Below are 113,732 nucleotides of genomic sequence, written 5' to 3' on the forward strand. Positions count from 1 at the left end.
TGGTACTGCCCCGGAGACGGGGTGGGAGAGTAGGACGCCGCCGGACAACCATTCCATGAAGGGCCCTCACCACCCGGTGAGGGCCCTTCATGCATCCCCAGGTCGGAGACTGCGACCCCGTCGGTGCGTGGTCACCGACGGGCGCGCGGCTCCCGGGTCGTCGCACCCACGTTGTCGGCCAACCACGCGTTCAGCGCGCTGAGCTCGCGCCAGCAGGTGCGTACCTCGTCCAGTGCCCGGCGCTCGTGCAGCCAGTCGGCCGGCTCCCAGCGCCGCGACGCGTGCAGCGACCTGTGCCGCAGCAGGTCGGCGCGGTCGTCGTCCACGCCGAAGCCGGACGGCACCCGCACCAGGCGGTCGCCGTCGATCGCCCAGCCCGCACCGGCGAGGCGGTCGACCTCGGCACGCAGTCGCGGACCCTGCACGTCGTCGGCGACAGCCCGCCGGTAGCGGGCCACCTGGTCGGACTCCAGCCGCCAGCAGCCACCGCCGACCATCAGCCCGTCCGCCGAGATCTGCACGTACCAGGCGCCCGCGCCCCGGCCGTCGGGGTTGACGACCGCGCCCTGGTGGGTCTTGTAAGGCGTCTTGTCGTGGCTGAAGCGGACGTCGCGGTACGGCCGGAACAGCTTCGCGGGACCGAACTCGGCGGCCAGCTCGTCGAGCAGCGCCTGCATCGGCGCCCGCACGGCGTCGTCGTAGGCCCCGCGGTGCTGCGTCCAGTAGGTCCTGCTGTTGTCGGCCTCCAACCCCTCGTAGAAGACCAGCCCCTCGTCGGGGAACCCCTCGAAGCTCATCGACTCCCGTCCGTGTCCGGTCCGCGCAGCAGCGTGTGCCAGCGGACCTCCCGCAGCGGCACCCCACCGGTGTCCAGCGTGCGCTGCCAACCGTCCCGGGCCCACCCGGCGGACTCGAAGAAGCCGGCGGAGACGGTGTCCTGCTCCGCCAGCCACACCTGCAGCCGTGCCGTCCCCGCGGCCTCGGCGAGGTCGGCGACGGCGGCCAGCAGCCGGCTGCCGTGCCCGCGCCGTCCCCACCGGGGCTCGACCAGCAGGGCGGCCACCTCGCTGCTGGGGCCGGCCGGGTGCGGGCGCTCGCCAGTCGTGAGCTCCGCCGGCCCGTGGGCGGCGAAGCCGACCACGGTGTCGCGTTCCACGGCCACCAGGACGCCGTGGCCCGGCGTCGGCGGCGCCGTCACCGCCGCCCGCCAGGTCTCGGCGGCCGCCGCCTCGTCCCAGCTGTCGAGGACCTCGACCGGCAGGAGGGAGCGGTACGCCGTCCGCCAGGTCACGGCCTGCACGCGGGCGACCGCCTCCGCGTCGTCCGGTCGGGCGGGGCGGACCGACACCTCGGCGGTCCCCGCCCGGCGGGGGAAGGAGGAGGTCGGCTGCACGTCTGGAGCCTAGGCCGACGCAGGGGTCCTCCCGGGGCCGTCAGGGGTCCGGGGCAGGATCGGCGGCCGTGGGAGCACCCGTCGCCGACCGGCTGCCGGCCGCGCTGGCCCGCCGCATCGCACTCGCCGCCCAGGGCCTCGCCGACCCGCGCCCCACGGGTCCGGTCGGCACGCGGCAGCTGCGCCGGGTGGCCGACCGGCTCGCGGTGCTGCAGGTCGACTCGGTCAACGTGCTGTCCCGGGCGCACTACCTGCCCGCCTTCAGCCGGCTGGGGCCCTACCCCCGCGAGGCGCTCGACGACCTCGCCGGCCGCCGGGGGGAGTTGTTCGAGTACTGGGCGCACGAGGCCTCGCTGCTGCCGGTGCGGCTGCACCCGCACCTGCGCTGGCGGATGGCGGCGGCCGAGGAGCACGCCTGGGGCTCGATGGTCCGCATCCAGCGGGAGCGGCCCGGCTACGTGGGTGAGGTGCTCCAGCGGGTGCGCGAGGCCGGCCCGCTCAAGGCCAGCGACCTCGCCGAGCCGCGGCCCGACCGGCCCGGCAGCATGTGGAACTGGCACGCCGGCAAGACCGCCCTCGAGTGGCTCTTCTACACCGGCGTGGTCACCACCCGCGGCCGGACGGCGGGCTTCGAGCGCGTCTACGACCTCACCGAGCGGGTGCTGCCGGCCGCCGTCCTGCAGGCCCCGACGCCGGACCCCGCCGACGCCGTCCGCGAGCTCGTGCGCACCGCGTCGCGGGCGCTCGGCGTGGCCACCGAGCGGGACCTGCGCGACTACTTCCGGCTGCGTCCACCGGCGGCCCGCGCGGCGATCGCCGAGCTGGTCGAGGCGGGGGAGCTGCTCCCGGTCGAGGTGGCCGGCTGGAACGCGCCCGCGTGGCTGGACCCCGCGGCCCGGCGTCCCCGGTGGGTGCGGGCGCGGGCGCTGCTGAGCCCGTTCGACTCCCTGGTGTGGGAGCGGCCGCGGGTGGAGCGCGTCTTCGGCTTCCGCTACCGGCTGGAGATCTACACGCCGGCCGCGCAGCGGGTGCACGGCTACTACGTGCTGCCGTTCCTGCTCGGCGACCGGCTGGTCGCCCGGGTCGACCTCAAGGCCGACCGGCAGGCCGGGGTGCTGCGCGTGCAGGCGGCCTTCGCCGAGGACGGCGCGGACCGCCGCGAGGTGGCGGTGGCGCTCGCCGACGAGCTGGCGCTCATGGCCGGCTGGATGCGGCTGGACACGGTCGTCGTCGGCGAGCGGGGCGACCTCGCGGCCGCGCTGGCCGACGTCCGTGGTCGGTACAGCTAGCGGCCGGCCAGCCGGCGGACGACGGCCAGGCCCGCCGGGCCACCGGGCCACCAGCGCTCCAGGGCCGCGTCCCCGGCCGCCCGCACCACCGAGCGCAGCACGAGGGCCACCACGACGACGTCGTCGGCGTAGCCGAGCACCGGGACCACGTCGGGGACCAGGTCCAGCGGCGACAGCAGGTAGCCCAGCAGCAGCCAGAGCCGCAGCCGCACACCCCGGGGCAGGGACCGGTCGGCGGCGAGCCGGCGCACCAGCCGGACCAGGTCGGGCAGCAGCCGCAGCGCCTCGCGGACGGTGAGGTCCGGCGGCCGGGCCCGCCACAGCAGCAGGAGCAGGGCGGCCCAGAGCAGGAGCAGGCCGCCGGCGACCGCGACGAGGGCACCCCACCACTCCACGGGGACGAGTCTGGCCGGTGGGGCAGGAGCGGTCGGCAGGTGACCGGTGTCGCGGCCGGGTGTCGGCGGCCGGCCGTAGGCTCGGGCGCGTGACGAGCGCGACCGACGGCCCGATCGACACCCAGTACGAGGACCTGCTGCGCCGGGTGCTCGAGCAGGGCACCCCGAAGCAGGACCGGACGGGCACCGGCACGGTGAGCCTGTTCGGCGAGCGGCTGCGCTACGACCTGTCCGAGCGGTTCCCGCTCGTCACGACCAAGTCGGTGCACTTCCGGTCGATCGCCTACGAGCTGCTGTGGTTCCTCCGCGGGGACAGCAACGTCCGCTGGCTGCAGGAGAACCGGGTCAGCATCTGGGACGAGTGGGCCTCGCCGGAGGGTGAGCTGGGGCCGGTGTACGGCGTCCAGTGGCGGTCCTGGCCCACGCCCGGCGGCGCGCACGTCGACCAGATCGCCGGCGTCCTGGAGACGTTGCGCACCGACCCCGACTCGCGGCGCATGGTCGTCTCCGCCTGGAACGTCGCCGCGCTGCCCGACATGGCGCTCGCGCCGTGCCACGCGCTGTTCCAGTTCCACGTCGCCGACGGCCGGCTGTCCTGCCAGCTCTACCAGCGCAGCGCCGACATGTTCCTCGGCGTGCCGTTCAACATCGCCAGCTACGCGCTGCTCACCCGCATGGTCGCCGACCAGGTCGGGCTGGCCCCGGGCGACTTCATCTGGGTCGGCGGCGACTGCCACGTGTACGGCAACCACGTCGACCAGGTCCGCGAGCAGCTCTCCCGCGAGGTGCTGGCCTTCCCGGCCCTCGACCTCGCCCCGGCCCCCTCGCTGTTCGAGTACACCTACGAGCACTTCACGCTGCGCGACTACCGGCACCACCCGGCGATCCGCGCGGCGGTGGCGGTCTGAGCGCGTGACGATCGGGTTGGTCTGGGCGCAGGCCCGCGGCGGCGTCATCGGCGCCGACGGCCGGCTGCCCTGGCACCTGCCCGAGGACCTCCGGCTGTTCCGCGAGCTGACCACCGGCGCCACCGTCGTCATGGGCCGGCGCACCTGGGAGTCGCTGCCGGAGCGGTTCCGGCCGCTGCCCGGACGGCGCAACGTCGTCCTCACCACCGACCGGTCCTGGGCCGCCGACGGCGCCCAGCCGGCCGCCGGGGTGGCCGACGTGCTGGCCCGCCCGGACGACGGCGACCTCTGGGTGATCGGCGGCGGCCGGGTCTACGCCGCGTTCCTGCCGCACGCCGACCGGGTGGTGGTCACCGACGTCGACACCGCGGTCGCCGGCGACACCTGGGCCCCGGAGCTGGGCCGGGAGTGGGTGCGGGTCTCGCGCAGCCCGGGGACCGGCTGGACGGCGTCGTCCACCGGGTTGCGGTACGCGGTGTCGGAGTACCGGCGCGCTGCGACCGACGCCGGCGTGCCCGCCGGCGCGGGTCGGTAGATTCGAGGCATGACCAGCGACCCCGCCCGGCCCTTCGGCCGTGTGCTCACGGCGATGGTGACGCCCTTCGCCGAGGACGGCTCGATCGACCTCGCGGGTGCCCAGGAACTGGCCGCGCACCTGGTCGACCGGCAGGCGCACGACGGTCTGGTGGTGCTCGGCACCACGGGCGAGGCGCCCACCCTGAGCGACGGCGAGCAGTCCGCCGTCCTCGAGGCGGTGCTCGACGCCGTGGGCGACCGCGCCGTCGTGGTGGCCGGCGTCGGCACCAACGACACCGCGCACTCCATCGAGAACGCCCGGCGGGCCGAGCGCCTGGGCGCGGACGGCCTGCTCGTCGTGACGCCGTACTACAACAAGCCGCCGCAGGCCGGGCTGCTGCGCCACTTCACCGCCGTGGCCGACGCCACCGACCTGCCGGTGATGCTCTACGACATCCCGCCGCGTTCGGTCGTCCCCATCGAGGTGGACACGCTCGCCCGACTGGCCGAGCACCCGCGCATCGTCGCGGTGAAGGACGCCAAGGGCGACTTCGGCGCGGTGATGCGGACCCTCGCCCGCACCGACCTCGCGTACTACAGCGGCGAGGACCTGCTCAACCTGCCGCTGCTCGCGGTCGGCGCGGTCGGCGTCGTGAGCGTCGCCGGCCACCTCGTCGGCCCGCGGCTGGCCGAGCTGATCACCGCCGTCGAGTCCGGCGACCTGGTCAAGGCCCGGGCGGTCAACGAGAGCCTGCTGCCGGTCTACACCGGCCTCTTCCGCACCCAGGGCGTCATCCTGACCAAGGCGGCGCTGCACGAGCTCGGCCTGCCGGCCGGGCCCGTGCGCCCGCCGCTGGTCGACGCCACCCCCGAACAACGCGCGCAGCTGCGCACCGACCTCGCCGACGGAGGCATCCACCTGTGAGCACGACCTCGTGACCGCCTCGACCACCCAGCCCCACCTGGACCTGCAGGCGCCGCCGCCGCTGCCCGAGGGCGGGCTGCGTGTCATGGCGCTCGGCGGTCTCGGGGAGATCGGCCGCAACATGGCCGTGCTCGAGTTCGACGGCAAGCTGCTGGTCATCGACTGCGGGGTGCTGTTCCCCGAGGCCGAGCAGCCCGGCGTCGACCTGATCCTCCCGGACTTCGGCGTCATCGAGCACCGGCTCGACGACGTCGTGGCCGTCGTCCTCACCCACGGGCACGAGGACCACATCGGCGCGATCCCCTACCTGCTGCGCATGCGTCGCGACATCCCGCTCGTCGGTTCCCGGTTCACCCTCGCGCTGGTCAGGGCCAAGCTGCGCGAGCACCGGCTGGACCCGGTGCTGGTGGAGGTGGCGGCCAACGACGACCACGTCGCCGGCCCGTTCCACTGCGAGTTCATCTCGGTCAACCACTCGATCCCCGACGCGCTGGCCGTCGCCGTCCACACGCCGGCCGGGGTCCTGGTGCACACCGGCGACTTCAAGATGGACCAGCTCCCGCTGGACGGCGTCCTCACCGACCTCGGCGCCTTCGCCCGGCTGGGGCTGGAGGGCATCGACCTGCTGCTCGCCGACTCCACCAACGCGGAGATCCCCGGCTTCGTCACCCCCGAGCGCTCGATCGGGCCGGTCCTGGAGGACGTGTTCCGCCGGGCCACCCAGCGGCTGATCGTCTCCAGCTTCGCCAGCCACGTGCACCGGATCCAGCAGGTGCTCGACGCCGCCGAGACGCACGGCCGCAAGGTCGCCCTGGTCGGCCGCTCGATGGTGCGGAACATGGGGGTGGCCCGCGACCTCGGGCTGCTGCGGGTCGCCCCGGGGCTCATGGTCAGCCTCGACGAGGCGACCAGCATGCCCCCGGAGCAGGTCGTGCTGGTCAGCACCGGGTCGCAGGGCGAGCCGCTGTCGGCCCTCGGGCGGATGGCCCGCGGCGAGCACCACCAGGTGACCATCGAGGCGGGCGACACCATCGTGCTGGCCTCCTCGCTGGTGCCCGGCAACGAGACCGCCGTCTACAAGGTCATCAACGGCCTGGCCCGGCTCGGCGCCACCGTCGTGCACAAGGAGACCGCGCGGGTGCACGTCTCCGGCCACGCGCCGGCCGGCGAGCTGCGGACGCTGCTCAACGTCGCCAAGCCGCGGTACCTGATGCCGGTGCACGGCGAGTGGCGGCACCTGCGCGCCCACGCGGCGCTCGCCGAGGAGACCGGGATGGCGCGCGACCGCGTGATCCTCGCCGAGGACGGCGTCGTCGTGGACCTGGTCGACGGCAAGGCGTCGATCGTCGGGTCGGTGCCGGTCGGCGACGTCTACGTCGACGGCCTGAACGTGGGCGACGTGGGGGAGGAGTCGCTGCAGGAGCGGCGGATCCTCGGCGACGAGGGGTTCGTCGCGCTCACCGTCGTCATCGAGCCGTCGACGCGGACGATCGTGCGGCCGGTGCACCTCTCCGCCCGCGGCTTCGCCGACGACCCCTCGGTCTTCGACCCGGCGCTGCAGCTGGTCGAGGAGAGCCTGCGCCGCACGCTGGCCGACGGCGAGACCGACCCGCACCGGCTCTCCCAGGTGATCCGCCGGACGATCGGCAAGTGGGTGTCGGACACCTACCGCCGCCGTCCCATGATCATCCCGACCGTCCTCGAGGTCTGACCGAACGCGACCGAGATCACCCGCGTATGCCCCCTCGTCCGGTGCCCACCGTCGGGCGCCGCCATCCGAGGGAGAACCGATGCGCACCACATCACGGGCGGGGGCCGTGGCGACCGCACTGGCCGTCGCCCTGCTGACCGCGAGCCCCGCCCTGGCGCACGACGGCGGGCGGTCCGGCGAGGGCGAGCGGTACCAGGTCACGACCCGGTCGGACACCGTCGACGCCAAGCCGGGCGACGGAACGTGCGCCGACGCGGCCCGGAAGTGCTCGCTGCGGGCCGCGGTGCAGGAGGCCAACGCCTCCGGCGGCGGACGGATCGAGCTCGGGAAGGGCAGGTACGCGCTGGGCCTGCGCGGGGCCGAGGACGCGGCGGGGTCCGGTGACCTCGACGTCACGTCCCGCATCACGGTCAGCGGGGACGGCGCCACCGTGGACGCGGCCGGGATCGACCGGGTACTCGACGTGCGGACCGGGGGCTCGCTGACCCTGCGCCACCTCACCGTGACCGGGGGCGTGGCCCCGCGGGAGGGCGACTCGGACGCGGGGTCCGGCGGCGGCGTGCGCAACGCCGGCACGCTCGTCGTGGACCGCAGCACGGTCACCGGCAACAGCGCGGCCCGGGCCGGTGGCGGCATCGAGGCCGTCGCGGGGTCGGAGACCACGCTGACCCGCGCCACGCTGTCGGGGAACAGCACCGGCCCGACCCCCGGCAACGGCGGCGGCCTGCACCTGACCGGCGCGGGCACGGTGCACGTCGACCGGACCACGGTCACCGGCAACACCGCGGCGGCCGAGGGTGGCGGCCTGTGGAACTCCGCGACCGGGACGATGACGGTGGAGCGCAGCACCGTCGAGCGCAACACCGCCAGCGGGCCGGCGGCCGACCAGGGCGGCGGTGGGCTGTTCAACGACGGCGGCACGCTGACCGTCGTCCGCTCGGAGGTCCGGCACAACGTCGCCGACGGCACGAGCGGCTCCGGCGGCGGCATCCTCAACGACGGCGGCACGCTGGTCGTCGAGCGCACGGTCGTGAAGGGCAACTCGGCGAAGCGGGCCGGCGGCGGCATCGAGGCCGACGCCGGGACGACGCGGTTGGAGCGCACCGACCTCACCGGCAACTCGACCGGGGCCAACCCGGGCAACGGCGGCGGCCTGCACCTCACCGGTGCCGGCCAGGTCCGGATCGACCGCGGGTCGGTCACCGGCAACAGCGCGGCGGCCGAGGGCGGTGGGCTGTGGAACTCCGAGACCGGGACGATGACGGTCACCCGCACCGAGATCCGCCGCAACACCGCCCCGGTCGGGCCGGACGTGTTCCAGGACGGGAACGGCAGGGGCTTCACCGTCGACGGGCGCACCGTCCCCGCGAACGGCAGCTGACGCTCCTGCCCACCAGCGGCGCCGGGACCTCGTACGGGGTCCCGGCGCCGCCGGCGTTCAGAGCTGCGAGCTGGCCACCACGGTGCCCTCGGCGTCGACGACCCGGAACCCGGTCGCGTCCTCCCGGAGGACCGAGGAGTTGAGGTTGCAGCGCAGCTCCGCGGGGCCGACGCCGAGGAACTGGCCGGCGGGCACCGGGGTGCCGTCCTCGTCGGTCACCACGACCCGGTAGACCTCGCCGGCGGTGAAGCCCTCGCCGACCAGCCGCACTTCCACGCCCCACGTGTGCGGGACGACGTCGGCGCGCGCCTCGATGTCGGTCACGGCGACCTGCACGGCCACCGGTTCCAGCGGCAGCGGGTCGGGCACCGGGCGGGCCAGCCACCCGGCACCGAAGCCGGCCGCGGCGATCCCCACGACGGCGGCCGCGGCCAGCGCCCGCCGCGACGTCCCCCGGCGCCGGCGCAGCGGTGCCTCCGCCGCGATCCGGGCCAGCACGGCGTCCCCGAGGCCGGCCGGCGGTGCCGGCTGCTCGTCCAGGCGGTCGGGGTCCACGCCGGCCAGCCGGGCGGTGAGCGGGGTCAGCCCGGCCAGCTCGGCCCGGCAGGCGGCACAGCCGTCCAGGTGCGCACGCACCGCGGCCCGCTCCTCCGGCGTCCCGTGCCCGAGGGCGTACCAGCCCAGCTGCTCGCGCATCCCGCGGTGCTCCCCACCCTCGGTCACGGTTCCACCCCCATCTCCTCCATCGCCAGTCGCAGGGCCTTGAGCCCGTAGAACACCCGGCTGCGCAGCGTCCCCACCGGGATGCCGAGCTCGGCGGCCACCTCCGCGTGCGGCCGGCCGCGCAGGTGGGTCTGCACGATCGCCGTCCGGTGCTCCTCGCCGATCCGGCGCAGCGCCTCCTCCACCACCCAGGCGTCGACCACCGCCTCGTCGATGGCGCCCACCGACGGGACGTCGGTGCCGGTGCCGTCGGTCAGCGTGCGCTGCCACGGCCGGACGGCGAACCGCCGCGCCTCGTCCACGACGACGTTGCGGGCGATCGCGAACAACCAGGTGCGCAGGCTCGCCAGGGTCGGGTCGTAGGAATCCGACGAGCGCCACGCCCGCAGGAACACCTCCTGGACGACGTCCTGCGCGGCCCCGCCGTCCCCGAGCTGGCGCAGCGCGAAGCGGTAGAGCTCGGCACCGTGCGCGGCGTAGGCCGCCCGGACGTCGAGCTCCGACCCGTGGTGACGCGCCATCCGGCTCCTCCCCTCGGCGTCCTCGCCGGAGGGGGTACGGCGGCGGTGGCGGCCGCGTTCACGCCTCACCTCGCGGGCCGCACCACCTCGATCGGCGGGATGGCCTCCTCCTCGGGCAGCTCGAAGCCCCACACCTGCGCGTAGAAGGACAGCTCGCCGTCCAGCGCCGCGCGGATGTTCTCCGCCCGCCGGAAGCCGTGCTGCTCGCCGGGGAACAGCAGATAGGCGTGCGGCACCCCCTTCTCGCGCAGCGCCGCGACGATCGCCTCGGCCTGCTCGGGCGGTACCACCCGGTCCTCCGCGCCCTGGAACACCGCCAGCGGGGTGTCGAACGCGTCGACGTGCGAGATCGGTGAGCGCTCGGCGTAGACGTCGGCGCCCTCCGGCCACGGCGCGACCAGCGAGTCGAGGTAGCGGGACTCGAACTTGTGCGTGTCGGCGGCCAGCGCGGCGAGGTCGGCCACGCCGTAGTGGCTGGCACCCGCGGAGAAGACCCCCGGCCGCAGGCACAGCGCCGCGAGCGTGGTGTACCCACCGGCCGAGCCGCCGCGGACCGCCATCCGGGCGGGGTCCACCCGGCCGGCGCCGGCCAGGTGCTGCGCGCAGGCCACGACGTCGTCGAGGTCCACGACGCCCCAGGTGCCGCGCAGGGCCTCCCGGTAGCGCCGCCCGTAGCCGGTCGAGCCGCGGTAGTCGACGTCGGCGACGCAGAAGCCCCGGGAGGTCCAGTACTGCACCTCCGGGTTCAGCACCGAGGTCGTCGCCGCGGTCGGCCCGCCGTGCACCACGACCAGCAGCGGCGGGAGCGTGCCGTCCGGGGCGGTCGCCTCCGGGTTGGTCGGCGGGTAGACCAGCGCGTGGGCCTCGCCGATGCCGGTGCCGCGCTCGGGGGTCGGGAAGGTCACGTGCTCCGGCCGGGAGAACCAGGCCGGGTCCACACCCAGCTCGCGCGCCGGCCGCAGCACCTCCGCGGTCGGGTGGGTGGGTGGGTCACCGTCCACCGCGACCCGCAGCACGACCGGCTCGCTCGCCGGGCTGCCCGCCACGCAGACCACCGACCGGCCCGCCGCGGTCACCGCGCGCAAGGCCGTGTACGGCAGGTCGAGCTCGCGGACCGCGCCGTCGGTCTCCCGCACCGCGAGCCGGTCCTCGCCCTCCCGCGCGGAGGCCAGGACGACCCGGCCGTCACCGAGCAGCGCGACGCGGCGGGCGCCGAAGCGCCACTGCGGCCCGGCGATGTCGGCACCCACGTCGAGGACCGGCTCCACCGCGCCGCCCGGCCGCCACCGGTACAGCGCCCAGACGTCGGTGCGGTCGGCGCAGAACCACAGTGCGCCGTCCGCGTCCCAGGTGGGCTGCACCACGGACTCCGACCGGCCGTCGGCGGAGCGGCCGCCGGCCACCACCGTCTCGCCGCCGTCGGGGCCGCGGACCACGAGGGCGGCGGCGTCCCACGGCATGTCGGGGTGGTCCCACTGCAGCCACGCGAGGTGCCGGCCGTCGGGGGAGGGGCGCGGGTCGGAGACGAAGTCCGGTCCGCTGACCAGCACCTCCACCCCGCCGTCCGGACCGATGCGCACGACCTCGTCGACGACGTCGGCCGCCGCACCGCTCGCGGCGTGGGTCTCCCGGACCGCGAGCAGGCCGCCGTCCGCGGTGGGGGTGAGGTCGGCGTACCGGACCCCGGCCGGCAGCTCCGGCTCCGCCGTCACCGGGACCGGGGAACCGGCGCCGGGGTCGAGCCGGTACAGCCGCTGGTCGGGGAAGTGCACGAACCAGAGGACGCCGCCGCGGACCGCCCAGGCGCCACCGCCGTACTCGTGCACCCGCGTCCTCGCGTCCCACGGCGGGGGCAGCACGTCGACGGCCCGCCCGCCCACCCCGCCGTCGGCCGGGCGGCGGACCAGCGCGGAGCGGCCGCCCTCGCCGGGGCGGGACTCCGACCACCAGACGGCGTCGTCGTCGACGGCCACCTCCTCGAGCCGGGCGGCGGCCCGGACGACGAGCTCCGAGGTGACCGGGGTGGGCCAGCTGCCGTACGGGAGGGTCCTGCGTGCGGGCATGGCCCGACCGTAGGTGCCGGACACGAGGCCGCGCCTGCCGTCGACCTGGGGTCTCGGCGATTACCGTCGACGCATGCCTGCTCGCACGACGACGACCCGGCCGTCCGGCAAGTCGTCCGCGCGCGGCCGCTCCGGCTCCGGGTCGACCGCGGCCCGGAAGCGCCCGCCCGCCAAGCGCCCCGCGGCCGGGAGCCGCAAGCCCGCCGCCCGCAGGCCCGCGGCCAAGGGCTCCGGCCCGGGCCTGTGGAGCGTGGTCAGCGGTGGCTGGTCGCTGCTCGCCCGCGGCGCCGGCGGGCTGGCCCGCTCGGTCGCCCGCCCGCAGGAGGCCGAGCCGCTCGCGCCCGAGCACCGCCGCGACGGCGTCGGCCTGGCCGTGCTCGGCCTCGCCGTCGTGCTGGGCGCGGCCGCCTGGAGCAACGGCATCGGCCCGGTCGGCGCCGCGCTCACCGCGGGGGTCCGCTGGGTCGTCGGCTCACTGGTCATGGTGCTGCCCGTCGTGCTGTTCCTCGCCGCGCTGCGGCTGCTGCGCCGGGGCCCGCGCCCCGAGGCGCGCGGCCGGTTGGCGATCGGCTGGCTCTGCCTGGTCGTGTCGGTGCTCGGCATCGCCCAGGTGGCCGGCGCGGGCGCCAAGCCCGCCGCGGGCGAGCCCGGCTCCGGCGGGCTGGTCGGGTGGGCCGCGGCGACGCCGCTGGCCGCCGGCGTGGGCGCGGTCGTCACCGTCGTCCTGCTCGTCCTGCTGGCGTTCTTCGGCCTGCTCGTGCTGACCGCGACGCCGGTGCACCAGATCCCCGAGCGGCTCCGCGAGCTCGGCGACCGGCTGCTGGGCCAGGCGCAGGACGACGAGGACCACTACGACGACGAGGACTGGGACGACGAGCCGGCCGAGGCGCCGGCGCCGCGCCGCGGTCGGCGCCGGTCGCTGTCGGACGACCTCATGGACACCGGCCCGGTGGAGACCGTGCCGGCGATCGACCACGCCGCGCTGGACGAGGCCCCCGAGGCGGTGCGGTACGAGCCCCCGCCCCCGCCGGTCCCGACCCGCCGTGCGGCGGTGGTGGACCGGACCGCGCCGTCGGAGGAGCTCGAGCCGGTCACCGAGCCCGAGCAGCTGCGCATCGAGCCGGTCGAGGGCCAGTACACGCTGCCCTCGGTCGGCGTGCTGCGTCCCGGCGATCCGCCGAAGAAGAACTCCAAGGCCACCGAGGCCGCGACCGAGGCCATCACCGGCGTGCTCGAGCAGTTCAACATCGACGCCGCGGTCACCAGCTTCACCCGCGGCCCGACGGTCACCCGCTACGAGATCGAGCTGGGCCCGGCGGTCAAGGTCGAGAAGATCACCGCGCTGACCAAGAACATGGCCTACGCGGTCGCCAACGACAACATCCGCATCCTCGCGCCGATCCCGGGCAAGTCCGCGGTCGGTGTCGAGGTGCCCAACACCGACCGCGAGATGGTCAGCCTGGGCGACGTGCTGCGCTCCCAGGTCGCCAAGCAGGACCCGCACCCGATGCTGGTCGGGCTGGGCAAGGACATCGAGGGCGGCTTCGTCTGCGCGAACCTGGCGAAGATGCCCCACCTGCTGGTCGCCGGCGCCACCGGTGCCGGCAAGTCCAGCTGCGTCAACTCGCTGCTGACCTCGCTGCTGCTGCGGGCCACCCCGGACCAGCTGCGGATGATCCTCATCGACCCGAAGATGGTCGAGCTCACCCCGTACGACGGCATCCCGCACCTGATCACGCCGATCATCACCGACCCCAAGAAGGCCGCCACCGCGCTGGCCTGGTTGGTCGAGGAGATGGAGCAGCGCTACCAGGACATGCGGTCCACCGGCGTCCGGCACATCGACGACTTCAACCGCAAGGTGGAGCGCGGCGAGATCGTGGCGCCGCCGGGCAGCGAGCGGGTGTACCGGCCCTACCCGTACATCCTGGCGATCGTCGACGAGCTCGCCGACCTCATGATGGTGGCCCCGCGCGACGTCGAGGAGTCGATCGTCCGGATCACCCAGAAGGCCCGTGCGGCCGGCATCCACCTGGTGCTGGCCACCCAGCGGCCCTCGGTCGACGTCGTCACCGGCCTGATCAAGGCCAACGTGCCGTCGCGGCTGGCGTTCTCCACCTCCAGCCTCACCGACAGCCGGGTCATCCTCGACCAGCCCGGCGCGGAGAAGCTGATCGGCATGGGCGACGCCCTGTTCATGCCGATCGGCCAGGGCAAGCCGATGCGCGTGCAGGGTGCTTACGTCTCCGACGCCGAGATCGAGGCGGTCGTCGAGTTCACCAAGCGGCAGGCCGAGCCGGAGTACCGCGAGGAGGTCTTCAGCGCCGCCGCCGGCGAGCAGAAGGAGATCGACGAGGACATCGGCGGCGACCTCGAGCTGCTGGTGCAGGCCGTCGAGCTCGTCGTCACCAGTCAGTTCGGCTCGACGTCGATGCTGCAGCGCAAGCTGCGCGTCGGGTTCGCCAAGGCCGGCCGGCTCATGGACCTCATGGAGAGCCGCGGGATCGTCGGCCCGTCGGAGGGGTCCAAGGCCCGCGACGTGCTGGTCAAGCCCGACGAGCTGGAGTCGGTGATGTTCACCCTGCGCGGCACGGAGGGCTGAGGAAGGACCCCCTCCTCCCCACCCCTCGCAGGCTCGGGGCGGGACCCGGGAGGGGGCCTAAGATGGCCGGGTGACAGCGCTGCCCGACCCTGCCCGGACCGTGGCGGTGGTGACCCTCGGGTGCGCCCGCAACGAGGTCGACTCGGAGGAGCTGGCCGGCCGGCTGGCCGCCGGTGGGTACCGGCTGGTCGAGGACGCCGAGGGTGCCGACGCCGTCCTGGTCAACACCTGCGGCTTCATCGAGTCGGCCAAGAAGGACTCCGTCGACGCGATCCTGGCCGCCACCGACTCCGGTGCCCGGGTGGTCGCGGTGGGCTGCATGGCCGAGCGGTACGGCTCCGAGCTCGCCGGCGCGCTGCCCGAGGCGACGGTCCTCGGCTTCGACGACTACGCCGCGATCGGCGAGCGCCTCGACGACGTCATCACCGGCCGTCCGCTGGTGCCGCACGACCCGCGCGACCGGCGCACGCTGCTGCCGATCAGCCCGGTCGACCGCTCCGCGGCCCGCACCGCCGTCGACGCCCCGGCCATCCCCGGCCACGGCTGGGTGCAGCGGCGCCGGCTGGCCTCGGGCCCGTCGGCCGCGCTCAAGCTCGCCTCGGGCTGCGACCGGCGGTGCGCCTTCTGCGCCATCCCCGCCTTCCGCGGCTCGTTCGTCTCCCGCCCCCCGGCCGAGGTGCTCGGGGAGGCGCAGTGGCTGGCCGCGCAGGGCGTCGCCGAGCTGGTGCTGGTCAGCGAGAACTCCACCTCCTACGGCAAGGACCTCGGCGACCTGCGCTCGCTGGAGCGGCTGCTGCCGCAGCTGGCCGCCGTCGAGGGGATCGCGCGCGTGCGGGTGGCCTACCTGCAGCCGGCCGAGCTGCGGCCGGGCCTGCTCGAGGTCATCGCGGCGACCGACGGCGTGGCGCCCTACTTCGACCTGTCCTTCCAGCACTCCTCGCCGGGGCTGCTGCGGCGGATGCGGCGCTTCGGCGGCACCGACGACTTCCTCGCGCTCGTCGAGCGGGCCCGCGCGCTGGCGCCGACGGCCGGCTTCCGGACCAACGTCATCCTCGGCTTCCCCGGCGAGACCGAGGACGACGTCGCCGAGCTCGAGCGCTTCCTCACCGAGGGCCGCCTGGACGCCGTCGGGGTGTTCGGCTACTCCGACGAGGAGGGCACCGAGGCGATGGGGATGGCCGGCAAGCTGGACCAGGCCGAGATCGACGCCCGCGTCCGGCGGATCACCGACCTGGTCGAGGAGCTCACCGCGCAGCGCGCCGAGGACCGCCTGGGCGAGCGGGTCGAGGTGCTGCTCACCGAGGACCTCTCGGCCGAGGAGGGTCCCGGGGTCTGGGTCGGGCACGCCGCCCACCAGGACCCTGAGGCCGACGGCACGACGACGGTCACCGGCGTCCCGGACGGCGCGGTGGCGGGCGCGATCGTCGCCGCGGAGGTCGTCGGCACCGAGGGCGTGGACCTCGTGGCCGCCTCCCTGGTACCCGTGGTGCGCGCATGACCTCTCCGGCGGACCCGGCCGCCACGCCGCCCCAGACGGCGCGGGTGGTCAACCTGCCCAACGCGCTGACGCTGCTGCGGCTGGCCGTGGTGCCGTTGTTCGCCGTCCTGCTGCTCACCGACGGCGGGCTGGACGACGAGCGGCGCTACTGGGCCACCGTGGTCTTCGCGCTGGCGATCATCACCGACCGCTACGACGGGATGATCGCCCGCCGCACCGGCCAGGTCACCGAGTTCGGCAAGCTCGCCGACCCGATCGCCGACAAGGCGCTGACCGGCACCGCGCTGGTCGGGCTCTCCATGCTGGCGCTGCTGCCCTGGTGGGTCACGCTCACCATCCTCGTCCGCGAGGTGGGCGTGACCCTGCTGCGCTTCTGGGTGCTCCGCCACGGCGTGATCGCGGCCAGCCGCGGTGGCAAGGCCAAGACCGTCGTCCAGGCGCTGGCGATCGGGATGTACACCCTGCCGCTGGACGGCCTGTTCGGCACGGCCCGCTGGTGGGTGATGGCCGTCGCCGTGGTGCTGACCGTGGTGACCGGCCTGGACTACGTCTACCGCGCGCTCACCCTGCGGCGCACCAGCGCCCGGGCGATGCGCGCCGCGGCGGCCCGCCGCTCGGCCGGGCCGGCGACGGGCGGTCCGCGCTCCGACGCCGCCGCCTGAGCGAGGACCCCCCTGCCCCCGCCACTCCGGGCGGGACCGCGGAAGAGGGGCGCTGCCCACGGCGTTACGCCCAGAGCGGACGCGCCCGGGATCGCCCGGTGGCCGTCAGTGGCCCCGCGTACCGTGAGCGCACGGCACCCTCCTGGGACGGTGCCGCCGCTTCCGCACAGGTAGGACAGGAGACGGCGATGACGCTGCTGCGCACCCAACTCGGCACGACCCTGCGCGGCCACCGGCTGCGCCAGCGTCGGACGCTGCGCGACGTCTCCGGTGCCGCCCGGGTGAGCCTGGGCTACCTCTCGGAGGTCGAGCGGGGGCAGAAGGAGGCATCCTCCGAGCTGCTCGCCTCGATCTGCGACGCGCTCGACGTGGAGCTCGCCGACCTGCTCGCCGAGGTCAGCCTGGGGCTGCGGGGCGACGACGTGCGCGTCCGCCCGCTGGTCCCCGCGGGCGCGGCCGCCGAGGTCGCCGACGAGGAGGCCGCCCCGGCCGCCTCCGCCGAGCTGCCCGCCGCCGAGCCGGCCCTGGCCCTGGTCGGTGCGCCGGCGCGGGCTGCCGGCCGCCCGGCCGGCGCGGTGTCCCTGGCCGCCTGAAGGACCCTCTGCCCCCGCCGCTCGCGGGGGGACCAGCAGGGCGGCCGCCTCGGCCGCAGGCACCGGTCGGCCCCGGGACGGGCCCGACCTCCGGCCGCTCCGGGAGGCGTGGCAGGCTCGACCTGACCCCATCGCGGGTCGCAGGCTGCTGCGCGCCACAACGGAGGTCGTCGTGCGGTACCTCTTCCGGCCACCTGCCACCGACGGCGCGGGCCTGCTGAGCCTGCCCTTCGACCAGCCCCTCGAGGAGTGGGACCCCGAGCTGCTGCTCGAGGTGCCCCAGCGCGGCATCTCGCGACACGTCGTCCGCTTCACCGCCCAGGGCGGGCACGTGTACGCGCTCAAGGAGATCCCCGAGCGGCTGGCCCGCCACGAGTACGCGTTGCTGAGCCAGTTCGAGGCGGAGGGGCTGCCGTCGGTGTCGGTGCTGGGCATCTGCGTCGACCGCCCCGACGACCAGGACGCCGTCCTGGTCACCCGCTACCTCGAGTACTCGATGTCCTACCGGTACCTGTTCAGCCGCCCGCACGGCGAGCAGTCGGCCGAGCAGCTGCTCGACACGATGGTGGTGCTGCTCGTCCGGCTGCACCTGGCCGGCGTGTTCTGGGGCGACTGCTCGCTGTCCAACACGCTGTTCCGACTCGACGCGGGCGCCTTCACCGCCCACCTGGTCGACGCCGAGACCTCCGAGCGGCACCCGCAGCTGAGCCCCGGGCAGCGGCGCTACGACGTCGACCTCGCCCGGGAGCGGGTCGGTGCCGAGCTGCTCGACCTGCAGTTCGGCGACCTGCTGCCGCCCTACGTGGACCCCATCGACGTCGCCGACAGCCTGCCGTTGCGCTACGAGGCGCTGTGGGAGGAGGTCACCCACGAGGAGGTCTTCGCGCTGGCCGAGCAGCGCCAGCGGGTGGCCGAGCGGCTGCAGCGGCTCAACGACCTGGGGTTCGACGTCGGCGAGATCGAGCTGGTCACCGATCCGGAGGGTGGAGCCCGGCTGCGCGTGGAGACCCGCGTCTCCGAGCCGGGTCAGAACCGCCGGGAGCTGTTCCGGCTGACCGGCCTGGAGGTGCAGGAGCGCCAGGCCCGCCGGCTGCTCAACGACCTGCGGGCCTACCGCGCCACCCTGGAGCAGAAGCTCGGCTCTCCCGTCCCGGAGACGGTCGCGGGCTACCGCTGGCTGGCCGAGGCCTACCAGCCCGTCGTCGAGGCGATCCCGCCCGACCTCGCCGGCCGGCTGGCGCCGGCGGAGGTCTTCCACGAGATCCTCGAGCACCGCTGGTTCCTGTCCGAGAAGGCCGGACACGACGTCGGGACGACGAAAGCCGCCCGCTCGTACTTCGACACGGTGCTGCCCCGCACACCCAAGGAACTGACCACCCCGTCGGCGATCGTCGGAGGCCGCGACTGACGTCCGCGGGCGGCTCCCGGCGGCCCGGGAGACCCGTTCTCGACCTCGGTAACGAGGCGGTTTCGTTCGAGTTGACACCCTCGGTGACCTGGGCCACGGTACGAAAACCGCGGTGATCGCAGGCTCGCTGCTCTCCAACGGAGGCGGATGACGGTGTCGGTACGTAGCAAGGGCAGGTCGTCCGGCGGAGCCGCGACGCGGGGGCGCAGACGCCAGCTGGGCGGGGCGGCTGCGGCCGCGGTCCTGGCCTCGACACTCGCCGCGTGCGGAGGCGACTCGGGCGCGGCGAACGCGCTCACCTGGTACATCAACCCCGACTCCGGCGGGCAGGCGGAGATCGCCGCGCGGTGCAGCGAGGCGTCCGGCGGCGCGTACACCATCGAGACGGCGCAGCTGCCGCGCGAGTCCTCCGCGCAGCGCGAGCAGCTGGTCCGGCGCCTGGCGGCCAACGACGCCTCGATCGACCTGATCAGCCTGGACCCGCCCTACATCCCCGAGTTCGCCGAGGCCGGCTTCCTGGCCCCGGTGCCCGAGGACGTCGCCGAGCGGGTCACCGAGGGTGTCGTGCCCAGCGCGGTGGAGGGGTCCACCTGGGACGGCGAGATCGTCGCCGTCCCGTTCTGGGCCAACACCCAGCTGCTCTGGTACAAGCAGTCGGTCGCCGAGGCGGCCGGACTGGACATGACCCAGCCGGTCACCTGGGACCAGCTGGTCCAGGCCGCGCAGGAGCAGGACACCCAGCTGGCCGCCCAGGGCATCCGCGCCGAGGCCCTGACCGTCTGGCTCAACGCCCTCATCGAGTCCGCCGGCGGATCGGTCATCACCGAGACCGCCGAGGACCCGGAGAACATCGAGCTGGGCCTGGCCGAGGACCCGGGCACCCGGGCCGCCGAGGTGATGAACCTGGTCGGTACCTCCGGCGTCGTCGGCCCGGCGTTCTCGACTGCCGGCGAGGACGCCAACGTCCAGGCCTTCGAGGACGGCGAGGCCTCCTTCATGGTCAACTGGCCGTTCGTCTACGGCCGCGCGTTGAGCGCGGTCGAGGCCGGGACCCTCGACCAGTCCGTCGTCGACGACTACGGCTGGACCATCTACCCGCGGGTCAACCCGGACGACCCCTCGGCGCCGCCCTACGGCGGCATCAACCTGGGGGTCGGGGCCTTCAGCGCGGCGCCCGAGCTGGCCTACGAGGCCGCCGAGTGCATCGTCTCCGACGAGAACCAGGCCTACTACTTCGTCACCAACGGCAACCCGGCCTCGTCGGCGGCCGTCTACGACGACCCCGAGGTCCTGGAGGTCTTCCCGATGGCACCGGAGATCCGGCAGTCACTGGAACAGGCCGCCCCTCGTCCGCAGACCGTCTACTACAGCGAGGTCTCCGGAGCCCTCCAGCGCAGCTACCACCCGGCGTCCTCGGTCACGCCGGGCGTCACCGGGGAGCAGGCGGCCGAGCTGATCCGCGCCGTACTCGCAGGGGAGCAGCTGCTGTGACCACCACGACCCTCCCACCGACGGAGAAGACCCAGCCGGTCTCGGCACCGCGCGGGGCGATCAGCGACCGGTCCCGTGCCGAACGCAAGCTCGGCTGGCTGCTCGCCGGCCCGGCCTTCCTGGTCATGCTCCTGGTCACCGCGTACCCGATCGGCCAGGCGATCTGGTACTCGCTGTTCAGCTACCGGCTGACCGACCCCGCCAACCGGTCGTTCACCGGGCTGACCAACTACGTGGTGATCCTCACCGACGGGCTGTGGTGGCAGGCCATCTGGGTCACCGTGCTCATCACCGTGGTCACGGTCGCGGTGGAGCTGGTGCTCGGCTTCGCCCTGGCCCTGGTCATGGCCAAGGCGCTGTCGGCGATCCGGCCGGTCCTGCGCGCGGCGATCCTCATCCCGTACGCGGTCATCACCGTCGTCTCGGCCTTCGCCTGGCAGTTCGCCTTCGACATCCAGAGCGGCTTCGTCAACAGCTGGTTCGCCTGGCTGCCGGGGATCGGCGCCGACACCGACTGGTTCGGCGGCTGGGGGACGTCGATCCTGGTCATCTGCCTGGCCGAGATCTGGAAGACCACGCCGTTCATCTCGCTGCTGCTGCTGGCCGGCCTGGCCCAGGTGCCCGAGGTGCTGCAGGAGGCGGCCAAGGTCGACGGCGCCAGCTGGTGGCAGCGGATGTGGCGGGTGACGATCCCGAACATGAAGGCGGCCATCATGGTCGCCCTGCTGTTCCGCACCCTGGACGCCTTCCGCGTCTTCGACAGCATCTACATCATGACCGGCGGCGCCAACGGCACGGAGTCGGTGTCGTTCCTGGCCTACCGGCAGACCATCGCGCGGGTGGAGATCGGGCTGGGCTCGGCGGTGTCGGTCCTGCTGTTCCTCTCGGTGGTGCTCATCGCGTTCACCTTCATCAAGGGATTCCGGATCGACCTGGCGCAGGCGAGGGGTGAGGGCTGATGTCCCGGCGGGAGAAGAACCTGTGGATCGTCGCCGGCATCGCGATCGTCCTCTACGCGCTGTTCCCGATCGCCTGGATCGTGTCGCTGTCGCTCAAGGCGCCGGCGGACATCTCCAACGGCCAGTTCCTGCCCACGTCGGCGACGTTCGAGAACTACACGACGATCCTGACCGGCTCGGCGAGCGGCCTGTTCCTGCCGGCGCTGCGCAACTCCTTCGGCATCTGCCTGATCGCGACGTTCATCTCCTGCGTCCTGGCGATGTTCGCCGCGTACGCGATCGCCCGGCTGGACTTCCCGGGCAAGCGGCTGATCCTGTCCACGGCGCTGGCGGTGGCGATCTTCCCGGTGATCTCGATCGTCACGCCGCTGTTCAACCTGTGGCGGCAGATCGGGCTGTACGACACCTGGCCCGGCCTGATCATCCCGTACCTGTCGCTGACCCTGCCGATCTCCATCTGGACCATGTCGGCGTTCTTCCGGGAGATCCCCTGGGAGATGGAGCAGGCGGCGCAGGTGGACGGGGCCACCACCTGGCAGGCGTTCCGCAAGGTGATCGTGCCGCTGGCCGCCCCGGGGGTGTTCACCACCGCGATCATCGCCTTCTTCATCGCCTGGAACGACTTCGCGTACGGCATCTCGCTGACCTCGACCGAGGCGTCGCGGCCGGTCCCTGCCGCACTCGGCCTGTTCTCCGGTGCCTCGCAGTTCGAGGACCCGACCGGTGCGATCGCCGCGGCGGCGGTCGTCGTCACCATCCCGGTCGTCGTCCTGGTGCTGCTCTTCCAGCGGCGCATCGTCGCCGGTCTCACCAACGGCGCGGTCAAGGGCTGACCCCCGTACCCACCCACCCAGCGAGGGGACGAGATCTCATGGCTTCGATCGAGATGCGCAACATCGTCAAGCAGTACGGCGACGGCTTCCCGGCGGTGAACGACGTCAGCCTGGACATCGCCGACGGGGAGTTCATGATCCTCGTCGGTCCGTCGGGCTGCGGGAAGTCGACGCTGCTGCGGATGATCGTCGGACTGGAGGACATCACCAGCGGCGACATGATCATCGGCGGCAAGCGGGTCAACGACCTGGCCCCCCGCGACCGCAACCTGTCGATGGTGTTCCAGAACTACGCGCTGTACCCGCACATGACGGTGTACGAGAACATCGCCTTCCCCCTGCGGCTGGCGAAGATGAACGACGACGAGGTGCGCCGCCGGGTCACCGAGGCCTCCGACGTCCTGGAGCTCAAGGAGCACCTGGAGCGCAAGCCGGCCAACCTCTCCGGTGGTCAGCGGCAGCGGGTCGCGATGGGCCGGGCCATCGTGCGCCAGGCCGAGGCGTTCCTCTTCGACGAGCCGCTGTCCAACCTCGACGCCAAGCTGCGCGGCCAGATGCGCACCGAGATCTCCCGGCTGCAGCGCCGGCTGGGGATCACCACGGTCTACGTCACCCACGACCAGACCGAGGCGATGACGCTGGGCGACCGGGTCTGCGTGCTCCGCAAGGGCAAGATCCAGCAGGTCGCCTCGCCGCGCGAGCTCTACGAGCAGCCGGTCAACCTCTTCGTCGCCGGCTTCATCGGCTCCCCGCCGATGAACTTCCTCCCGGCGACGTTGGACGGCGACCGGCTGAAGACGCCGTTCGGGGCGGTCACGCTCGACGAGCGCCGGGCCGCGGCCGTGCGGGGCCGCGACCTGCTGCTGGTCGGCATCCGGCCCGAGTACTTCGAGGACGCGTCACTGGTCGACGAGGCCAAGCGGCCGCTGGGCTCGATGTTCCGGGCGCGGGTCGACGTCACCGAGTGGCTGGGCGACTCGCAGTACGCCTACATCCCCTACGAGGCGCCGGACGCCATCCGCGACCAGCTGCGGGAGCTGTCGCGGGAGCTGGACTCCGAGGAGCTGCGCACCCAGGCGATCGTGTCCATCGACGCGACCAGCCGGATGCGGGAGGGACGCGAGGCGGAGTTCTGGCTGGACGCCCGCAAGGTGCACGTCTTCGACCCGCAGACCGGTGACAACCTCACCCGGGACGCCGAGGCCGGGGCACGGCTGACCCAGATGGCCACCGAGGACCGGGTCGAGCAGGTCCAGGAGGCGCAGGCCCAGGGGACGACGGTCGGCGGCGGGGCCACCCGGGCCGGAGCCGCCTGAAAGAGGACCCCCCGCCCCCGCCACTCGCAGGCTCGCGGCGGGTCCCTGCAGGGGGCCGCCCGTCCCTCCCCATCCCGCGCAGGCCCGGGCTGGGCCACCCGCGGTGCCGGCGGCCGCCGTGGCCGCCGGCACTGCGGCCTGCCTCGACCACCTCAGGAGACCGATGCACCCCGCCGTCCCGGAGGGCCGCCGTCCGTGGTGGCGGACGGCGGTGGTCTACGAGGTCTACCTGCGCAGCTTCGCCGATTCCGACGGTGACGGCGTCGGCGACGTCGACGGGCTGCGCAGCCGGCTGCCGTACCTGGCCGACCTCGGCGTCGACGCCCTGTGGGTGACGCCCTGGTACCCCTCGCCGATGGCCGACGGGGGCTACGACGTCACCGACCACCGCGACATCGACCCGCGGCTGGGCACCCTCGCCGACGTCGACGCGCTGCTCGGCGAGGCCCACGACGCGGGGCTGCGGGTCCTCGTCGACCTGGTCGCCAACCACACCTCCGCGGAGCACCCGTGGTTCCGCGCTGCGGTGGCCGGCGGGCCCGGCGCCCCCGAGCGGGCGCGGTACTTCTTCCGCGACGGCCGCGACGGCGGGACGCAGCCGCCCAACGACTGGATCAGCGCGTTCGGCGGCCCGGCCTGGACGCGGGTGCGCGAGCCCGACGGGCGGCTGGGGCAGTGGTACCTGCACCTGTTCGCACCGGAGCAGCCGGACCTGGACTGGGGCGACCCGGTGGTGCAGGAGGAGTTCGACGGGGTCGTGCGGTTCTGGCTGGACCGCGGCGTCGACGGCATCCGGGTGGACGCCGCCCCGGCCCTGGCCAAGGTGCCCGGCCTGCCCGACGCCGGGCACGCGCCGGGCGCGCTGTTCGAGTCCAGCCGGTGGACCGACAACCCGCACTGGGATCGCGACGAGGTGCACGAGGTCTTCCGGCGCTGGCGGCGGATCAGTGACGGGTACCCGGGCGACCGGGTGTTCGTCTCCGAGGCCGTGGTCGCCGGTCCCGAGCGGCTGGCCCGCTACGTCCGGTCCGACGAGCTGCACACCAGCTTCAACTTCGACTACCTCAAGGCGCCCTGGGACGCCGGGAGCCTGCGGGCGGCGATCGACGGGACGCTCGCCGCGCTGGCTCCGGTCGGTGCGCCGGCCACCTGGGTGCTGTCCAGCCACGACGAGACCCGGCACGTCACCCGCTTCGGCCGGGCCGCCAGCGGGGCGGCGACGATGGGCTTCGACGCGGCTGCGCCCGCCGACCTGGCGCTGGGCCTGCGGCGCGCCCGCGCCGCCGCCCTGCTGACGCTCGCCCTCCCGGGCAGCGCCTACCTGTACCAGGGCGAGGAACTGGGCCTGCCCGAGGTGGAGGACCTCCCCGAGGACGTCCTCACCGACCCGACCTGGGAGCGCTCCGGCCACACCGCACGCGGCCGCGACGGCTGCCGGGTGCCGCTGCCGTGGTCGGGGAACCGGCCGCCGTTCGGCTTCACGGCCGACGGTGTCTCCCCGTGGCTGCCCCAGCCCGACGCGTGGCGGGAGCTGACCGTGGCCGCCCAGCGGGACGACCCGGCGTCCACCCTGTCGCTCCACCGCAGCGCGCTGCGGATGCGCCGTGACCTGCCGGGGCTCGCCGACGACGCGCCGTTGACCTGGCGCGACCTGGGGGACGGCGTGCTGGCCTTCGACCGCGGCCCGCGGTTCCGGTGCATCGTCAACCTGTCGGCGCACCCGGTTCCGCTGGGCGCGCACGGCCTCCCGGTGCTGAGCAGCGCGCCGGTCGAGGAGGAGCTGCCACCGGACGTGGCCGTCTGGCTGCGGACGGGCTAGCGCGCGAGCGAGCGGGTCAGCACCAGGCGGTCCGCACCCGGTCCGGCGCGGTCGGGAGCCAGGTGCGCGCTGGCGCCCAGCGAGGTGTGGAAGGCGACCGCGGCGGCGTCCTCCGGCCGAGCGACCGCCTGCACCACCCGCGCCCCGGTGCCGCGCGCCAGGTCGTCGAACCAGGCCACCAGCCGGCGACCCAGGCCGGTCCGGCGCCGGTCGTCGCGCACCGCGAGCAGGTGCAGGTAGGCCAGCCGGTCGGCGGTGACCACGCCGAGCAGGTAGCCGACGTCCGCACCGCCGGCGCTGCGGGCCAGGACGCCGAAGCCGCCGAACTGGTCGAACCAGACCGGGTGGTGCAGCGGCCGGGTGTCGGCGTCCCAGAACCGGTCGTGGTCGGCGAGCAGGCGGGCGCGCACGACGGTCGCCGACAGTTCGGCGAACCCGACGAGCGCGACGTCGTCGGGCGTGCTCACCGGCGGGCCGTGCTCATGCGCGGGCCCTGACCAGCTCGTCGCGGGTCGGCGGGTCGGCGCCCTCGCGCGTGCAGTTGAGCGCGGCGACCAGGGCGGCGTCGTCCACGATCGGCAGCAGCTCGTCGTCGGGCAGCTGCTCCAGGGCCGCCCGGGTGGTGACGCCGGCCTCGAGCAGGCCGGCGAACAGCCCGGCGGCCAGCGAGTCCCCGGCGCCCACGGTGTCGACCACGGGAACCCGCGGCGGCTCGCGGCGCAGCAGCGCGCGGCCGGGCCGGGCGATCCGCAGCGGCGCCCCGCCGTCGGTGAGCAGCACCAGGGCCGCGCCCCGGTCGGCCCAGCGCAGCGCCGTCCCGTCGAGGTCGGCCGCGGCGTCCGGCTCCAGCCAGGCCAGGTCCTCGGCGCTGACCTTCACGATGTCGGCGCGGGACAGCAACCGCTCGAGGCGGTCGCGCACCTCGGCCGGGGAGTTGCCCAGCGTCGTCCCGACCGGGCCGTCGGCCAGCATCGGCCGGATGTTGGGGTCGACGCTGACCAGTGCCCGGTCGTCGGCGGCGACCTGCTCGACCAGCCGGGCGATCGCCTCGCACCCGGGCGGGGTCCAGCTGGAGATCGAGCCGACGTGCAGGATCGCCGTCCCCTCCGGCAGGACGGCGGCCAGCTCCTCGTCGGTCCACTGCCAGTCGGCGGCGCCCTGCACGTGGAAGCCGTAGTCCGGCGAGCCGTCGGGCCCCAGGCCCACCACCGCGAGGCTGACCGGCTCGGTGGCCGGGACGAAGCCGGCGAGGTCGACGTCCGAGAGTTCCGCGTGCCGTCGCAGTCCCGCGGCCAGCGGGCCGGTGCCCAGGCGGGCCATCAGCCGGACCGGGACGCCGAGGCGGCCGGCGGCGACCGCGACGTTGAGGGCGTTGCCGCCGGGCCGGGCGACGTAGTGCGGTGCCGTGCCGTGGGGGCCGGCACCGGCCGCCGCGTCGGGCAGCATGTCGACGACCAGTTCCCCCAGGACGCTCAGCACCGAGCGGTCGCTGCTCACGCCCTCGACCCTAGCGAGCCGGGTGCCTCCGCACCGCGCCGCTGGCCGGTGCGCCGGGGCACCTGGGACGATGGCGGAGACGACGATCGCTGCGGTGCGCCGGATGGGTGGCCCTGGCGGACGACCGCTACCTGCGCAGGAGGACCGATGCCGAACCCGTTCGTGAAGCTGTGGAAGTACCTCACGGCCTCCGCCAACGCCAAGATCGACGAGAAGGCCGACCCGAAGATCCAGATCGCGCAGGCGATCGAGGCCGAGCAGCAGCGGCACCAGGCGCTGGCCAACCAGGCCGCCGCGGTGCTGGGCAACCAGCGCCAGCTGGAGATGCGGCTCAACCGGCAGCTCGGTGAGGTGGAGAAGCTGCAGGCCTCGGCGCGCCAGGCGCTGGTCCTGGCCGACCAGACCCGGGCGGGCGGCGACGCGGCCAAGGCGGGGGAGTACGAGAACGCCGCGCAGGCCTTCGCCACCCAGCTGGTCGCCGCCGAGCAGGCGATGGAGGACCTCAAGCGCAGCCACGACGAGGCGCTCCAGGCCGCCGAGCAGGCGCGCGGCGCGGTCGAGCAGAGCCGGATGCGGCTGCAGACGACGCTGGCCGAGCGCACCAAGCTGATGAGCCAGCTGGAGCAGGCCAAGATGCAGGAGCACGTGGCCGCCTCGCTCAAGCAGGTCAACGAGCTGTCGGCCCCCGGCAACACGCCCAGTCTCGGCGAGGTGCGGGACAAGATCGAGGCCCGCTACGCCAACGCCCTCGGCCAGGCCGAGCTGGCGCAGACGTCGGTCGAGGGCCGGATGCTCGAGGTGCAGAAGGCGACCCTCGACGTCGCCGGCGCCTCGCGGCTGGACCAGATCCGCGCCTCGATGGGACAGCCGGCGGTCACCGGCCAGGCCGCAGCGCCGGCGATCGAGGAGGGGACGCCGTCGGTGCCGGCGTCCTCCGCGCAGCAGGCCGCTCAGCCGGCCGACCGCCCCGAGTCGCAGTAGGAGGACCCCCTGCCCCCCACCGCTCGCAGGCTCGCGGCGGGACCCGGCAGGGGGCCACACGGGCCCGGTCGCCGCGGTGGCCGGGCCAGTGCCTCAGTGGGCGCTTGTCAGTGGCGGCGGGTGGTCGGGCTCGCCGGTGCGCGCTGCCGGGTCGATGGCCGAGCGGGCGGCCTGGCAGCGCGGGCACCAGTAGGTGATCCGCTCCTGCAGGTCCGGGCCCTGGTCGCCGCGCAGGACCGGGGTGCCGCAGCGCAGGCACGGGCGGTCCTTGCGGCCGTAGACCCAGTGGTCGCGGCCGCGGCGCAGGTCGCCGGTGGTGCTCTGCTCGGGGCGGTCGCGGTTGGCCAGCATGAGCGAGCGGGTCCGCTCGACGAGCCCGGGCAGGTCCTCGACGTCGGCCACCCGGGCCCACGGGTGGACGCCGCAGACGAACAGCCCCTCGACCTTGTAGAGGTTGCCCGGGCCGCACAGGTTGCGCTGGTCGAGGATGGCGACGCCGATCTGCTCGTCGGGGTGCGACCGCAGCCGGCGCAGCGCCTCCTCGAGGTCCCAGTCCAGGCCGAGGACGTCGGGACCCAGGTGGCCGACGAGCTGGTCCTCGTGCTCGGTGCGCACCATCGCCACGTCGTGCAGGCGGTAGCCGACGCACTCCCACTCGTCGGTGGCGAGGACGGCGCGGACGGCGAAGGCCGGACCGCCGCGCCACCGGCTGCCGTGCCGGTAGATGTGCCAGCTGCCGTCCATGCGGTAGTGGGTGCGCAGTGTCCAGCCGTCGGCGAACCGGGTGAGCATGTGCTTGCCCCGCGGCACCACCTCGGAGACGGTGCGGCCGGCCAGGTCGGTGCCGGCCAGCTGCGGCACGCGCAGCTCGCCGCGGCGCAGCGTCGCGCCGCCGAGCGCGCTGTTCATCCGCTGCGCGGCCAGCCAGACGGTGTCTCCCTCGGGCACGCGCTCCAGTGTCCCCCCGCGGCACCCGCCCCGCGGCGCGGCGCAGGTCACCCCGGCGGTGGGAACGCGCAGCCCTGCTGCGGTGCTGAGCCTCCCGTGCTGCGACGTGATCGATCCCCGAGGTCCGCGGGTGTCGCGCCCGAGGCGGTGGCCGCGGCCGCCGAGCCGGTCACCGTGACCGTCGCCCGCGACGTGCGTGCCGACCAGCGCGAGGCCTTCGAGGCGTGGGCCGCCGAGGTGCTGGGCCTGGCCGCGGAGTTCCCGGGCAACCTGGGCACCAGCCTGCTGCGCCCCGGTCCGGGCTCGACCCGCTACCACCTGGTCTACCGGTTCGCCGACGGCGAGTCGCTGGCGAGCTGGGAGCGCTCGACCGAGCGGCGGGCCGCGCTGCAGCGCGCCGAGCACCTGACCGACCGCGTCGACTACGCCCACGTGGCCGGCCTGGACAGCTTCTTCACCGCGCTCACGCCGTCCCGGCCCGGTCCCCGCTGGCGGCTGGCCGTCCTCACCGTGGTCGCCGTCTTCGCCATCACGCTGGCCTTCCAGCTGCTGGTGGCGCCGCACGTGACCGGCTGGCCGCTGCTCGCGCGGCTGCTGCTGTCCGCGGTGGTCGTCGTGGTGCTGCTCGGCTACGTGGTCATGCCGGCGCTGTCCCGGCTGTTCGCCCGCTGGTTGCGCCCTCGCCGCTGAACGACGACGCCGTCGTACCGGTCGGCGGCGTGGGGATCCTCCCGCGGTGACCGCCCACGTCGCCTTCGCCTGTAGATCGAGGCACGGGTCGCCGATGGAGAGACTGGCTGGTCCGTGCCGGCCCGACCCGTTTCCCGACCCTCGAGGAGTCGACATGACCTACCCGCCACAGGCCGGTGCCGGGCAGCCGCCGCTGCCGCCGCTGCCGCCGCAGGGTCAGCCGGCTCCCCGGCCGCAGGCCTCGAACGAGGCGGGGTTCCCTGTCCTACCTGCGCAGCAGTTCCACTCGTTGCTGCCGCAGCAGGGGTACGCCGTCGTTCCGCATCCGGTCCTGCCCATGCCCTACAAGGACAGCACGGCTGCATGGCTGCTGTGGTTCTTCCTCGGGAGCTTCGGCGCCCATCACTTCTACCTGGGCCGGACGAAGTGGGGTGTCGCCTACGCGGTGGGCTTCATGCTGAGCTGCCTGTTCACCATCGTGCTGATCGGGATCCTGGGCCTGATCGCCCTGTTCGTGCTCTGGGTGGTCGACGCGACGCAGATGTCGCAGCGCCTCCAGCAGTACAACGCCCACGCCTACGCAGTGAACCGGTCCCTCGGAGTCGCCTAGATCGAGCGGCGGGTTCGGACCGTGCTGGCGGTCCGGCCCCGTGCTCGCGTCAGTGCGTGCCGGTCACCGGCCATGGCCGGGCCTGGTGCTGTGGCCGTGCGCGGTGCGTGCTGTCTCAGCCGCGCAGGCGTAGGCCCCTCGGGGTGGCGGCGAAGCCGGCGGCCTGCAGCGCGGCCGACAGCGGTGTCGACTCGTGCACCGAGGCGCCGTCGGCCTTCTGCACCACCATCCGGCCCAGCGCACCTGCGGCGACCGCCCCGGACAGCGCCGTGGCGGCCTCCTTCAGCGCAGTCTCGTCCTCGGTCCAGGACAGCAGCGTCTTCCCGCCCCGCTCGACGTAGAGCACCAGCTCGCCGTCGACCAGCACGACCAGCGCGCCGGCCTTGCGCCCGGCGCGGTGCCCGGCGGTGCGACGTCCGCCGCCGGTGCCCTCCCCGACGTCGACCGCCCCTCCGTCGGCGGCCGGGTCGCCCGTCGCGCCCGGTGCGCCGGGCCGCTCGGGCCAGGGCAGGGCCGCGCCGTAGACGTTGGCCGGGTCGGTCGCGGCCAGCACCACCGCGCTGCCGGGCACGCGGTCGGGTGCGGCGAAGCTGCGCAGCCGGTCGACCGACCCCGGCGTGCCGAACTGGGCGGCGCCGAGGGTCTCCACGAAGTAGCCGCGCCGGGCCCGGCCGTTCTCCTCGAACGCCCGCAGCACCGGGTAGACCGCGGAGAATCCCCCGGCGACCTGCTCGGCCATGACCGCACCGCGGGTGAGCACACCGTGCCGCTCCAGGAGGGCCTCGGCGCGGGCCGTCGTGCGCTTGGTGGCGTTGGCCTCCCGGTCGGGCAGCCGTGACCACCGGCCGGCCATGGTCGGCGGCCCGCTGCGGGTCGGCATGGCCGGGCGGCCCAGGCGCGGGCGCCCGTAGCGGCCGCGGTCCACCCGGGCCCGGGGGGTCGCGGGCTGGCGCTTGTGCGTGCCCCCGCCGCCGGACAGCTTGGTGCGCAGCGGCGCCAGGGTGTCGTTGGTCAGCGCGCCGGACCAGACCAGGTCCCAGACGAGGTCGGCGAAGGCCGCGTCGTCGGTGGAGCCGACCAGGTCGGACAGGCCGCGGAAGAACAGCGCCTGCCCCTCCGCGAGGTGGTCGAGCACCGTGGCGCCGGCGTGCCCGTCGCCCATCCCGCCCAGCTCCAGCGGCTCGGGCAGCAACAGGGGCGCCAGGTCGGCCGGGACCAGGCTGACCCAGCCGTCGCCGCCGGGCAGCCCGCCGGCTCCGGCCCACAGCACCTCGCCCGCGCTGGTCAGCTCGTCGAGCATCGCGGGGGAGTAGTCGCGCACCCGGGTCGGCAGCACCAGCGACTCCAGCGCGCTGGCCGGCACGAGGGCGCCGGCCAGCTGCTCGACCACCGCGAGCACGCCGTCGGCGCCTCGCATCCGGCTGCCCACCGACTGCCAGGACGGGGTGAACCGCGCCAGGGTGTCGACCGGGACCGGCTCGACCTCCTGACGCAGCCGGGCCAGGCTGCGCCGGCGCACCGACCGGAGGACGTCGGCGTCGCACCACTCCTGGCCGGTGCCGCCCGGGCGGAACTCGCCGGTGACCAGCCGGCCGGTGCCGACCAGCCGCTGCACGGTCGCGGTGACCACCGCCACGCCCAGCCCCAGCCGCTGGGCCACCTCGGGGGGCTGGAAGGGGCCGTGGGTGCGGGCGTAGCGGCCGACCAGGTCGCCGAGCGGGTCGGGCACCGGCTCGGTGAAGACCTCCGGCACCCCGACCGGCAGCGCGGTGCCCAGGGCGTCGCGGAGCCGGCCGGCGTCCTCGATCGCGACGTGGCGCTCCTCGCCGGCGATGCGCACCACCAGGGCCCGGCGGGCAGCCACCAGCTCGTCGAGCCAGGCCTGGCCCACGCCACGCGCGGCGGCCTCGGCGACGGTGAGGTCGCCGACGATGCGCAGCAGGTCCGCGGCGCCGTCGGGGTCGCGGGGGTGTCGCTCGACCGGCAGCCGCTGCAGCTCGGTCTCGACCTCGGTGAGCGCTTCCGCGTCCAGCAGTTCGCGCAGTTCGGAGCGGCCGAGCAGCTCGGCGAGCAGGCCGGTGTCGAGGGCCAGCGCCTGGGCGCGGCGCTCCGCCAGGGGGGCGTCGCCCTCGTAGAGGAACTGGCCGACGTAGCCGAACAGCAACGACTGCGCGAAGGGCGAGGCGTTCTGGGTCTGCACGTCGACCACCCGCACCCGGCGGGAACGGACGTCGCGCATCAGCTCGACCAGGCCGGGCACGTCGTAGACGTCCTGCAGCACCTCGCGGGCGGCCTCCAGCGTGATGGGGAAGCTGGCGAAGTCGCTGGCCACCGACAGCAGCTGGGCGGCGCGTTGCCGCTGCTGCCACAGCGGGGTGCGCCGGCGTGGGTCGCGGCGGGGCAGCAGCAGCGCCCGTGCCGCGCACTCGCGGAACCGGCTGGCGAACAGCGCTGAGCTGCCGACCTCGGCGGTGACCTCGCGCTCGACGTCGTCCGGGTCGAGGACGGCGAGGTCGGCCTCCGGCGGCTCGCCGGTGGTGTCGGGCAGGCGCAGCACGATGCCGTCGTCGGAGTGCATCGAGGCGACGTCGACGCCGTAGCGCTCCCGCAGCCGGGCGGCGAGCACCAGCGCCCACGGGGCGTTGACCTGGGCGCCGAAGGGGGAGTGCACGACCAGCCGCCAGTCGCCGAGCTCGTCGCGGAAGCGCTCGACCAGCAGGGTGCGGTCGTCGGGCAGGTGGCCGGTGGCTGCCTTCTGCTCGGCCAGGTAGGCCAGCAGGTTGGCCGCGCCCCACTCGTCGAGGCCGGCGGCGCGGGCGCGGTCGAGCCCGGCCTCGGGGGTGGCGGTGCCGACCTCGCGCAGGAAGGCGCCCAGCGCGCGGCCGAGCTCGAGCGGCCGGCCCGGGGCGTCGCCGTGCCAGAACGGCATCTTGCCGGGCTGTCCGGGCGCCGGGCTGACCAGCACGCGGTCGTGGGTGATCTCCTCGATGCGCCAGGAGGACGAGCCGAGCAGGAAGACGTCGCCCACCCGTGACTCGTAGACCATCTCCTCGTCGAGCTCACCGACCCGCCGGCCACCGCGGCTGTCCTCCCCACCGACGAGGAAGACGCCGAACAGGCCCCGGTCGGGGATGGTGCCGCCGCTGGTGACCGCCAACCGCTGGGCGCCGCCGCGCGCGGTGAGGGTGTCGGTGACCCGGTCCCACGTCAGCCGCGGCCGCAGCTCGGCGAAGGCGTCGGAGGGGTAGCGGCCGGCCAGCATGTCGAGCACCGCGTGCAGCGCGGAGTCCGGCAGCGAGGCGAACGGTGCCGACCGCCGGACCAGCGCCGCCACCTCGTCGACGGTGCGCGGCCGCTCGGAGACGACCGCGACGACCTGCTGGGCGAGCACGTCGAGCGGGTTGCGCAGGTAGCGGATCGACTCGATCGCGCCGGCCTTCATCCGCTCGGCGACCAGCGCGCACTGCACCAGGTCGCCGCGGTACTTCGGGAACAGCACGCCGCGGCTCACCGCGCCGACCTGGTGCCCGGCCCGGCCCACCCGCTGCAGCCCCGAGGCCACGGTGGGTGGGGCCTCGACCTGGACGACGAGGTCGACCGCGCCCATGTCGATGCCGAGCTCGAGGCTGGAGGTGGCCACCACCGCCGGCAGCCGGCCGGACTTCAGCGCCTCCTCGACGATCGCGCGCTGCTCGCGGGACACCGAGCCGTGGTGGGCCGCGGCCACCGGCTGCACCCCCTCGGGCAGCCCGCCGCCGGAGCCGGCCTGTGCCATCAGGGCGGCGGCGTTGGTGCCCGGCGGGACCGGCTCCCCGGTGGCCCGCTCGTAGGCGAGCTCGTTGAGCCGGCTGGTCAGCCGCTCGGCCAGGCGGCGGGAGTTGGCGAAGACGATCGTGCTGCGGTGCGCCTCGACGAGGTCGAGCACCCGCTCCTCGACCGCCGGCCAGATCGACGACCGGGGCTGGTTGCCCGCCGCCGACCCGTCGAGCTCGCCGGTGGGCTGGCCGAGGGTGCTCATGTCCTCGACCGGGACGACGACCGAGAGGTCCCACTGCTTGGCCGAGCCGGGCGCGACGACCTCGACCGGGCGGCCGCCGGCGAGGAAGGTGGCCACCTCCTCGACGGGGCGCACCGTCGCCGACAGGCCGATCCGCTGGGCCGGGCGCTCGAGCAGCTCGTCGAGCCGGTCGAGGGTGACCGCCAGGTGTGCACCGCGCTTCGTGTCCGCCACCGCGTGCACCTCGTCGACGATCACCGTCTCGACGCCGCGGAGCGCCTCGCGCGCGGCACTGGTGAGCAGCAGGAACAGCGACTCAGGCGTGGTGATGAGGATGTCGGTGGGCCGCCGGGCGAAGGCACGCCGCTCCTCCGCCGGGGTGTCACCGGACCGGGTGCCCACCTGGATCTCCGGACGGGGCAGGCCGAGGCGGGCCGCCGCCTGGCCGATGCCCGCCAGGGGGGCGCGCAGGTTGCGCTCCACGTCCACGGCCAGTGCCTTGAGCGGGGAGACGTAGAGGACGCGGCAGCGGGCCTGCTCGTCGGCCAGCGGCGGGGTGCTGGCCAGCCGGTCCAGCGACCACAGGAAGGCGGCGAGCGTCTTGCCCGAGCCGGTGGGGGCGACGACGAGGGCGTGGCCGCCGGTGCTGATGGCCTGCCAGGCGCCCTCCTGCGCGGCCGTGGGGGCGGCGAAGGCGCCGGTGAACCACGCCCGGGTGGGCTCCGAGAACCGGTCGAGGGCGGGCACGGCTCCCAGTGTCCACAGGGGTACGACACTCCGCTGGCCTCGCCGTTCCACCGCCCGCACCGGGGGGGGTGTCGGCCCCGGCGACCGGCCGGCACGGCCGGCGCGTCAGGCCTTCGGCGCGAACAGCTCCAGGGCGATGCCGTCGGGGTCGCGGAACTCGAGGATGAACCCGGCGCCGACGTCCTTCACGCCACCGTGCGCGACGCCGCGCTCGTCGAGCACCGCGGTCGCGGCGTCGAGATCGGCGCGGGTGTCGACGGCGAAGCTGACGTGGTCCAGCCCGGTGCGGTCCTCGTCGAAGCGGTCGGTGCTGACCGGCCGGAGCCCGAGCAGCGAGTCACCGAGCGCGTAGATGACCCCGCCGTAGAGGAAGGACAGTTGCTCGCGGGTCGCCTCGTCGGCGTCGGCGGGCACCTCGAAGGCGACCGGCAACCCGAACACGTCGTCGTAGAAGGCCCGTGAACGCTCGATGTCGGTGACGGTCAGCCGGACGTGGGCGAAGGACCTGGTGGGGATGGGCATGACGCGAGCATGCGGCCCGGTCCGTGGCCCCGCCCGGCGACCGGCCACACGGCCGGTGCGCCCCGGCCGTCGCCGTCCGCCGGCACTGTCGACCAGCCACCCTCCGGAGGCCACGACGACCGCCACGGGCACGGTCGGGGCGTCTGGGGCCGCACCGGTCTGGCACGGGGACGGGCGACCGCCTGGGCGGGGCTGTCGACCGCCGTTCCCGCTGGGTCACACTGCGGGCATGCGCCGTTCGCTGTACGAGGCCGAGCACGAGGACTTCCGGGAGACGGTCCGCGCGTGGGCCGAGAAGAACGTCGTCCCGTTCCACGACCAGTGGGAGCGCGACGGCATCGTGCCCCGGGAGGTGTGGACGTCGGCGGGGGCGCAGGGCCTGCTCGGCACCGACATGGACGAGCGCTACGGCGGCGGGGGCGTGCGCGACTTCCGCTACCAGGCCGTCCTCGACGAGGAGGTCATGCGCATCGGTGCCACCGGGCTCGGCTTCGGGCTGCACAACGACGTCGCCGGGCCGTACCTGCGCGACCTCGGCACCGAGGAGCAGAAGCAGCGCTGGCTGCCCGGCTTCTGCAGCGGTGAGCTGATCACCGCCATCGCGATGACGGAGCCCGCGGCCGGCAGCGACCTGCAGGGCATCCGGACGACGGCCCGCCGGGACGGCGACGGCTGGCTGCTCACCGGCTCCAAGACGTTCATCACCAACGGCATCAACGCCGACCTGGTCATCGTGGTCGCGCGCACCGACCCCGACGCCCCCGGTTCCCGCGGACTGAGCCTCCTGGTGGTCGAGCGCGACATGCCCGGCTTCACCCGCGGCCGGAACCTGGCCAAGGTCGGGCTCAAGGCGCAGGACACCGCGGAGCTGTTCTTCGACGGCGTGCGGGTGCCGGTCGAGAACCTGCTGGGCACCGAGAACCGCGGCTTCACGCACCTCATGGACAACCTGCCGCAGGAGCGGCTGTCGATCGCCGTCGGTGCGGTGGCCGCGGCCGAGACGGTCCTGGCGCAGACCGTCGAGTACGTCACCGGGCGGACCGCGTTCGGCCGCCCGGTGGGCAGCTTCCAGAACTCCCGGTTCGTCCTCGCCGAGCTGCACACCGAGGTGACGGTCGCCCGGACCTTCGTGGACGAGTGCGTGCGCCAACTCGACCGCGGGGAGCTCACGCCGGTCGACGCGGCGATGGCCAAGTACTGGACGACCGAGCTGCAGAACAAGGTGGCCGACCGCTGCCTGCAGCTGCACGGCGGCTACGGCTACATGGACGAGTACCCGGTGTCCAAGGCCTGGCGCGACGCCCGCATCCAGCCGATCTACGGGGGGACCAACGAGATCATGCGCGAGATCGTCGGCCGCTCCCTCGGCCTGTAGGCGGGCCCGGCCGTGACCGTGCCGGACCCCGCCGTGGACCCGGTCGCCGTCCAGCGCCGCACCCTCGGCGTCCTCGGCGCCGGTGTGGCGCTCAGCGGTCTGGGGGTGACCGTCGGCATCACCGTCGGTGGCCTGCTGGCCCGCGACGTCGCCGGCACGGACACCGCGGCGGGACTCGGCTCGACGGCCGGCGTGCTCGGTGCCGCGGTCGTCGCCGTGCCGCTGGCCCGTGTCAGCGACCGCGCCGGCCGGCGGGCCGGGCTCGCCGCCGGGTACGCCGTCGCGGTCCTCGGTGCCCTGGTCACCGTCGTCGCCGCCGTCCTCTCCTCGCTGCCGCTGCTGCTGGCCGGCCTGTTCGCCTTCGGCGCGGCCACGGCGTGCAGCCTGCAGGCCCGTTACGCCGCGGCCGACCTCGCTGTCCCGGAGCACCGCGGGAGGGCGCTGTCCCTGGTGGTCTGGGCGACCACGGTCGGCTCGGTCCTCGGGCCCAACCTCGCCGGCCCGGGCGAGGCGCTCGGAGCCGCCCTCGGGCTGCCGCCGCTCACCGGCGCCTACGTCGTCTCCGTGGCCGTCTTCACCGCCGTGGCACTCGGCCTGCTGGTCCTGCTGCGACCGGACCCCCTGCTGCTGGCCCGCCGGCTGCGCGGCGCCGGAGCGGACACCGGGCGGCCCCGGCGGGCGACCACGGCGGCCGTCGGCGCGGTCTGGGCCGATCCCAGCGGCCGGCTCGGCCTCACCGCCGTGGTGGTCTCGCACGCCGTGATGGTCGGCGTGATGGTCATGACGCCGGTGCACATGGGTCACCACGGAGGGACGACGCTGCGCGTCATCGGCCTGGTGATCAGCGTGCACGTCGCGGGCATGTACCTGTTCTCCCCGCTCGTCGGCCAGCTCGCCGACCGGGCCGGCCGTCGGGCGACCGTCGCCGTCGGAGCGGGCCTGCTGCTGGCTGCCGCAGCCCTGGCCGGGACCGCGCCGCCGGGTGCGGCGCTGCAGCTGGGCGCCGGGCTGCTGCTGCTCGGGCTGGGCTGGTCGTGCGGGCTGATCGCGGGCTCGACGCTGGTCACCGAGGCGGTGGACGAGGCGCGGCGGCCCAGCGCCCAGGGCGGCACGGACCTGCTGATGGGGCTGGGTGCGGCGGTGGCCGGCGTCGCCGGGGGACCGCTGCTCGCCCTCGGCGGCTACGGCCTGGTGGCGCTGGTGTCGGCCGCGCTCGTGGTCCCGCTCGTGGTGGTGTGGGCGCGCACCGGCGAGCGCGGGGGAGCGGTGCCGGTTCAGCGACCCCGGTAGTTGCGCCAGATCAGGACGAGCGAGGCGAGCAGGGCCAGCGCGATGGCGATCTCGAGGACCAGGTCGAGGGTGCCGGAGCCGCTGCCGGGGATCACCGGCCCAGCCTAGGAGCCGCCGGGCCACCCGAGCCCCTGGTGCGCGCGCGCTAGCGTCGGGGACGTGCGTCTGCAGGAATTCTGGTCCCGGCTCGGTGAACACTTCGGCCCCATGCGCGCGGAGAGCGTGGCCCGCGACCACGTGTTCTCCGCCCTCGGCGGGCGCAGCGCCGTCGAGGCGATCGACGCCGGTCTGCCGGTGCGGCGGGTGTGGCTGGCGATCTGCGAGGAGTTCGACGTGCCGCGCAAGGACCGCTGAGTCGCGGGAGCGGCGTGTCACGCTGGCAGTCGAACACACGTTCGGGATAGCCTGGGTGGCGCAGTCCACAGGCCGGGTGTTCCTCCACAGGTCGGCCCGATCACCCGGAAGTGTCGGACCTCCGCCCTAGCGTCGGCGCCGACCGCTCGAACACACACTGCACCGCGACTTCCCGAAGGTGAACACCATGGCAACGCTCGACCGCGACAAGGCCCTCGACATGGCCCTCGCCCAGATCGACAAGCAGTTCGGCAAGGGCTCGGTCATGCGCCTGGGCGACAGCCCCGAGGTGGCGATCAAGGTCATCCCGACCGGCTCGATCGCCCTCGACATCGCCCTCGGCATCGGCGGTCTCCCGCGGGGCCGCGTCGTCGAGGTGTACGGCCCCGAGGCCTCCGGCAAGACGACGGTCGCCCTGCACGCGGTGGCCAACGCCCAGGCCGCTGGCGGCATCGCGGCCTTCATCGACGCCGAGCACGCGCTCGACCCCGAGTACGCCCGGGCGATCGGTGTCGACACCGACGCGCTGCTGGTCAGCCAGCCCGACACCGGTGAGCAGGCGCTGGAGATCGCCGACATGCTCATCCGCTCCGGCGCGCTCGACGTCATCGTCATCGACTCGGTGGCCGCGCTCGTGCCGCGCGCCGAGATCGAGGGCGAGATGGGTGACAGCCACGTCGGCCTGCAGGCCCGGCTGATGAGCCAGGCGCTGCGCAAGATCACCGGTGCGCTGAACAACTCCGGCACCACCGCGATCTTCATCAACCAGCTGCGCGAGAAGGTGGGTGTCGTCTACGGCTCCCCGGAGGTGACCACCGGTGGCCGTGCGCTGAAGTTCTACTCGTCGGTCCGCCTCGACGTCCGCCGCATCGAGACCCTCAAGCAGGGCACCGACGCGGTCGGCAGCCGGGTCCGCGTCAAGGTCGTCAAGAACAAGGTCGCCGCCCCCTTCAAGCAGGCCGAGCTGGACCTCATCTGGGGCACCGGCTTCAGCCGCGAGGGCGGGCTCATCGACGCCGGCGTCGAGCAGGGCTTCATCCGCAAGTCCGGCGCCTGGTACACGTACGAGGGCGACCAGCTCGGTCAGGGCAAGGAGAACGTCCGCACGTTCCTGCGCGACAACCCCGACCTCGCCGACGAGATCGAGAAGAAGGTCAAGGAGAAGCTCGGGATCGGCCCGCAGCTCGACGCGCCCGCCACGGTCGACCAGCCCGACTTCTGACCGTGGGCGGCTGGCCCGACGCCCGGGAGCGCTTTGCTCCCGGACGCCGCCGCGGGCGGCGCTCCGGTACGTCCCCTGACCCGGACGGCCCGGACGCCACCCCGCCGGTCGGCGGCTCGCACCCGGAGGACGAGCCGGGCGACCCCGAGCAGGTCGCCCGCTCGATCTGCCTGCGGGCGCTGACCGGTGCACCCAAGACCCGGCAGCAGCTCGCCGACCTGCTGGCCAAGCGTGACATCCCCGACGACGTCGCGGACACCGTCCTCGACCGGTTCGGCGAGGTCGGGCTCGTCGACGACGCCGCCTTCGCCCGCGCCTGGGTGACCTCGCGCCAGTCCGGCCGGGGCCTCGCCCGCCGCGCGCTCAAGGCCGAACTGCGCGCCAAGGGCGTCGACGGGGAGGTCGCCGAGGAGGCGGTCGCCCTCGTCGACGACCAGGACGAGTGGGAGGCCGCCCGGCGCCTCGTCCAGCGACGGCTGCCGGGCCTCCGACGGGTCGACCGCGTCACCGCCGAACGGCGGCTGGTGGGCATGCTCGCCCGCAAGGGCTACGGGTCCGGGCTGGCCGGCTGGGTGGTCCGCGAGGCGCTCGACGCGGACCGCTCGGAGGAGGACGCCGAGGAGTCCGGCGCGCATCCCGAGCTGGGACTCGACGCGCACCTGCCCTGACCGGGCGGCGGCTCAGGTCGGATCGGGGTCGTTCGGGCCCTGCCGGGCGCCGGCGGTGCCACCCAGCTCCGCGGCGTAGGGCTCGTGCCGCTTGCCCGCGTGCGCCTCGTGCTGCAGGCGGTCGATGAGGTGCGGGTAGTGCGCCTCGAACGCCGGCCGCTCGGAGCGGATCTTCGGGATCTCGGTGAAGTTGTGCCGCGGCGGCGGGGACGACGTCGCCCACTCCAGCGAGTTCCCGTGACCCCACGGGTCGTCCCGCAGCGCCAGGGGGCCATAGCGCCACGAGTGCACCACGTTGTACAGGAACGGGATGATCGAGGCGCCGAGGATGAACGAGAAGATCGTCGACACGGTGTTCAGCGTGGTGAACCCGTCGGTGGGCAGGTAGTTGACGTACCGGCGCGGGTAGCCCTCCGCGCCCAGCCAGTGCTGCACCAGGAACGTGCCGTGGAAGCCGATGAACACCATCCAGAACTGCAGCTTGCCCAGGCGCTCGTCCATCATCCGGCCGCACATCTTCGGGAACCAGAAGTACACCCCGCCGTAGGCGGCGAACACGACGGTCCCGAAGACGACGTAGTGGAAGTGCGCGACGACGAAGTAGGTGTCGTTGATGTGCCAGTCCAGCGGCGGGCTGGCCAGCAGGACGCCGGTCAGGCCACCGAGGAGGAAGGTCACCATGAAACCGACGGCGAACAGCATCGGCGTCTCGAAGGTCAGCTGCCCGCGCCACATGGTGCCGATCCAGTTGAAGAACTTGATCCCCGTGGGCACGGCGATCAGGTAGGTCAGGAAGGCGAAGAACGGCAGCAGCACCGCGCCGGTCGCGTACATGTGGTGCGCCCACACGGTGACGGAGAGGAAGCCGATCGCGATGGTCGCGAAGACCATGCCCTTGTAGCCGAACAGCGGCTTGCGGCTGAAGACCGGGATGATCTCGGTGATGATGCCGAAGAACGGCAGCGCGATGATGTAGACCTCGGGATGCCCGAAGAACCAGAACAGGTGCTGCCACAGCATCGGCCCGGCCATCTCCTCCGAGTACACCATCGCGCTGAGTTGCCGCTCGGCGAGCAGGGCGAACAGCGCGGCGGTGAGGATCGGGAAGGCGAAGAGCACCAGCATGCTGGTGACCAGCGTGTTCCAGGTGAGAATCGGCATCCGGAACATCGTCATCCCCGGTGCCCGCAGGCAGACGATCGTGGTGATGAAGTTGACCGCACCGAGGATGGTGCCCAGACCGGAGACCGCGAGACCGGCGATCCACAGGTCACCGCCGGCTCCGGGGGAGTGCGCCACGGTGGACAGCGGCGTGTAGGCGTACCAGCCGAAGTCCGCCGCGCCGGCCGGGGTGAAGAACCCGCCCGCAGCGAGCATCGAGCCGAACAGGAACAGCCAGTAGGAGAGGGCGTTCAGCCGGGGGAAGGCGACGTCCGGCGCACCGATCTGCAGGGGCATGACCAGGTTGCCGAACGCGAAGAACAGCGGCGTCGCGAAGAACAGCAACATGATCGTGCCGTGCATGGTGAACAGCTGGTTGTACTGCTCGGGCGAGAGGAACTGGAGCCCCGGCCGGGCGATCTCCGCGCGGATCAGCATGGCCATCAGGCCGCCGACGACGAACCAGGCGAACGCCGTCGCCGTGTACATCAGGCCGATGGTCTTGTGGTCGGTGGTCCGCAGCAGGCTGAGGAAGCGTGAGCCTCTGGCCGCCGGTGCAGCCGCGGTCGGCCGGGTGACGATCGGTTGCGGGGCCAGAGCCGTCATGGGGAGCTCCCAGGGACGACCGCGCTCCTCTGGCTCGGGAGCTGGTCCCCATGGTGGACCCATGACCGGGCCCAGGGAAGCAGCCCCGACCCCGGGCGGGTGCTGCGCCCGGGAGGGGACCGGGTCAGCCGGCGGTGGGGGTGGCCGCCGCCCAGGCGGTCACGTCGACCGCGACGCCGTCCGGGGCCTCGTCGTCGTCCACCAGCCAGCTGCCCCGGCCGCCGAGCTCGGCGGCCAGCCACGCGCGGACCTGCAGGTCGAAGGCCCGCTCCGGGGCGTCGACCGCGGAGCTCACCGGCCCCAGGAAGGTCAGGTCGGTCTCCCCGCCGTCGGCGGCGCGCAGCACCACCCGGCACCGCGCACGCCGGTGCCGGGCCGGCGGCACGACCTCGCGCACGACGGCGGTCTGCGCGTTCGCGGCGGCGGCCAGGGATGCCGCGGACGCGCGCAGCCGGGTCACGAACTCCTGAGCGGCGTCCATCGGCACCGCGGGCCGGTGCACCACGGCCGGGAGCGGCGGGACGGCGGGGCGCAGGGCGGTGTCCACGCGACCCTCATCGGCAGTCCCGCGCGCCCGTGGTACCTACCGGCCGCCCGCTTCGGTGACGAGCCCGCCACCGCCGCCCATCTGCACGTCGGCGGGCAGTTCGGTCGGCCCAGTACCCGCCACCTTCTCACTGCGACGGGTGCGCTTCTCGATGGACCTGGCCACCTGGGAGAGCAGCACGTTGACCACGATGTAGATGACTGCGGCGCCGACGTAGAGCTGGAACGTGTAGACGTTGCCGAACTGGAAGTTGAAGAACTCCACGAGGCTGCGCGCCTGCCGGAGCAGTTCGACGTAACCGACGATGAAGCCCAGCGACGAGTCCTTCAGCAGGACCACCAACTGGGCCACCAGGACCGGCAGCATCCGGCGGACCGCCTGGGGCAGCAGCACGAGGGTCATCACCTGGGTCTTGCGCATGCCGAGGGCCGAGGCCGCCTCGTGCTGTCCGCGGTCCACCGACAGGATGCCCGCCCGGAAGATCTCGGCCAGCACGGCCATGTTGTAGAGGGTCAGACCCAGGGCCAGTGCCCGGAACGCCGTCATCGGGATGCCGAGCGTGGGCAGGAACAGCAGGCAGAACAGGATGAGCACGAGCAGCGGCACGGCCCGGAAGAACTCGACCAGGACCGTGACGGGGCCGCGCACCCAGGCGTGGTCGGACAGGCGGCCGACGGCGAGCAGCGCACCCAGGACGGTGGCGGCGACCATGCCGACGGCAGCGACGGCGAGCGTGTTGAGCAGCGCCTCGCCGAGGGCCTGGGGAACGCCGGAGGCCGGGTCGACCAGGATCGCCCAGCGCTGCGGCTCCAGCTGCCCGTTGGTCCCCAGCCGCCACAGCGCCAGCCCGATGAGGGCGAGGACGACCAGGGCGCCGATGACGGTCCCGATGCGCTGGCGCCTGCGGGCCTTCGGCCCCGGGACGTCGAAGAGGACGCTCGTGCTGCTCATCGGAGGATCGCCACCCGGGTCTCGATCATGCGGATCAACCAGGCCGAGGGCAGCGTGATGGCGAGGTAGCCGAGCACCACCGCGGCGAACACGGCCAGGAGCTGGTCGGCGTTGACGTTGGCGAGTCGCTGGAGCGCTGCGGTGAGGTCGGTGACCGCGAAGCCGGCCGCGATCGAGGTGTTCTTGGCCAGCGCGATCCACACGTTGCCCAGCGGGGGCACGACGGTCCGGAAGGCCTGCGGCAGGACGATCGTGCGCAGGGCCTGCCCGAAGTCCAGGCCCAGGGCGCGGGCTGCCTCGGCCTGTCCCGGGGGGACGGCGTTGATCCCCGAGCGCAGGGCCTCGCAGACGAAGGCCGCGGTGTAGAGCGAGAGCGCGGCGACGGCGGTGACGAACCGGCTGGGGAACTGCAGGTCGACGTAGACCAGGCCGAAGAAGAGGAAGAAGAACACCACCGTGAGCGGGGTGTTGCGGAAGACCTCGACGTAGAAGGTGGCCAGGCCGCGCAGCGGGGGCACCGGGCTCACCCGCATGCCGACGAGCACGGTGCCGAGCACCAGGGCGCACACGCCGCTGGCCACTGCGAGGGAGAGCGTCGTGAGGAACGCGCTCCACAGCAGGTCGGAGTTGTCGCTCAAGAACTGCACGGGGTCCTCGGGTGCTCGGGAACGGGACGACGCCGCCGGGCGGTGCCCGCCCGGCGGCGTCGTGGGGAACTCAGTAGCGGTCGACCGCCGGAGGCTCGGGAGCCTCCTCGCCGGTGATCGCACCGGCGGTGCGGTCCCAGGCCGCGGCCCAGCGGCCGTCCTCGTAGGACTCCTCGAGGACGTCGTTGACGAAGTTCCGGAACTCGGTGTCACCGAGCGCCAGGCCGATGCCGTAGGGCTCCTCGGTGAAGGGGTTCCCGACCAGCTCGAAGCCCTCGGGGTTACCGGCGACGAGGCCGGTCAGGATGACGTTGTCCGTCGTCACGGCCTGGACGTTGCCGTTGGCCAGGTCGTCGGCGCACTTGGAGTACACGTCGTAGGTGACGAGGGTGGCCTCCGGGTAGTTGTCCCGGATGTTCTGGGCCGGGGTCGAGCCCTCGACCGAGCAGACGGTCTTGCCCGCGAGGTCGTCCGGCCCCTCGATGCCCTCCGGGTTGCCCGCCGCCACCATGATGTCCTGGCCGGCGACGTAGTACGGCCCGGCGAAGTCCACGACCTGCTTGCGGGTGTCGTTGATCGTGTAGGTGGCCACCACCATGTCGACCTGGCCGTTCTGGATGAACGGCTCGCGGTTGGCCGACACGGTCTCGGTCCAGGTGATGTCCTCGGGGGCGATGCCCAGCTCCCCGGCGACGATCTTGGCGATCTCGACGTCGAAGCCCTCGGGGACACCGTCGGGGTTGAGCAGGCCGAAGCCGGGCTGGTCGTACTTGGTGCCGACCGTGATCGCACCGGCCTCGCTCAGTTCGGCCATCGTGGTGCCGGCTGGGAACTCGACGTCCTGGGCGACCTCGGCGGTGTTCTCGGCGGCCTCCTCGGCCTGCTGGCCGGCTTCGCTGGAGCAGCCGGTCAGCACGAGGCCGAGCGCGCCGAGGGTGGCGGCGTAGCGGGTGATGCGCATGGGTGTCCTCTCGGGAGAGCGTCAGTGGTTGAGGATCTTGGACAGGAAGTCCTTGGCCCGGTCCGACTGCGGGTTGGTGAAGAACGTCTCGGGGTCGGCGGACTCGACGATGCGGCCGCCGTCCATGAACACGACCCGGTTGGCCGCGCGGCGGGCGAAGCCCATCTCGTGGGTGACCACGACCATCGTCATGCCGTCGCGGGCCAGCGAGGTCATCACGTCGAGGACCTCGTTGATCATCTCCGGGTCCAGCGCGGAGGTCGGCTCGTCGAAGAGCATCACCTTCGGGTCCATCGCCAGCGCCCGGGCGATCGCGACGCGCTGCTGCTGGCCGCCGGACAGCTGGGCCGGGTACTTGTCGGCCTGGCTGCCGACCCCGACCCGGTCCAGCAGCTCGCGGGCTCGGCGCTCGGCGTCGGCCTTCGGCTGCCGGCGCACCTTGACCGGACCGAGCGTCACGTTCTCCAGCACGGTCTTGTGGGCGAACAGGTTGAAGCTCTGGAACACCATCCCGACGTCGGCGCGCAGCCGGGCCAGGTCCTTGCCCTCCTCGGGCAGCCGCTGGCCGTCGATGGCGATCTCGCCGGAGTCGATGGGCTCGAGCCGGTTGATCGTCCGGCACAGGGTCGACTTGCCGGAGCCGGACGGGCCGATGACGACGACCACCTCGCCGCGGTCGATGGTCAGGTCGATGTCCTGCAGGACGTGCAGTTGGCCGAACCACTTCTCGACCCCGGACAGGCGGACGAGAGGCTCTCCGGCGGTACGGCTGGTCACCCGGCAGACCCTAGAGGCGGTTCACGGCGGTATCCGCCCCGGGCGATCACGAAGGCGTAACGAAGACCCGGCCGTGTGACCCGGGAGGCACCCGTCCGGGTCGCCGTACCCTCGACCCGTCATGACGACCGACCTCAGCGCACGGACCTACCGGGTCCGCACCTACGGCTGCCAGATGAACGTGCACGACTCCGAGCGCCTCTCGGGGTTGCTGGAGGCCGCGGGCTACACCGCCGCCCCCGAGGGGGACGACGCCGACGTCGTCGTCCTCAACACCTGCGCGGTGCGGGAGAACGCCGACAACCGGCTCTACGGCAACCTCGGCCACCTGCGGCCGGTCAAGGACGCGCACCCGGGGATGCAGATCGCCGTCGGCGGCTGCCTGGCGCAGAAGGACCGCGGTGAGATCGTCCGCCGCGCCCCGTGGGTCGACGTCGTCTTCGGGACGCACAACGTCGGCTCGCTGCCCGCGCTGCTGGAGCGCGCCCGGCACAACGCCGAGGCGCAGGTGGAGATCGCCGAGGCCCTCGAGGTCTTCCCCTCGACCCTGCCGGCGAAGCGGGACTCGGCCTACTCGGGCTGGGTGTCGATCAGCGTCGGCTGCAACAACACCTGCACGTTCTGCATCGTCCCGGCGCTGCGCGGCAAGGAGAAGGACCGCCGGCCCGGTGAGATCCTGGCCGAGGTCCAGGCGCTGGTCGACCAGGGCGTGCTCGAGGTGACCCTGCTCGGGCAGAACGTCAACGCCTACGGCGTGGAGTTCCGCGACCGCGGTGCCTTCGCCGACCTGCTGGCCGCGGCCGGCCGGATCGAGGGGCTGGAGCGGATCCGCTTCACCAGCCCGCACCCGCGCGAGTTCACCGACGACGTCATCGAGGCGATGGCCGGGACGCCGGCGGTCTGCCACCAGCTGCACATGCCGCTGCAGAGCGGGTCGGACGACGTGCTGCGCCGGATGCGGCGCGGCTACCGGCAGGACCGCTACCTGGGCATCCTCGACCGGGTGCGGGCCGCGATGCCGGATGCGGCGATCACCACCGACATCATCGTGGGCTTCCCGGGCGAGACCGAGGCCGACTTCGAGCAGACCCTCGACGTCGTGCGCGCGGCGCGGTTCGCCGGCGCCTTCACCTTCCAGTACTCCAAGCGGCCGGGCACGCCGGCGGCGGAGATGGACGGGCAGCTGCCCAAGGCCGTCGTCCAGGAGCGCTACCTGCGCCTGACGGCGCTGCAGGACGAGATCAGCTGGGCCGAGAACCGGGCGTTGATCGGCACGCCGGTCGAGCTGCTCGTCGCCGCGGGGGAGGGCAGCAAGGACGCCCAGCGCGGCCGGCTGTCCGGCCGCGCCCGCGACGGCCGCCTCGTGCACTTCACGGCGGCCGACGGCGTGCGCCCCGGGGACGTGGTCGAGACGCTCGTCACGCAGGCCGCGCCGCACCACCTGGTGGCCGACGGGACGCTGCTGTCCCACCGGCGCACCCGCGCCGGCGACGCGAGCGAGGCCGGCACCCGCCCGACCACCCCGGGCGTGCTGCTCGGCATGCCCGGCGTCGGCGCCCCGGTGTGACCGCGGCGCCACGTGCGCTCACCGCGGCCGAGGCTGGCGTGCTCGCTGCCCTGCTGACGGTGGACTTCCCCGGTGTCGAGGCGCTGCGCGAGCAGGCGCGGACGGTGCGGGCCGCGCCGGGCTGCGAGTGCGGTTGCGGGACGATCGACCTGCATCCGGCCGGAGGCCCGCCGGCCGGCGTCCGGGACCGCGTGCCGGTCGAGGCCACGGTCGTCGGGCCGGCCGGCGAGCCGGTCGGCCTCCTGCTGCTGTTCGTCGACGACGGCCGGTTGTCCGCGCTGGAGGTCGCCCCGCTCGGTGACCTGCCGCTGGCGATGCCGCCGCCGGACCGCGTCACCGACGTCGCGGCGAGCGACCCCGGCGCGGTCGGTCGCTGAGCGCTCTCAGCGGCGGGCGGACTTCTCCGCCTCGGCGAGCCACTCCCGCCGGGTGGCGAGGTTCGCCCGGGCCTCCTCGATCCGCCGGGCGTTCCCGGCGGCCTCGGCCTTGGCCAGCTGCTCCTCGGCCTTGGTGACCGCCTGCCGCATCGAGGTGACCATCGGGTTCTCCGGGGCCACGCGCGGGCGGGAGTTGTCGGCGGCGCCGCGGATCTTCTGCTCGACGGCCTGCATCCGGTCCTCCAGCTGGCGCATCGCGCCGCGCGGCACGTGGCCGATGGCGTCGTAGCGCTCCTGCAGCTTGCGCAGCAGGTTCTGCGCGCCGCGCAGGTCGCCGGACGGGTCGAGCTTCTCCGCCTCGGCGAGGAGCTGCTCCTTGGCCTGCTGGTTGGCCAGCTGCTCGGCGTTGCGCGTCTTGTCCGACTCCGCGCGGGCGGAGAAGAAGACGTCCTGAGCGGCGCGGAACTGCTTCCACAGGTCGTCGTCGCCGTCGCGGCCGGTGCGCGGAACGGCCTTCCAGCGGTCCATCAGCGTGCGCATGGCGGCGCTGGTGGCCCCCCAGTCGGTGGAGGTCGACAGCCGCTGCGCCTCGGCGATCAGCTCCTGCTTGGCCGCGCGGGCCTCGCCGCGCTGGGCGTCGAGGGCGGCGAAGTGCGCGCCCCGGCGGCGGCCGAAGGCGTCACGGGCGGCGGCGAACCGGCTCCACAGCGCCTCGTCGGTCTTGCGGTCGATGCCGCGGATGGTCTTCCACTCCTCGACGATGGCCTTGAGGCGGTCGCCCGCGGCCTTCCAGGAGGTGGACTCGGCGGCGATCTGCTCGGCCTCGGCGGCCAGCGCCTCCTTGCGGGCCACCTGCGCGGCCCGCTGGGCGGCCTTCTCCGCCCGCGACTCGGCGGCCGCGGAGTCGGCGGTCCCGACCATGGCGCGGGCGCGGGCGGCCAGCCCGTCGAGGTCGCCGACGGCGGTGGCGGTGGGGATCGACTCGGCCAGCGCCTGCGCCTTGGCCTTGATCTCGGTCGGGTTGCCGGTGTGCGCCCTCAGCCGCGCCTCCAGCAGGCCGACCTCGGTCGCCAGGTCGTCGTAGCGGCGGGCGTAGTGCGCCAGCCCCGCGGCGGGCTCGCCGGCCTGCCAGGAGCCGACGGCGCGCTCACCGTCGGCGGTGCGGACGTAGACCGTGCCGTCGGCGTCCACGCGGCCCCACTGCGCCGGGTCGGACACCGGCGCGGCAGGCGGCGACGGGACGGGGGAGGGCTGCGGCGCGGCCGGCTCCGCGGCCGGCACGTCCCCGGCGGGGGCCTCGAGGGCCGCGGGCTCCTCAGCGGCGGGTTTCTCGGCGGCCGCGGGCGGCTCGGCCGCAGGCTCGGCCGGCGGCTGCTCGGCGGTCCCCGCGGCCGGGTCGGCGAGAGCGGCGTCGCCGGGGGTGGCCGCGGCCGGCGTCCCCGCGTCGGGGGTGACCGCCTCGGACCCGGTCGACTCCGGCTGGGGCAGCTGCGAGGGGGTTCCGGCGTTCTCCGTGCTCGACACGTCCCGGAGTGTCCCACGCCGCATCCGGGACACTGCTGCGGTGAGCTCAGTCCCGGCCGCCGCCGCAGGCACGGCCGCGCCCCGACCGGTCCCGTCAGCGGTCGCCTTCTGCCCCTGCCCGCCCCTGCTCGTCCCCGCGGTGGCCGGGAGGGCCGCCGAGGACACCGCCGCGCTGCGGGCGGCCTGCGCGACGGCGGTCGACGCGCTGCTCGCCTCCGGGCCGGAGGTGGTCGTCGTCGTCGGCGGCGACGGGGCGGGCCCGCGCTACGGGCAGGGGGACGGCGGGGACCTGCGCGGCTACGGCGTGGACCTGGCCGTCCCGTTCTCCGGCAGCGTCCGGCCGGGCGGGCGCCGCACCCCGCCGGCGCACACGATCGGCGCCTGGCTGCTCGACGCGGCCGGGTACGCCGGTGGCCGCCTCGGGGTGGGGCCGGGCGACCTCGCCGCGGCGCTCGGTGACCTGCCCGGGACGGTCGCCGTCCTGGCGATGGGCGACGGCTCGGCGCGGCGCTCGCTCAAGGCGCCGGGTCACCTCGACGACGCGGCGGCACCGTTCGACGACGCCGTCGCCGCCGCGCTGGCCGCCGGGGACGCGGGCGCCCTCGCGGCGCTCGACCCCGTCGAGGGAGCCCGGCTGCTGGCCGCCGGCGTCCCCACCTGGCGGTCCGTCGGCGCCGCCCTGGCCGGCCGCGAGGTCGACGCGCGGCTGCACGCGCACGAGGCGCCCTTCGGCGTCGGCTACCTGGTGGCCGACTGGAGCGTGCGGTGAGCGGTCTGCCGCCGGTGGTCGCGCTGGTGGGCCCCACCGCCACCGGCAAGACCGCCCTCGCGGTCGCCCTGGCGCACCGGCTCGGCGGCGAGGTGGTCAACGCCGACTCGATGCAGCTCTACCGCGGCATGGACATCGGCACCGCGAAGCCCGACGCCGACGAGCGGGACAGCGTGCCGCACCACCTGCTCGACCTCTGGCACGTCCGCGAGGTGGCGTCCGTGGCCGAGTACCGGCGGCTGGCCCGCGCCGAGGTCGACCGGCTGCGCGCCGCGGGTGTCGTGCCGCTGCTGGTCGGCGGCTCGGGGCTGTACGTGCGCGCCGTCCTCGACGAGCTGGACTTCCCGGGCACCGACCCGGCGGTGCGGGCCCGGCTCGAGGCCGAGCTCGCCGACGTCGGCCCGGACGCGCTGCACGCCCGGCTGGCCGCCGTCGACCCCGCTGCGGCGGCCGCCGTCCTGCCCTCGAACGGACGGCGGGTCGTGCGGGCGCTGGAGGTCGTCGAGATCACCGGCGGGCCGTTCCGGGCGACGCTGCCCGAGCCCCGGCCGCACTACCCGGCGGTCGTCGTCGGCCTGGACCGCGAGCCGGCGGAGCTCGACGAGCGGGTGGCGCTGCGGGTGGACCGGATGTGGGCCGCCGGCTTCGTCGCGGAGGTCGAGGCGCTCGCCGCCGACGGGCTGCGCGAGGGCCCCACCGCCTCCCGCGCGCTGGGCTACGCACAGGTGCTGGCCCAGCTCGACGGGGTGCTGACCCCCGCCGAGGCGCGCGAGAAGACGGTGACCACCACCCGCCGGTTCGTCCGCCGGCAGCGCTCGTGGTTCCGCCGCGACGCGGCGACCACCTGGCTGGACGCCGCCCGGCCCGACCTGGTGGACGAGGCCCTGGCGGTGATCACCGCTCGTACCCTGGAGGGGTGAACGCGCACCGGGTGCTGATCGGCCACGGCACGGAGAACGACTTCGTCGTCCTGCCCGACCCCGACGGCACCGGCTGGCCGGAGGGCCGGCTGGACGCCGCCATGGTGCGGCGGCTGTGCGAGCGCCGCGCCGGTCCCGGTGGGGACGGCGTGCTGCGCGTCGTCCGCAGTGAGCACGTGCCCGACGCCCCCGCCGTCCTCGGGGAGGCGCTGGGCCGCTGCGAGTGGTTCATGGACCACCGCAACGCCGACGGGTCCACCGCCGAGATGTGCGGCAACGGCATCCGGCTGTTCCTGCACGTCCTCGTGACCGAGGGGCTGGTCGAGCGGTCGGCCTGCGCGGACGGCATCTGGGTCGGCACCCGGGGCGGGCCCCGCCGGGTCGGTGCCGCGGCCGACGGCGGCTACTGGGTCGACATGGGCCCTGCCCGGCCCTTCGGCACCGGCACCGCCGAACTGGGCGGCAGCTCGTTCCCCGGCCGGGCGGTCTCGATGGGCAACCCGCACCTGGCGGTCCTCACCGACGTCGACGTCGACACCCTGGACCTCACCAGCGCGCCGGCGGTCGACGCCGGGCTGTTCCCCGACGGCGTGAACGTCGAGTTCGTCAACGTGCTCGAGCCCGGCGCGCACGTCCGGCTGCGGGTGTCCGAGCGCGGGGTGGGGGAGACCCGCTCCTGCGGCACCGGCGCCTGCGCCGCGGCCTGGACCGCGCTCGAGGCGGCCGGTGCGGCCACCGGCGCGGTGACCGTCGACGTCCCCGGCGGCCGGCTGACGGTCACGGTCGACGGGCGGACGACGGTGCTGTCCGGCCCCGCGGTCGTGGTGGCGGCCGGCGAGCTCACCCCGGAGTGGCTCGGCAGCTGATCCGCCGGCCGGCCGTTCCTCCTACTTCGTGTTGTCCGTCTCCTGCGGGGACTCCGGCACCATCGACTGCCCGGCGATGCCGGGGCTGCCCTCGGGCTCACCGCGGCCGCTGTCCTGGTCCGGTCCGCCGGTCGTGCTGCCCAGGCCGCCGGACAGCGGGTTCCTCGGCGGGTTGAGACCCACGGGGTCCCGGCCCGGGTCGTCGAGTTCCTCGCCCGTCCCCGACGCGCTGCTTCCCGTCTCGCTCATCTGGAGCCTCCTCGTGGTGTCGGTCCTCGCCTGCGCCCCTACCCGGTCACGGACCGGGCACACCGGCCGGGATGGTCCGGCGCGGGTGCGGTGTTGTAGCGGGTGATGACAACTCGGATGCCCCAGGTGCTGGGGTCTGCCACGCTGGAGACGATGACGACAGCACAGAACCGCGCCGTGCTCGCCGACGCCGAGGAGCGTGCCCTGCGCGCCGCCCCCGCGCCCGAGCAGGAGGCACCCCGTCCCGACGCGGGACGGGACGAGCCGGACGACACGACCGGTTCCTACGCACTGGAGGCCCGGGGGGCGCTGCGTCGCGTCGCCGGTCTGTCCACCGAGCTCGCCGACGTCACCGAGGTCGAGTACCGCCAGCTGCGCCTGGAGCGCGTCGTGCTGGTCGGCGTCTGGGCCGAGGGCACGCAGGCCGACGCCGACCGGTCGCTGGCCGAGCTCGCCGCGCTGGCCGAGACCGCGGGCTCGCAGGTGCTCGAGGCGGTGAGCCAGCGGCGGGACAAGCCCGACGCCGGCACCTACGTCGGGTCGGGCAAGGCCGCCGAGATCCGCGACATCGTCGCGGCGGCCGGCGCCGACACCGTCATCTGCGACGGCGAGCTGACCCCGGGCCAGCTGAACGCGCTGGAGAAGATCCTCAAGGTCAAGGTGGTCGACCGGACCGCGCTGATCCTCGACATCTTCGCCCAGCACGCCTCCAGCCGGGAGGGCAAGGCCCAGGTCGAGCTGGCGCAGATGCAGTACATGCTGCCGCGGCTGCGGGGCTGGGGTGAGTCGCTGTCCCGGCAGGCCGGTGGCCGCGTCGCCGGTGGTGGCGGCATCGGTACCCGCGGGCCGGGTGAGACGAAGATCGAGACCGACCGGCGGCGGATCCGCGCGCGGGTCAGCAAGCTGCGCCGGGAGATCGCCGGCATGGCGACCGCCCGGGCCACGCAGCGGTCCTCCCGCGGGCGCAACGCCGTCCCCAGCGTGGCCATCGCCGGCTACACCAACGCCGGCAAGTCCAGCCTGCTGAACCGGCTGACCGGCGCGGGTGTGCTGGTGGAGAACGCGCTGTTCGCCACGCTGGACCCGACCGTGCGCCGGGCTCAGTCGCCCGACGGCCGCGAGTACACGCTCACCGACACGGTCGGCTTCGTGCGGCACCTGCCGCACCAGCTGGTCGACGCCTTCCGCTCCACGCTGGAGGAGGTGGCCGCCGCCGACCTGCTGGTGCACGTCGTCGACGGCTCCGACCCCGATCCGCTGGGCCAGATCGACGCGGTCCACGTCGTCCTCTCCGACATCGACGCGTCCTCGGTACCCGAGCTCATCGTGGTCAACAAGGTCGACGCGATGGACGAGGAGGACATCCTCACGCTCCGCCGGGCGCTGCCCGGCGCGGTGTGGGTGTCGGCCCGCACCGGCCACGGGATCGAGCAGCTCCGCGAGATCATCGCGGGCCGGCTGCCGCACCCCGACGTCGAGGTGGACGTGCTGGTGCCCTACGACCGCGGCGACCTGGTCGCCCGGGTGCACCGGGACGGCGAGGTGCTGAGCGAGACCCACGAGGCCGGCGGCACCCGGCTCGGCGCGCGGGTCGACGGCTCTCTCGCCGCGGCGCTCGAGGAGTTCGCGGCGCCGGTCGTCTGACTCGCTCCACCTCGGCGAGCGAGCGGGAGGACCCCTCCGCGCAGGCCCGGGGCGGCGCCCGGGACGGGGCCGCCACCAGGTCACGGGCCGGTACCGTGGCCGGCGTGACCAGCGGCGCGGTGCGGGGGCGTCCCGGGGCGACCCCGCCGGACGCCGCCGGGCCCGCCGGGCGGGTCGTCACCGTCGGCCGCCCCCCGCGCTGGCTGCTGCTCGCGGCGCTGGCGGTGACCCTCGCGGTGACCTTCGACCTGCTCAGCCGCGGCGTGCTCGAACGGATGGACCTGCGGGTCTCCGAGGTCGTCAGCTCCTGGCACCTGCAGGAGTCGGGCGCCTACTGGCCCGTGTGGGCGGTGACCCAGCTCGGCGGCCGCGGGTTCATCCTCATCGTCCTCACCGGTCTGGTCGGCTACCTGGTCTGGCGGTTCCGCACCGTCGTCCCGCTGGTGCGGGTGCTGGTCGCGCTGGTGCTGCTCACCGTCGTCGTCTACTCCTTGAAGTACGGGACCGGCCGCACCGCGCCGGCCTACCCCGGGTCGTTCTTCCACCGTGACGGCGCCTCCTACCCCTCCGGGCACGTGGCCAACGCCGTGCTCATGTGGGGCGTGGCCCGCTGGCAGGTGGTGGAGTACCGGCTCGCCGCGTGGGTGCGGCGCACCGCCTGGGTGCTGAGCCTCGCCGGGCCGGTGGCCACGGGGATCGCCATGGTGTCCCTGGACTTCCACTGGGTCACCGACGCCGTCGTCGGCGCGGCCGTCGGCATCCTGCTGCTGGGCGTGGTTCACGCCCTGGACGCGGTCGTGGTGTCACGCTGGGCCGGTGTGCGAGCAGGCCGGTCCTCCGCGTAGGGGCACCGCGGGACGACGGCTGGCGGCCACGGCCGGCCTCGCGCTGACCCTCGTCGTCGTCGGTGGTGCGCTGCCGGCGTCGGCCCAGCCCGCCGGCGACCCGGCCGCCGCGACGACGCGCTGCCAGCTCACCGACCCCCGGCTGCCGGAGGTCTCCGGACTCGTCGAGGTCGGCGACCGGATGCTGGTGCACAACGACGGCGGCGACTCCCTCGACGTCTACGTGCTGGACCGCACCTGCGCTGTGGTCACGGTGCACTCCGCGCCGGTCGACCCCTACGACCCCGAGGACCTGGCGCTGGCCGTGGACGGGACGATCTGGCTGGCCGACACCGGTGACAACACCGGGATCCGCGAGACGGTGGCCCTGCTCGCGCTGCACGCCGACGGCAGCAGCTCGGTGTACCGGCTGTCCTACCCCGACGGGCCGCGGGACGTCGAGGCGCTGCTGCTGGCCCCCGACGGGACGCCGTACCTGGTGACCAAGGAGGTGCTGGGCGCCAGTGCGGTGTACCGGCCGGTGTCGGCGTTGGTCGAGGACGGCACGGTCGGCCTCACCGAGGTCGGCGGTGTCGAGCTCGTGCTCACCGGGACGCCGGGCGGGCCGGTCGGCCGGGCCGGGCAGCTCATGGTCACCGGGGGAGCGGTGTCCCCCGACGAGCGGTACGTCGCGCTGCGCACCTACACCGATGCCTACGTCTGGCCGCTCGAGGACTCCGACGTGGCCGGCGCGCTGGCCGGGGAGCCCCGCCGCGTGGCCCTGCCCGCTGCGGCTCAGGGCGAGGCGGTCAGCTTCACCGGCGACTCCGCGGCGCTGGTGGTGGCCGGTGAGGGCCTGCCCAGCGACGTGACCGTCGTGCCGCTGCCGACCGCGGCGAGCACGTCACCCGAGGCCCGGTCGGCGGAGGGTCCGCTGCCGGACCTGCTCGGTGGGGACGACGGCCCGCCACCGGTCGCGGCCGCGCTGGCTGCCGCCGTCGTGGCCGGCGTGCTGGTGTGGCTGGGCAGCGCACTGTTCCGCCGGCGCGGCTGAGGCCGCGCCGGCGGGCCGTTGGCCCCGTCCCGGGGCCCCGGCCCTCGCCTGGCGTCCCCTGAGCCTGCGAAGGGCTCGGGGCGAGGGTCCTTCTACGAGGGGTGGGGGAGGACGGGGTCCTTCTTCAGACCCGGCGCAGCACCGTGACGACGCGACCGAGCACGGTGGCGTCGTCCCCGGGGATGGGCTCGTACGCGGGGTTGTGCGGCAGCAGCCACACGTGCCCGTCCCGGCGCTTGTAGGTCTTCACCGTCGCCTCGCCGTCGATCATGGCGGCGACGATCTCGCCGTTCTCGGCGGTCGGCTGCTGGCGGACGACGACCCAGTCGCCGTCGCAGATGGCCGCCTCGACCATCGAGTCACCGGTGACCTTGAGCATGAACAGGGTGCCCTCGCCGACCAGCTCGCGGGGGAGGGGGAACACGTCCTCGACCGCCTGCTCGGCGAGCACTGGACCACCGGCGGCGATCCGACCGACCAGCGGGACGTAGGTCGGCGCGGGGGTCTCCTCGCTGCCTGCCGGGGCCGCCGCGGGCGCGGGGACACCGGACGTGTCGCCGGGCATCCGCACGTCGAGGGCCCGGGGCCGGTTGGGGTCGCGGCGCAGCCAGCCCTTCTTCTGCAGCACGCTGAGCTGGTGGGCCACCGACGAGGCCGACGACAGCCCGACGGCCTCGCCGATCTCCCGGACCGAGGGCGGGTAGCCGCGCCGCTCGATCGAGTCGCGGATGACCTCCAGGACCCGCCGCTGCCGCTGGGTGAGCCCGTCGCCGTTCTCCGCCCGGTCGGGGAAGGCCCGCACCGTCGCCGTCGCCACCTGGTCGGCCGCCGGTTCGCCGGCCCGGCTCCTGGACGTGCGCCGCGACGAGCCCCCGCCGCCCGACGTCCTGCTCGTGCCCGCCACGTCTCCTCCTCGCCGGCTGTGCCGCCACAGCCCTCGTGTCCTGCACCTGCCCCGGACCGGGTCGCGTGTGGCCCCTCCGGGGAGCTGCCGCGGCCCCCTGCCCCTCGGACGCCCTGGGGGCGACGACGGGTCGGTGCTCGCTGCCGACCGTAGCGCCTCGGGGCCGCGACTTCAAACGTGTGTTCGAAGCGGTGTCGGGTCGACCGCGTCGGAGGGATGCGGTAGACATCGCACGGACGTTCGATCGAACGGGTGTTCGATCAGCTGACCGCGATCGGGAGGAGAGGTCATGGCAGGCGTGCGGCAGGCCGTTCTGGAGTTCGACGCGGCGGTGCAGGTCCCGTGGCGGCCGTTGCTCGCGTCGGGTGGCGCCGAGGGCGCGAGGGGTACCGGGCGGCCGGTGGCGGTGCGCGCCGGCCGTCCGGCTCCGACGTCGGCGGCGTCGGGCCGCCCGGCCCGGGTCGCGTCGGTGCAGGGCCTGCCGGGCTCGGGCCCGCGGGTGTCCGGGCACCTGCGGCCGGTGCCCGACCGTCCCCAGGTGCGGGCTGCGGGGTCCGGGTCCGGGGCGCCGCGCGGTCGCGGTGACGCCGTCCGCCCCGGTGGCCGGCCGGTGCGGCCGGCGCCCGCCGGGGGCGGCGTCCGGGTCGGCTGCGGCCGCACGCCCGCGCCCGTGCGCCTGACCCGCCGGGGGCGCCGGCTGGTGGCCGCGCTCGCGCTGGCCTGCGCCGTCGGGACGGGTTGGTGGCTGGCTCCCGTGGTCGGTGGCGGGGACGACGGGCTGCGGCTGGCCGGCGACGACAGCGTGGTCGTCCAGCCCGGCGACACGGTGTGGTCGATCGCCGGCGAGCTGGCCGGGACCGACCAGGACGTGCGCACCGTGGTGCACGCGATCGAGGAGCTCAACGACCTCGAGGGCTCGGTCGTCGTCCCCGGTCAGGTCCTCCGGCTCCCGTGACCGGCGCGGTGGGCCGTGGTGCAGGAGCGACGAGGGTGCAGGAGCGACAAGACGCGGTGTCGATGTTCGTCAACCCGTCGTGCCGAGTCGCTCACGCCCCGTGGCCGTCGCCCCACTTACGGTCGGACGCGTGTCAGGGATGCCAGCCGGCCGGGCCGCGGTCTTCAGCCAGCAGTCGCAGCGCGTCGAGGTGCTCGTCGAGGGTGCCTGGTGGCCGGGGTCGCTCCTCGGCTGGCGGCACGACGGTGCCGGCGCCTGCCAGGTGTGGGTCCGGGCGACCGTGGCCGGCACCGACCGCGAGACCTGGACCGACCTGGCCTGGGTCCGCCTGCCCGAGGTCGCCCCGGCGGCGGGGGCGGCACTCGACGCCGGCCCCTTCGCCGGCCCCGCGGGGGAGATCCTGCCGGGCGCGTCTGCGGCCCCGCTGCTGTCCCTGAGCGAGGCCGCGGCCCGCGAGCAGGCGGTCGCCGGTGCCCTCCCGTCGTCCCCGCCGGCGGTGTCCCGCAGGCTACGCCGGCACGGTGGTGACGTGACCGCCGAGCTGCCGGCCGCGTCCGCGGGCGCGGGCCCCGGCCGTCACCGGGCGGGCGGGGGGGTCGGGATGGCCGGCCGGCACCGGGCGCTCGACGCGGCACCGCCGACCGAGGAAGCGCCGGCTGCGGAGGCCGCCGACGCGACGGTGCTCATGCCCCGGGCCACCGACGTCGACTGCCTGACCCGCCCGCTGCGACTGAGCGACCGCGTGTCGCGACCCCGCCTCGTGCGCCCGGACGAGGCACTCCGCGCCTGACCGGACGGCACCGCACCCCACCGGGACGGTCCCTGCGCTCTGCGCGGGGACCGTCGGTGCGCGTGCGGCCCTACACCTCCCGGCCGGCCCGCGCGACCGCCGGCCCGGGGTCCGCGGCGTGTCACGGGGACGGGTGGGACGGGTGGACGCGGCTGGTCACGGTGTCGTCTCGTCGGACACGCCCGGCCACCTTCGGCTTGCAGATCTAGTGGAGCCCGGCCTAGGGTTCCCCTACATCTAGTAGTTGCACCGCTGTAAGTCCGTCCACAGGCCGATCCTCAGGTCCTCCCCACGACGTCCACCGGATGTCCCCAGGGAGGTCCACAGGCGGCCTCCCGGCTCCGTCGCACCGACCGCTCCCGCGGGCGTCGCGGCGCCCGGGCGGACCGCGGCGGGACGTGCCACGAGGGGAGGGGACCTGCCCGTGCGCTGCCCCTTCTGCCACAACCCCGACAGCCGCGTCATCGACTCGCGCGAGGCCGACGAGGGGGCGACCACCCGTCGCCGCCGGTCCTGCCCCGCGTGCGGCCGGCGATTCACCACGGTGGAGGAGGCCGTCCTCGCCGTCGTCAAGCGCAGCGGCGTGAGCGAGCCGTTCAACCGCAGCAAGGTGGTGGCCGGCGTCCGCCGGGCCTGCCAGGGGCGGCCGGTCGACGAGGACCAGCTGCAGAAACTCGCCCAGCAGGTCGAGGACGCCATCCGGGCCACCGGCGCGGCGGAGGTCCCCGCCCACGAGGTCGGGCTGGCCATCCTGCGGCCGCTGCGCGAGCTGGACGAGGTCGCCTACCTGCGCTTCGCCAGCGTCTACCGCGCGTTCACCTCGCTCGAGGACTTCGAGAAGGAGATCACCGAGCTGCGGGCCCGGCACGTCGCCGCCGGCACCCCGCCGCTGCCTGGCATGCAGGACCCGCCGGTCCGCCGGCGGGGTGCGGGGCGTGGCCAGGGCGCCCCCGACGGCAGCTCCGGTCGGTGACGACCACTGCCGCCACCGCCAGAACTGTCAGCACCACCCGTTACAACTGAGTGCGGCTCTTCCCCAGCCGCCGGAAGCCCACAACACAGGGAGAGCTCCGTGACCGAGACCGAGGATCGCTTGTCGGGCCGTACGCGTCGCGCCGCCAAGGCGCCGACCAGGGGGAAGGGCCTGAAGGTCAAGCGAGTCTTCACCACCGCCGGTGTGCACCCGTACGACGAGGTGACCTGGGAGCGTCGTGACGTCGTCATGACGAACTGGCGGGACGGCTCGATCAACTTCGAGCAGCGCGGCGTGGAGTTCCCCGCCGAGTGGAGCGTCAACGCCACCAACATCGTCACCACGAAGTACTTCCGCGGCGCCGTCGGCACCCCGCAGCGCGAGACCAGCCTGCGCCAGCTGATCGACCGGGTCGTGCTGACCTACGGCGCGGCCGGCCGCGAGCACGGCTACTTCGCCTCCGAGGGCGACGCCGAGGTCTTCGAGCACGAGCTGACCTGGATGCTGCTGCACCAGTACTTCAGCTTCAACAGCCCCGTGTGGTTCAACGTCGGCACCAGCGCGCCGCAGCAGGTCAGCGCCTGCTTCATCCTCGCCGTCGACGACACGATGGACTCGATCCTCAACTGGTACCGGGAGGAGGGGCTGATCTTCAAGGGCGGCTCCGGCGCCGGCCTGAACCTCTCCCGCATCCGCTCGTCCAAGGAGCTGCTCTCCTCCGGCGGCACCGCGTCGGGCCCGGTCAGCTTCATGCGCGGTGCCGACGCCTCCGCCGGCACCATCAAGTCCGGCGGGGCGACCCGCCGCGCGGCCAAGATGGTCGTCCTCGACATCGACCACCCCGACATCGAGGAGTTCATCGAGACCAAGGCGCGCGAGGAGGACAAGATCCGCGCGCTGCGCGACGCCGGGTACGACATGGACCTCGGCGGCAGGGACATCACCAGCGTCCAGTACCAGAACGCCAACAACTCCGTCCGGGTCTCCGACGAGTTCATGCGGGCGGTCGAGGACGGCACCGACTTCGGGCTGCGCGCCCGCATGGACGGCTCGGTGATCGAGACCGTCGACGCCAAGGACCTGTTCCGCAAGGTCACCAAGGCCGCCTGGGAGTGCGCCGACCCGGGCATCCAGTACGACGACACGATCAACGACTGGCACACCAACCCCGAGACCGGGCGGATCAACGCGTCCAACCCCTGCTCGGAGTACATGAGCCTGGACAACAGCTCGTGCAACCTGGCGTCGCTGAACCTCATGAAGTTCCTCAAGGACGACGGCACGTTCGACTCCCGGAACTTCGTCAAGGCCGTCGAGCTGGTCATCACCGCGATGGACATCTCGATCTGCTTCGCCGACTTCCCGACCGACCCGATCGGTGAGACCACCCGCGCCTACCGGCAGCTGGGCATCGGCTACGCCAACCTCGGCGCGCTGCTCATGGCAACCGGTCACGCGTACGACTCGCGCGGCGGCCAGACCCTCGCCGCGGCGATCACCTCGCTGATGACCGGCACCGCCTACCGCCGCTCGGCCGAGCTGGCCGGCATCGTCGGCGCCTACGAGGGCTTCGCCCGCAACGCCGACGCCCACTCCCGGGTCATGCGCAAGCACTGCGCGGCCAACGACGCCATCCGCCCGGTCGGCGCCGACGACGCCGACGTGCTCAAGGCCGCCACCGCCGAGTGGCAGGCGTGCCTGGAGATCGGCGGGGACTTCGGCTGGCGCAACGCGCAGGCCTCGGTGCTGGCCCCCACCGGCACGATCGGCTTCATGATGGACTGCGACACGACCGGCATCGAGCCGGACTTCTCGCTGGTCAAGTACAAGAAGCTGGTCGGCGGCGGCTCCATGCAGATCGTCAACCAGACCGTCCCGCGGGCGCTGCGCAGCCTGGGCTACCAGGACGAGCAGATCGAGGCGATCGTCGAGTACATCGCCGAGCACGGCCACGTCGTCGACGCCCCGAGCCTGCGCCCGGAGCACTACGAGGTCTTCGACTGCGCGATGGGCGAGCGGGCCATCTCGCCGATGGGCCACGTCCGGATGATGGCCGCGGTGCAGCCGTTCATCTCCGGCGCCATCAGCAAGACGGTCAACATGCCGGAGACGGCGACCGTCGAGGACGTCGAGAACATCTACTTCCAGGGCTGGAAGCTCGGCCTCAAGGCGCTGGCGATCTACCGCGACAACTGCAAGGTCGGCCAGCCGCTGTCCGACGCCAAGGCGAAGAAGGCCGACACCAAGGCTGAGGTCGCCGCCTCGGCCACCGCGCTGTCGCACCCGGTGCGCAAGCGGCTGCCGAAGAAGCGGACCAGCGTCACCACGTCCTTCAGCGTCGCCGGCGCCGAGGGCTACATGACCGCCGGCATGTACGAGGACGGCAGCCTCGGCGAGGTCTTCCTCAAGCTGGGCAAGCAGGGCTCGACCCTGGCCGGTGTCATGGACGCCTTCTCGATCGGCATCTCGCTGGCGCTGCAGCACGGTGTGCCGCTGGAGACCTACATCCAGAAGTTCACCAACATGCGCTTCGAGCCGGCCGGCATGACCGACGACCCGGACATCCGGATCGCCCAGTCGGTGATGGACTACATCTTCCGCCGCCTGGCGCTGGACCACCTGCCCGTCGAGAAGCGGGCCGGCCTCGGCATCTTCACTGCCGAGGAGCGCGCCGCCCAGGTGTCCGGCTACGGCGGCTCCGCCTCGACCGCCGCGGTGGCCGAGGAGGAGGTCGACGTCGAGGCGATGCGCGGCTCGGTGCCGACCGAGACGAAGGCCCTGCCCGAGCCCAAGGCGGAGCCGGTCAAGGAGGCCCACTCCTCGGCCGAGCTGTTCGAGCTGGTCACCGGCACCGCCACCGACGCCCCGCTGTGCATGACCTGCGGGACGAAGATGCGCCCGGCCGGCAGCTGCTACGTCTGCGAGGGCTGCGGCTCCACCAGCGGCTGCAGCTGACGGTGACGCTCGCCGGGATGTCCTGCGGATCCTCGCGGGACGTCCCGGCGGGCTCGCCGGAACGCGACTCGACCAGCACTGACCCCGCGCACGGAGAACGCCCACCGCGGTGATCCCGGCACACGCAGCTCCACGCCGCCCCGGCCGCCCCGCGCGACGGGGCGGCTCGGTGCGTCCGACCCGTGGGCGCCCGCGATGGCGGCCGTCAGCCGCGGCGCCGCCTCGTCGGCCCCGGCGACGGCCCGGTACATCCCGTAGGTGGCGACATCGTCGGCCGCGTCCGGGGCTGCCCTACCTCCAACTCCAGGACCGAGGCGCCGCGCTGCGCCGGCACCGGGAGGCGCCGTGACCGACAGCCCGCGCGAACGTGCCCGGCCCGACGGCGGGTCCGCCGTGGCGATCCGCACCGAGCTGGCCGAGCTGGCCGACCCTGAGCGCGCCGCGGGCATGGCCCGCTACTTCCAGGCGCGGCCGGGCGGCTACGGAGAGGGTGACCGGTTCCTGGGGATCGCCGTGCCGGCGCAGCGGCGGATCGCTCGGCGGCACGCCGCGACGACGCCGCTGGCCGACGTCGAGGAGCTGCTGGGCAGCCCGTGGCACGAGGAGCGGCTCACCGCGCTGTTCGTCCTCGTGCACCGCTTCGAACGGGCGGACGGCGACGAGCGCGACCGGATCGTGGAGCTCTACCTCGCCCGGCGAGCCCGGGTGGACAACTGGGACCTGGTGGACGCCTCGGCGCCGTACCTGCTCGGCCCCTGGCTGCTCGGCCGCGACCGGGCCGACGACTGGGCGCTGCTCGACGAGCTGGCCGCGTCGGCGTCGGTGTGGGACCGCCGGATCGCGGTGATGGCCACGTTCGCCGGCGTCCGGGCGGGTCGTCCCGAGGCGACCCTGCGGCTGGCCGACCGGCTGCTCACCGACCCCGCGGACCTGGTGCACAAGGCCGTGGGGTGGATGCTGCGGGAGGTCGCGAACCGGGACCGCGCCCGGGCGGAGGCCTTCCTCGTCCCGCGCTACCGGCGGATGCCGCGCACGATGCTCCGGTACGCGATCGAGCGGCTGCCCGCGGACCGGCGCCGTGACTACCTCGCCGGGCGGGTCTGACCGCTCCGCTCGACCGGGCCCCGTAGCCGGCCGGCAGGTCGACGCGGACGCTGCGCCGCTGAGAGCGGCTCCCCGGCCGACGGGGTCCCCGGGCCGTCGAGAGGTGCCGTCCGGCGCCGTGCGAGCATCCGGAGGTGCTGTGGCGGGGGCGGGGGGAGCTGCCCCGTGAGGTCGGCATCCTCGCCGTCGTCGCGTTCGTCGTGGCACTCGGCTTCGGCATCGTCGCGCCGGCGATCCCGCTGTTCGCCCGCTCGTTCGGCGTCGGGACGACGGCCGTCGGGCTCGCCGTCAGCGCCTTCGCGTTCTTCCGCTTCGTCTCCGCCTTCGGCGGCGGCTCCCTGGTCGAGCGGTTCGGCGAGCGGACCGTCCTGTCGACCGGCCTCGGCATCGTCGCGGTCACCACCGGGCTGGCCGGCCTGGCGACGTCCTTCCCGCTGTTCCTCGCCCTGCGTGCGGCCGGCGGCGTGGGCAGCGCCATGTTCACCGTCGCCGCGCTGTCGCTGCTGCTGCGGGTCGCCCCGCCCTCGCACCGGGGCCGTGCCGCGGCGACGTGGCAGGGCGGTTTCATCCTCGGCGGCATCGCCGGCCCCGCGGCCGGCGGCCTGCTCGCCGAGCTCTCGCCCCGCCTGCCGTTCTTCCTCTACGCCGGGTTCCTCCTCCTGGCCGGCTCGGTCGCCATGGTGCTGCTGCGCCCGTCCGTGACGCAGCAGCGCTCGGCAGCACCTGCGGTGACCGGACCCGACCTCGCCGCCGACCCGGTCGGCCTCGGAGCGGCCCTGCGCTCGCGCGTCTACCTGACCGCGCTGGTGGCCAACTTCGGCGTGGGCTGGGTGCTGTTCGGCGTCCGCAACTCGCTGGTGCCCCTGTACGTCACCGAGGAGCTGGGCCGGACGGTCGCGTGGGCCGGCGCCGGCCTGCTGGCGGGCTCGCTGGCGCAGGCCCTCGGGCTGCTGCGGTCGGGTCGCCTGGCCGACACGTGGGGCCGCCGGCCCGCGCTGGTCCTCGGCGCCGGGCTGGCCACGGTCTCGACGGCGGCCCTCGTCCTGCCTCCGGTGCTGTGGGTGTTCCTGGTGTCGATGGCGCTCTTCGGGCTGGCCGCCTCGTTCCTCGCCAGCGTGCCGGCGGCACTGGTCGCCGACGTCAGCCCGGCCCGCGGCGGTCGGGTGGTGGCGGTGTTCCAGATGTCGGCCGACCTCGGCGCCATCGCCGGTCCGCTGGTGGCCGGCTGGCTCACCGACGCCGCCTCGTACCAGGCCGCCTTCGCGGTCACCACGGCGGTGCTGGCCTGCGGGCTGGGCGCCGCCCTCACCCTGCCGCGGACGGCGGGCACGGCCGTCCGGAGCTGAGCCCGGGTCCGACCGCCGTGGCGTCCCTCCGCGCGCCGGGGCGATGAGCGAGGTCACAGGACGATCACGGCGGATCGCGTCCCGTCACGCGCTGACGGCGCCGATGACTCCCGTGGCCGACCCGCAGCACTGACGCTGCCGCTCAGTGACGAGCGTCCGGACCGGTGTGCGGCTGTCCAGCCCGCCGGTGGCCACGCCCGCACAGCCCCCACTCGAACGGATCCCCCGCTCCACCATGATCGCCGCCCTCGGCTCCCTCGCGGCTGCCCTCAGCATCACCGTCGTCTGGCCCCAGGTCTGGCTCTCCTGCCGGCACGGCCGCACCCTCGGACTCTCCCCGACCGGCTCCTGGCTCGCGGTCGGGCTCAACCTCTGCTGGCTCACCTTCGGCCTGCTGGTCGGCGACCCGGCCCAGGTGGTCACCCACGCGGTCGTCGGCGCGGGCAACACCGCCGTCCTGGCCGCCCAGCTCCGCGGCCAGCCGCACCTGCGGACGACGCCGGCGCTGACCCGCACCGCGCCGGGGGCCGCCGCCCTCGCCGCGCTCGCGGCCGGCAGCGTCGCCGCGGTGGTGCTCGGCGCGGAGGCCGCGGCGGTCGCGGCCGGGCTCAGCGCGGTCGTCACCCTCGTCGGCGTCGTCGCCGCGCTGCCCCAACTGCTCGGCGTCCTGGACCGCACCAGCGACCTCTCCGGCATGTCCCCGCTGCGCTGGTACCTCGGCGCCGGCTCGTGCGCGTCCTGGACCGCCTACGGCTGGCTGCTCGGCCAGACCATGGTGTGGCTGTCGGCCGGCTTCGGGCTGGTCTGTGCCGTCGTGACCTGCCTGGCGATGCGCACCCGGCGCCCCGGGGCGCCCGTCGTCCCGCTGCACCGCCCGGGTGCCGACCGTCCGTGGCCCGCGCTCTCGGCGGCCTGACGCGGGGCGATCGCCGTGGCTGGCACAGTGCCCCGGTGAGCACCGGCGACCTCGACGTCCTCCTGGCCCGTCTCGACCCCGGGGTCGCCGACCTGGTGCGTGCGGCCGACGCGCTGGTGCACGAGGTCGACCCGGACGTCGTCCGGGTGGTGTGGCCGCACCAGGGCACGGTGGGCTACGGCGTCGGCCCGGCCAAGAACAGCGAGCACTACGCCTACCTGGCGACCTTCGCCCGCCACCTGAACCTCGGCTTCAACCGTGGTGCGTCCCTCGACGACGGCGGGCTGCTCGAGGGCACCGGCAAGGCGTTCCGCAAGCTGACCGTGCGCAGCGCGGACGACCTCCGCGACCCGCGGCTGGTGCCGCTGCTGCGCACCGCCCGCCAGGAGCGACTGACCGCACTGGGCCGCGGCTGAACCCCGCCCGCCCCTCGCGGAACGGTGGCGGACGTGGGATGGGTCACGTCGCCGGGCACCCGGACCGCTGACGGCGCGGCGCGGCGCGGCAGCGGGACGGCGGCCGGCGGGCCGCTCACCTGCGGGCGTCCCGGGGTACCACGGGCTGCGAGCGCCGGCAGCGCGTCCGATTCCGGGACGGACCGGTCCGTTTCGTCGGGCTTCCGATCACGCTGTGCGCACGTCTAACCTCGCGCGGTCACTGCTGCTCCGGATCCGAGGACGCCGCCCTCCATGCACTGCCGCCCCTCCGGGCCCCCGTCCGTCCGATCGCTGACCCGTCGGCTGCTCGCCGTCGTCGTCCTCGTGGCCACCGCCGTGCTCGCCGCCCCGGCGCCGGCCGGTGCGGCCACCGACATCGGCACGCCGATGCGGCAGGACGACGGCCCGCTGGACCCGGCCGACCGCGACGTGCTGCACAAGGTCAAGCAGGCCGGGCTGTGGGAGATGCCGGTCGGCGCCTGGGCGGCCGAGCGCGCGGAGAGCCCGCGGGTGCGCGAGGTCGGCCGGCTGATCCACGTCGAGCACGCCGAGCTCGACCGCATCGTGCACACCGCCGCCGCGCAGCTCGGTGTGGAGCTGCCCGTCGAGCCCACCGCGGAGCAACAGGACTGGATGGCCGAGATCGAGGCGCAGTCCGGCGCCGCGTTCGACGAGCGCGCGGTGTTCCTGCTGCGGCAGGCGCACGGGAAGGTGCTGCCGGTCCTCGCCCAGGTCCGCGCCGCCACCGAGAACCCGGTCGTCCGGCAGTTCACCACCGAGTCGATGGCGTTCGTCGCCCGCCACATCGAGTACCTCGAGTCGACCGGGCTCGTGGCGTACGCCGAGCTGCCCGACCCGGTCGCCCTCGGCACCGACGCCTGGTGGTCGGACGCGATGACCTTCGTCGTCTTCGCGCTGCTCACCGCCCTCTTCACCGCCCTGCTCCTCGTCGCCGGCCGCACCGTGGCCGAGCGGGCGAGGCGCCGGACCCCGACCCCCCGGGCGCGGGCCCGCGGGCACCACGCGAGGAGCTGACCCATGGACAGGACCACCCGCCGCCGCACGTACACCGTCGTCGCCGGCATCGCGCTGGCCGGCCTCGTCGCCGGCACCGGCATGGCCTCGGCGCAGGGCGAGCCGGCCGCGACCGCGCCGGCCGCCGCCCAGCACGACCACGGGACGTCGTCCACCGCGGAGGGCACGTCCTCCACGGCGACCGAGGTCCCGGCGCAGCAGGCCGCGCCCGCCCCCGCGCCCGCCGACGTGTGCGCGCAGTCCGACCTGCCCGCGCACACCGGTTTCCAGGCCGGGCCGGCCTGCGTCTCGCTGCCTTTCGGCGAGCTCGGCGCCCCCGAGGACAACCCGCAGCTGCTCATCACCCGGTTCCCGGACGAGGTCGCGGCTGGTGAGCCCTTCACCCTCCAGGTGTCCACCCGGAACCTGGTGCGCGACCGCTTCCTCCCGGCGGCGGAGGGCGGCTACTACGTCGAGCCCGCCACGCTGACCGACGACGGCCTCGTCCGCGGGCACTTCCACACCGCGTGCCGGGTGCTCGACGACCCCCGCGTGGCACCGCGGCCGGAGCGCCAGGCGGTCTTCGTGGCGACCGAGGACGGCGCCGGCGGCGCGACCCCGGACACCGTCACCGTGCGGATCCCGGGCCTGTCGACGGCCGGCGAGGCGCAGTGCGCGACCTGGGCCGGCGACGGCTCGCACCGGATGCCGATGATGGCCTTCGCCAACCAGGTGCCGGCCTTCGACGCCGTCCGCATCACCGTGCGGGGCGCGGGGGAGGAGACCGCCGAGGTCCAGCCGCCGGCGCCGGCCGCCGAGGTCGAGCCGCAGGCACCGGCGGCCGAGGACGCCGCGGAGCCGGAGACGCCTGCGACGGCCGACCAGCCCCGGACCTCCGACGCCGACGTCGACGCGGAGCAGGCCGCCCCGCTGCCGGCGCAGGACGGCGCCGAGGACGACGGGACCGGCGCCGAGGACTGAGGGCCGCCGTCCCCCCGGTCTGCCGGACGGCCGCCGCCGTGCGCACCGGGACGTCACGGGCGCGGAACGCCGGTGCAGCGGTCCCTCAGCGTCGGCGCCCGATCGCAGGCCGGGGGACGGCCATGGCCCGCAGCGAGCCGGACACCGCACCGACATGCGGGGCCGCGCCGGACGTCGACGCGGCGACCCGGGACGCTCGGGGGACCACGCGCTCCGGTTCGCTGTCCACCGACCGCGTGGGCGACCACGTCCTCCCGGCGCAGGACGGGTCGGCCGTCAGGGGTGCATCCGCGCGCCCTTGACCACCTTGTCCACCGCGTTGCGCGGACCGTGGAGCGCCAGGCCGACCAGGTCGAGGTCCGCGGTGGGGACGGCGCGCACCGCGGCCCGGTTGTCGTCGTCCCCACCGGTGGCGAACAGGTCGGCGGTGAACACCGACAGCGGCAGCCCGCGCTCCAGCGCCCGCGAGTGCGCCCCGGTCAGCGCCTCCGCGGTGCCGGTGAGCACCAGCACGGGCTGGCGGAACATCGGCAGGTAGGCGGTGCCGTCGGCGTCGGCGTAGGGCTCGCCGATGAGCTCCGGCAGCGTCGCGGCGATGCCGCTGGACAGGAACGCGGTGACGTTCAGCGCCTGCCACGACGCGAGGTCCTCCCGCAGCAGGACGGCGATCTTCGTGGGCCAGCGGACGGCGGGCGGGTCGGTCTCCATGCCCCGACGATCGCCCGCCGCCGGAGGGTCGGTCTTGTACGTTCCTGACGTGCCGAGCGGCTCCCGGGTCACGGCCTGGCGGCCGGGTGTGCCGGGCCTGGCCGAGGTCTTCCACGCCTCCTTCACCGACCACGCCTACCCCTCGCACACCCATGACGCGTGGACGCTGCTCGTCGTCGACGCCGGCGCGATCCGCTACGACCTCGACCGGCACGCCCACGGCGCCGCCCGCAGCGAGGTCACCCTGTTGCCGCCCGGGGTGCCGCACGACGGGCGGGCCCACACCCCCGCCGGTTTCCGCAAGCGGGTCCTGTACCTGGACGCCGACACCCTCGGCGAGGACCGCGTCGGCTCCGCCGTCGACCGGCCCACCCTCGAGGACCCCGCACTGCGCGCCCGGCTCTCCCAGCTGCACGCCGCGCTCGCCCCGCGCACGGAGACCCTGGAGGCGGAGAGCCGGCTGGCCCTCGTGCTCGACCGGCTGCGGCAGCACCTGGCCGGCACGGTCGCTCCGCCACCGGTGGTGCGGGACGACGTCCTCGCCGACCGGCTCCGCGACCTGCTCGACGCCCGCACCGTCGAGGGGCTCGGTCTGGCCGACGCCGGCGAGCTGCTCGGCGCACCGCCCACCCACCTGGTCCGCTGCTTCACCCGCCGGCACGGGCTCCCGCCGCACCGCTACCTCACCGGCCGGCGGCTGGACCGGGCGCGGCGGCTGCTCCTCGACGGGGTGCCGGCCGCGCAGGTGGCGCCGGCGGTCGGCTTCTACGACCAGGCGCACCTGACGCGGCACTTCCGGCGTCTGCTGGCGACCACGCCGGCCGCCTACGCCCGCTCCGGCTCGATCCTCGTTTGACCATGCATGGCAGTGCATGACCATACTGACGCCATGACCCCTGTCGTCGTCGTCCGTCCCGTCGCCTCGTCCCCCGTGGACACGCGACGCCGCGGCGGCCGCCCCGGAGGGCGTCGTCCCCCGGTGGCGTGATGGACGTGCGGGTGTGCGTCCTCGGCGACTCGTTCACCGCCGGTGTCGGCGACCCGACCGGCGCGGGCTGGGTGGGCCCGGTCGCGACCGCGGCGCGCGGCGCGGGCTGGGACCTGACCGCCTACGCCCTGGGCGTGCGCCGGGACACCTCGGCCGACGTCGCCCGGCGCTGGCTGGCCGAGACGGGGTGGCGGCTGCGCAACGGCGACCGGTACGGCGTGGTCCTGGCCGTCGGTCTCAACGACGTCGTGCTGCAGGACGGGCGCCCCCGTGTGCCGCCGGAGCGGTCGCTCGCCGCGCTGGCCGGCGTGCTCGACGGCGCGTCCGCGCGGGGCTGGCCGGTACTGGTCGTCGGCCCGCCGCCGGTGTCCGGCGCGGGGGAGAGCGCCCGGGCCGCCGACCTCTCCGCCGGCCTGGCCGGGGTGTGCGCCGTGCGGTCGGTGCCCTTCGTGAGCACCACGGGGCTGGCTGCGGACCCGGTGTGGGTCGCGGAGGTCGCGGCCGGCGACGCGTACCACCCCTCGACGCGCGGTTACGCGCGTCTGGCCGCGCTCGTCGAGCCGGTGTTCCGGCGCTGGCTGGCCGAGCGGGTGGCGCCGTGAACGGCTCGTTGCCGGCGGGCCTGGCGGCCCGCCGCCCGGTGCCCGACGACCACGGGCGCGTCCTCGCGGTGCTCGACACCTGGTGGGGCGGCTTCGGCGGTCCGGACGGCAGCCGCCAGCGTGCGCTGCTCCTGCCGCGGCTGTTCTTCGAGCACTTCGCCGACAGCAGCTGGGTGGTCGAGGACGCCGGCGGGGCCCTGCGTGCCTTCCTCGTCGGGTTCCTCTCCCCGGCCCAGCCGGAGGTCGGCTACGTGCACTTCGCCGGCGTCGACCCGGCGCTGCAGCGTCAGGGGGTGGCCGGTGCGCTGTACCGCCGCTTCGCCGAGCACGTCTCGCGGCGCGGTGCCCGCCGGCTGTCCTGCCTCACCAGCCCGGGCAACACGACCTCGCTGCGCTTCCACCGGGCCCTCGGCTTCGCCGTCGTCCCGGGCGACGACGTCGTGGACGGCGTCCCGGTGCACCGGGACCACGACGGCCCGGGCCTGCACCGGGTGCTGTTCACGCGGGTCGTCGACGACGGTCAGCCGGTCGGGTACCGGCCCCGCAGTTCGTCGACGTAGCGGGCGGTGACCGGGACGGCGATGCCGTGGCGGGTGGCCGACCGGACCACCGCACCGCCGATCGCGTCCAGCTCGATGGGCCGGCCGGCGGCGGCGTCCCGCTGCATCGACGAGCGCATGCCGGCGGGGACGCCGTCGAAGAAGGCCACGACCTGGTCCACGTCGGCGGGCGCACCCTCCGCGCGGGCGACGGCGGCGACCTCGGCGACGATGGCCCGCAGGTCCTCGCGCCGTGCCTCGCGGACCTCGCCCGCGGTCGCCTGCGCAGCCGTCGTGAGCAGCGCGAGCGGGGCCAGGAAGTTGAGCTTGCCCCACAGCGCGGCCTGCTCGTCGTCCCCGACCCGCGTGGTGACCCCCGCCCCCCGCAGGGCGTCGGCCAGCCGCTGCACGCGCTGCTCGAGGCCGGCGGTCGCGACGAGGTCGACGGTCACGAACGGGCTGCCGTGCTCGATCACGCCTGGTCCGGTACGGGTGCTCTCGACGCGGATGGTGGCGGGGACGACGCCGGCCTGCGGATACCTGTGCCGCAGCAGGTCGACGTGTTCGACGCCGTTGAGCAGCGGCACGACGAGCGCGTCGCCCAGCACGTCGGCGGGCACCCGCTCGAGAGCGGCGTCCAGCTGGGTGGCCTTGACGGCGATGATGCAGACGTCGACCGGCGTGGTCAGCCGCTCGGCGGCGTCCACCGGCGTCGTGAAGTCGCCGAACTGCCCGCTCTCGACCCGCACGCCCGCCGCCTGCAGGTGTGCGGCGGTCTCGCTGCGGGCCAGGCACCTGACCTGCGCGCCGGCGCGCGCGAGCAGCGCCGCCAGCAGTCCGCCCACACCGCCGGGGCCGAGCACCGCAACACGTAGGCCGACGTCCTGTCCTCGCTGGTCGCTCACGGTCGCCATGCAAGCAGATGCGTGCTCACGCCACGTTGCAGAGCGGCGGGGGGGCACCCGGCCAGCACTCGGCTGAGCTGCGCTTTCGTCTTGCCTTCGCCGTCGTTCGAACATATGATCGAACACGTGGACGACGGGGCGCAGACCAGCACTCTCGGTGCTGTCGTGGCGCCCACGGTGGGGTGGGCGTCCGGACCGCTGGGCGCGGTGCAGGCCGCCGCCCGGGAGATCGCGCGGTTGACGGCGGTGCAGGCGCGGGCGGTGGCGGCGTTCGCCGCCTCGCGGCCGGCGTCGGTGGACCGTCAGCAGGGGGAGCGGGGTGCGATGTCCGCGGAGCGGTGGGCGGCCCGGGCGGAGGTGTTGCGGGCGGTCAGTGAGTGGGCGACGGCGGAGCTGGCGATCGCGGTGAACCTGACCCAGCAGGCCGCCGAGGCGCTGCTGTCCGAGTCGCTGACCCTGGTGCACCGGCTGCCGGGGACCCTGGCGGCCCTCGAGCGCGGGGTGGTGCACCGCGGGCACCTGTGGCACCTGATCGACAAGGTCGCCCCGGTCGCCGATGCGGGGTTGCGGGCGGAGATCGAGGCCGACCTGCTGGCGTGGCTGGCCCGGCGGAACCGGGTGACCAGCCCGGCGCAGCTGGGGGACAAGGCGCGGCGGGTGGTGGCCCGGCGGGACGCCGCGGCGGCGGCGCGGCGGCTGGCCAAGGCAATTCAGGAGCGTGGGGTGTACCTGCGGCCGGAGCGGGCCGAGGGGATGGCCGCGGTCACCGTGGTGTGCACCATGCCGGAGGCGCGGGCGCTGCACGCGGCGCTGAGCAGCTACGCCGACGCGCTGGCCGACGAGGACGGCGGTGCGCGGCGGACGCGGGGGCAGCGGATGGTCGACGCGCTGGTGGACCTGGTGCTGCGCCCGGGTGAGACCGAGCTGCCGCCGGTGCGGGTGCTGCTCGGTGTGGTGGCGTCGATGGGCACGCTGCTGGGCGGGGACGCCCCCGGTGAGGTGGACGGGCAGCTGATCCCCGCGGAGATGGTCCGCCAGCTGGTGCACGGCCTGGCCGGCCGAGGCGTGGTGCTGCCCGATCACGAGGCGCGGGCGCTGGCCGACGCGGCCGACGCGGCCGACGCGGCCGACCCGGCCGAGGCCGGCCAGCCCGCCGGGGTGGCCTGGCAGGAGGCCGAGCAGGCCGAGCTGGGCGCCTGGTGGGATCAGGTGGAGGCCCGGCTGCTGGCCGGCGGGCTGGAGGAGCCCGACTGGCCGCCGGAGGACCTGTCCGGGCAGCGCTGGACGGACACCGCAGGCGCCCTCGACCCCGACCCCCTCGACCCCGACGCCCTCCCTCCCGATGGAGCAGACGGCCGGGAGCGGCGGGGTGATCCCGGCGGAGCGCCGGACATCCAGCCGCCGGCGTCGGGTTCGGGGACACCGCCCGAACGGTGTCCGGCCGATGGCTGGTGGGCGGCCGCGGACCGGGCGGTCGAGGACGCCGGCGCGGCGGTGCACGCCGCCGGGCTGGCCCTCGGGCACGCCCGGCGCAGCGTGCGCACCGCGCAGGCCGCGGCGGCCGCGCAGGAGGCCGGCTGGCGGGCCGGCCCCGGCGGGCGGGTGGACGCCGCCCCCGACGCCCTCACCGCGCTGGCGGCGGCCGCCGACGGGCAGCGCCAGGCGCTGGCCGAGCTGCTGGCCGCCACCGCCGGGGGTGGGCTGGCCGACCGGCCGCGGATCGTGCTCGCCGACGCGGTCACCGGCGCCTTCCGCACCCTGACCGACCTGCCCGCGCTGCGCCGCGCCGGGCACTGCGGCGCCGCCGCCTGCCGCCGCGCCCCCGATGCCTGCGGCCACGACCTGACCGGGCGTCCGGGGCTGCGCGGCGCCGGCCCCACCGGCGCCTACCGGCCGGGCGCGGCGCTGGACCGCCACGTGCGGGCGCGGGACCGGCGCTGCCGGTTCCCCGGCTGCCGCCGCCCGGTCACCTGGGCCGGGGAGCTGGACCACGCCCGCCCGCACGCCGCCGGCGGGCCGACCAGTGCGGCGAACCTGGCCGGCTACTGCACCGGGGACCACCGCGGCAAACACCAGGCCCCCGGCTGGACCCACACCCTGGGCCCCGACGGCACCCTGACCGTCACCACCCCCACCGGACTGACCGCCGTCACCGAACCCCCGCCCTACTGACCAGGCAGACGACCGATCTCGGTGGTCAGCTGTCGAGGGCGTTCCGCAGCAACTGCTCGTACGGTCCGGCGGTCGACGTCGGCTGCAGGTCGCCGAGGAACACCGCCACCACCTGGGCGTCCGGCCGGTCGGTCGACGCAGTGCGGATCTGCCGCCACACCGCGAGGTTGGGGTGGTCGTACTCGGTGCACGCCTCGGCCGGCGCCAGCAGGTCGATGGCCTCCTGCAGCTGCCGCTCGTCGAGCAGGTACGTCGCCGTGCCGCGCACGTGCCCGCACACGGTCGCCAGCACGACCGCAGGGAGGAAGTTCTCGCCCCGGTTGATCCGGGGGAAGACGTCCGCGGCCCCGGCACCGGGTCCGTCGGTCAGCCCCAGCGCGTAGGCAGCCGGACGCTCGTAGCCCTCGATCGCGTCCTCCATCCGCTGCCGCGCGGCCGCGATCTCCTCGGTCGTCGTCCATCCCTCGTCGGTCACGGTGTGCAGTCTCCCGCCCGCCGTCCTCGCAGCGTGGACGCCGGGGTCGCCGGCCCCGGGAGGATCCGGGCTCCCGGCTCAGCGGGGGCCGGCAGCGTCGTCCAGCGGAGCGGCCAGCTCCAGCAGCCACGGGCGGAAGCCGGCCCGCCGGTACAGCTGCACCGCGCCGTCGTTGGCCGCCATCACGCTGACGGTCCAGTGCCTGCAGCCGCGGCTGCGCAGGTGCCGCCGGCACTCTTCCAACAGCGCCGTCCCCACACCGCCGCCCCGCGCGTGCGGGGCGACCATCAGGGACTCCACCTCGCCGCGGGTCTCGCCGAAGTCGAAGGTCGGGCCGGACCGGACGAGGCGGCAGAACGCGTAGCCGGCCGGTGCTCCCGCGCCATCCGCGAAGGCGAGCAGGAGCGCGCCGCTGCCGTCGTCCAGCCACGCCCGGTACTCCAGGCGCCGCATCGTCCACGCGTCGTCGGCGCCGCGGACCGGCAGCCCGTCCCCGGCGACCTGCCGGTGGTGCTCGACCATCGACCGCCACAGCGGCGCGACGAGCGCCAGGTCGTCGTCGGTGCCGCGCACCAGACGCACGTCGATGCCGCTCACCCCGACACCGTGGGGGCGACGTCGTCCAGGGGCTCGGAGCAGAGGACGTCCGGACACGGCAGGTGACCGAGCCGCTGCCAGGAGGCCAGGCCCGCGGCGTTGTCCGGCAGCACCAGCAGGTCGATGCGCGGAGCCCCGAGCGACCGGAAGCGTTCCTCCAGCTCGGCGACCAGCGCGGTGGCCAGGCCGGCGCGGCGGTGCCCGGGGGAGACGGCGAGCCGGTGGACCCAGCCGCGCCGGCCGTCGAAGGTCCCGAGCACCACCCCGACGACGCGCGCGCCCCGGGCCTCGGCCACGAGCAGCAACCCGGGGCCGTGCTCGAGAGCCGCCCGAGACTCGGCCTCGGGCACCACCTGGCTGCCTGCCGCGGCCCACATCTCGGTGACCACGGGCACGTTCACCGGCCACCTCCTCGCTGCCGCACGTCGTCGACCCGGGTCAGCATCTCCCGGCGCGGCTCCGGCGGCGCGCAGGGCCGGAGCGTCGCCGCGGCGGCCAGCGCGAGCAGTCCGGCCGCGAGGAGGAACGCGGGGAGGACGCCGGTGACGTCAGCGACCGCCCCGAGGACGACGGCCCCGGCCGCCTGCCCCGCCGTCAGCCCGGTGAACACCACGGCGGTCGCCTGACCCGGGGCTTGCGGCACCGCCTCGGCCGCCCACGCGATGAGGACACCGCTGAGCCCCACGAAGGCCGCGCCGAAGAGCCCGAGCGACAGCGCCGCGGCCGGCAGTGCACCCGGTGCCGCCGCGAGCAGCACCACCGCGACGGCGGCGGCCACGGCGGTGACCGGCCAGGCGAGCCGCACGCCGACCCGGCCGACCAGGTGGCCGCTGAGCCCGCCGGCCAGCCCGGCGGCTCCGAGCAGGCACCACAGCAGCGAGCTGACCCCCGCGGACACGCCGGCCTGCGTCAGCAGGTCGCGGCCGAAGGTCCACACCGACGCCGAGCCGGCCCCGGCGACGACGGCCGCGAGCAGCGGACGCCGCAGCGCGGGCAGGACGCCGGGTCGATCCGCCGGCGGCGGCGTGCGGGCTCCCGTCGGCCACATCGCGCAGCGGTCGGCCCACCACGTCACGAGCAGCGCCACGGCGGCGAAACCCGCCCACGCCCACCGCCACGCGGCCGGCGCGGTCAGCACGACCAGCCCGCCGAGGACGACGCCGGCTCCGGTCCCGCTGTTGACCACGCCCTGGGCCCGCGGCTCGGCCCGCGGAGGAACGGTCGCCCGGACCGCCTCGACCAGCGCCGGGGTGGCGAAGCCGGCGCCGCCGCCGGCGACCAGGACCCCGACGGCCAGCGCCTGCCACGACCACGCCGCCGCCACGACGACCGAGCCGAGGGCGGCGGTGCCCCCGGCCAGCCAGAGCACGCCGCGCGCCCGCCCGCGGGCCACCAGCCGCCCGGCGACGAGCGCGGTCAGGCAGTAGGCGAGCAGGCTGCCGGCAGCGATCCCGCCGGCCGCCGCGGTGGACAGCCCGAAGGCCGCCCGGAACTCCGGCAGCGACAGTCCGTACCCGTAGCGGGCCAGGCCGTAGGTCGCCCCGATGACGGCCACCCCGGCCGGCACCAGGAACCGGGTCTGCTGTAACGATCGTTTCGCCATAACGCTCGTTACGCTAGGCCCGTGACCACCGGATCCGCGACCCGGCCGGCGCGCGAGCGACTGCTGGCCGCGGCCGGGGAGCTGTTCTACGAGCAGGGCATCGCCGCGACGGGGGTGGACGCCGTCCTGGCCCGCGCCGGCGTCTCGCCGTCCACGCTGTACGCGCACTTCCCGGGCAAGGACGCGCTCGTCGCGGCCTACCTGGAGCGGCGCCACCGGGTGTGGGTGCAGACGTGGGACGAGGTGCTCGACGGGCGGACCGACCCCGCCGAGCGGCTGCTGTCGGTCTTCGACGCCCTGGCGCTGTACCGCGCCCGCGAGGGCAGCCGGCGGGGGTGCGCCTTCCTCGCCGCGGCCACCGAGCTGCCGGCCGGGCACCCGGCGCGGGCGTGGCTGGACGCCGACTCGCACCTGCTCGCCGGCCGGCTGCGCGAGCTGGCGACCGCCGCGGGCCTGGACGACGCCGACGCCGAGGACCTGGCGGCCGCACTGCTGCTGCTCTACGACGGCGCCCTCGCGCGGTGGGCGAGGGACGCCACCGTCGCCGACCTCGCGCAGGGCGACCCGCTGGCGAGGGCCCGGGGCCTCGCGGCAGACCTCCTGGCGGCCCGCCTCCCCGCCCGGTCCTGACGCGGGGCCCGGCTCAGCGGGGCCGCAGCACCAGGCGCGGCGGGATGAGCAGCGGGAGTGCCGGCCCTTCGGTCACCGGGCGAGCTGGCCGGCGAGGGCGCGGCCCAGCCGCCGGACGGCGTCGGCGAGCCGGTCGGGTGTGTGCGCGGCGTAGCCCAGCACCAGACCGGGCGGCCCGGGACGCTGCCGGTGCAGCGACAGCGGGTGCACCAGGACGCCGGCGTCGCGGGCCCGCGCGGCCAGCTCGGCGTCGTCGCGGTCGTCGTCCGGGAAGCCGATCACCAGGTGCAGCCCGGCGGCCGCACCGCCGATGCGCGCGGTGGGCAGGTGCTCGCGGACGGCGCCGACCACCGCGTCGCGGCGGGCCCGCTGGCGGGTGCGCACCAGGCGCAGGTGCCGGTCGTAGGCCCCGCCGGCCAGCAGCTCGGCGAGCACCAGCTGCGGCAGCACCGGGCTGCCCAGGTCGTTGGCGTGCTTGGCGGCCACGACCTCGGCGAGCAGGGCCGGCGGCGGGATCAGCCAGCCGATGCGCATGCCCGGCGCCAGCGTCTTCGAGGTGCTGCCGGTGTGGGCGACGTGCCCGGGTGCGCTCGCGTGCAGCGCCGGCACCGGCGCCCGGTCGTAGCGGTGCTCGGCGTCGTAGTCGTCCTCGACCACCAGGCCGTCCGCCGACCGCGCCCAGGCCAGCAGCTCCCGGCGGCGGTCCGGCGCGAGGACCACGCCGGTCGGGAACTGGTGCGCTGGGGTGAGCAGCACCGTCCGGGCACCCGTGGCGGCCAGGTCGGCGACCCGCACGCCGTCGTCGTCCACCGGGACCGGCGGCACCGCCAGCCCCCAGTGCGCCAGCGCGTCCCGGGCGCCGCGCGACCCCGGGTCCTCGATCGCGACGGCCCGCTCGCCCCGCGCGCGCACGACCTGCGCCAGCAGGGCCAGCGACTGGGCCACGCCGGCCACCACCACGATCTCGTCGGCACCCGCGCGCAGCCCGCGGGTGCGGGCCAGCCACGCCGCCAGCACGGCGCGCAGCCGCGCGCTCCCGCGCGGGTCGCCGTAGCCGAGGTCGGCCGCGGTCGCGGTGGCCAGCACGGCGCGCTCGGCCCGTAACCAGGCGGCGCGGGGGAACGCCGACAGGTCCGGGATGCCGGGGGAGAGGTCGAGGTCGACACCGGCGGGGGCCCGCGCCGGCAGCAGCGGTCCCGTCGTCCCGGCGTCGTCCGCCGGCCGGGGGACGACGGCCTCCGGCGTCCCCGGCTGCGGGGCGACCACCGTGCCGGCGCCGACGCGGCTCACCACGACCGCCTCGTCGGTGAGCCGCCGGTAGGCCTCGACGACGACGCCGCGGGACACCCCGAGCTCCCGGGCCAGCGTCCGGGTCGGGGGCAGCGCGGTGCCCGCGGCCAGCCGGCCGTCCGCGACGGCGGTGCGCACGGCGCCCACGAGCCACGCGGTCAGCCCCCCGCGGGGTGCGTCCCGGCGGTGCAGCTGGAGGAAGTCCGCCCCGTCGCGCGTCATCGCCCTGCTCCTCGATTGGTCCACCCGGATGTCTCCCGATCGGACCTGCCCGCAGGACCGGTCCGCTCCCAGGCTGGACCCGTGGTCAAGTCCCCGGAGCTCGCGCCGCCGCCCGTCCCGACGGCGCCGGCCGTGCGGGCCGCACTGCCCGGAGCGGTGGCGATGGCGTTCGTCGGCGGCAGCGTCGCGGTGTCCGGGCTGCTCGCCGACGCGCCTCTGTCGACCACGCAGGCGCTGCGCTACGCCGTCGCCTGCCTGCTGCTCGTGCTGCTCGCCCGCGTCTCAGGGCGCCGGCTGGTGCGGCCGCGCGGCGTCGAGTGGCTGTGGCTGACCGGCGTGGCCGTCGCCGGTCTCGTGGTGTTCAACGTGGCGCTGGTCCGCGGCGCCGACCACGCCGAGCCCGCGGTGCTGGGGGTGGCCGTCGCGTGCGTGCCCGTCGTCCTGGCCGTGGTGGGCCCGGCGCTGGAGGGGCGCCGGCCGCGCCCCGTCGTCCTCGCGGCCGCGGTGGTCGTGACCGTCGGCGCCGTCCTGGTGCAGGGATTGGGCCGCACCGACGGGACCGGGCTGGCCTGGGCGCTGGTCGTGCTCGCCGGCGAGGCGGCCTTCACGCTGCTCGCCGTCCCGGTGCTGGGCCGGCACGGGCCGTGGGGCGTGTCGGTGCACACCACCTGGCTCGCGGCCGTGGTCTTCGCGGTGCTCGGGGTCGCCACCGACGGCCCCGCAGCCGCCGCGGGCCTGCGGGTGCCGGACCTGCTGGCGGCCGGCTACCTGGCGGTCGCGGTCACCGCCGTCGCGTTCGTGCTCTGGTACTCGACGGTCACCCGGCTCGGCGCCGGGCGGGCCGGCCTGCTCACCGGCCTGGCCCCCGTGGCCGCCGCGGGCACCGGCGTGCTGCTCGGCGGGCCGGTCCCCGCGCCGGCGGTCTGGCTGGGCATCGTGGTCGTGGCCGCCGGGCTCGTCCTCGGCCTGGCGGGACGCCGACCGGCAGCCGCCGCGGTGAGGGGTCAGAGACCGGCCCAGAACCGCTCGAGGACGGCCGCGGAGCGCTGCGGGTCCTGCACCATCCACCAGTGCCCGAGGCCGTCGAGCACCTCGACGCGGGCACCGGCCCGCCCGGCGGCGCGGCGGCGCTGGGCGTCCGTGCCGACGAAGGCGTCCTCCGAGGCGAGCAGGGCGAGACCGGGACGGGCGGCCGCGGCCTCCAGCGACCGGCCCGCCTCCGCCATCACCGGCTGGGCGGCCGAGCGGTACAGCGCCAGGACGGCCCGGCCCATGTCGTCGTCCTGCCCGGCGGCCACCTGCTCGGCGGTGGCCGGCGGGAAGCCGAACGAGACCAGCCGCGCGGCCTTGTCGGCGGCACTCCCGCCCAGCAGCTGCGCGATCGACTCCTCGCCGACGCCGGGCTGCTGCCACTGCTCGGCGAGGTCGTGCCAGCGGTAGTCCTCGTCGAAGACGCCGACCGCGTCGCTGACCCAGCTGCGCAGCAGGTCCGGCCGCGCCATCGCGACGGCGACCACGTGCACACCGCCCCAGTCGTGGCCGACCAAGTCGACCGGCTCGCCGAGCCGCTCCAGCTCGCCGACCAGCCAGTCGCGGTACTCGGGGACCGTCGCCCCGAAGCCCGCGGGCAGGGGCGCGCCGAAGCCGGGCGGCGCCGGCCGGACGACGTCCCGCTGCAGGTGGACGACGAGCGGGTCCCACAGCGCCGGCGTCTCCGGGTTGCCGTGGACGAGAACGGTGGGTGTCATCGGGCGGTCTCCTCTGCGGGTCCGGGTCGGGCGGCGGGCAGCGACGGGCGCTCCGGAGTCGCCCTCAGGAAGGGGGCGGCGGGCCGGTGGTCGTGCCGACCGAGAGGTGGACGTCGAGCACCACGTCGTCCGGACGCCGGCCCGCCACCAGGTCGGTGACCGCCCGGCCGACCACGCGGCCCTTCTCGGTGGTCGGCTGGACGACCGTGGTCAGCCGCACCGGCGGCAGCCACGGCAGCTCCGCACCGTCGAAGCCGGCCACGCTGACGTCCTCCGGGACGCGCAGCCCCAGCGAGTCCGCGGCGCGCAGGACGCCCGCGGCGAGGACGTCGCTCTGCGCGACGACCGCGGTGGGCCGCCCGCCCGCCGGGACGTCGAGCAGCTGCCGCCCCGCGCGCTCGCCCTCCTCGACCGCGTTGGCCGCCGTCTCCCACGCGGGCACCGGGCCGAAGGTGTCCTCGACCCCGAGGGTCCGCTCGCGCACGGTGCGGTGGTGCGTCCCTGCCCGGCGGGCGGCTCCGACGAGCCCACGGGTGCCGTCCAGGCGCAGCGGCAGCGTCACGACCGCGACCCGGCGGTGCCCCAGGTCGGCGAGGTGGCCGGCGAGCTCGGCGGTGCCCCGACGGTCCGGGATGCCGACGAAGACGACGTCGTCGACGCACGGTCCGTCGACGGCCACGACGGGCACCCCGCGGCGCTGCAGGTGCACCAGGGCCGGGTCGTCCTCCAGCCCGCAGGTCGCGTAGACGACCGCGTCGAGCGGGACGTGGGCCAGCTGGGCCAGCGTCGGGCCGTGCCGGTCGGCGTCCCCGGGGAGCAGCAGCAGGCCCACACCCAGCGGGCTGAGCACCTCGGTCACGCCGTCGAGCAGCTGCACCGACACCGGGTCGCTGAAGGCATGGGCCAGCCGGTCGCCGATCACCGCGCCGACGACGCCGCTGCGCCGGGAGCGCAGCGAGCGGGCGACCGGGTCCGGGCCGGCGTAGCCCAGGTCGGCGGCCGCGGCCAGCACCCGGTCCCGGGTCGCCGGCGCGACCCGGTCGGACCCGGCGAAGACCAGCGACGCCGTGGACGGCGCCACCGCGGCCCGGGCGGCCACGGTGGCCAGCGTGGGGCGGCTCCGGTCGCTCACGTGCGGGTCCTCCGCGGGCCGGGATCGTGGTCGGGGGCATCGGACGGTACGTCCAAGGCGCGGACGACGGTAGTCGAATCGATTCGATAAGGTGACGGGCGCATCCCCCGACGGAAGGACCCGGAGTGCGCCCGACCTCTCCCCCCGCCCACCTCGAGCGGGCGAGGGTGGCCGTCGCCGTGGCCTTCGTCGTCAACGGGTTCGCCTTCGCCTCGTGGATCTCCCGGGTGCCGGCCGCGCGGGACGCGCTGGACCTCTCCTCGGCCGGGCTGGGCCTGCTGCTGCTCTGCGTCGCCGTCGGCTCGACGGTCGCGCTGCCGCTGACCGGCCCGGTCGTGCACCGCATCGGCCCGGCCCGCGGCGTGCTGGGCGGCACGGCGCTGGCCGCCGCCGGCCTGCTGCTGCTGGCCCTCGGTCTCGGCTCCGGCCAGGTCGTGCCCGCCGGGGCCGGGCTCGTGCTCGTCGGGATGGGCGTGGGCAGCTGGGACGTCGCGATGAACATCGAGGGCGCGGCGGTCGAGCAGCGGCTGGGCCGCTCGCTGATGCCGCGGCTGCACGCCGGGTTCAGCCTCGGCACGGTCGCCGGTGCGCTGCTGGGTGCCGGGGCCGCCGCGCTCGCCTTCCCGCTCGGGGCCCAGCTGGTGCTGACGGCGGTCCTCGCCCTGGCCGCGCTCGCGGTGGCCACCCGGTCGTTCCTGCCCGCCGAGCCCGGGGCGGAGGAGGAGCGTGCTGCCGGGTCCGGGGTCGGGCGCGCCTGGCGGGAGCCGCGCACGCTCCTGGTCGGCTTCTCCACCCTGGCCTTCGCCTTCACCGAGGGCACCGCCAACGACTGGCTCGCGGTGGCCCTCGTCGACGGGCACGGCATCGGCGAGGCGACCGCGGCCGTCGGCTTCGCCGTCTTCGTCGCCGCGATGACCGCCGTCCGGCTGGTCGGCGGCACGCTGCTGGCCCGGTTCGGGCGGGTGACCGTCCTGCGGGCCGGCGGCGGGACGGCGGTGCTCGGGCTGCTGCTGTTCGTCACCGCGCCCGCGCTGCCGCTCGCCCTCGCCGGGGCGGTGCTGTGGGGCGCCGGCGCCGCGCTCGGCTTCCCGGTCGGCATGAGTGCGGCGGCCGACGACCCGGCCCGCGCCGCCGCCCGGGTGTCGGTGGTCAGCTCGATCTCCTACACCGCGTTCCTCGCCGGGCCCCCGCTGATCGGGTTCGTCGCCGAGGTCACCGGCGTGCTGCAGGCGCTGCTCGTCGTCCTCGTCGTCCTCGCGCTGGGCCTGCTGGCCGCCGGGGCCACCCGGCCGCTGCGGACCGCCTCCGCCGCGTAGGCCGGCCGGCGACCTCCTGCCCGATCGCCGCGGCCGCCGCCCGGCGTCACGGCCCGATGACCGGCGGCGGTGCGGCGCCACACTGCCGTCATGGCCACCTGGGACGACGTGCGGTGCCTGGTCGCCGCGCTGCCCGGCACGGACGAGCACCCCTCCTACGGCGGGCACCCGTCGTGGCGGGTGCGCGGGAAGGCGTTCGTGTGGGACCGCCCGCTCCGCCCGTCGGACCGCGAGGCCCTCGCCGACGCGGCTCCGGACGAGGCGGAGCCGGTGCTCGGCGTGCGCGTGGCCGACGAGGGGGTGAAGGCCGCGCTGGTCGCCGACGACCCCGCGGTCTACTTCACCACCCCGCACTTCGACGGCCACCCCGCCGTGCTCGTCCGGCTCGCGCAGATCGCCGCCGACGAGCTCGCCGAGCTGGTGGAGGACGCGTGGAGGCTGCGGGCGCCCGTGGCGCTGGTGGCCGAGCTCGACCGCCGTCCGCGACCGTGAGGGCACGGGTACCACGGACGTCGTCGCCGACCGGGCGGCTGGCACCCTGAGCTGTGTGCGGGCGAGACGGTGGGCCGGCGTCCCGGCCACGGAGCGCCGGCTCGCCCTCGCGGCGGCGGCGGTGCTCGGCTACGGCGCGGTCGTGCACGTCGTCCAGCTCGTGCTCGGTGGCAGCGACCCGTACCCGTCCATGCCGGGGTGGCTGGCCGGCTACTTCGTGTCACTGACCCTGCTGGATCCCGTCGCGGCCGTGCTCCTGCTGCTGCGTCGACGGGCGGGCCTGGTCCTCGGCTGCGCGGTCCTGCTCACCGATGCCGTCGCCAACGGCTACGCGAACCACGTGGTCGACGGGGCCTCCGGCCTGACCGCCGGTCGCGCCGGACACGCGGTGATCACGGTGCTGGCCGTGACGCTGCTCGCAGCGGCTCCGCGCCTGTGGCCCTGGCTGCGTCCCGTGGCCGTGCGGCGGGGGCCGATCGGCTGAGCGTGTGCGGCGGTCTGGGTGGGGCGTCACGACGCGGGATCCAGGACCGCTCCCTACGCTGGCGCGGGTGCTCCTCCTCTTCGGCCTCGGCACCAAGCAGCAGCACCTCGGCCCCGGGGAGACCCGGACCTGCCCGCGCTGCCACAACACGACGCGGTGGGAGCGGATGCGGGAGTTCACGCAGTTCACGGTGTTCTTCGTCCCGGTCGCGCGGTGGAAGCGCCGGCGGTTCGAGGTCTGCGGCATCTGCGGCACCGCCGTCGCGGTCTGAGCGCTCGACGCCGCGGGTGTCCGGAGAGCCCGCACCGGACTGCTGCGGCTCCTCACCCACCTCGGGGACCCGCCCGCGTGAACGGCCTCGGTCTGCCCGCTCGCCGTGCGCAGCCCCTCGTGTCCCGTGGGGACGGCGCAGGACGATGGTGCCGTCCGGACATCGGCGGTGAAGGCACCGCGGAGAGCGGCGGCGATGTCTGCGAGGGCGGGTTCGGCGTCGCTGAAGGTGGCCGGGTCGCCGAGGAAGCCGTGCAGGTGCCCGTCCCACCGCCGGTGCTGTACCGGCACGCCCGCGGCGTGCAGTGCCCGGGCGTAGGCCTCGCCCTCGTCGCGGAGCACGTCGTACTCGACGGTGAGGACGTAGGCCGGGGGCAGCCCGGCCAGGGAGCCGGCGCGCATCGGTGAGGCATCCGGGGAAGCGGGATCGCCCTCCGGGCCGAGGTAGTGGTCCCAGTAGGACAGCCCGTCCTCGTAGCGGAGGCCGTAGCCCTGACCGCACTGGGAGTAGCTGGGGTGGGCGTTGGTGTCGCGGTAGGCGACGGCGTCGACGGGCGGGTGGACCAGCACCTGGAGCACAGGTGCTGGCGCGCCGGCGTCGCGCAGCCGGCGGGCGAGCACGGCGGTGTTGTTGCCGCCGGCGCTGTCCCCGGCGACGGCGACCCGCCCGCTGCTCTCCGGTGCCAGGGCCCCGGCCCGATCCAGCGTCCAGCAGTAGGCCGCTTCGGCGTCGTCCACCGCGGCGGGGCACCGGTGCTCGGGGGCGCGCCGGTACCCCACCGAGACCACCGTCGCCGGCGTCCGGTTGGCCAGGCGGCGGGTGAGGCCGTCGTAGCTGTCGATCGTGCCGGTGACGTGGCCGCCGCCGTGCAGGTAGACCAGCGTGCCCAGCGGGCGCTCGGCCGGGGTGTAGACCCGCACCGGGATCGGCCCGGCCGGTCCCGGCACCGTGGTGTCCACGACCTGCGCCACCGGCTCGACACCGTCCGCCGGCACGTCGGCCTTCGCCCGGGCCTGCGCGACGGTCAGCTCGTGATCAGGACGGACCCCGGCCAGGCGCTGGCGGGTGAGGAAGGCGGCGGCCTCCGGGTGCAACGGCACGGTGAACACCTATCTCATGCGGCTGCGGCCAGGGAGTCGAGCCTTGCACGGAGGCCCCCGTGGCGGGTCCGTCGGTCGCAGCAGGTCCACGGCAGCCCCGCCTCGAGGGGGGCCGCTGCTGCCGAGGTGCTGCTGGTGCGGATGGAACCGACACCTACCGCTGCTGTGCCGAGCTGACGCGTCGGAAGGAGTTGACATGTCGGGGATGGCCGACGCATCATCCCCTCGTGCCGAGTGACGCCGTCTTCCTCGCGCTGGCCCATCCGGTGCGCCGGCGGCTGCTGCAGATCCTCGCCGAGGGCCCGCGCATCGCCGGCGACCTCGCCGAGCAGTTCGACCTGAGCCGTCCCGCGGTCGCCGAGCACCTGCAGGTGCTGCGGCGAGCGGCCCTGGTCCGCGACGAGCAGGTGGGCCGCCAGCGGCGCTACCACCTCACGGCCGGGCCACTCGCCGAGGTCGAGGACTGGCTGCACCCCTTCGAGCACTTCTGGCGGGCGCGCCTGCGCTCGTTCGCTGACATCGCCGAGGAGAACGCGTGACCGAGACCAGTGCGACCGCCCAGCCGGGCACCATCGAGGTCGACCAGTTCGTCGACGCCGCGCCCGCCCGGGTGTGGCAGACCCTCACCGACCCGGGGCTGCTCGCGCGCTGGTGGGCGCCCGGCGACATCGCTCCGCGGGTCGGGCACCCGTTCCACCTGGACATGCCCGGCTGGGGGCAGGTGCCCTGCGAGGTGCTCGAGGTCGTCGAGCAGGAGCGCCTGGTGTACACCTTCAACGCCACGTGGACGCTCACCTGGCGGCTGGTCCCCGAGGGCAGCGGAACCCGGCTCCTCCTCGAGCACACCGGCTTCGACCTCCAGCAGAAGCGCGAGCAGGACGCCCTCGACCGCATGGGCCCCGGCTGGCGTGACGGCGTCCTGCCCCGCCTGGCCGAGGTCGCGGCCGACCCACGGGTCTGAGCCGGGCAGCGATCCTGCGCCCGAAGATGTCGTCGTGGGATGTCGAGAACCCCGGCGCGGCTCCGTCCCCGGAGTGCACACGGCCACGATGGGCCGTACCCCACCGAGGAGAACGCGATGGCCAAGTACCTGCTGCTCAAGCACTACCGCGGCGCACCGGCAGCGGTCAACGACGTGCCGATGGACCAGTGGACGCCGGAGGAGGTCTCGGCCCACGTCCAGTACATGCAGGACTTCGCCCACCGGCTCGAAGGCACCGGCGAGTTCGTCGACGAGCAGGCCCTCTCCGAGAAGGGCATGTGGGTCCGCTCCGACGGCGAGGGGCGGCCGCCGGTCACCGACGGCCCGTTCGCGGAGACCAAGGACCTGATCGCCGGCTGGATGGTGATCGACGTCGAGAGCGAGGAGCGGGCGATCGAGCTGGCCGGTGAGCTGTCCGCGGCGCCGGGCGCTGGTGGGGAGCCCATCCACGAGTGGCTCGAAGTGCGCCCGTTCTACGGCGAGCCGTCGACCATCACGGAGTGACGCACATGGTGGACGAGAGCCTGCTGCGGGCGCTCATCCCCACCGTGATCGGGGTCCTCGGCCGCCGCGGAGCCGACTTCGCGGCGGCCGAGGACGCCGTGCAGGACGCCCTGGTGGAAGCCGTGCGCGTGTGGCCGGACGACCCGCCGCGGGACCCCAAGGGCTGGCTGGTCGCCGTGGCCTGGCGCAGGTTCCTCGACGCCGCCCGCGCCGACACCTCGCGCCGGCGGCGCGAGGTGCGCGTCGAGGACGAGCCGGCGCCCGGGCCGGCGGAGGAGGTGGACGACACGCTCCGGCTGTACTTCCTGTGCGCCCACCCGTCGCTGTCGCCGGCCTCGGCGGTCGCGCTCACGCTGCGCGCGGTCGGGGGTCTGACCACCCGGCAGATCGCGCAGGCCTACCTCGTGCCGGAGGCGACCATGGCGCAGCGGATCAGCCGGGCCAAGCGGACCGTCTCCGGCGTCCGGTTCGACCGGCCCGGGGACGTCGCCACGGTCCTGCGGGTGCTCTACCTGGTCTTCAACGAGGGCTACTCCGGTGACGTCGACCTGGCCGCCGAGGCGATCCGGCTCGCTCGCCAGCTGGCGGCCAGGACCGAGCACGAGGAGGTGGCGGGCCTGCTCGCGCTGATGCTGCTGCACCACGCGCGGCGCCCCGCGCGCACTCGGCCCGACGGCAGCCTCGTGCCCCTCGCCGAGCAGGACCGCGGCCTGTGGGACACCCGGCTGATCGCCGAGGGCGTCGACGTGCTCCAGACCGCCCTCGCCCGCGACCGCCTGGGCGAGTTCCAGGCCCAGGCCGCCATCGCCGCCCTGCACGCCGACGCCCGGACCGCCGAGGAGACCGACTGGGTGCAGATCGTCGAGTGGTACGACGAGCTGGTGCGGCTCACCGACAGCCCGGTGGCCCGCCTCAACCGGGCCGTCGCGGTCGGCGAGGCCGACGGCCCACGGGCCGGTCTGGCCGCCCTGGCCGGGCTCGACCCCGCCCTGCCCCGCCACGCCGCCGTCACCGCGTACCTGCACGAGCGGGACGGCGACCCGGCGACCGCGGCACGGCTCTACGCCGAAGCCGCCCGGTCGGCGACCAACCTCGCCGAACGCGACCACCTCACCCGGCAGGCCGCACGGCTCAACGCGGACCTGCGCGGGTGAGCGGCGCGCGGCGAGCGGTCACGAGACCGCGCTGACCGGTTGACGCAGGATCGTCCGCAACCTCGCGGGTTCGGTCCGGCGGGGATCGGAGAGGTGGACCTCGTGGTGGCGGCCCGTCGGCGCGAGCCCGTTGGCGGGGAGGTCCGCCGGACCGTCGCCCGCGGCATCCGCACCCTGAGGCGTTCCCGCTGACCCGGCCCGGCGGACGGGACCCGCCCTGCCCTGCCGATGGGAGAGGGGACCAGGGCGACCACTCATCGGGAGACCAGCATGGGACGACCCCTCACCGCGTGGCCTCGCCGGTGCCCGGGCCATGTCCGGCCGGCACGTCGCCGCCGGAGACTCCGGTGGCTGCTGGTGGCAGTGGCGGCGGCGTGCGTGGCCGCGGCCGTCCTGGTGGTGGCGGGACGGTGGCGCCGTGGCGCCACGGCCCGGGCCCGCACGCGCCCTACGCCCACGCGCCGCTCGACGAGCGGTCCGTCGCCGGGCCGGTGAGCGTGGGTGGGGACGCGCAGCGGATCACCGACGGGCTCGGGGCAGAGGGCTTCTCCTGCGCGCAGGTCCGCAGCAACGCGCGGTCGGCCCAGCTGTGGTGCCGTCACCGGCAGGGCAGTGCGCTCCAGGAGCGGGTGACCCCCGTGGAGGTCGTCGCCACGACCACCGGCGACCTGGTCCACGCCCGGGTGGAGATCGACGGGACGGAGCCAGCAGGGCGACCCGGCCACGGCGAGTGGATGCGGCGGATCGTCACCGCGTCGTTCCTGCGGGCGTGGCCGTCGGACGAGTCCGAGGTGACCGCGGCCATGGACGAGGCCGAGCACCTCGGCGCGTGGGAGGAGAGCCAGGCGTACGAGACGCCGCCGGTCGAGTCGGCCGTGACCGCCAACGCGGAATACGGGTTCGTCGGACACGGCCTCACCGAGATGACCGCACACACCCGGCTCGCCGCTGAGGCGACCTGGCCGTACGGCGCCGACCACTACGCGCTGACCCCGACCCAGGCTCTTCCCGGCGTGCTGGCCGGCGGGTCCGAGTGCCATCCGCCCGCCTACACCTCCTGCTGGCCCGGGCAGACACCCGCACCTCCAGGAGGGCTGCCGACGATGCCGGATGCCGATGGCGGGCTGTACCTCACCTTCACCACCGTCGAGCACGCGAACTGGGCCGGTGACCCGGCGACGCCCGGGGACCAGATCACCAGCGCCGAGTTCGGGATCGGCGTCCTCGTCCCGGTCGACGGGCCGCCGCCGACCCTGGCCGAGGAGGGCTTCCCGGCGGGGCTGTCGTTCCTGACCCCGCAGGTCGAGCCGGCCGTGCGGGCCCAGGTCGAGCAGTGCATGGCCACCGGTACCCCGTTCCACGGCGTCGTCGCCGGGACCGTGCTCCTCATCGACGCCCAGCGCACCGAGCCCCTCGACGGGCGCTTCGTCACCCACTGCGGCGTCACGGTCGGCGTGCCGCTGGTCCAGCCCTAGGCGACTGGTACGGCCCTGGGCGACGCACGCCGTCCCGCAGGGCTGCCACCAGCGGGACCGACTCGCCGCCCGGGGCCGAGCACCGCGCCTTCGGAGGTCGGACCGATGAGTTCGCCCTGCCGGGGTCGCCCCCCGGGTGACTGACCGATCACCCAGCAGGACCGACCGGGGAGCAGAGGCAGTGGGCAGCGGTGCCCGATCAGCGTCCGCTCGGCCCGGTGGGATCGCTGCGCGACGCGCCGTCGACCCCGGGCGGTCCGGTGAGCACCGTGGGGACGTACTCGAGGAGTTGGAGCCGTCCGTCGAAGGTGCGGCTCGCGACCATCTCGAGGGCCACGTCGGGGTACCCGTCGAAGATGCGATCGGTGCCGGTGGCGCCGGTGATCACCGGGAAGACGACGACGCGGAACCGGTCCACCAGGCCGGCTGCGAGCAGCGACCGGCACAGGGTCAGGCTCCCGAGGGTCCGCATCGGACGGGAGGCGTCCCGCTTCATCGCGCGCACGGCCTCGACCGGGTCACCCTCGACCAGCTCGGTGTTGGCCCACGACAGTGGTGGCTCCAGGGTCGAGGAGAAGACCACCTTGGGCATCGCGGCCAGTCCGGCGAGGCCGGGTTCCTCCGGCATCTCGGCGGCGAACCCCGACATCAGCCGGTACGTCGTCGCGCCCATGAGGACCGTGTGCTCGGTCGCGCCCTCCTCGTCCAGCCAGCCGAGGTACTCGGGCCCTTCCAGGCCCCAGTAGCCCGGCCAGCCCTCGGCCGCCGCGCAGCCGTCCAAGGAGATGATGAAGTCCACCATCAGGTTGGCCATGGCGTTCCCTCCCCGGTGCTCGGTGTGCAGGGAGGGACCGCTGCGACCGGCGGAACTCATCGCACCGCAGCCCAGGGGCGGCGTGACGTGTCGCGCCGCCCCCGTGGACGGGATGCGTCGACTGCAGGCGGCCGGCCTGCCACGCTGACCGGCATGGCGAGGGTGCTCTTCACCTCGTGCCCGGCGTACGGCCACGTCCTGCCGATGCTGCCGCTGGTCCGGGCGGCCGAGCGCGCCGGCCACGACGTGCGGGTCGCCACCGGCCCGGACCTGGCCGGTCCGCTGGCCACCCGGGGACTCGACGTCCACGCCGTCGGACCGACCTGGGCGACGTCGTGGTCGGCACACGAGGTGGTCTGGGCGGACCAGGGCAGGCCCGAGGAGCAGAAGATGATGGACGGGGTGGTGGTGCTGTTCGGCCGGCCGGCCCTCGCCCGGCTCGCCGACCTGGTCGTCATGGCGCAGCGGTGGCGCCCCGACCTCGTCGTCCACGAGGTCCTCGAGATGGCGGCGCCTCTGCTGGGCCGACGGCTCGACGTGCCGAGCGTCGTGCACGGCATCGGGCCGATGTTCCCGTCCTATGCCGAACTCATCGGCCCCGCGGGAGCTCTGATCGGCGAGCCCGGGTTGTGGGCGCAGGTCTCGGCCGAGCGGGCCCTCGACCTCTGCCCGCCCTCGTTGCAGCCCGACGGCCCGCCGCCGTGGCCGGGGGCGGTCCCGCTGCGGCCGAGCGCCGGCGAACCCGGCCCGGTGCCGCCCGAGGTGGCCGACGTCCTCGCGGGTGACCGGCCGATCGCCTACTTCACCCTCGGCACGGTCAAGAACACCGACACCGCCGACCTCGCGGCCGGGCTCACGGCCCTGGCGGGGTACGACGGCGTCGTGGTCGCCACGACCGGGCGCCGGCTCCATCCCGACGACCTCGGCCCGGTACCGGGCAACGCCGTGGTCGCGGAGTTCGTCCCACAGGCCGCCGTGCTGGAGCGGGCTGACCTGCTGGTCTCCCACGGCGGGTCGGGCACGATGCTCGGCGGCCTCGTGCACGGCGTGCCCCAGGTCGCCCTGCCGCGCGGGACCGACCAGCCGCACAACGCCGCCCTGCTGGCCCGGGCCGGCGCGGGGGTGGTCGTCGCCCCCGAGGACTACGCCGTTCCCACGATCCGGGCCGCGGTCGCGGAGGTGACCGGCGACCCGGCGTTCCGGGCGGCGGCCGAGCGCACACGCGACGAGATCGCCGCGATGCCGGACGCCGACGCGGTGTGGGCTGAGCTCAGCGCCTGACCCACACCGCCGCCTCGAGGCGCGGGGTCAGCACGGTCGCTCACGAGAGCCTCCGGACGACGGACAGCGGCAGCACCCGCATCGCCGCGCCGATCGGCACCCACGGCCACGCCGGCACGTAGGCCCTCGTCCGGCGCTCCTCGATGGCGTCGACCATGGCGCGCACGCCGGTCGGGGTGTCGACCACGAACCGGGTGCGCTGCTGCACGTGCTGGTTCATCTCCGAGCGGATGTAGCCCGGGTGGACCACCGACACGTCCACCCCCGGGATGCGCTCGGCGCGCAGGCCCTCGGCGAGCGCGGCGACGCCGGCCTTGGTGGCGGCGTAGGTGGTCATCGACCTGCGCATGCCGCGGAGCGCCGACATCGACGAGACGAGCACCAGGTGCCCGCGGCCCTGACGGCGGAAGACCTCGAGTGCGGCCTCGCACTGGGCCAGCGCGCGGACGACGTTGGTCATCGCCGTCTCCCGGTTGGCGCCGGCGCGGCCGATGCCCAGCGGGGCGCCGCGCACCGAGCGAGGTCGTGGCCGAGGGCGGCGAACTGCCGGGCCATCTCCGCGCCCAGGCCGGAGCTGGCCCCGGTGACCAGGACGACGCCCCTGCTCATGCGCGCTCCCTCGCGGCGTCCTGCCCGGCCCGGTGGATCCGCCGCCCGGCGGCGGCCATCTGCCGGTCGTAGAGGGGGCGGGCCAGCCGCTTGCCCCAGGTGACCAGCCGCGCGGTCCGGTCGGGGAGGACGAGGAACCGGCGGGCGTCGACCGCCGCCACCACCCGCCCGGCGACCTCGTCGGCGCCCAGCGGCGCCCGGGTGATCAGCCGGGTGGCGAGCTGCTCCACCAGCGGGTCCTCGCCGCGCAGCGACGCGGCCAGGTCGCTGCGGAAGAACGAGGGGCAGACGACGGACACGTCCACGCCGTACGGCGCCAGCTCCGCCCGCAGGCTCTCCGAGAGCGCGACGACCGCGGCCTTGCCGGCGGCGTAGGAGGTCATCGCCGGCGGGTGCACCAGCCCGGCCACCGATGCGACGTTGACCAGGTGACCGGTGCCCTGCTCCGTGAACAGGGGCACGAACGTGCGGCAGCCGTGCACGACGCCCAGCACGTTGACGTCGAGCACCCGGCGCCAGTGGGCGGCGTCGAGCCGGTCGATGCGCCCGCCGGCGGCCACGCCGGCGTTGTTGACCAGCACGTCGAGGCCGCCGAGGTCGTCGCGCACCCGCTCGAGCGCGGCGGCCCAGTCGGTCTCGGAGGTGACGTCGAGGCGCTGGTAGCGCGCACCGGCCGGGACGTCGGCGTGCGCGGCGAGGTCGGTGACCAGGACGTCGTCCCCGCGGCCGGCGTACCGCGCGGCGAGGGCGGCACCGAGGCCGGAGGCGCCGCCGGTGACGAGCACCCGGCGCGGGCCGGGGGAGGAGGGGGAGGAAGGCACCAGCGCACGCTAGATCCGGGCTGTCCCGGCCCGTCGCCCGGGGCGGCGGGCAGCCCAGCGGCACGCGCTCAGGTGCGGGCAGCCGCGGGGCGGAGCTGGGCGAGCACGAACCCGGCCACGACGTCGTGCACGGCGTCGCGGTCGTGCTCGTTGAGGACGTCGTGCAGGTCGCCGGGGAAGGTGCGCAGCGTGGCCCGGGGCAGCCGCGCGACGAGGGCCCGCGAGTCCTCGACCGGGACCATCGGGTCGTCCTCGCCGTGCAGGACCAGCGTCGGGATCGACGGCCGGCCCTCGGCGACCCCTGCCGCCACCGCGGGCCAGGTCGCCACCACCGCCTCCATGGTCTGCCGGGGCACGGGCCCGCGGTGCACGAGCGGGTCGTTCCGCAGCGCGTCGAGGTACTCGGGGTGGGTGCTGAACACCGTGCCGGGGTCGGGGTCCGCCACCTCCCCGGCGTCCTCGGCCATCAGGGCCTCGACCCACGGCAGCGGCTGGGCCGGTGGCGCGGACACCACCAGGGCCTGCGCCAGGTCGGGGGAGCGCTGGGCCAGCAGCAGCGCCGCCACGCCGCCGCCGGAGTGCCCCATGAGCACCAGCGGGCGGCCCGGGTGCTGCGCCTGCGCGAGGCCGGCCAGCGTGCGGGCGTCGTCGACGTAGTCGTCCCAGGAGGGCAGCAGGTCGCGCTCGCCGTCGCTGCGGCCGTGCCCGATGGCGTCCAGGGCGTGCACCGCGATGCCGTCGGCGGCCAGCCGGCGGCCCAGCGGCTCGTAGAGGCCCAGGTGCTCGCCGAAGCCGCCGTGGCAGAACACGGCGACGGCGCGGACCTCGCCGTCGGGCAGCCAGGCGTCGTGGTGGATGCGGCCACGGGAGCCGTCGAAGAAGGGCATCGCGGCCCCTCCCTCCGGAGTGCGCGGACGGGGTCCCCGTTGCGGCGATCCTCCTCGCCGGCGGCGCGGGCCGGAGGGGTCTTCCGGCCCGACCGGGCGGCGGCTCAGACCCGGGTGTCCCGCTTGCTCCAGCCGAGCACCGCGGTGCCGAGGAACAGCAGCAGGCCCACCACGGCCAGCCAGAACAGGCCCTCGAGGACCGCGCCGACGACGGCGACGACCAGCCACACGACCAGCAGGAACCCGATGAGTCGCAGCACGGCGCACCTCCGGTGGGGCGGGGGTCCCAGCGTAGGGCCGGGGTGGCCCGGTTCGGGCGGGTGCGGGCCGGGCAGGATGCCGGCCATGGGCTTCCGCGCAGCTGACGACCGCTACGACTCGATGACCTACCGGCGCACCGGCCGCAGCGGCCTGGACCTGCCCGCGGTGAGCCTCGGTCTGTGGCACAACTTCGGGGACGACGTCCCGTTCGACCGGCAGCGGGACATCCTCCGCCGCGCCTTCGACCTCGGCGTCACCCACTTCGACCTGGCCAACAACTACGGGCCGCCCTACGGCAGCGCCGAGACCAACTTCGGCCGGCACCTGCGCGACGACTTCCGCCCGTACCGCGACGAGCTGGTCATCTCGACCAAGGCCGGCTACGACATGTGGCCCGGCCCGTACGGCCAGGGCGGCGGCGGCCGCAAGTACGTGCTGTCCAGCCTCGACCAGTCGCTGGCCCGGATGGGCCTGGAGTACGTCGACGTCTTCTACTCGCACCGGCCCGACCCGACCACGCCGCTGGAGGAGACGATGGGCGCGCTGCACAGCGCCGTCCAGGCCGGCAAGGCCCTCTACGTCGGCATCTCGTCGTACTCCCCGGAGGACACCGCCAGGGCGGCGGAGATCCTCGCCGACCTGGGGACGCCGCTGCTGATCCACCAGCCCTCGTACTCGATGCTCAACCGCTGGGTCGAGACCGAGGGGCTGCTGGACACCCTCGAGGACGTCGGCGCCGGCTGCATCGCGTTCTCCCCGCTCGCGCAGGGGATGCTCACCAGCAAGTACCTGGACGGCGTCCCGGAGGGCTCGCGGGCCAGCCAGGGCAAGTCGCTGTCGACCGACCTGCTCACCGAGGAGGCGCTCGGCCACGTCCGGGCGCTGGACGACATCGCCGGGAAGCGCGGGCAGAGCCTGGCCCAGCTGGCCCTGGCCTGGGCACTGCGCGACGAGCGGGTGACCAGCGTGCTGGTCGGCGCGAGCAGCGTCGGGCAGCTGGAGCAGAACGTCGCCGCGCTCGACCGGCTGGACTTCACCGACGACGAGCTGGCCGCGATCGACCAGCACGCCGTCGACTCCGGCATCGACCTGTGGGAGGCCCCGCGGACGGCGTAGGGGTCAGCGCTCGACCAGGGCAGCGAGCCGGTCCAGCGCCATCCGCCAGCCGAGCTCGTTGTCCTCGGGCCGGACGCCGTCGGGGACGCCCTCGTGCACCGCGGTCAGCTCGGTGCCGTCGCCGGCGTCGGCCAGCGCGATCGTGCTGGTCATCGCGCCCTGCATCGCGGGGTCGCCGGTCTCGAACACGTCGGCCTCGACGACCAGCTCGCCGGGCACCAGCCGGACGAAGCGGCCGCGGTAGGTGTCGGTGTGCGCCGTCGTCTTCCCCTGCTGTCCCGGCTCGTCGTAGCTGAGCGAGACCCGTAGGGTGCCGCCCTCGCGGGCGTCCCACTCGTGCACCTCGCACGTCATCCCGTCGGGCACCCTCCAGCGGGCGACGGCGTCCGGGTCGAGCAGCGCCCGGTAGACGGCCGCCCGCGGCGCCCGGAGGTGCCGGCTCACCCGCGTGGTGGTCACGGCCGCCATCGTGCCGTGCCCCCTGCCGCGCCGAGTGCTACGAACTCGTGGTGATCGCGGCCTGATCACCACGAGTCCGCAGCACTGGACGGCAGCGAGGGGGCGCCGGTGGACCTCGACGAGGTGGCCGACGAGCTGTACGCGGTGCCGCCCGACGAGTTCGTCGCGCTGCGCAGGCAGCGCCAGGACGACGCCCGCGCCGCGGGGGACCGCACGCTGGCCCGCGAGGTCGGCGCGCTGCCCAAGCCGACGACCGCCGCCTGGGTGGCCAACCTGCTGGCGCGCGAGCAGCGCGCGGAGATCGAGGGGCTGGTCGAGCTCGGCGGGCTGCTGCGGGAGGCGCAGGAGAGCCTGGCCGGCGACCAGCTGCGGGCTCTGGACCGGCAGCGCTCGCAGCTGCTGACCGCGCTCACCCGGCAGGCGACCGCGCTGGCCCGCGGGCGCGGCGTCCGGGTGGGCGGCACGGTCGAGACCCAGGTCGCGGACACGCTGCGGGCCGCGATGGCCGACCCGGAGGCGGGGGAGGCGCTGCTGTCGGGCCGGCTCACCGGCGCGATGTCCTACAGCGGCCTGGGGACGACGGGCAGCCGGCCGGTGCTGCGGTTGGTGCCCCCGCGCCCGGAGCCGCCGCGGGAGCGGGACCGCCTGCGGAACGGCACCGCGGGGGCCCGCCGGCGCCGCGACGAGGACGCCCGCCGGGCCGCCGAGGAGGAGGTGAGACGCCGCGAGGAGGAGGCGAGACGCCGCGAGGAGGAGGCGCGCCGGGCGGCCGAGGAGCGCCGCCGCCGGGAGCTGGCGGAGGCGCGGGCCGCCGCGGAGGAGGCGACGGCGCTGGCCGCCGAGGCGGTCGCCGCGGCCGAGGAGGAACGGCACCGGGTCGACGACCTCGACGCCCGCCGGGCCCACCTGCAGGCGCGGGTGCAGGAGCTGGCCGACGAGCTGGCCCGTGCCGAGCGGGAGGCCGCCGACACCGCCGAGGAGCTCCAGCGGGCCGAGCGGCACCGGCGCACCGCCGACCGGCACGCCACCGAGGCCACCGCGGCCCGCGACCGCGCGCTCGAGACCGTGCGCGCGCTCGAGGAGGGCTGACGCGGCCCGGGCCCGGTGGGTGGGGTCCGGGCGGGCGGGTCAACCCATCGTCTTCTGGCCGTCGAGGGTCTCCCGCAGGATGTCGGCGTGACCGGCGTGCTGGGCGGTCTCGGCGACGATGTGCAGGAACACCCGGCGGGCCGAGCGCGTGGCGCCGGGCTCGAACCACGGCGCCTCGGGCAGCGGGTGCGTCGCGTCGAGGTCGGGGAGGGTGCGCACCAGGTCGTCGGTGCGCCGCGCGATCTCCGCGTAGTGCGCCAGCACGCCGTCCAGCGTCTCGTCGGGGCCGAGCCGGAACTCCTCGGCCCACTTCGCCATCTGCGCGGGGTCGCTGGCCGCGGCCATGGCGGCCGGGCCGTTCACGATGAAGTCCACCCAGCCGGCCTCCTGGGAGGCGACGTGCTTGACCAGCCCGCCGAGGGTCAGCTCGCTGGCCGTCGGCCGCAGCCGGGCCTGCTCCTCGGTGAGGCCCCGGACGGTGAAGCGCAGGAAGTGCCGGTGGGCGGCCAGCGCCTCCAGCAGGTCCGCCCGCTCGCCGGTGAGGGTCGTGGTCGCGTCCATGGCAGTCGCCTTCCACACGGGGTCCGGAGTGCGGCCCACGCTAGGGGGAGGGACCGACGGTCCGGGCCGTCGTCTCCGCGGAATCCGGCCGACCCGGGAACGTCACACCCCCCGCATAGCGTCGGGGTCGTCCCACCGAGGGGAGGCCGCCATGACCGACACCGTGCCCAGCACCGGAACGACCGGCGCAGCGCCGCTCACCACCGAGGAGATCGACCTGGCGATCACCGTGGCCGCGGTCGCGGTCGGCGTCGCCCGCCGGGCGGAGGAGCGCTGCCCGTCCGCGGAGAACGCGCAGCGGGTCGCCCACGCCGTGGCCGCCGTCGACGCCCTGCTCGACCAGCGGCTGGCCTCCGTCTGACGGGACGGGCTGCGGGGGCCGCACCCCCGCCCTAGCGTCGGGCGCATGACCGCACCACGCGTCGCCGTCGTCACCGGCTCGGAGTCCGGCATCGGTCGGGCCACCGCCGTGGCGCTCGCCGAGCAGGGCTGCGACCTCGGCATCACCTGGTACCGGGAGGAGGAGGCCGCCGAGGCCACCGCCGCCGAGGTGCGCGCGCTCGGGCGCCGCGCGGAGGTCCGGTACGTCGACCTCACGCAGCTGCCGCAGGCCGCCGACGTGGTCGACGACCTGGCCGAGGCCCTGGGCGGGCTCGACGTCCTGGTCAACGACGCCGGCACCGGCCACGCGACGGCCCTGCTCGACACCGACTACGCCACCTGGCGGGAGGTGCTCGCCACCGACCTGGACGCGGCGTTCCTCTGCCTGCAGCGGGCCGCCGCCGGATGGTCGCCGCCGGCCGCGGCGGGCGGATCGTCAACGTCACCAGCGTCCACGAGCACCAACCGCGGGTGGGGGCGGCGGCCTACTGCGCGGCCAAGGGCGGGCTGGGCCTGCTCACCCGGGTCGCCGCGATCGAGCTCGCCGAGCACGGCATCACGGTCAACGCCGTCGCGCCCGGCGAGATCGCCACCCCGATGACCGGCCAGGACGACGAGGACCCCACCGCCCCCGGGCACGAGCGCCCCGGCGTCCCGCTGCGCCGCCCGGGCGACGCGCGCGAGGTGGCCGCCGTCATCGCGTTCCTCGCCTCCCCGGAGGCGTCCTACGTGACCGGGTCCTCCTACGCCGTGGACGGCGGGATGCTGCAGATGGGCCCGATGGCCGGCTCGCACCTGGACTCCGACGACTGGCGTCGTCCCTGACTCAGGCCGACAGCAGCTCCAGCAGCCGGGTCCGGTCCGGGCCGGGGGTGACCGGCGGCGGCTCCCCGGCGTGCGCGGCGATCCGCTGGGCCATCCCCGGGCGGGCCAGCACCTCGTCCGGCAGCGCCAGGCAGGTCACCGTCTCGAGCAGCCCCCGGTAGGCGTCGGGGTCGTGCACCGCGGCGGCGAGCAGGCCGGCCCGCACCGGGTCCGGTGGCGGCGCCTCGCGGCCGGCGCGCAGGGCGTCCATCTCGGCGATCCGCGCCCGGTCGGCGGCGAGCTGGGTGCGGTAGAACGGCGTCACCCCGCGCTCGGTGGCCTCGTCGAAGGCGCGGACGAGCCCGGCGGGGTCGTCGAGCTCCGCGCGCACCGCGGCCCGCAGCAGCTGGGCGTGCACCGCCCCGACGGAGATGCCGCGCCCGGCGGAGGGGTTGGTGCAGGCCCAGGCGTCGCCCACCGCGACGAGGCCGGTCACCACGGGCTCGCCGTCGACCACCAGGCGGCGGTAGCGGTCGAGCACCCCGGCCATGGCCAGCACACCGGTGACCGGCCGGCCGTCGAGCCAGTGCGCCTGCCGCGGGCAGGCGCCGACCACCCGGTCGAACACCGCCGGCTCGCGCAGCGCCTTGAGCGGGGTGTCGCGGGTCGGCCCGAAGACGGTCACCGACCAGGTGCCGTTGTCCCCGCCCAGCGTGATGAGCGAGACGCTGCCCAGCGGTGCCAGCTGGGGGCCGATCCGCCGCGGCTGCTCGGGGCCGGCGAAGTAGCGGGTGTAGTACGCGAAGCCGCTGGTCTGGCTCTCCACCCGGGCCGGGTGGGCGCCCAGCTCGGTCAGCCAGTCCGCGCTCGGCGAGCGCCGTCCGGTCGCGTCGACCACCAGGTCGGCGCGCACCTCCGCACCGCTGTCGGTGCGCACGCCGGCGACGTGCGGGACGCCGGGCAGCGCCGCGGGCCCGGCCACCAGGCCCACGACCCGCACCCCGCGGCGGACCGACAGCCGGGGGTGCGCCTCGGCAGCCGCGGCGACCACGGCCTCGGTGACCGGGCGCCGCCCGGTGACGAAGCGGAGCCGGTCGTCGCCGGGCCGGGGCGTGCGGTCCTCGATCGACGGCGGCAGGGACTCCAGGTAGTCGACCCAGACGCACCCGCCGTCGACCAGCCGGTCCACCAGGCCGGGCAGCTCGGCGTCCGCGACCTGCCGGAAGCGCGGGAACAGGGTGTGCGGCTGGCGGAACTGGGCGACCCCGCCCCGCCGCCAGTCGTCCCAGGCGGCGGCGGGCTGCTCCGGCGGGCCGGTGGGGTCGGGCTCGAGCACGGTGACCTCGTGCCCGTCCTCGGCCAGCATCAGGCCGGCGCACAGGCCGACGACCCCGCCACCGCACACCACGATCCCCGCCACGGCGCCTCCCCGGTCCGCGGGCGACGCTGCCAGCGGGGCGGGACGGCCGGACAGGGCCGCAAGCCCCTCAGGTCCTGCGGCGGCTGCGCTTGCTGCGGTAGAGCTCGGTGTCGGCGCGCACCAGCAGGTCGGCCAGCGTGTCCCCGGGCCCCGCGGTCGCCGTCCCGGCCGACCAGGCCGCCGGGTGGGCGGCGCGCAGCCGGGCCAGCAGGTCCTCGGCGCGTGCGGCGTCGGTCGCGGGGAGGCTGAGCACGAACTCGTCGCCGCCGTAGCGGCCGAGCAGGTCCGACATCCGCAGCTCGGCGTTCCACGCGCGGGCCAGCTCCTGCAGCAGGGCGTCACCGGCGCCGTGGCCGGCCTGGTCGTTGACCGCCTTGAACCCGTCGAGGTCGATGAGGGCGACGGTGAACGGCTCCGCGCTGCGCCGGGCCTGCGCCAGCCCGCGGTCGGCCGTCACCTGCCAGGCGCGCCGGTTGGCCAGCCCGGTGAGCGGGTCGGTGCCCGCGGCCCGCAGCAGGTCGCCGGACAGCCGCGTCTGCGCCTCGGTGAGGACGACGACGGTGACCACCGTGGTGAGCCACTGCGGCAGGAACCCCGAGGGCGCGGCGGCCACCGCGCCGGCGGTGGTGAGCGCGAGCAGCAGCCCGACGTGCAGCCGGGCCGCGCGGGAGGAGAGGAAGTGGGCGCTGAAGACGGCCATGGCGACCATGGCCGGGCCGAGCCCGACGATGCCCACCGCGGTCGCCGAGCGCCAGGCCAGCAGGCCCAGGGCGACCGACGGCAGGAACACCGCCGCGTGCACGGACCGCGGACCCAGCCGGTCGCGGCGCAGCCACAGCACGGCCGACCCGGCGGCGCCGAGCGCGGCCAGCGCCCACAGCAGGCGGACCGGGGACCGATCGGACGCGGGCGCCAGTGCGCTCACGGCGCACAGCGCGGCGCCCACTGCGTACAGCAGTGAGAGCAGCGCGATGCCGCGTGGCCGGAGCGTGTGCACGGATCCCCCGTTCGTCCGGGTCAGGATCTGCGGCTCCGGCGACCTCCCGCAGCGCTGCGTGACCGTTCCGACCCCATGGAGGGAGGCGGCACCGCCCGACCGGGCGAGTGGTCGGCCACTTCCGGTCACTCTCCGGTCTCGCCCGGTCACCCGCCGGTGAGCTCGGTGGGCACCGTGATGACGTCGACCATGGCGCCGCGCCGGTGCACCGTGACCGGCAGCGGCCGGCCGATCGCCTCGTCGAACAGCAGCCGCTGCAGGCTCTGCGCCTCGGCGACCGGCCGCCGCCCGGCCTCCAGCACCAGGTCGCCGGCCTTGAGCCCGGCCCGGTCGGCCGGCGACCCGGGGACGACGTCGACGACCCGCAGCCCCCGGCGGCGCCCGGTGCGCTCGGCCAGCGGCGCGGGCAGCGGGGCCGGGGTGCTGACCAGCCCCAGGTAGGCCCGGCGGACCCGGCCGTCGCGGACCAGCGCGTCGACGATCCGCCGGGTGGTGTCGTTGACCGGCACCGCCAGCCCCAGCCCCCAGCCGGCGACCGCGGTGTTGACCCCGACCACCCGGCCGGCGGAGTCCGCCAGCGCTCCGCCGGAGTTGCCCGGGTTGAGCGCGGCGTCGGTCTGGATGACGTCCTCGACCACCCGCGCCGTCCGCCCGTCGCGGGTCGGCAGCGACCGGCCCAGGCCGCTGACCACCCCGGCGGTCACCGAACCGGCCAGCCCCAGCGGGTTGCCGACGGCGACGACCAGCTGGCCCACCCGCAGCGTCGCCGCGTCACCGAGCTGCGCCGGCGGGGGAGTGGCCCCGCACGCCCGGACGACGGCGAGGTCGGACAGCGGATCGGCGCCGACCACGTCGACGTCGGTCTCGCTGCCGTCGCTGAACACCGCCCGGCCCGTGCGCGCCCGGCCGACCACGTGGGCGTTGGTGAGCATCAGCCCCGCGCCCGGGACGACGACCGCCGAGCCCGCGCCGCCGCGGCCGTCGGGCCCGGTGACCTGCAGCGCGGCCACGTGCGGCGTCATCTCGGCCGCGACCGCGGTGACCACCCGCGAGTAGGCGTCGAGCCCCTCCTCGTCGGTGGAGCCCGCGGTGCCCGGCTCCGGCAGCACGCTCATCCCGCACCTCCTCGATTACCCGATTACACGAGTGAACGCCTCCCACGCCGGCTGTGGCGGCGGTCATGCCGTGGGCGAACAGCGGCCCGATACTGGCGCGGTGACCATCCCGGCGACGGCCCGCCGAGCAGCGGCGGAACAGGCGTGGACCCAGGTGCGGCCGGAGCTGGCGGCCGAGGCGCTGGCCACGCTGGGCCCGGCGGAGGGCGATGCCTTCCTCGCCCGCGCCGACCTCGCGCTCCACGACCTGCACGAGCCGCTGGCCGCGCTCTACGGGGACGCCGTCGGTGAGCTGTTCCCCCGCGCGCTGCGCGCCGCGCTGGCCGCCGCGGCGCAGCGGCCCGAGGCGCTGCGCCGGCTCGACCGGCGCCGGGAGATCGACCCCGGCTGGTTCCTGCGGTCCCGGGTGCAGGGGTACGTCTGCTACGTCGACCGGTTCTGCGGCACCCTCGACCGCTTGCCCGGCCGGCTGGACCACCTCGCCGAGCTCGGCACGACCTACCTGCACCTGATGCCGCTGCTGCAGCCGCGGCCGGGGGAGAACGACGGCGGCTACGCCGTGGTGGACTACCGGGCGGTCGACCCGCGGCTGGGCACGATGGCCGACCTGGAGGACGTCGCCGGCGCGCTGCACGACCGCGGCATGGTGCTGTGCATCGACCTGGTGCTCAACCACACCGCCCGCGAGCACGCCTGGGCGCAGGGCTGGCTGGCCGGCGACCCGGCGTACGCCGGCTTCTACACCGCCTTCCCCGACCGCACGATGCCCGACGCCTACGACGCCACCATCCCGGAGGTCTTCCCCGACCGGGCACCGGGCTCGTTCAGCTGGGTGCCGGAGGCGTGCGGCGGCGCCGGCGGCTGGGTGTGGACGACGTTCTGGCCGTACCAGTGGGACCTGGACTACGCCAACCCCGAGGTCACGCTGGCGATGCTGGGCGAGATCACCTGGCTGGCCAACCGCGGCGTCGACGTCTTCCGCATGGACGCCGTCCCCTTCATGTGGAAGCGGCTGGGCACCAGCTGCCAGAACCAGCCCGAGGGCCACAGCCTGCTGCAGCTGCTGCACGCGCTGACCCGGCTGGCCGCCCCCGGCGTCGTCTTCAAGGCCGAGGCGATCGTCTCCCCCGACGACCTGGTCGGCTACCTCGGCGGCCACGACCGCTACCGGCCCGAGTGCGAGCTGGCCTACCACAACCAGCTCATGGTGCTGCTGTGGAGCAGCCTGGCCACCGGCGACGTGCGGCTGGCCCGGCAGGCGCTGCACCGGATGCGCCCGATCCCGCCGACCGCCACCTGGACCACCTACGTGCGCGGCCACGACGACATCGGCTGGGCCATCACCGACGAGGACGCCGCCGCGGTCGGGCTGGACGCCTCCGCCCACCGCCGCTTCCTCAACGACTTCTACGCCGGCCGCTTCCCCGGCTCGTTCGCCCGCGGCGCGCCGTTCCAGGAGAACGAGGCCACCGGCGACGCCCGGATCTCGGGCTCCGCTGCGTCGCTGTGCGGCATCGAGGCCGCGCTCGGGGCCGGCGACGACGCCGCGCTGGACGCCGGGGTGCGCCGGCTGCTGCTGCTCCACTCGGTCGCCTACGCCTACGGCGGCATCCCGCTGCTGTACATGGGCGACGAGCTCGCGCTGCGCAACGACACCGGCTACCTCGCCGACCCCGCCCTCGCGCCGGACAACCGCTGGATGCACCGGCCGCCGATGGACTGGGCCGCCGCCACCCGCCGCCACGACCCGGCGACCGTCGAGGGCCGGGTGTGGTCGGGGATCCGCCGGCTGGGCGAGGAGCGCCGGGCGCAGCTGGCTCTGCGCGGCGGGGTGGAGTCGGCGGTGGTGGACGCCGGCAGCGACGCGGTGCTGGTGTGGCGGCGCAAGCACCCGCGCAGCGGGACCTTCGTCGGGCTGGCCAACTTCGCCCCGTCCCCGCAGGCCGTGGACGCCGACACGGTGACCGGCTTCGGCTCCTTCGCGCAGGTGCACGGCAGCGACGGCGTGCTCCCGGTGGCCGACGGCCGTCTCGTCGTCCCCGGGCTCGGTTTCGCCTGGTTCGCCGAGCCGTGAGCCGAACGGGCGTGCCTCCGGCCCACCCGCCGCCCCCGGCCACCGCCGGTGCCACCCTCGGCGTCGAGGAGGAGTTCCACCTCGTCGACCCGGACACCCTCGCGCTCACCCCGGGTACGACGGTCGTGGCCGCGGCGCTCGCCGGCGAGGCGGGTGAGCACGTGCACGCCGAGATCGTCACCACGCAGCTGGAGACCTCGACCGGCGTCTGCACCACGCTGGCCGAGCTGCGTGCCGCGCTGGCCGCCACCCGCGCCGAGGCGGCCGCGGCCGCCGCCCGCGACGGGCTCGCGGTGCTGGCCGCCTCCACCCACCCGTTCGGCACCTGGCGCGAGCAGCGGCTCACGGGCGCGCCGCGGTACCGGGCGATGGTGCGGCGGTGGGCGGCGCTGGCCGACCGGCAGGACATCTGCGGCTGCCACGTGCACGTCGGCGTGCCCGACACCGCGACGGCGGTCGCGGTGATGGACCGCGTCCGGCCGTACCTGCCGGTGCTGCTCGCGATGACCGGCAGCTCGCCGTTCCACGACGGCGCCGACACCGGCTACGAGTCCTGGCGCACCGTGTGGTGGTCGCACTGGCCCAACGCCGGGCCGCCCGAGCCGATGGGCAGCGCGCGGCGGTTCACCGAGGTCGTCGACGGGCTGGTCCGCTCCGGCGTGGTGGAGGACGGCCGGCACCTGTACTGGGACGTCCGACCCTCGGCGCGCTGGCCGACGCTGGAGTTCCGGCTGGCCGACGTCTGCACCGACCTGGACGCCGCCGTCCTGCACGCCGCGCTGGCCCGGTCGCTGGTGCGGGTGCTGGCCGGCCGGGACGGCCCGGTCCCCGAGGTGCGCCCGGAGCTGCTGCGCGCGGCCCGCTGGCGGGCCGCGCGCGACGGTCTGGGCGGGGAGCTGTTCGATCCCGTGCGCGGCGAGCCGGCGCCCGCACGGCAGGCCGTCGGGGCGCTGGTCGCCGGGCTCGCGGACGACCTGCGGGCGCACGGTGAGGAGGACGACGTCGCCGCGCTGCTGGACCGGCTGTGGCGGCGCGGCACCTCGGCCGCCCGCCAGCGGGCCACCTGGGAGCGCACCGGCGACCCGCGCGCCGTGGCCGCCGAGATCGTGCGGGACGGGACCGCCGCGACGGGGTGACGCGCGGACCGCCGGGGTAGGGGGACGCGCATGACCGGACCGCGACCCCTCGCCCTCGTCACCGGCGCCTCGAGCGGCATCGGCTTCGAGCTGGCCCGCCAGTTCGCCGAGAACGGCTTCGACCTGCTGGTCACCGCCGAGGACCCCACCATCGACACCGCCGCGGCGAAGCTGCGCAGCTCGGGCACCGCCGTGTCGGGCTTCCAGGCCGACCTGCGCACCGCCGCCGGGGTCGACGCCCTGTGGGACGCCGTGCAGGCCACCGGCCGGCCGCTCGCCGCGGCGGCCCTCAACGCCGGGGTCGGCAAGGGCGGCCCGTTCGTCGAGAACCCGGTCGAGGACGAGCTGGCCATCATCGACCTGAACGTCCGCTCGACCGTGCTGCTGGCCAAGCACGTGCTCCGCGGCATGGCGGCCCGGGGCGAGGGCCGGGTGCTGTTCACCTCGTCGGTCGCCTCGACCATGCCCGGTCCCTTCCAGGCGGTCTACAACGCCTCCAAGTCCTTCGTGCAGTCCTTCGCCGAGGCGCTCGCCGAGGAGCTGGCGGACACCGGGGTCACCGTCACCTCGCTCATGCCCGGGCCCACCGACACCGAGTTCTTCGAGCGCGGCGACCTCATGGACACCACGCTCGGCCAAGGCCCCAAGGACGACCCGGCCCAGGTCGCGAGGCAGGGCTTCGAGGGCCTCATGGAGGGTGAGCGCAAGGTGCTGGGCGGCTCGGTGATGAGCAAGGCGCAGGCGGTGGTCAACTCGGTGCTGCCGGACAAGCTCAAGGCCAAGGGCCACGCGAAGATGGCCGAGCCGGGCAGCGCGGGGTAGTGCCGTGGCCGGCGTCCGCGACCTGGCCCTGCCGCTGCGGGACCCGGCCGACCTCGACCCGCTGCTGGAGCGGGCCGGGGACGCGCGCGTCGTGGCGATCGGCGAGGCCAGCCACGGCACCCACGAGTACTACGCCTGGCGCGCGGCGCTGACCCGCCGGCTGGTCACCGAGCACGGCTTCGGCTTCGTCGCGGTCGAGGGGGACTGGCCCGACTGCCAGCGGGTGAACCGGAGCGTCAAGCTGCGGGACGGTGCCGACGCCGACCCGCGCGACGCGCTCGACGCCTTCGCCCGCTGGCCGACCTGGATGTGGGCCAACGACGACGTCGTCGAGTTCTGCCGCTGGCTGCGCGACCTCAACGCCGAGCGGGCCGACGACGAGCGGGTCGGCTTCTACGGCCTGGACGTCTACAGCCTCTGGGACTCCATGCACGAGCTCGTGGGCTGGCTGCGCGAGAACGAGCCGGACCACGCGGACGCCGCCGTCCGGGCGCTGCGCTGCTTCGAGCCCTTCGGGGAGGACGGTGCGGAGTACGCCTTCGCCAGCCGCTTCGCGCCGTCGTCCTGCGAGCAGGCCGTGGTGGACCTGCTGCACCGGTTGTGCCAGGAGCGCGGGCGGGAGGGACCCGGCACCGACCCGGAGGCCCGCTTCTCCGCCGAGCAGAACGCCGCGGTGGTGGTGGACGCCGAGCGCTACTACCGGGCGATGGTGCAGGGCTCGGCGGAGTCCTGGAACGTCCGCGACGTGCACATGGCCGACGTCCTCGACCGGCTGCTCGGCCATGCCGGGGACAGGGCCGTCGTGTGGGAGCACAACACGCACGTCGGCGACGCCCGGGCCACCGACATGGCCGACGCCGGGATGACCAACGTCGGGCAGCTGCTGCGGGAGCGGCACGGTGCGGACGACGTCGTCCTGGTCGGGTTCGGCGGGTACCGCGGCGGGGTGGTCGCGGGCAGCGAGTGGGGCGCGCAGATGGAGCGGATGCCGGTGCCGGAGGCCCGCGGCGGCAGCCTCGAGGCGGTCCTGCACGAGGAGCTGGGGCACGACGCGCTGCTCGTCTGGGAGCCCGGCGGCGCGCGTCCGCCCGCGCTGGACCGGCGGCTGGACCACCGGGCGATCGGCGTGGTCTACCGGCCCGAGCGCGAACGGTGGGGCAACTACGTGCCCACCGTGCTGGGGGAGCGGTACGACGCCTTCCTGTACCTGGAGGACACCACCCCGCTGCAGCCGCTGCACCTGGAACGTCCCGACGAGCACGTGCCGCCGCTGGCACACGTGGTCTAGATGGAGGACCCCCTGACCCCCCACCACTCGCAGGCTCGCGGCGGGCCCCTGCAGGGGGCGGCCCGCGGGGCCGCGGAGGGACGGCTCGGTGCCCGGCAGGTGGCGGCTCCGGCGGCGGTCCCGTACCCGCCCGGCCGGCGCAGGCTGGAGCTCGGCCCGCACGCGCAGGCCGAGCTCGTCGTCCCCGAGGGCCCGCCGCGGCCCCGGCCGCTGCTGGTCTTCTTCCACGGCGCGGGCGGCACGGCGGCGCAGGGCGTCGCCCTGGTCGGCGACCCCGCCACCGCGCGGGACGCGCTGGTGCTGGCGCCCTCGTCGGTCGGCTCGACCTGGGACCTCATCGCCGGCGGGCTGGGCCGCGACGTCGCGGTGCTCGACGCCGCGCTGGACCAGGTCTTCGCCCGCCAGCCGGTCACCGGGGTGGCCTTCGGCGGCTTCTCCGACGGCGCCTCGTACGCCCTGAGCCTCGGCCTGGCCAACGGCGACCTGGCCGGGGCGGTGCTCGCCTTCTCGCCCGGGTTCGCCGCCCCGCCGCGGCTGGCCGGCCGCCCGCGGGTGTGGATCTCCCACGGCACCGGCGACCGGGTGCTGCCGGTCGAGCGGTGCGGACGGCGACTGGCCCGACAGCTGACCGACGGCGGGTACGACGTCACCTACGAGGAGTTCGACGGCGGCCACGTCGTCCGGCCCGAGGACGTGACGGCCGCCCTCACCACCTGGCTCGGCGACGCCTGAGCGGTGCCTCCCGCGCGCGGGAGGCACCGCTCGGGCTATGCAGACCTGCGCTCGGTGACGTCCGTGGGTGCTGCGTCCGGGTCCTTGCGGCCGCCGGTCTTGGAGACGGCGAACTGCGGGCCGAGCTCCTCCAGCGCCAGCCGGCCGTAGACCTGCTGCTGGGTGGCCACCCGCTCGGCGCGGCCGCGGCCGAGGAAGCTGACCAGCCAGTGCAGCACCGCGGTCAGGCGGCTCTTGAACCCGACGATGTACAGCAGGTGGACGACCAGCCACAGCACCCAGGCGGTGAAGCCCTCGAACTTCAGGCCCTTGATGTCGGCGACGGCCGAGAAGCGCGAGATGGTCGCCATGTTGCCCTTGTCCCGGTAGTGGAACGGGCTCTGCGGCTGCTTGCCGGCGATCCGCCGCTGGATCGCCTCGGCTGCGTACCGACCGCCCTGGATGGCGACCTGGGCCACGCCGGGCAGCTTGTCGAGCGCCATCATGTCGCCGACCACGTGCACCTCGGGGTGCCCGGGCAGGGTCAGGTCGGGCTGCACCGAGATCCGGCCGGCCCGGTCGACCTCGGCACCGGACTGCTCGGCGAGCAGCCGGCCCAGCGGGCTGGCCTGCACGCCCGCCGCCCACACCTTGGTGGCCGCCGAGATCCGCCGGACCTGACCCTCGGCGTCCTTGATCTCGAGACCGTTGGCGTCCACGTCCGTCACCATCGCGCCCAGCTGCACCTCGACGCCGATCTCGTTGAGGTGCCGGCGGGCGCGCTCGCCGAGCTTCTCGCCGAACGGCGGGAGGACCTGCGGCGCGGCGTCGAGCAGGACGATCCGCGACTGGGTCGGGTCGATGCTGCGGAAGTCGCGGCGCAGGGTGCGGTGGGCCAGCTCGGCGATCTGGCCGGCCATCTCCACTCCGGTGGGCCCGGCGCCCACCACGACGAAGGTGAGCAGCCGGTCGCGCTCGGCCGGGTCGGTGGCCAGCTCCGCCAACTCGAACGCGCCGAAGATGCGGCCGCGCAGCTCGAGGGCGTCGTCGATGCTCTTCATGCCCGGCGCGAACTCGGCGAACTGGTCGTTGCCGAAGTAGGACTGCCCGGCGCCCGCGGCGACGACGAGCTCGTCGTAGGGGTGCACCGTGGTGCGACCCAGGATGGTGGAGGTGACCGTGCGGGCGGCCAGGTCGACGCCGGTGACCTCACCGAGCACGACCCGGGCGTTCTGCTGGTGCCGCAGGATCTCGCGGGTGGCCGGTGCGATCTCGCCCTCGGACAGGATGCCGGTGGCCACCTGGTAGAGCAGCGGCTGGAACAGGTGGTGGCTGGTCTTGCCGATGACGGTGAGGTCGACCGGTGCCCGCCTGAGCGCCTTGGCGGCGAACAGCCCGCCGAAACCGGAGCCGACGATGACGACCCGGGGCCGACCGGACGAGGAGGCGCCGACGGGGTCGGCCACAGGTGATGTCGTCATGATGAATCAGTCTCCCACCTCGGTGTCTGCCGGCCGTGCACGGCCGGGAGCGATCCAGGCCACAGTCCGCACACCTACCCGCTGCCGTGCTCCCCACGCCGGCGCGGTAGACCGGTCCGGTGTCGGAACCCCTGATCGAGCTGGTGGTCGTCCCCGGTCTCGGCCTCGACGAGCGGTCCTGGGCCCGGGTGCTCGACGAGCTGCCGGCCGACCTGGTCCTGTTGCCGGGACTGGGGCTGCCGGCGCCGGTGCCGCCGCTGGAGACGCTCGCCGCCCGGCTGCGGGACCGCCTCGGCGACGGGCCGGTGCTGCTGGCCGGGCACTCGCAGGGCTGCCAGGTGGTCGCGGCCGCGGCCGGTGACCCGCGGGTGGCCGGCCTGGTGCTGCTCGGGCCGACCACCGACCCCCGGCTGCGGTCGGTGGCCGGGCTGGTCCGGCGCTGGCTGGGGACGGCGGTGCGCGAGCGGTGGCCGCACGCGCCGCTGGTGGTGCCGCAGTGGCTGCGCACCGGCCCGCGCGCGATGCGGCAGCTGTGGGTGGCCGCCTCGCCCGACCCGATCCAGGACCGGCTGCGGACGGTGCGGGTGCCGGTCACCGTCGTCCGCGGGACGCGTGACCGGCTCTGCGCGCACGACTGGGCCACCGCGGTGCGGGCGGCCGCGCCGCACGCCCGGCTGGTCGAGCTGCCCGGGGCGGCGCACCTGACCCCGATGACCCATCCGGGCGAGGTCGCGGCGGTGCTCCGCCGGGCCGCGGGCGAGGCCGCCGTGCTCCGGTCGCGGCCCGGCGCCTGAGGACCCGTTCGGCTCACGGCCCCTGGCGGGGAGGCGACTGCGTGTCACGATGTGGACGTGGCCTCCTCCTCCGCCTCGGCCGGCGCGCTGCTGCGGCACGTCCGCACCGGGCGCGCACGCAGCCGGGCCGAGCTGGTGGCGCTCACCGGCGCCTCGCGCAACACCGTGAGCGCGAGGGTCGACCAGCTGATCGCGGCGAACCTGCTGGCCGAGGGCGGACGGGGCTGGAGCACCGGCGGCCGGCCGCCCACCCTGCTGGAGTTCAACAGCCGGGCCGGCTGCGTGCTCGCCGTCGACCTCGGTGTCACGAGCGTCGACGTCGCGGTCACCGACCTCTCCGCGCGGATCCTCGCCACGATCGGCCACCCGATCGACATCGCCGACGGCCCCGGCCCGGTGCTGGCCGAGGTCGACCGGCTGGCCCAGCTGGTGCTCGCCGAGGCGGGCCTGGAGCCGGCCGACGTGTGCGCCATCGGCATCGGCGTGCCCGGCCCCGTGGAGCACTCCAGCGGGCGCCCCTCGCACCCGCCGATCATGCCGGGCTGGCACGACTTCCCCATCCCCAGCGCGTTCGGCCGCTACGAGTGCCCGGTGTACGTCGACAACGACGTCAACGTCATGGCGCTGGGGGAGATGGGCGCCGCCGGGTCGGTGCAGGACGTGCTGGTCGTCAAGGTCGGCACCGGCATCGGCTGCGGCGTCATCGTCGACGGGCGGGTCTACCGCGGCGCGCAGGGCAGTGCCGGGGACATCGGGCACATCCACGTGACCACGGCCGACGGCCGGCTGGTGACCTGCCGCTGCGGCCAGGAGAACTGCCTCGAGGCGCTCGCCGGCGGGGGCGCGCTGCTCCGTGACGCGCTGGCCGCGGGGTTGCCGGTGAGCACCACCCGCGAGGTCGTGGAGCGCGCGGCGCACGGCGACGGGGCGGCCATCGAGCTGGTGCGCGAGGCCGGCCGGACGATCGGCACGGTGCTCGCGGCGCTGGTCAACTTCTTCAACCCGCACCGCATCGTCATCACCGGCGGCGTGGCGCAGGCCGGCGTCCCGCTGCTGGCCGGCATCCGCGAGTCGGTCTACCGGCGGTCGATGCCGCTGGCCGCCCGCACGCTGGAGATCACCGTCAGCGCGGCCCCCGAGCTGTCCGGGCGGGTGGGCGCCGCGCTCATGGCGATCGAGGGCTTCCTGGACGAGGACTCGGTCGAGCAGGCGCTCGCCCGCTGACGGGGCAGCTCAGCCGCCGGGGCTGTGGACCGCGGCGAGGAACAGCGGTGAACGCGTCGCCGTGTCGGTGAGCAGGAGCAGGAACGGGCGGTCGAAGGAGACCACGCGCGACGCGGGGACCCGCGCCGAGGCCTCGAGCGCGATGCCGGTGGCGGCGGCCGCCTCCGTGCCCTCCTCGTCCACCGCCAGGAAGGTCTTCTGCACCACCTGGGCCACCTGCAGCGGGCCGCCGAGGGCCGGGAAGTCGCCGGCGGCGGGCAGCCCGAGGGCGGTCAGCGGCACGAGCAGCTCGTGGGTCTGCTCGACCGTCATCCGCGGCAGCCGGACGCCGACGTCCTCGGGTGTGCCGCTCTGCAGGGCGGCCAGCGTCGCGGCGTCGACCGCGCAGGGCCCGGTGCCCTCGGGCGGCAGGACGGCGACGGCGGCCAGGGTGCCGTCGCGGTAGGGCAGCTCGACGCCCTGCCAGCCGCCCGACGTGCGCAGCCGACCGGACCCGCCGGCCATCATGTCGACGGTGCGTGTGCCCGAGGGGGTGGCGAACGGGGCCTCCCCGGTGCCGGTGAACGGCACCGCCCACCGGGCCTGCAGGTGCAGGGCGTTGGTCAGCACGGCCTGGGTGCCCGGCGGCAGCGGCCGGTCGAACAGGTCCTGGATCCGCCCGCGGGTGTCCTCGGCGACGGTCGCGTCGATCCGGTCGGTGGCGCCGGCCGGGTCGCCGGCGAAGTCCAGCGCCCGGACGTCGGCCGCCAGGGCCGTGGCGATGTCGTCGAGGTAGCCGGTGTCGGGCGCCAGGCCGCGGGCGGTCCAGAGCCGGTTGCTCGTCTGCAGCGAGTCCGGCGCGTCCTCGTCGTCCGGGTCGCCCGCGTACCGCAGGCCGTCGAGGGCCGCCGTGTGCTCGCGCATCGCGGCGACCAGTTCCGGGGACCACGCCGGCAGGTGCAGCAGGTCCTGCAGCGCGTCGGCCGTCGGCCCGGCAGCCGCCGGGTACAGCAGGCTCAGCGCCAGCGCCGCGGACGCCGGGGACAGCAGCACGTCCTGTTCCGCGGCGTCCCGGCACACCTCCTGCAGCAGGTCGACGCCGAAGGCGGTCTGCGCCGCGGCGACGTCGTCCGCCGTCAGGCTGCCGCCCGGGACCGGGACGACGTCCCCCCGGTGCACCAGCGGGGTCGCGCCCGCCGAGCCGCAGGCGGTCAGCACGGCGGTCACGGCGACGGCGGCCAGCCGCCGGGACGGGCCGAGTCGACCGTCCGTCTCCCGAGCCATGCCACTCCTCTCGTCGCCCCCTGCTCATCGGACGCGGTGAGGGCGCGGCCCCGCACGACGCCGTGGCCGAACCGTGACCTACCGCCTCGGGATCGGCCGTGCCGTGGCCTTGACCACACTCAGTCGGCCCCTTATGTTCTCGACTCAGCCGACTAATGGTCAGCGCTGAGCAGAAGTCCGGGAGGACCGATGTGCATCCCCAACCGCCGTCCGGGCGGACGGCCGTGACCCCGCCGTTGCTGGAGGTGCACGGCGTCGTCAAGTCCTTCCCCGGCGTCCGGGCGCTGGACGGCGTCGACCTCGACGTCCGCGCGGGCGAGGTGCACTGCCTGCTCGGGCAGAACGGGGCGGGCAAGTCGACCCTGATCAAGGTCCTGGCCGGGGCGCACCAGCCCGACGCCGGGCAGATCCGGTGGCGGGGCGAGCCGGTCCGGCTGACCGACCCGCAGGCGGCCATGTCGCTCGGGATCGCGACGATCTACCAGGAGCTCGACCTGGTCGCCGGGCTCAGCGTCGCCGACAACGTCTTCCTCGGTCGGGAGCACGCGCGGTTCGGGGTCACCCGCCCGTCCTCGGCCAACCGCGCGGCGGCGGAGCTGCTCGACCGGCTCGGCCACGCCGACATCCGGCCCGGCGCCGAGGTCGGCTCCCTCTCGGCCGCCGCCCAGCAGATGGTGAGCATCGCCCGGGCCCTCTCCCAGGACGCGAAGCTGATCATCATGGACGAGCCCTCGGCCGTCCTGGACACCGAGGAGGTCGAGCGGCTGTTCGCGGTGGTCCGCGACCTCACCGCGCACGACGTCGCCGTCGTCTACATCTCCCACCGGCTGGAGGAGATCCGCCAGGTCGGCGACCGGATCACCGTGCTCAAGGACGGCCGCACCGTCGCCACCGGCCTGCCCGCCCGGGAGACCACCACCCGCGAGGTCATCACGATGATGACCGGCCGCGACATCGAGTACGTCTTCCCCGAGCGGCGCCGGCCGGTCGACCCGGACGCCGCCCCGCTGCTCGAGGTGGCGGGGCTGGGCCTGCGCGGCCGCTTCGCCGACGTCTCCCTCACCGTCCGGCCGGGGGAGATCGTGGGGCTCGCCGGCCTGGTCGGCTCCGGGCGCTCGGAGGTCCTGGAGAGCGTGTACGGCGCCCGCCGCCCGACCGCCGGCACCGTCCGGGTGGGGGGCCGCCGGCTGCGCCCGGGGGACGTCGCCG

At 75.3% G+C, this 113,732-nt stretch carries 109 protein-coding genes and 3 pseudogenes (1 of these 112 running past the window's edge); 70 read left to right on the forward strand and 42 right to left on the reverse strand.

The window, feature by feature from the left end:
- Positions 1-131: 131 nt before the first annotated feature.
- Positions 132-797 carry a DUF2461 domain-containing protein gene (locus BLR12_RS18395; protein ID WP_091381299.1) on the reverse strand — a complete coding sequence of 222 codons (666 nt, stop codon included), beginning with the start codon at positions 795-797 and terminating at the stop codon, positions 132-134.
- Positions 794-1,393, reverse strand: coding sequence for a GNAT family N-acetyltransferase (locus tag BLR12_RS18400; RefSeq protein ID WP_091381301.1), 600 nt, complete (start codon positions 1,391-1,393; stop codon positions 794-796). Before BLR12_RS18400 ends, BLR12_RS18395 begins: the two co-directional genes overlap by 4 nt.
- Before the next feature lie 68 nt (positions 1,394-1,461).
- Between BLR12_RS18400 and BLR12_RS18405 the strand changes: the two genes are divergently transcribed.
- A complete protein-coding gene (locus BLR12_RS18405) occupies positions 1,462-2,682 on the forward strand; it encodes a winged helix-turn-helix domain-containing protein (protein ID WP_091381302.1) in 1,221 nt (406 codons plus the stop codon).
- On the opposite strand, the gene BLR12_RS18410 is transcribed toward BLR12_RS18405, so the two are convergent.
- Positions 2,679-3,077: a DUF1232 domain-containing protein gene (locus BLR12_RS18410; RefSeq protein WP_091381304.1), complete on the reverse strand. Its 399-nt coding sequence runs from the start codon at positions 3,075-3,077 to the stop codon at positions 2,679-2,681. The genes BLR12_RS18405 and BLR12_RS18410 overlap by 4 nt on opposite strands.
- Before the next feature lie 89 nt (positions 3,078-3,166).
- On the opposite strand from BLR12_RS18410, the gene BLR12_RS18415 reads away from it, so the two are divergent.
- The 5 genes from BLR12_RS18415 (at position 3,167) to BLR12_RS18435 (ending at position 8,518) form a co-directional block, all read left to right on the forward strand.
- The gene (locus BLR12_RS18415) at positions 3,167-3,985 is read left to right on the forward strand and encodes a thymidylate synthase (protein WP_176832587.1); all 819 of its coding nucleotides are present in this window, start codon (positions 3,167-3,169) and stop codon (positions 3,983-3,985) included.
- Positions 3,986-3,989: 4 nt separating this feature from the next.
- Positions 3,990-4,520: a dihydrofolate reductase gene (locus BLR12_RS18420; RefSeq protein WP_091381306.1), complete on the forward strand. Its 531-nt coding sequence runs from the start codon at positions 3,990-3,992 to the stop codon at positions 4,518-4,520.
- A gap of 9 nt (positions 4,521-4,529) precedes the next feature.
- Positions 4,530-5,426, forward strand: coding sequence for a 4-hydroxy-tetrahydrodipicolinate synthase (dapA, locus tag BLR12_RS18425; protein WP_091381308.1), 897 nt, complete (start codon positions 4,530-4,532; stop codon positions 5,424-5,426).
- A 10-nt stretch (positions 5,427-5,436) separates the two neighbouring features.
- Positions 5,437-7,137 carry a ribonuclease J gene (locus tag BLR12_RS18430; RefSeq protein ID WP_091381309.1) on the forward strand — a complete coding sequence of 567 codons (1,701 nt, stop codon included), beginning with the start codon at positions 5,437-5,439 and terminating at the stop codon, positions 7,135-7,137.
- Between the two features lie 79 nt (positions 7,138-7,216).
- Positions 7,217-8,518 (forward strand): right-handed parallel beta-helix repeat-containing protein, encoded by a 1,302-nt coding sequence (locus BLR12_RS18435; protein WP_091381311.1) that lies wholly within the window; start codon positions 7,217-7,219, stop codon positions 8,516-8,518.
- A gap of 57 nt (positions 8,519-8,575) precedes the next feature.
- Here BLR12_RS18435 and BLR12_RS18440 read toward each other — a convergent pair whose 3' ends face one another.
- The 3 genes from BLR12_RS18440 to BLR12_RS18450 all read right to left on the reverse strand — a co-directional run bounded on the left by BLR12_RS18440 (position 8,576) and on the right by BLR12_RS18450 (position 11,825).
- The gene (locus BLR12_RS18440; protein ID WP_091381313.1) at positions 8,576-9,241 is read right to left on the reverse strand and encodes an anti-sigma factor family protein; all 666 of its coding nucleotides are present in this window, start codon (positions 9,239-9,241) and stop codon (positions 8,576-8,578) included.
- A complete protein-coding gene (locus tag BLR12_RS18445; protein ID WP_091381315.1) occupies positions 9,238-9,762 on the reverse strand; it encodes a sigma-70 family RNA polymerase sigma factor in 525 nt (174 codons plus the stop codon). The genes BLR12_RS18440 and BLR12_RS18445 overlap by 4 nt, the downstream gene beginning before the upstream one ends.
- 65 nt (positions 9,763-9,827) lie before the next feature.
- The gene (locus tag BLR12_RS18450; RefSeq protein WP_091381913.1) at positions 9,828-11,825 is read right to left on the reverse strand and encodes a S9 family peptidase; all 1,998 of its coding nucleotides are present in this window, start codon (positions 11,823-11,825) and stop codon (positions 9,828-9,830) included.
- Between the two features lie 73 nt (positions 11,826-11,898).
- Between BLR12_RS18450 and BLR12_RS18455 the strand changes: the two genes are divergently transcribed.
- The 10 genes from BLR12_RS18455 (at position 11,899) to BLR12_RS18500 (ending at position 25,006) form a co-directional block, all read left to right on the forward strand.
- Positions 11,899-14,427: a DNA translocase FtsK gene (locus tag BLR12_RS18455; protein WP_091381317.1), complete on the forward strand. Its 2,529-nt coding sequence runs from the start codon at positions 11,899-11,901 to the stop codon at positions 14,425-14,427.
- Between the two features lie 70 nt (positions 14,428-14,497).
- A complete protein-coding gene (locus BLR12_RS18460; protein WP_091381319.1) occupies positions 14,498-15,925 on the forward strand; it encodes a MiaB/RimO family radical SAM methylthiotransferase in 1,428 nt (475 codons plus the stop codon).
- Entirely contained in the window at positions 15,922-16,587 is a 666-nt protein-coding gene (gene pgsA / locus BLR12_RS18465) for a CDP-diacylglycerol--glycerol-3-phosphate 3-phosphatidyltransferase (protein ID WP_091381321.1), read from the forward strand. Before BLR12_RS18460 ends, pgsA begins: the two co-directional genes overlap by 4 nt.
- Positions 16,588-16,775: 188 nt before the next feature.
- Entirely contained in the window at positions 16,776-17,180 is a 405-nt protein-coding gene (locus tag BLR12_RS18470; protein ID WP_091381322.1) for a helix-turn-helix domain-containing protein, read from the forward strand.
- A 172-nt stretch (positions 17,181-17,352) separates the two neighbouring features.
- Positions 17,353-18,588 (forward strand): DUF4032 domain-containing protein, encoded by a 1,236-nt coding sequence (locus BLR12_RS18475; RefSeq protein ID WP_091381324.1) that lies wholly within the window; start codon positions 17,353-17,355, stop codon positions 18,586-18,588.
- Positions 18,589-18,735: 147 nt separating this feature from the next.
- A complete protein-coding gene (locus BLR12_RS18480) occupies positions 18,736-20,079 on the forward strand; it encodes an extracellular solute-binding protein (RefSeq protein ID WP_091381326.1) in 1,344 nt (447 codons plus the stop codon).
- Positions 20,076-21,038 carry a carbohydrate ABC transporter permease gene (locus BLR12_RS18485; protein ID WP_091381327.1) on the forward strand — a complete coding sequence of 321 codons (963 nt, stop codon included), beginning with the start codon at positions 20,076-20,078 and terminating at the stop codon, positions 21,036-21,038. The genes BLR12_RS18480 and BLR12_RS18485 overlap by 4 nt, the downstream gene beginning before the upstream one ends.
- Complete coding sequence (locus BLR12_RS18490) at positions 21,038-21,871, forward strand: carbohydrate ABC transporter permease (RefSeq protein WP_091381329.1); 834 nt, start codon at positions 21,038-21,040, stop codon at positions 21,869-21,871. Before BLR12_RS18485 ends, BLR12_RS18490 begins: the two co-directional genes overlap by 1 nt.
- A 38-nt stretch (positions 21,872-21,909) precedes the next feature.
- On the forward strand, positions 21,910-23,187 hold the full coding sequence (locus tag BLR12_RS18495) for an ABC transporter ATP-binding protein (protein WP_091381330.1): 1,278 nt from the start codon (positions 21,910-21,912) through the stop codon (positions 23,185-23,187).
- A gap of 163 nt (positions 23,188-23,350) precedes the next feature.
- The gene (locus tag BLR12_RS18500; RefSeq protein ID WP_091381332.1) at positions 23,351-25,006 is read left to right on the forward strand and encodes a glycoside hydrolase family 13 protein; all 1,656 of its coding nucleotides are present in this window, start codon (positions 23,351-23,353) and stop codon (positions 25,004-25,006) included.
- Here BLR12_RS18500 and BLR12_RS18505 read toward each other — a convergent pair.
- Both BLR12_RS18505 and BLR12_RS18510 read right to left on the reverse strand, forming a co-directional pair.
- Positions 25,003-25,473, reverse strand: coding sequence for a GNAT family N-acetyltransferase (locus BLR12_RS18505; protein WP_091381334.1), 471 nt, complete (start codon positions 25,471-25,473; stop codon positions 25,003-25,005). The two genes, BLR12_RS18500 and BLR12_RS18505, sit on opposite strands and share 4 nt — an antisense overlap.
- Before the next feature lie 13 nt (positions 25,474-25,486).
- Positions 25,487-26,503, reverse strand: a complete 1,017-nt coding sequence (locus tag BLR12_RS18510; protein ID WP_091381336.1) for a carbohydrate kinase family protein — start codon at positions 26,501-26,503, stop codon at positions 25,487-25,489.
- A 147-nt stretch (positions 26,504-26,650) separates the two neighbouring features.
- Between BLR12_RS18510 and BLR12_RS18515 the strand changes: the two genes are divergently transcribed.
- On the forward strand, positions 26,651-27,484 hold the full coding sequence (locus BLR12_RS18515) for a PspA/IM30 family protein (RefSeq protein ID WP_091381338.1): 834 nt from the start codon (positions 26,651-26,653) through the stop codon (positions 27,482-27,484).
- Between the two features lie 93 nt (positions 27,485-27,577).
- Here BLR12_RS18515 and BLR12_RS18520 read toward each other — a convergent pair whose 3' ends face one another.
- Positions 27,578-28,432 (reverse strand): DNA-formamidopyrimidine glycosylase family protein, encoded by an 855-nt coding sequence (locus BLR12_RS18520; protein ID WP_091381339.1) that lies wholly within the window; start codon positions 28,430-28,432, stop codon positions 27,578-27,580.
- 147 nt (positions 28,433-28,579) lie between these two features.
- On the opposite strand from BLR12_RS18520, the gene BLR12_RS18525 reads away from it, so the two are divergent.
- Together BLR12_RS18525 and BLR12_RS24115 are read left to right on the forward strand one after the other, a co-directional pair.
- Positions 28,580-29,122, forward strand: coding sequence for an antibiotic biosynthesis monooxygenase (locus BLR12_RS18525; RefSeq protein ID WP_255363621.1), 543 nt, complete (start codon positions 28,580-28,582; stop codon positions 29,120-29,122).
- Positions 29,123-29,276: 154 nt separating this feature from the next.
- On the forward strand, positions 29,277-29,732 hold the full coding sequence (locus tag BLR12_RS24115) for a TM2 domain-containing protein (protein ID WP_176832588.1): 456 nt from the start codon (positions 29,277-29,279) through the stop codon (positions 29,730-29,732).
- 115 nt (positions 29,733-29,847) lie between these two features.
- On the opposite strand, the gene BLR12_RS18535 is transcribed toward BLR12_RS24115, so the two are convergent.
- Positions 29,848-34,476 (reverse strand): ATP-dependent helicase, encoded by a 4,629-nt coding sequence (locus BLR12_RS18535; RefSeq protein WP_091381342.1) that lies wholly within the window; start codon positions 34,474-34,476, stop codon positions 29,848-29,850.
- A 105-nt stretch (positions 34,477-34,581) separates the two neighbouring features.
- On the reverse strand, positions 34,582-34,998 hold the full coding sequence (locus BLR12_RS18540) for a VOC family protein (protein ID WP_091381345.1): 417 nt from the start codon (positions 34,996-34,998) through the stop codon (positions 34,582-34,584).
- Positions 34,999-35,227: 229 nt separating this feature from the next.
- Here BLR12_RS18540 and BLR12_RS18545 point away from each other — a divergent pair, with 229 nt between their 5' ends.
- The 5 genes from BLR12_RS18545 (at position 35,228) to BLR12_RS18565 (ending at position 39,907) form a co-directional block, all read left to right on the forward strand.
- Positions 35,228-36,373, forward strand: a complete 1,146-nt coding sequence (locus tag BLR12_RS18545; protein ID WP_091381346.1) for an acyl-CoA dehydrogenase family protein — start codon at positions 35,228-35,230, stop codon at positions 36,371-36,373.
- Positions 36,374-36,385: 12 nt separating this feature from the next.
- Positions 36,386-37,663 (forward strand): MFS transporter, encoded by a 1,278-nt coding sequence (locus BLR12_RS18550; RefSeq protein WP_091381349.1) that lies wholly within the window; start codon positions 36,386-36,388, stop codon positions 37,661-37,663.
- Positions 37,664-37,822: 159 nt separating this feature from the next.
- The gene (locus BLR12_RS18555; protein WP_091381351.1) at positions 37,823-38,017 is read left to right on the forward strand and encodes a DUF3046 domain-containing protein; all 195 of its coding nucleotides are present in this window, start codon (positions 37,823-37,825) and stop codon (positions 38,015-38,017) included.
- Between the two features lie 187 nt (positions 38,018-38,204).
- Positions 38,205-39,239 carry a recombinase RecA gene (gene recA, locus BLR12_RS18560; RefSeq protein WP_091381353.1) on the forward strand — a complete coding sequence of 345 codons (1,035 nt, stop codon included), beginning with the start codon at positions 38,205-38,207 and terminating at the stop codon, positions 39,237-39,239.
- 2 nt (positions 39,240-39,241) lie between these two features.
- Entirely contained in the window at positions 39,242-39,907 is a 666-nt protein-coding gene (locus BLR12_RS18565) for a regulatory protein RecX (RefSeq protein ID WP_255363622.1), read from the forward strand.
- Positions 39,908-39,919: 12 nt separating this feature from the next.
- Here BLR12_RS18565 and ctaD read toward each other — a convergent pair whose 3' ends face one another.
- The 6 genes from ctaD to BLR12_RS18595 all read right to left on the reverse strand — a co-directional run bounded on the left by ctaD (position 39,920) and on the right by BLR12_RS18595 (position 45,557).
- The gene (ctaD, locus tag BLR12_RS18570) at positions 39,920-41,674 is read right to left on the reverse strand and encodes an aa3-type cytochrome oxidase subunit I (RefSeq protein ID WP_091381355.1); all 1,755 of its coding nucleotides are present in this window, start codon (positions 41,672-41,674) and stop codon (positions 39,920-39,922) included.
- Positions 41,675-41,798: 124 nt separating this feature from the next.
- Complete coding sequence (locus BLR12_RS18575) at positions 41,799-42,221, reverse strand: hypothetical protein (RefSeq protein WP_091381357.1); 423 nt, start codon at positions 42,219-42,221, stop codon at positions 41,799-41,801.
- Positions 42,222-42,257: 36 nt separating this feature from the next.
- Positions 42,258-43,172: an amino acid ABC transporter permease gene (locus BLR12_RS18580; protein ID WP_091381359.1), complete on the reverse strand. Its 915-nt coding sequence runs from the start codon at positions 43,170-43,172 to the stop codon at positions 42,258-42,260.
- Positions 43,169-43,819: an amino acid ABC transporter permease gene (locus tag BLR12_RS18585; protein ID WP_091381360.1), complete on the reverse strand. Its 651-nt coding sequence runs from the start codon at positions 43,817-43,819 to the stop codon at positions 43,169-43,171. Before BLR12_RS18585 ends, BLR12_RS18580 begins: the two co-directional genes overlap by 4 nt.
- Positions 43,820-43,889: 70 nt before the next feature.
- Entirely contained in the window at positions 43,890-44,780 is an 891-nt protein-coding gene (locus BLR12_RS18590) for a glutamate ABC transporter substrate-binding protein (RefSeq protein WP_091381362.1), read from the reverse strand.
- Positions 44,781-44,801: 21 nt separating this feature from the next.
- Positions 44,802-45,557, reverse strand: coding sequence for an amino acid ABC transporter ATP-binding protein (locus BLR12_RS18595; protein ID WP_091381364.1), 756 nt, complete (start codon positions 45,555-45,557; stop codon positions 44,802-44,804).
- Positions 45,558-45,678: 121 nt separating this feature from the next.
- Here BLR12_RS18595 and miaB point away from each other — a divergent pair, with 121 nt between their 5' ends.
- Together miaB and BLR12_RS18605 are read left to right on the forward strand one after the other, a co-directional pair.
- On the forward strand, positions 45,679-47,124 hold the full coding sequence (miaB, locus tag BLR12_RS18600; protein WP_091381365.1) for a tRNA (N6-isopentenyl adenosine(37)-C2)-methylthiotransferase MiaB: 1,446 nt from the start codon (positions 45,679-45,681) through the stop codon (positions 47,122-47,124).
- A 38-nt stretch (positions 47,125-47,162) separates the two neighbouring features.
- A complete protein-coding gene (locus BLR12_RS18605) occupies positions 47,163-47,501 on the forward strand; it encodes a hypothetical protein (protein WP_143018808.1) in 339 nt (112 codons plus the stop codon).
- A gap of 6 nt (positions 47,502-47,507) precedes the next feature.
- Here the strand turns inward: BLR12_RS18605 and BLR12_RS18610 are convergent, their stop codons facing one another.
- Positions 47,508-49,025, reverse strand: coding sequence for a DUF349 domain-containing protein (locus tag BLR12_RS18610; protein ID WP_091381369.1), 1,518 nt, complete (start codon positions 49,023-49,025; stop codon positions 47,508-47,510).
- A 40-nt stretch (positions 49,026-49,065) separates the two neighbouring features.
- On the opposite strand from BLR12_RS18610, the gene BLR12_RS18615 reads away from it, so the two are divergent.
- Genes BLR12_RS18615 through dapF form a run of 3 tightly spaced genes read left to right on the forward strand, consistent with a single transcriptional unit; the run spans position 49,066 to position 51,580 of the window.
- A complete protein-coding gene (locus BLR12_RS18615) occupies positions 49,066-49,794 on the forward strand; it encodes a class III extradiol ring-cleavage dioxygenase family protein (RefSeq protein WP_091381371.1) in 729 nt (242 codons plus the stop codon).
- Positions 49,791-50,714 (forward strand): tRNA (adenosine(37)-N6)-dimethylallyltransferase MiaA, encoded by a 924-nt coding sequence (gene miaA, locus BLR12_RS18620; RefSeq protein ID WP_091381373.1) that lies wholly within the window; start codon positions 49,791-49,793, stop codon positions 50,712-50,714. The genes BLR12_RS18615 and miaA overlap by 4 nt, the downstream gene beginning before the upstream one ends.
- Positions 50,711-51,580 carry a diaminopimelate epimerase gene (gene dapF / locus BLR12_RS18625; RefSeq protein WP_255363623.1) on the forward strand — a complete coding sequence of 290 codons (870 nt, stop codon included), beginning with the start codon at positions 50,711-50,713 and terminating at the stop codon, positions 51,578-51,580. Before miaA ends, dapF begins: the two co-directional genes overlap by 4 nt.
- Positions 51,581-51,601: 21 nt before the next feature.
- Here the strand turns inward: dapF and BLR12_RS18630 are convergent, their stop codons facing one another.
- Positions 51,602-51,829 carry a hypothetical protein gene (locus tag BLR12_RS18630; protein WP_091381376.1) on the reverse strand — a complete coding sequence of 76 codons (228 nt, stop codon included), beginning with the start codon at positions 51,827-51,829 and terminating at the stop codon, positions 51,602-51,604.
- A gap of 153 nt (positions 51,830-51,982) precedes the next feature.
- Here BLR12_RS18630 and hflX point away from each other — a divergent pair, with 153 nt between their 5' ends.
- From hflX to BLR12_RS18645, 3 genes are all read left to right on the forward strand, one after another.
- On the forward strand, positions 51,983-53,473 hold the full coding sequence (hflX, locus tag BLR12_RS18635) for a GTPase HflX (protein WP_255363624.1): 1,491 nt from the start codon (positions 51,983-51,985) through the stop codon (positions 53,471-53,473).
- 104 nt (positions 53,474-53,577) lie between these two features.
- A complete protein-coding gene (locus BLR12_RS18640; RefSeq protein WP_255363625.1) occupies positions 53,578-54,318 on the forward strand; it encodes a phosphatase PAP2 family protein in 741 nt (246 codons plus the stop codon).
- The gene (locus BLR12_RS18645) at positions 54,290-55,351 is read left to right on the forward strand and encodes a hypothetical protein (RefSeq protein ID WP_255363626.1); all 1,062 of its coding nucleotides are present in this window, start codon (positions 54,290-54,292) and stop codon (positions 55,349-55,351) included. Before BLR12_RS18640 ends, BLR12_RS18645 begins: the two co-directional genes overlap by 29 nt.
- Before the next feature lie 124 nt (positions 55,352-55,475).
- Here BLR12_RS18645 and lexA read toward each other — a convergent pair whose 3' ends face one another.
- Complete coding sequence (lexA, locus tag BLR12_RS18650) at positions 55,476-56,255, reverse strand: transcriptional repressor LexA (RefSeq protein ID WP_091381378.1); 780 nt, start codon at positions 56,253-56,255, stop codon at positions 55,476-55,478.
- Between the two features lie 289 nt (positions 56,256-56,544).
- On the opposite strand from lexA, the gene BLR12_RS18655 reads away from it, so the two are divergent.
- The 10 genes from BLR12_RS18655 (at position 56,545) to BLR12_RS18705 (ending at position 67,726) form a co-directional block, all read left to right on the forward strand.
- Positions 56,545-57,210, forward strand: a complete 666-nt coding sequence (locus BLR12_RS18655; RefSeq protein WP_091381380.1) for a LysM peptidoglycan-binding domain-containing protein — start codon at positions 56,545-56,547, stop codon at positions 57,208-57,210.
- A 130-nt stretch (positions 57,211-57,340) separates the two neighbouring features.
- Positions 57,341-58,000, forward strand: coding sequence for a hypothetical protein (locus tag BLR12_RS18660; protein ID WP_143018809.1), 660 nt, complete (start codon positions 57,341-57,343; stop codon positions 57,998-58,000).
- A 424-nt stretch (positions 58,001-58,424) separates the two neighbouring features.
- Complete coding sequence (gene nrdR, locus BLR12_RS18665) at positions 58,425-58,973, forward strand: transcriptional regulator NrdR (protein ID WP_091381385.1); 549 nt, start codon at positions 58,425-58,427, stop codon at positions 58,971-58,973.
- Between the two features lie 99 nt (positions 58,974-59,072).
- Positions 59,073-61,928: a vitamin B12-dependent ribonucleotide reductase gene (locus BLR12_RS18670; protein WP_091381387.1), complete on the forward strand. Its 2,856-nt coding sequence runs from the start codon at positions 59,073-59,075 to the stop codon at positions 61,926-61,928.
- Positions 61,929-62,273: 345 nt separating this feature from the next.
- On the forward strand, positions 62,274-63,032 hold the full coding sequence (locus BLR12_RS18675) for a DNA alkylation repair protein (RefSeq protein ID WP_218120736.1): 759 nt from the start codon (positions 62,274-62,276) through the stop codon (positions 63,030-63,032).
- Positions 63,033-63,166: 134 nt separating this feature from the next.
- Entirely contained in the window at positions 63,167-64,378 is a 1,212-nt protein-coding gene (locus BLR12_RS18680) for an MFS transporter (RefSeq protein WP_091381389.1), read from the forward strand.
- 145 nt (positions 64,379-64,523) lie between these two features.
- Positions 64,524-65,294: a SemiSWEET transporter gene (locus tag BLR12_RS18690; protein WP_143018810.1), complete on the forward strand. Its 771-nt coding sequence runs from the start codon at positions 64,524-64,526 to the stop codon at positions 65,292-65,294.
- A 35-nt stretch (positions 65,295-65,329) separates the two neighbouring features.
- Positions 65,330-65,710, forward strand: a complete 381-nt coding sequence (locus BLR12_RS24665) for a DUF1801 domain-containing protein (protein WP_176832589.1) — start codon at positions 65,330-65,332, stop codon at positions 65,708-65,710.
- Between the two features lie 273 nt (positions 65,711-65,983).
- Entirely contained in the window at positions 65,984-66,766 is a 783-nt protein-coding gene (locus tag BLR12_RS18700; RefSeq protein ID WP_091381397.1) for a DUF4142 domain-containing protein, read from the forward strand.
- 3 nt (positions 66,767-66,769) lie between these two features.
- Complete coding sequence (locus tag BLR12_RS18705; protein WP_091381399.1) at positions 66,770-67,726, forward strand: hypothetical protein; 957 nt, start codon at positions 66,770-66,772, stop codon at positions 67,724-67,726.
- Between the two features lie 276 nt (positions 67,727-68,002).
- On the opposite strand, the gene BLR12_RS18710 is transcribed toward BLR12_RS18705, so the two are convergent.
- Complete coding sequence (locus BLR12_RS18710; RefSeq protein WP_091381401.1) at positions 68,003-68,434, reverse strand: DUF2000 domain-containing protein; 432 nt, start codon at positions 68,432-68,434, stop codon at positions 68,003-68,005.
- 49 nt (positions 68,435-68,483) lie between these two features.
- Between BLR12_RS18710 and BLR12_RS18715 the strand changes: the two genes are divergently transcribed.
- From BLR12_RS18715 to BLR12_RS18725, 3 genes are all read left to right on the forward strand, one after another.
- Positions 68,484-69,290, forward strand: coding sequence for an AraC family transcriptional regulator (locus BLR12_RS18715; RefSeq protein ID WP_255363627.1), 807 nt, complete (start codon positions 68,484-68,486; stop codon positions 69,288-69,290).
- 131 nt (positions 69,291-69,421) lie between these two features.
- Positions 69,422-70,024 carry a GDSL-type esterase/lipase family protein gene (locus BLR12_RS18720; protein ID WP_091381405.1) on the forward strand — a complete coding sequence of 201 codons (603 nt, stop codon included), beginning with the start codon at positions 69,422-69,424 and terminating at the stop codon, positions 70,022-70,024.
- Complete coding sequence (locus BLR12_RS18725) at positions 70,021-70,584, forward strand: GNAT family N-acetyltransferase (RefSeq protein WP_255363628.1); 564 nt, start codon at positions 70,021-70,023, stop codon at positions 70,582-70,584. The genes BLR12_RS18720 and BLR12_RS18725 overlap by 4 nt, the downstream gene beginning before the upstream one ends.
- Here the strand turns inward: BLR12_RS18725 and BLR12_RS18730 are convergent.
- Positions 70,545-71,468: a ketopantoate reductase family protein gene (locus BLR12_RS18730; RefSeq protein ID WP_369803473.1), complete on the reverse strand. Its 924-nt coding sequence runs from the start codon at positions 71,466-71,468 to the stop codon at positions 70,545-70,547. The two genes, BLR12_RS18725 and BLR12_RS18730, sit on opposite strands and share 40 nt — an antisense overlap.
- Positions 71,469-71,594: 126 nt before the next feature.
- Here BLR12_RS18730 and BLR12_RS18735 point away from each other — a divergent pair, with 126 nt between their 5' ends.
- Positions 71,595-73,640: an HNH endonuclease signature motif containing protein gene (locus BLR12_RS18735; RefSeq protein WP_255363629.1), complete on the forward strand. Its 2,046-nt coding sequence runs from the start codon at positions 71,595-71,597 to the stop codon at positions 73,638-73,640.
- Between the two features lie 25 nt (positions 73,641-73,665).
- Here the strand turns inward: BLR12_RS18735 and BLR12_RS18740 are convergent, their stop codons facing one another.
- The 4 genes from BLR12_RS18740 to BLR12_RS18755 all read right to left on the reverse strand — a co-directional run bounded on the left by BLR12_RS18740 (position 73,666) and on the right by BLR12_RS18755 (position 76,315).
- Positions 73,666-74,115 (reverse strand): hypothetical protein, encoded by a 450-nt coding sequence (locus BLR12_RS18740; protein ID WP_218120737.1) that lies wholly within the window; start codon positions 74,113-74,115, stop codon positions 73,666-73,668.
- Positions 74,116-74,193: 78 nt separating this feature from the next.
- Complete coding sequence (locus BLR12_RS18745; protein WP_091381410.1) at positions 74,194-74,712, reverse strand: GNAT family N-acetyltransferase; 519 nt, start codon at positions 74,710-74,712, stop codon at positions 74,194-74,196.
- Positions 74,709-75,113, reverse strand: coding sequence for a GNAT family N-acetyltransferase (locus tag BLR12_RS18750; protein WP_218120738.1), 405 nt, complete (start codon positions 75,111-75,113; stop codon positions 74,709-74,711). Before BLR12_RS18750 ends, BLR12_RS18745 begins: the two co-directional genes overlap by 4 nt.
- On the reverse strand, positions 75,110-76,315 hold the full coding sequence (locus BLR12_RS18755; protein ID WP_091381412.1) for an MFS transporter: 1,206 nt from the start codon (positions 76,313-76,315) through the stop codon (positions 75,110-75,112). Before BLR12_RS18755 ends, BLR12_RS18750 begins: the two co-directional genes overlap by 4 nt.
- Before the next feature lie 21 nt (positions 76,316-76,336).
- On the opposite strand from BLR12_RS18755, the gene BLR12_RS18760 reads away from it, so the two are divergent.
- Positions 76,337-76,945 (forward strand): TetR/AcrR family transcriptional regulator, encoded by a 609-nt coding sequence (locus tag BLR12_RS18760; RefSeq protein ID WP_091381414.1) that lies wholly within the window; start codon positions 76,337-76,339, stop codon positions 76,943-76,945.
- 72 nt (positions 76,946-77,017) lie between these two features.
- On the opposite strand, the gene BLR12_RS18765 is transcribed toward BLR12_RS18760, so the two are convergent.
- Positions 77,018-78,457 carry a MocR-like pyridoxine biosynthesis transcription factor PdxR gene (locus BLR12_RS18765; protein WP_091381416.1) on the reverse strand — a complete coding sequence of 480 codons (1,440 nt, stop codon included), beginning with the start codon at positions 78,455-78,457 and terminating at the stop codon, positions 77,018-77,020.
- Positions 78,458-78,619: 162 nt separating this feature from the next.
- Here BLR12_RS18765 and BLR12_RS18770 point away from each other — a divergent pair.
- A pseudogene (locus BLR12_RS18770) lies at positions 78,620-79,408 on the forward strand (EamA family transporter); the annotation flags it as partial.
- Between the two features lie 53 nt (positions 79,409-79,461).
- On the opposite strand, the gene BLR12_RS18775 reads toward BLR12_RS18770, so the two are convergent.
- A complete protein-coding gene (locus tag BLR12_RS18775) occupies positions 79,462-80,205 on the reverse strand; it encodes an alpha/beta fold hydrolase (protein WP_091381418.1) in 744 nt (247 codons plus the stop codon).
- Between the two features lie 64 nt (positions 80,206-80,269).
- Positions 80,270-81,337, reverse strand: coding sequence for a LacI family DNA-binding transcriptional regulator (locus BLR12_RS18780; RefSeq protein ID WP_091381420.1), 1,068 nt, complete (start codon positions 81,335-81,337; stop codon positions 80,270-80,272).
- 125 nt (positions 81,338-81,462) lie between these two features.
- On the opposite strand from BLR12_RS18780, the gene BLR12_RS18785 reads away from it, so the two are divergent.
- The 4 genes from BLR12_RS18785 (at position 81,463) to BLR12_RS18800 (ending at position 83,900) form a co-directional block, all read left to right on the forward strand.
- The gene (locus BLR12_RS18785; protein WP_091381422.1) at positions 81,463-82,653 is read left to right on the forward strand and encodes an MFS transporter; all 1,191 of its coding nucleotides are present in this window, start codon (positions 81,463-81,465) and stop codon (positions 82,651-82,653) included.
- Positions 82,654-82,743: 90 nt separating this feature from the next.
- The gene (locus BLR12_RS18790) at positions 82,744-83,145 is read left to right on the forward strand and encodes an MmcQ/YjbR family DNA-binding protein (RefSeq protein WP_091381423.1); all 402 of its coding nucleotides are present in this window, start codon (positions 82,744-82,746) and stop codon (positions 83,143-83,145) included.
- A gap of 55 nt (positions 83,146-83,200) precedes the next feature.
- Complete coding sequence (locus tag BLR12_RS18795) at positions 83,201-83,629, forward strand: hypothetical protein (RefSeq protein WP_091381425.1); 429 nt, start codon at positions 83,201-83,203, stop codon at positions 83,627-83,629.
- Between the two features lie 67 nt (positions 83,630-83,696).
- The gene (locus tag BLR12_RS18800) at positions 83,697-83,900 is read left to right on the forward strand and encodes a zinc-ribbon domain-containing protein (protein ID WP_091381426.1); all 204 of its coding nucleotides are present in this window, start codon (positions 83,697-83,699) and stop codon (positions 83,898-83,900) included.
- Positions 83,901-84,154: 254 nt separating this feature from the next.
- Here the strand turns inward: BLR12_RS18800 and BLR12_RS25715 are convergent.
- A pseudogene (locus BLR12_RS25715) lies at positions 84,155-85,009 on the reverse strand (alpha/beta hydrolase); the annotation flags it as partial.
- Positions 85,010-85,227: 218 nt separating this feature from the next.
- Between BLR12_RS25715 and BLR12_RS18810 the strand changes: the two are divergent.
- The 5 genes from BLR12_RS18810 to BLR12_RS24670 all read left to right on the forward strand — a co-directional run bounded on the left by BLR12_RS18810 (position 85,228) and on the right by BLR12_RS24670 (position 89,115).
- Positions 85,228-85,539: an ArsR/SmtB family transcription factor gene (locus BLR12_RS18810; RefSeq protein WP_091381429.1), complete on the forward strand. Its 312-nt coding sequence runs from the start codon at positions 85,228-85,230 to the stop codon at positions 85,537-85,539.
- Positions 85,536-85,961 (forward strand): SRPBCC family protein, encoded by a 426-nt coding sequence (locus tag BLR12_RS18815; RefSeq protein ID WP_091381431.1) that lies wholly within the window; start codon positions 85,536-85,538, stop codon positions 85,959-85,961. Before BLR12_RS18810 ends, BLR12_RS18815 begins: the two co-directional genes overlap by 4 nt.
- A 117-nt stretch (positions 85,962-86,078) precedes the next feature.
- Positions 86,079-86,486 (forward strand): YciI family protein, encoded by a 408-nt coding sequence (locus tag BLR12_RS18820; RefSeq protein WP_218120739.1) that lies wholly within the window; start codon positions 86,079-86,081, stop codon positions 86,484-86,486.
- A 5-nt stretch (positions 86,487-86,491) separates the two neighbouring features.
- Entirely contained in the window at positions 86,492-87,640 is a 1,149-nt protein-coding gene (locus BLR12_RS18825; protein WP_255363660.1) for an RNA polymerase sigma factor, read from the forward strand.
- A gap of 410 nt (positions 87,641-88,050) precedes the next feature.
- Positions 88,051-89,115: a hypothetical protein gene (locus BLR12_RS24670; protein WP_091381436.1), complete on the forward strand. Its 1,065-nt coding sequence runs from the start codon at positions 88,051-88,053 to the stop codon at positions 89,113-89,115.
- 199 nt (positions 89,116-89,314) lie between these two features.
- Here BLR12_RS24670 and BLR12_RS18840 read toward each other — a convergent pair whose 3' ends face one another.
- The gene (locus BLR12_RS18840) at positions 89,315-89,929 is read right to left on the reverse strand and encodes a dihydrofolate reductase family protein (RefSeq protein ID WP_091381438.1); all 615 of its coding nucleotides are present in this window, start codon (positions 89,927-89,929) and stop codon (positions 89,315-89,317) included.
- Between the two features lie 153 nt (positions 89,930-90,082).
- Here BLR12_RS18840 and BLR12_RS18845 point away from each other — a divergent pair, with 153 nt between their 5' ends.
- Positions 90,083-91,210: a glycosyltransferase gene (locus tag BLR12_RS18845; protein ID WP_091381439.1), complete on the forward strand. Its 1,128-nt coding sequence runs from the start codon at positions 90,083-90,085 to the stop codon at positions 91,208-91,210.
- A 40-nt stretch (positions 91,211-91,250) separates the two neighbouring features.
- Here BLR12_RS18845 and BLR12_RS18850 read toward each other — a convergent pair whose 3' ends face one another.
- The 4 genes from BLR12_RS18850 to BLR12_RS24675 form a co-directional block, all read right to left on the reverse strand.
- Complete coding sequence (locus tag BLR12_RS18850) at positions 91,251-91,724, reverse strand: SDR family NAD(P)-dependent oxidoreductase (RefSeq protein WP_218120741.1); 474 nt, start codon at positions 91,722-91,724, stop codon at positions 91,251-91,253.
- Positions 91,725-91,815: 91 nt separating this feature from the next.
- The gene (locus BLR12_RS18855) at positions 91,816-92,640 is read right to left on the reverse strand and encodes an SDR family NAD(P)-dependent oxidoreductase (protein WP_091381441.1); all 825 of its coding nucleotides are present in this window, start codon (positions 92,638-92,640) and stop codon (positions 91,816-91,818) included.
- Between the two features lie 68 nt (positions 92,641-92,708).
- The gene (locus BLR12_RS18860) at positions 92,709-93,527 is read right to left on the reverse strand and encodes an alpha/beta hydrolase (RefSeq protein ID WP_091381442.1); all 819 of its coding nucleotides are present in this window, start codon (positions 93,525-93,527) and stop codon (positions 92,709-92,711) included.
- A gap of 104 nt (positions 93,528-93,631) precedes the next feature.
- A complete protein-coding gene (locus BLR12_RS24675) occupies positions 93,632-93,787 on the reverse strand; it encodes a hypothetical protein (protein ID WP_176832590.1) in 156 nt (51 codons plus the stop codon).
- Positions 93,788-93,872: 85 nt separating this feature from the next.
- Between BLR12_RS24675 and mgrA the strand changes: the two genes are divergently transcribed.
- Positions 93,873-94,904, forward strand: coding sequence for an L-glyceraldehyde 3-phosphate reductase (gene mgrA / locus BLR12_RS18865; protein WP_091381444.1), 1,032 nt, complete (start codon positions 93,873-93,875; stop codon positions 94,902-94,904).
- A 3-nt stretch (positions 94,905-94,907) separates the two neighbouring features.
- Here mgrA and BLR12_RS18870 read toward each other — a convergent pair whose 3' ends face one another.
- Positions 94,908-95,372: an SRPBCC family protein gene (locus BLR12_RS18870; protein ID WP_091381446.1), complete on the reverse strand. Its 465-nt coding sequence runs from the start codon at positions 95,370-95,372 to the stop codon at positions 94,908-94,910.
- Between the two features lie 99 nt (positions 95,373-95,471).
- Here BLR12_RS18870 and BLR12_RS18875 point away from each other — a divergent pair, with 99 nt between their 5' ends.
- Positions 95,472-96,452, forward strand: a complete 981-nt coding sequence (locus BLR12_RS18875) for a hypothetical protein (RefSeq protein ID WP_091381447.1) — start codon at positions 95,472-95,474, stop codon at positions 96,450-96,452.
- A gap of 39 nt (positions 96,453-96,491) precedes the next feature.
- Here BLR12_RS18875 and BLR12_RS18880 read toward each other — a convergent pair whose 3' ends face one another.
- Entirely contained in the window at positions 96,492-97,013 is a 522-nt protein-coding gene (locus BLR12_RS18880; RefSeq protein WP_091381449.1) for a DinB family protein, read from the reverse strand.
- A 151-nt stretch (positions 97,014-97,164) separates the two neighbouring features.
- On the opposite strand from BLR12_RS18880, the gene BLR12_RS18885 reads away from it, so the two are divergent.
- Together BLR12_RS18885 and BLR12_RS18890 are read left to right on the forward strand one after the other, a co-directional pair.
- Entirely contained in the window at positions 97,165-97,374 is a 210-nt protein-coding gene (locus BLR12_RS18885) for a hypothetical protein (protein ID WP_091381450.1), read from the forward strand.
- A 45-nt stretch (positions 97,375-97,419) separates the two neighbouring features.
- Positions 97,420-98,219 (forward strand): annotated as a pseudogene (locus BLR12_RS18890) (SDR family oxidoreductase).
- A 1-nt stretch (position 98,220) separates the two neighbouring features.
- Here the strand turns inward: BLR12_RS18890 and BLR12_RS18895 are convergent.
- The 3 genes from BLR12_RS18895 to BLR12_RS18905 form a co-directional block, all read right to left on the reverse strand.
- On the reverse strand, positions 98,221-99,618 hold the full coding sequence (locus tag BLR12_RS18895; protein ID WP_091381452.1) for an NAD(P)/FAD-dependent oxidoreductase: 1,398 nt from the start codon (positions 99,616-99,618) through the stop codon (positions 98,221-98,223).
- 67 nt (positions 99,619-99,685) lie between these two features.
- Positions 99,686-100,615: a GGDEF domain-containing protein gene (locus BLR12_RS18900; protein ID WP_091381453.1), complete on the reverse strand. Its 930-nt coding sequence runs from the start codon at positions 100,613-100,615 to the stop codon at positions 99,686-99,688.
- A gap of 146 nt (positions 100,616-100,761) precedes the next feature.
- On the reverse strand, positions 100,762-101,730 hold the full coding sequence (locus BLR12_RS18905; protein ID WP_091381455.1) for a S1C family serine protease: 969 nt from the start codon (positions 101,728-101,730) through the stop codon (positions 100,762-100,764).
- 100 nt (positions 101,731-101,830) lie between these two features.
- On the opposite strand from BLR12_RS18905, the gene BLR12_RS18910 reads away from it, so the two are divergent.
- From BLR12_RS18910 to BLR12_RS18930, 5 genes are read left to right on the forward strand one after another with little or no spacing between them, the layout of a single operon-like run.
- A complete protein-coding gene (locus BLR12_RS18910) occupies positions 101,831-103,804 on the forward strand; it encodes an alpha-amylase family protein (protein ID WP_255363631.1) in 1,974 nt (657 codons plus the stop codon).
- Positions 103,805-103,815: 11 nt separating this feature from the next.
- Positions 103,816-104,940: a carboxylate-amine ligase gene (locus BLR12_RS18915; protein ID WP_218120742.1), complete on the forward strand. Its 1,125-nt coding sequence runs from the start codon at positions 103,816-103,818 to the stop codon at positions 104,938-104,940.
- Positions 104,941-104,970: 30 nt separating this feature from the next.
- Complete coding sequence (locus tag BLR12_RS18920; protein ID WP_091381460.1) at positions 104,971-105,762, forward strand: SDR family NAD(P)-dependent oxidoreductase; 792 nt, start codon at positions 104,971-104,973, stop codon at positions 105,760-105,762.
- 4 nt (positions 105,763-105,766) lie between these two features.
- The gene (locus BLR12_RS18925) at positions 105,767-107,050 is read left to right on the forward strand and encodes an erythromycin esterase family protein (RefSeq protein WP_091381462.1); all 1,284 of its coding nucleotides are present in this window, start codon (positions 105,767-105,769) and stop codon (positions 107,048-107,050) included.
- The gene (locus BLR12_RS18930) at positions 107,051-107,782 is read left to right on the forward strand and encodes an alpha/beta hydrolase (RefSeq protein WP_255363632.1); all 732 of its coding nucleotides are present in this window, start codon (positions 107,051-107,053) and stop codon (positions 107,780-107,782) included. It begins immediately after the preceding gene.
- Positions 107,783-107,817: 35 nt separating this feature from the next.
- On the opposite strand, the gene BLR12_RS18935 is transcribed toward BLR12_RS18930, so the two are convergent.
- Entirely contained in the window at positions 107,818-109,242 is a 1,425-nt protein-coding gene (locus BLR12_RS18935; protein WP_091381463.1) for an NAD(P)/FAD-dependent oxidoreductase, read from the reverse strand.
- 119 nt (positions 109,243-109,361) lie between these two features.
- Here BLR12_RS18935 and BLR12_RS18940 point away from each other — a divergent pair, with 119 nt between their 5' ends.
- On the forward strand, positions 109,362-110,036 hold the full coding sequence (locus BLR12_RS18940) for an alpha/beta fold hydrolase (protein ID WP_091381465.1): 675 nt from the start codon (positions 109,362-109,364) through the stop codon (positions 110,034-110,036).
- A 57-nt stretch (positions 110,037-110,093) separates the two neighbouring features.
- Entirely contained in the window at positions 110,094-111,260 is a 1,167-nt protein-coding gene (locus tag BLR12_RS18945; protein WP_091381937.1) for an ROK family protein, read from the forward strand.
- A 9-nt stretch (positions 111,261-111,269) separates the two neighbouring features.
- Here BLR12_RS18945 and BLR12_RS18950 read toward each other — a convergent pair whose 3' ends face one another.
- Positions 111,270-112,523, reverse strand: coding sequence for a serpin family protein (locus BLR12_RS18950; protein ID WP_091381466.1), 1,254 nt, complete (start codon positions 112,521-112,523; stop codon positions 111,270-111,272).
- A 224-nt stretch (positions 112,524-112,747) separates the two neighbouring features.
- On the opposite strand from BLR12_RS18950, the gene BLR12_RS18955 reads away from it, so the two are divergent.
- Positions 112,748-113,732, forward strand: the 5' portion of a protein-coding gene (locus BLR12_RS18955; RefSeq protein WP_255363633.1) for a sugar ABC transporter ATP-binding protein. It continues 563 nt past the right edge of the window; 985 of the gene's 1,548 nt are visible here — the first part of the coding sequence; the start codon lies at positions 112,748-112,750; the stop codon falls past the right edge of the window.

Origin of the sequence: Geodermatophilus sp. DSM 45219 (assembly GCF_900104025.1) — a bacterium.
Lineage (GTDB): Bacteria > Actinomycetota > Actinomycetes > Mycobacteriales > Geodermatophilaceae > Geodermatophilus.

Excerpts from the sequence above, each read along its gene's own strand:
- BLR12_RS18710 (WP_091381401.1), bottom strand. The coding sequence starts at position 68,434 with ATGGAGACCGACCCGCCCGCCGTCCGCTGGCCCACGAAGATCGCCGTC.
- BLR12_RS18765 (WP_091381416.1), bottom strand. The coding sequence starts at position 78,457 with ATGACGCGCGACGGGGCGGACTTCCTCCAGCTGCACCGCCGGGACGCA.
- mgrA (WP_091381444.1), top strand. The coding sequence starts at position 93,873 with ATGGGCTTCCGCGCAGCTGACGACCGCTACGACTCGATGACCTACCGG.
- BLR12_RS18880 (WP_091381449.1), bottom strand. The coding sequence starts at position 97,013 with ATGGACGCGACCACGACCCTCACCGGCGAGCGGGCGGACCTGCTGGAG.
- BLR12_RS24115 (WP_176832588.1), top strand. The coding sequence starts at position 29,277 with ATGACCTACCCGCCACAGGCCGGTGCCGGGCAGCCGCCGCTGCCGCCG.
- BLR12_RS18840 (WP_091381438.1), bottom strand. The coding sequence starts at position 89,929 with ATGGCCAACCTGATGGTGGACTTCATCATCTCCTTGGACGGCTGCGCG.
- BLR12_RS18540 (WP_091381345.1), bottom strand. The coding sequence starts at position 34,998 with ATGCCCATCCCCACCAGGTCCTTCGCCCACGTCCGGCTGACCGTCACC.
- BLR12_RS18705 (WP_091381399.1), top strand. The coding sequence starts at position 66,770 with ATGGACAGGACCACCCGCCGCCGCACGTACACCGTCGTCGCCGGCATC.
- BLR12_RS18775 (WP_091381418.1), bottom strand. The coding sequence starts at position 80,205 with ATGACACCCACCGTTCTCGTCCACGGCAACCCGGAGACGCCGGCGCTG.
- recA (WP_091381353.1), top strand. The coding sequence starts at position 38,205 with ATGGCAACGCTCGACCGCGACAAGGCCCTCGACATGGCCCTCGCCCAG.
- miaB (WP_091381365.1), top strand. The coding sequence starts at position 45,679 with ATGACGACCGACCTCAGCGCACGGACCTACCGGGTCCGCACCTACGGC.
- hflX (WP_255363624.1), top strand. The coding sequence starts at position 51,983 with ATGACGACAGCACAGAACCGCGCCGTGCTCGCCGACGCCGAGGAGCGT.
- BLR12_RS18930 (WP_255363632.1), top strand. The coding sequence starts at position 107,051 with ATGGAGGACCCCCTGACCCCCCACCACTCGCAGGCTCGCGGCGGGCCC.
- BLR12_RS18870 (WP_091381446.1), bottom strand. The coding sequence starts at position 95,372 with ATGGCGGCCGTGACCACCACGCGGGTGAGCCGGCACCTCCGGGCGCCG.
- BLR12_RS18905 (WP_091381455.1), bottom strand. The coding sequence starts at position 101,730 with ATGAGCGTGCTGCCGGAGCCGGGCACCGCGGGCTCCACCGACGAGGAG.
- BLR12_RS18755 (WP_091381412.1), bottom strand. The coding sequence starts at position 76,315 with ATGGCGAAACGATCGTTACAGCAGACCCGGTTCCTGGTGCCGGCCGGG.
- BLR12_RS18630 (WP_091381376.1), bottom strand. The coding sequence starts at position 51,829 with ATGAGCGAGACGGGAAGCAGCGCGTCGGGGACGGGCGAGGAACTCGAC.
- BLR12_RS18885 (WP_091381450.1), top strand. The coding sequence starts at position 97,165 with ATGACCGACACCGTGCCCAGCACCGGAACGACCGGCGCAGCGCCGCTC.
- BLR12_RS18445 (WP_091381315.1), bottom strand. The coding sequence starts at position 9,762 with ATGGCGCGTCACCACGGGTCGGAGCTCGACGTCCGGGCGGCCTACGCC.
- ctaD (WP_091381355.1), bottom strand. The coding sequence starts at position 41,674 with ATGACGGCTCTGGCCCCGCAACCGATCGTCACCCGGCCGACCGCGGCT.
- BLR12_RS18455 (WP_091381317.1), top strand. The coding sequence starts at position 11,899 with ATGCCTGCTCGCACGACGACGACCCGGCCGTCCGGCAAGTCGTCCGCG.
- BLR12_RS18470 (WP_091381322.1), top strand. The coding sequence starts at position 16,776 with ATGACGCTGCTGCGCACCCAACTCGGCACGACCCTGCGCGGCCACCGG.
- BLR12_RS18495 (WP_091381330.1), top strand. The coding sequence starts at position 21,910 with ATGGCTTCGATCGAGATGCGCAACATCGTCAAGCAGTACGGCGACGGC.
- BLR12_RS18580 (WP_091381359.1), bottom strand. The coding sequence starts at position 43,172 with ATGAGCAGCACGAGCGTCCTCTTCGACGTCCCGGGGCCGAAGGCCCGC.
- BLR12_RS18655 (WP_091381380.1), top strand. The coding sequence starts at position 56,545 with ATGGCAGGCGTGCGGCAGGCCGTTCTGGAGTTCGACGCGGCGGTGCAG.
- BLR12_RS18950 (WP_091381466.1), bottom strand. The coding sequence starts at position 112,523 with ATGGCTCGGGAGACGGACGGTCGACTCGGCCCGTCCCGGCGGCTGGCC.
- BLR12_RS18720 (WP_091381405.1), top strand. The coding sequence starts at position 69,422 with ATGGACGTGCGGGTGTGCGTCCTCGGCGACTCGTTCACCGCCGGTGTC.
- BLR12_RS18825 (WP_255363660.1), top strand. The coding sequence starts at position 86,492 with ATGGTGGACGAGAGCCTGCTGCGGGCGCTCATCCCCACCGTGATCGGG.
- pgsA (WP_091381321.1), top strand. The coding sequence starts at position 15,922 with ATGACCTCTCCGGCGGACCCGGCCGCCACGCCGCCCCAGACGGCGCGG.
- BLR12_RS18545 (WP_091381346.1), top strand. The coding sequence starts at position 35,228 with ATGCGCCGTTCGCTGTACGAGGCCGAGCACGAGGACTTCCGGGAGACG.
- BLR12_RS18590 (WP_091381362.1), bottom strand. The coding sequence starts at position 44,780 with ATGCGCATCACCCGCTACGCCGCCACCCTCGGCGCGCTCGGCCTCGTG.
- BLR12_RS18935 (WP_091381463.1), bottom strand. The coding sequence starts at position 109,242 with ATGACGACATCACCTGTGGCCGACCCCGTCGGCGCCTCCTCGTCCGGT.
- BLR12_RS18700 (WP_091381397.1), top strand. The coding sequence starts at position 65,984 with ATGCACTGCCGCCCCTCCGGGCCCCCGTCCGTCCGATCGCTGACCCGT.
- BLR12_RS18790 (WP_091381423.1), top strand. The coding sequence starts at position 82,744 with ATGGCCACCTGGGACGACGTGCGGTGCCTGGTCGCCGCGCTGCCCGGC.
- BLR12_RS18920 (WP_091381460.1), top strand. The coding sequence starts at position 104,971 with ATGACCGGACCGCGACCCCTCGCCCTCGTCACCGGCGCCTCGAGCGGC.
- BLR12_RS18500 (WP_091381332.1), top strand. The coding sequence starts at position 23,351 with ATGCACCCCGCCGTCCCGGAGGGCCGCCGTCCGTGGTGGCGGACGGCG.
- BLR12_RS18490 (WP_091381329.1), top strand. The coding sequence starts at position 21,038 with ATGTCCCGGCGGGAGAAGAACCTGTGGATCGTCGCCGGCATCGCGATC.
- BLR12_RS18820 (WP_218120739.1), top strand. The coding sequence starts at position 86,079 with ATGGCCAAGTACCTGCTGCTCAAGCACTACCGCGGCGCACCGGCAGCG.
- BLR12_RS18395 (WP_091381299.1), bottom strand. The coding sequence starts at position 797 with ATGAGCTTCGAGGGGTTCCCCGACGAGGGGCTGGTCTTCTACGAGGGG.
- BLR12_RS18480 (WP_091381326.1), top strand. The coding sequence starts at position 18,736 with ATGACGGTGTCGGTACGTAGCAAGGGCAGGTCGTCCGGCGGAGCCGCG.
- BLR12_RS18515 (WP_091381338.1), top strand. The coding sequence starts at position 26,651 with ATGCCGAACCCGTTCGTGAAGCTGTGGAAGTACCTCACGGCCTCCGCC.
- BLR12_RS18845 (WP_091381439.1), top strand. The coding sequence starts at position 90,083 with ATGGCGAGGGTGCTCTTCACCTCGTGCCCGGCGTACGGCCACGTCCTG.
- BLR12_RS18435 (WP_091381311.1), top strand. The coding sequence starts at position 7,217 with ATGCGCACCACATCACGGGCGGGGGCCGTGGCGACCGCACTGGCCGTC.
- BLR12_RS18450 (WP_091381913.1), bottom strand. The coding sequence starts at position 11,825 with ATGCCCGCACGCAGGACCCTCCCGTACGGCAGCTGGCCCACCCCGGTC.
- BLR12_RS18860 (WP_091381442.1), bottom strand. The coding sequence starts at position 93,527 with ATGCCCTTCTTCGACGGCTCCCGTGGCCGCATCCACCACGACGCCTGG.
- dapA (WP_091381308.1), top strand. The coding sequence starts at position 4,530 with ATGACCAGCGACCCCGCCCGGCCCTTCGGCCGTGTGCTCACGGCGATG.